This window comes from Dermatophilus congolensis (assembly GCF_900447215.1).
In the GTDB taxonomy this organism is placed as follows: Bacteria; Actinomycetota; Actinomycetes; order Actinomycetales; family Dermatophilaceae; genus Dermatophilus; species Dermatophilus congolensis_A.
The window spans coordinates 1,842,001-1,957,343 of sequence record NZ_UFYA01000001.1; the positions used below are offsets into that span (position 1 = coordinate 1,842,001).

At 59.5% G+C, this 115,343-nt stretch carries 85 protein-coding genes, 2 pseudogenes and 1 riboswitch (2 of these 88 only partly in view); of the genes and pseudogenes, 32 read left to right on the forward strand and 55 right to left on the reverse strand.

Annotated elements, in window-relative coordinates; translation table 11 throughout:
- Nucleotides 1-223 carry the start of a methyl-accepting chemotaxis protein gene (locus DXZ77_RS08135; RefSeq protein ID WP_115031276.1) on the reverse strand. Its footprint begins 1,421 nt before the window's first position, so only the first 223 of its 1,644 coding nucleotides appear in the window; its start codon is at nucleotides 221-223; the stop codon falls past the left edge of the window.
- Nucleotides 224-524: 301 nt separating this feature from the next.
- Here DXZ77_RS08135 and DXZ77_RS12620 point away from each other — a divergent pair, with 301 nt between their 5' ends.
- Together DXZ77_RS12620 and DXZ77_RS08145 are read left to right on the forward strand one after the other, a co-directional pair.
- A complete protein-coding gene (locus tag DXZ77_RS12620) occupies nucleotides 525-2,069 on the forward strand; it encodes a methyl-accepting chemotaxis protein (protein WP_115031278.1) in 1,545 nt (514 codons plus the stop codon).
- 58 nt (nucleotides 2,070-2,127) lie between these two features.
- Nucleotides 2,128-2,919, forward strand: coding sequence for an exodeoxyribonuclease III (locus DXZ77_RS08145; protein WP_115031280.1), 792 nt, complete (start codon nucleotides 2,128-2,130; stop codon nucleotides 2,917-2,919).
- A gap of 7 nt (nucleotides 2,920-2,926) precedes the next feature.
- On the opposite strand, the gene DXZ77_RS08150 is transcribed toward DXZ77_RS08145, so the two are convergent.
- Nucleotides 2,927-4,414, reverse strand: coding sequence for a phytoene desaturase family protein (locus tag DXZ77_RS08150; RefSeq protein WP_258553320.1), 1,488 nt, complete (start codon nucleotides 4,412-4,414; stop codon nucleotides 2,927-2,929).
- A gap of 70 nt (nucleotides 4,415-4,484) precedes the next feature.
- Nucleotides 4,485-4,578: riboswitch (TPP riboswitch) on the forward strand.
- Between DXZ77_RS08150 and thiM the strand changes: the two genes are divergently transcribed.
- The 4 genes from thiM (at nucleotide 4,569) to DXZ77_RS08170 (ending at nucleotide 7,608) form a co-directional block, all read left to right on the forward strand.
- On the forward strand, nucleotides 4,569-5,411 hold the full coding sequence (gene thiM, locus DXZ77_RS08155; protein WP_115032779.1) for a hydroxyethylthiazole kinase: 843 nt from the start codon (nucleotides 4,569-4,571) through the stop codon (nucleotides 5,409-5,411). (Overlaps the previous riboswitch by 10 nt.)
- The gene (thiE, locus tag DXZ77_RS08160) at nucleotides 5,408-6,067 is read left to right on the forward strand and encodes a thiamine phosphate synthase (protein WP_115031282.1); all 660 of its coding nucleotides are present in this window, start codon (nucleotides 5,408-5,410) and stop codon (nucleotides 6,065-6,067) included. The genes thiM and thiE overlap by 4 nt, the downstream gene beginning before the upstream one ends.
- Before the next feature lie 21 nt (nucleotides 6,068-6,088).
- Nucleotides 6,089-6,925, forward strand: a complete 837-nt coding sequence (thiD, locus tag DXZ77_RS08165) for a bifunctional hydroxymethylpyrimidine kinase/phosphomethylpyrimidine kinase (RefSeq protein WP_115031284.1) — start codon at nucleotides 6,089-6,091, stop codon at nucleotides 6,923-6,925.
- Nucleotides 6,925-7,608: a TenA family protein gene (locus DXZ77_RS08170; RefSeq protein ID WP_115031286.1), complete on the forward strand. Its 684-nt coding sequence runs from the start codon at nucleotides 6,925-6,927 to the stop codon at nucleotides 7,606-7,608. The genes thiD and DXZ77_RS08170 overlap by 1 nt, the downstream gene beginning before the upstream one ends.
- Before the next feature lie 105 nt (nucleotides 7,609-7,713).
- Here the strand turns inward: DXZ77_RS08170 and DXZ77_RS08175 are convergent, their stop codons facing one another.
- The 11 genes from DXZ77_RS08175 to DXZ77_RS08235 all read right to left on the reverse strand — a co-directional run bounded on the left by DXZ77_RS08175 (nucleotide 7,714) and on the right by DXZ77_RS08235 (nucleotide 22,543).
- The gene (locus DXZ77_RS08175; RefSeq protein ID WP_115031287.1) at nucleotides 7,714-9,438 is read right to left on the reverse strand and encodes a thioester domain-containing protein; all 1,725 of its coding nucleotides are present in this window, start codon (nucleotides 9,436-9,438) and stop codon (nucleotides 7,714-7,716) included.
- Nucleotides 9,439-9,915: 477 nt separating this feature from the next.
- Nucleotides 9,916-11,391 (reverse strand): D-serine/D-alanine/glycine transporter, encoded by a 1,476-nt coding sequence (gene cycA, locus DXZ77_RS08180; RefSeq protein WP_115031289.1) that lies wholly within the window; start codon nucleotides 11,389-11,391, stop codon nucleotides 9,916-9,918.
- Between the two features lie 223 nt (nucleotides 11,392-11,614).
- Nucleotides 11,615-13,066, reverse strand: coding sequence for a S8 family peptidase (locus tag DXZ77_RS08185; RefSeq protein ID WP_115031292.1), 1,452 nt, complete (start codon nucleotides 13,064-13,066; stop codon nucleotides 11,615-11,617).
- A gap of 153 nt (nucleotides 13,067-13,219) precedes the next feature.
- Complete coding sequence (gene clpB / locus DXZ77_RS08190) at nucleotides 13,220-15,874, reverse strand: ATP-dependent chaperone ClpB (RefSeq protein ID WP_115031294.1); 2,655 nt, start codon at nucleotides 15,872-15,874, stop codon at nucleotides 13,220-13,222.
- A 229-nt stretch (nucleotides 15,875-16,103) separates the two neighbouring features.
- Nucleotides 16,104-16,370 carry a hypothetical protein gene (locus DXZ77_RS08200; RefSeq protein ID WP_147279235.1) on the reverse strand — a complete coding sequence of 89 codons (267 nt, stop codon included), beginning with the start codon at nucleotides 16,368-16,370 and terminating at the stop codon, nucleotides 16,104-16,106.
- 528 nt (nucleotides 16,371-16,898) lie between these two features.
- Nucleotides 16,899-17,837 carry a homoserine O-succinyltransferase gene (locus tag DXZ77_RS08210; RefSeq protein ID WP_115031302.1) on the reverse strand — a complete coding sequence of 313 codons (939 nt, stop codon included), beginning with the start codon at nucleotides 17,835-17,837 and terminating at the stop codon, nucleotides 16,899-16,901.
- A 208-nt stretch (nucleotides 17,838-18,045) separates the two neighbouring features.
- Nucleotides 18,046-18,471: a DUF1049 domain-containing protein gene (locus tag DXZ77_RS08215; RefSeq protein ID WP_115031304.1), complete on the reverse strand. Its 426-nt coding sequence runs from the start codon at nucleotides 18,469-18,471 to the stop codon at nucleotides 18,046-18,048.
- Nucleotides 18,472-18,609: 138 nt separating this feature from the next.
- Complete coding sequence (locus tag DXZ77_RS08220; RefSeq protein ID WP_115031306.1) at nucleotides 18,610-19,215, reverse strand: malonic semialdehyde reductase; 606 nt, start codon at nucleotides 19,213-19,215, stop codon at nucleotides 18,610-18,612.
- 81 nt (nucleotides 19,216-19,296) lie between these two features.
- Nucleotides 19,297-20,595: a hypothetical protein gene (locus tag DXZ77_RS08225; RefSeq protein ID WP_115031308.1), complete on the reverse strand. Its 1,299-nt coding sequence runs from the start codon at nucleotides 20,593-20,595 to the stop codon at nucleotides 19,297-19,299.
- A 381-nt stretch (nucleotides 20,596-20,976) separates the two neighbouring features.
- A complete protein-coding gene (locus DXZ77_RS08230; RefSeq protein WP_115031310.1) occupies nucleotides 20,977-21,678 on the reverse strand; it encodes an ABC transporter ATP-binding protein in 702 nt (233 codons plus the stop codon).
- A 58-nt stretch (nucleotides 21,679-21,736) separates the two neighbouring features.
- Nucleotides 21,737-22,543, reverse strand: coding sequence for a DeoR/GlpR family DNA-binding transcription regulator (locus DXZ77_RS08235; protein WP_115031312.1), 807 nt, complete (start codon nucleotides 22,541-22,543; stop codon nucleotides 21,737-21,739).
- 127 nt (nucleotides 22,544-22,670) lie between these two features.
- Between DXZ77_RS08235 and DXZ77_RS08240 the strand changes: the two genes are divergently transcribed.
- A complete protein-coding gene (locus DXZ77_RS08240) occupies nucleotides 22,671-23,954 on the forward strand; it encodes a YbiU family protein (protein ID WP_220181614.1) in 1,284 nt (427 codons plus the stop codon).
- On the opposite strand, the gene DXZ77_RS08245 is transcribed toward DXZ77_RS08240, so the two are convergent.
- The 5 genes from DXZ77_RS08245 to DXZ77_RS08265 are packed head-to-tail and all read right to left on the reverse strand — an operon-like array spanning nucleotide 23,955 to nucleotide 29,859.
- Nucleotides 23,955-24,944: a 4Fe-4S dicluster domain-containing protein gene (locus tag DXZ77_RS08245; RefSeq protein WP_115031314.1), complete on the reverse strand. Its 990-nt coding sequence runs from the start codon at nucleotides 24,942-24,944 to the stop codon at nucleotides 23,955-23,957.
- Nucleotides 24,944-25,651, reverse strand: a complete 708-nt coding sequence (locus tag DXZ77_RS08250; RefSeq protein ID WP_115031316.1) for a TorD/DmsD family molecular chaperone — start codon at nucleotides 25,649-25,651, stop codon at nucleotides 24,944-24,946. The genes DXZ77_RS08245 and DXZ77_RS08250 overlap by 1 nt, the downstream gene beginning before the upstream one ends.
- Nucleotides 25,648-26,712, reverse strand: a complete 1,065-nt coding sequence (locus DXZ77_RS08255; RefSeq protein WP_115031318.1) for a dimethyl sulfoxide reductase anchor subunit family protein — start codon at nucleotides 26,710-26,712, stop codon at nucleotides 25,648-25,650. The genes DXZ77_RS08250 and DXZ77_RS08255 overlap by 4 nt, the downstream gene beginning before the upstream one ends.
- A gap of 4 nt (nucleotides 26,713-26,716) precedes the next feature.
- Nucleotides 26,717-27,325, reverse strand: coding sequence for a DMSO/selenate family reductase complex B subunit (locus tag DXZ77_RS08260; protein ID WP_115031320.1), 609 nt, complete (start codon nucleotides 27,323-27,325; stop codon nucleotides 26,717-26,719).
- 32 nt (nucleotides 27,326-27,357) lie between these two features.
- The gene (locus DXZ77_RS08265) at nucleotides 27,358-29,859 is read right to left on the reverse strand and encodes a DMSO/selenate family reductase complex A subunit (RefSeq protein WP_115032783.1); all 2,502 of its coding nucleotides are present in this window, start codon (nucleotides 29,857-29,859) and stop codon (nucleotides 27,358-27,360) included.
- A 289-nt stretch (nucleotides 29,860-30,148) separates the two neighbouring features.
- Here DXZ77_RS08265 and gnd point away from each other — a divergent pair, with 289 nt between their 5' ends.
- From gnd to DXZ77_RS08280, 3 genes are all read left to right on the forward strand, one after another.
- A complete protein-coding gene (gnd, locus tag DXZ77_RS08270) occupies nucleotides 30,149-31,648 on the forward strand; it encodes an NADP-dependent phosphogluconate dehydrogenase (protein WP_115031322.1) in 1,500 nt (499 codons plus the stop codon).
- 462 nt (nucleotides 31,649-32,110) lie between these two features.
- A complete protein-coding gene (locus DXZ77_RS08275) occupies nucleotides 32,111-33,832 on the forward strand; it encodes a methyl-accepting chemotaxis protein (RefSeq protein WP_220181615.1) in 1,722 nt (573 codons plus the stop codon).
- A gap of 108 nt (nucleotides 33,833-33,940) precedes the next feature.
- On the forward strand, nucleotides 33,941-34,855 hold the full coding sequence (locus DXZ77_RS08280) for an alpha/beta fold hydrolase (RefSeq protein ID WP_115031324.1): 915 nt from the start codon (nucleotides 33,941-33,943) through the stop codon (nucleotides 34,853-34,855).
- A 21-nt stretch (nucleotides 34,856-34,876) separates the two neighbouring features.
- On the opposite strand, the gene DXZ77_RS08285 is transcribed toward DXZ77_RS08280, so the two are convergent.
- Entirely contained in the window at nucleotides 34,877-35,533 is a 657-nt protein-coding gene (locus DXZ77_RS08285) for a TetR/AcrR family transcriptional regulator (RefSeq protein ID WP_115031326.1), read from the reverse strand.
- A 59-nt stretch (nucleotides 35,534-35,592) separates the two neighbouring features.
- Between DXZ77_RS08285 and DXZ77_RS08290 the strand changes: the two genes are divergently transcribed.
- The gene (locus tag DXZ77_RS08290; RefSeq protein ID WP_115031327.1) at nucleotides 35,593-36,783 is read left to right on the forward strand and encodes a DUF418 domain-containing protein; all 1,191 of its coding nucleotides are present in this window, start codon (nucleotides 35,593-35,595) and stop codon (nucleotides 36,781-36,783) included.
- On the opposite strand, the gene DXZ77_RS08295 is transcribed toward DXZ77_RS08290, so the two are convergent.
- The 4 genes from DXZ77_RS08295 to dnaK all read right to left on the reverse strand — a co-directional run bounded on the left by DXZ77_RS08295 (nucleotide 36,736) and on the right by dnaK (nucleotide 41,193).
- Entirely contained in the window at nucleotides 36,736-37,209 is a 474-nt protein-coding gene (locus DXZ77_RS08295) for a heat shock protein transcriptional repressor HspR (protein WP_371667319.1), read from the reverse strand. The genes DXZ77_RS08290 and DXZ77_RS08295 overlap by 48 nt on opposite strands.
- Nucleotides 37,206-38,219, reverse strand: a complete 1,014-nt coding sequence (locus DXZ77_RS08300; RefSeq protein WP_115031329.1) for a DnaJ C-terminal domain-containing protein — start codon at nucleotides 38,217-38,219, stop codon at nucleotides 37,206-37,208. The genes DXZ77_RS08295 and DXZ77_RS08300 overlap by 4 nt, the downstream gene beginning before the upstream one ends.
- 120 nt (nucleotides 38,220-38,339) lie before the next feature.
- Nucleotides 38,340-39,131: a nucleotide exchange factor GrpE gene (locus DXZ77_RS12450; protein ID WP_258553222.1), complete on the reverse strand. Its 792-nt coding sequence runs from the start codon at nucleotides 39,129-39,131 to the stop codon at nucleotides 38,340-38,342.
- Between the two features lie 154 nt (nucleotides 39,132-39,285).
- Entirely contained in the window at nucleotides 39,286-41,193 is a 1,908-nt protein-coding gene (gene dnaK, locus DXZ77_RS08310; protein WP_115031331.1) for a molecular chaperone DnaK, read from the reverse strand.
- Between the two features lie 370 nt (nucleotides 41,194-41,563).
- Here dnaK and DXZ77_RS08315 point away from each other — a divergent pair, with 370 nt between their 5' ends.
- Nucleotides 41,564-41,929 (forward strand): ArsR/SmtB family transcription factor, encoded by a 366-nt coding sequence (locus DXZ77_RS08315; RefSeq protein WP_115031333.1) that lies wholly within the window; start codon nucleotides 41,564-41,566, stop codon nucleotides 41,927-41,929.
- Between the two features lie 34 nt (nucleotides 41,930-41,963).
- Nucleotides 41,964-43,187 (forward strand): MFS transporter, encoded by a 1,224-nt coding sequence (locus DXZ77_RS08320; RefSeq protein WP_115031335.1) that lies wholly within the window; start codon nucleotides 41,964-41,966, stop codon nucleotides 43,185-43,187.
- Nucleotides 43,188-43,349: 162 nt separating this feature from the next.
- Here DXZ77_RS08320 and DXZ77_RS08325 read toward each other — a convergent pair whose 3' ends face one another.
- Complete coding sequence (locus DXZ77_RS08325; RefSeq protein ID WP_115031337.1) at nucleotides 43,350-44,336, reverse strand: hypothetical protein; 987 nt, start codon at nucleotides 44,334-44,336, stop codon at nucleotides 43,350-43,352.
- An 812-nt stretch (nucleotides 44,337-45,148) separates the two neighbouring features.
- Between DXZ77_RS08325 and DXZ77_RS08330 the strand changes: the two genes are divergently transcribed.
- Nucleotides 45,149-46,609, forward strand: a complete 1,461-nt coding sequence (locus DXZ77_RS08330) for a polysaccharide deacetylase family protein (RefSeq protein ID WP_147279236.1) — start codon at nucleotides 45,149-45,151, stop codon at nucleotides 46,607-46,609.
- Nucleotides 46,610-46,678: 69 nt separating this feature from the next.
- Here the strand turns inward: DXZ77_RS08330 and DXZ77_RS08335 are convergent, their stop codons facing one another.
- The 6 genes and pseudogenes from DXZ77_RS08335 to DXZ77_RS12705 all read right to left on the reverse strand — a co-directional run.
- Nucleotides 46,679-47,929: a YkvI family membrane protein gene (locus tag DXZ77_RS08335; protein ID WP_181816076.1), complete on the reverse strand. Its 1,251-nt coding sequence runs from the start codon at nucleotides 47,927-47,929 to the stop codon at nucleotides 46,679-46,681.
- Nucleotides 47,930-48,221: 292 nt separating this feature from the next.
- Nucleotides 48,222-49,784, reverse strand: coding sequence for an ABC1 kinase family protein (locus DXZ77_RS08340; protein WP_181816077.1), 1,563 nt, complete (start codon nucleotides 49,782-49,784; stop codon nucleotides 48,222-48,224).
- Between the two features lie 93 nt (nucleotides 49,785-49,877).
- Nucleotides 49,878-52,178, reverse strand: coding sequence for a putative bifunctional diguanylate cyclase/phosphodiesterase (locus tag DXZ77_RS08345; protein WP_181816078.1), 2,301 nt, complete (start codon nucleotides 52,176-52,178; stop codon nucleotides 49,878-49,880).
- 314 nt (nucleotides 52,179-52,492) lie between these two features.
- A complete protein-coding gene (locus DXZ77_RS08350; protein WP_115031345.1) occupies nucleotides 52,493-53,488 on the reverse strand; it encodes a PIG-L deacetylase family protein in 996 nt (331 codons plus the stop codon).
- 188 nt (nucleotides 53,489-53,676) lie between these two features.
- Nucleotides 53,677-54,132, reverse strand: a complete 456-nt coding sequence (locus DXZ77_RS12700) for an NAD-binding protein (protein WP_371667517.1) — start codon at nucleotides 54,130-54,132, stop codon at nucleotides 53,677-53,679.
- Between the two features lie 15 nt (nucleotides 54,133-54,147).
- Nucleotides 54,148-54,543: pseudogene (locus tag DXZ77_RS12705) on the reverse strand (NAD(P)-binding domain-containing protein); the annotation flags it as partial.
- A 142-nt stretch (nucleotides 54,544-54,685) separates the two neighbouring features.
- Between DXZ77_RS12705 and DXZ77_RS08360 the strand changes: the two are divergent.
- Together DXZ77_RS08360 and brnQ are read left to right on the forward strand one after the other, a co-directional pair.
- Nucleotides 54,686-56,971, forward strand: a complete 2,286-nt coding sequence (locus tag DXZ77_RS08360) for a putative bifunctional diguanylate cyclase/phosphodiesterase (RefSeq protein ID WP_147279237.1) — start codon at nucleotides 54,686-54,688, stop codon at nucleotides 56,969-56,971.
- A gap of 74 nt (nucleotides 56,972-57,045) precedes the next feature.
- On the forward strand, nucleotides 57,046-58,413 hold the full coding sequence (gene brnQ / locus DXZ77_RS08365) for a branched-chain amino acid transport system II carrier protein (RefSeq protein ID WP_115031351.1): 1,368 nt from the start codon (nucleotides 57,046-57,048) through the stop codon (nucleotides 58,411-58,413).
- Between the two features lie 18 nt (nucleotides 58,414-58,431).
- On the opposite strand, the gene DXZ77_RS08370 is transcribed toward brnQ, so the two are convergent.
- Both DXZ77_RS08370 and yaaA read right to left on the reverse strand, forming a co-directional pair.
- Entirely contained in the window at nucleotides 58,432-59,484 is a 1,053-nt protein-coding gene (locus DXZ77_RS08370) for a YihY/virulence factor BrkB family protein (protein WP_181816079.1), read from the reverse strand.
- On the reverse strand, nucleotides 59,477-60,289 hold the full coding sequence (gene yaaA, locus DXZ77_RS08375; RefSeq protein WP_115031355.1) for a peroxide stress protein YaaA: 813 nt from the start codon (nucleotides 60,287-60,289) through the stop codon (nucleotides 59,477-59,479). Before yaaA ends, DXZ77_RS08370 begins: the two co-directional genes overlap by 8 nt.
- Before the next feature lie 226 nt (nucleotides 60,290-60,515).
- On the opposite strand from yaaA, the gene DXZ77_RS08380 reads away from it, so the two are divergent.
- The 3 genes from DXZ77_RS08380 (at nucleotide 60,516) to DXZ77_RS08390 (ending at nucleotide 63,074) form a co-directional block, all read left to right on the forward strand.
- Entirely contained in the window at nucleotides 60,516-61,067 is a 552-nt protein-coding gene (locus DXZ77_RS08380) for a GtrA family protein (RefSeq protein ID WP_115032791.1), read from the forward strand.
- A gap of 27 nt (nucleotides 61,068-61,094) precedes the next feature.
- A complete protein-coding gene (locus DXZ77_RS08385; RefSeq protein ID WP_115031357.1) occupies nucleotides 61,095-61,481 on the forward strand; it encodes a hypothetical protein in 387 nt (128 codons plus the stop codon).
- A gap of 153 nt (nucleotides 61,482-61,634) precedes the next feature.
- On the forward strand, nucleotides 61,635-63,074 hold the full coding sequence (locus DXZ77_RS08390; RefSeq protein WP_115031359.1) for an alanine/glycine:cation symporter family protein: 1,440 nt from the start codon (nucleotides 61,635-61,637) through the stop codon (nucleotides 63,072-63,074).
- Nucleotides 63,075-63,182: 108 nt separating this feature from the next.
- On the opposite strand, the gene DXZ77_RS08395 is transcribed toward DXZ77_RS08390, so the two are convergent.
- Together DXZ77_RS08395 and DXZ77_RS08400 are read right to left on the reverse strand one after the other, a co-directional pair.
- Complete coding sequence (locus tag DXZ77_RS08395) at nucleotides 63,183-63,749, reverse strand: hypothetical protein (RefSeq protein WP_220181617.1); 567 nt, start codon at nucleotides 63,747-63,749, stop codon at nucleotides 63,183-63,185.
- Nucleotides 63,750-63,778: 29 nt separating this feature from the next.
- Nucleotides 63,779-64,522, reverse strand: coding sequence for a hypothetical protein (locus tag DXZ77_RS08400; RefSeq protein ID WP_115031361.1), 744 nt, complete (start codon nucleotides 64,520-64,522; stop codon nucleotides 63,779-63,781).
- 385 nt (nucleotides 64,523-64,907) lie between these two features.
- Between DXZ77_RS08400 and DXZ77_RS08405 the strand changes: the two genes are divergently transcribed.
- The gene (locus tag DXZ77_RS08405) at nucleotides 64,908-66,089 is read left to right on the forward strand and encodes a nucleotide sugar dehydrogenase (protein WP_115031364.1); all 1,182 of its coding nucleotides are present in this window, start codon (nucleotides 64,908-64,910) and stop codon (nucleotides 66,087-66,089) included.
- A gap of 14 nt (nucleotides 66,090-66,103) precedes the next feature.
- Here DXZ77_RS08405 and DXZ77_RS08410 read toward each other — a convergent pair whose 3' ends face one another.
- Complete coding sequence (locus tag DXZ77_RS08410) at nucleotides 66,104-66,475, reverse strand: phage holin family protein (protein ID WP_115032795.1); 372 nt, start codon at nucleotides 66,473-66,475, stop codon at nucleotides 66,104-66,106.
- A gap of 149 nt (nucleotides 66,476-66,624) precedes the next feature.
- Here DXZ77_RS08410 and DXZ77_RS08415 point away from each other — a divergent pair, with 149 nt between their 5' ends.
- Nucleotides 66,625-67,008, forward strand: a complete 384-nt coding sequence (locus DXZ77_RS08415) for a TM2 domain-containing protein (protein WP_181816080.1) — start codon at nucleotides 66,625-66,627, stop codon at nucleotides 67,006-67,008.
- Between the two features lie 39 nt (nucleotides 67,009-67,047).
- On the opposite strand, the gene DXZ77_RS08420 is transcribed toward DXZ77_RS08415, so the two are convergent.
- On the reverse strand, nucleotides 67,048-70,572 hold the full coding sequence (locus DXZ77_RS08420; RefSeq protein WP_115031368.1) for a DUF3320 domain-containing protein: 3,525 nt from the start codon (nucleotides 70,570-70,572) through the stop codon (nucleotides 67,048-67,050).
- A 475-nt stretch (nucleotides 70,573-71,047) separates the two neighbouring features.
- Here DXZ77_RS08420 and DXZ77_RS08425 point away from each other — a divergent pair, with 475 nt between their 5' ends.
- The 3 genes from DXZ77_RS08425 to DXZ77_RS08435 all read left to right on the forward strand — a co-directional run bounded on the left by DXZ77_RS08425 (nucleotide 71,048) and on the right by DXZ77_RS08435 (nucleotide 75,020).
- Complete coding sequence (locus DXZ77_RS08425) at nucleotides 71,048-72,169, forward strand: amidohydrolase (RefSeq protein WP_371667327.1); 1,122 nt, start codon at nucleotides 71,048-71,050, stop codon at nucleotides 72,167-72,169.
- A 171-nt stretch (nucleotides 72,170-72,340) separates the two neighbouring features.
- On the forward strand, nucleotides 72,341-73,417 hold the full coding sequence (locus DXZ77_RS08430) for a glycoside hydrolase family 26 protein (protein WP_258553226.1): 1,077 nt from the start codon (nucleotides 72,341-72,343) through the stop codon (nucleotides 73,415-73,417).
- Nucleotides 73,418-73,556: 139 nt separating this feature from the next.
- Nucleotides 73,557-75,020, forward strand: a complete 1,464-nt coding sequence (locus DXZ77_RS08435) for an APC family permease (RefSeq protein WP_258553227.1) — start codon at nucleotides 73,557-73,559, stop codon at nucleotides 75,018-75,020.
- A gap of 75 nt (nucleotides 75,021-75,095) precedes the next feature.
- On the opposite strand, the gene DXZ77_RS08440 is transcribed toward DXZ77_RS08435, so the two are convergent.
- Both DXZ77_RS08440 and DXZ77_RS08445 read right to left on the reverse strand, forming a co-directional pair.
- Nucleotides 75,096-76,214, reverse strand: a complete 1,119-nt coding sequence (locus DXZ77_RS08440) for an iron-siderophore ABC transporter substrate-binding protein (protein ID WP_220181618.1) — start codon at nucleotides 76,212-76,214, stop codon at nucleotides 75,096-75,098.
- Nucleotides 76,189-77,127 (reverse strand): methionyl-tRNA formyltransferase, encoded by a 939-nt coding sequence (locus tag DXZ77_RS08445; protein WP_115031372.1) that lies wholly within the window; start codon nucleotides 77,125-77,127, stop codon nucleotides 76,189-76,191. Before DXZ77_RS08445 ends, DXZ77_RS08440 begins: the two co-directional genes overlap by 26 nt.
- 24 nt (nucleotides 77,128-77,151) lie before the next feature.
- Here DXZ77_RS08445 and DXZ77_RS08450 point away from each other — a divergent pair, with 24 nt between their 5' ends.
- Entirely contained in the window at nucleotides 77,152-78,312 is a 1,161-nt protein-coding gene (locus DXZ77_RS08450; RefSeq protein ID WP_181816081.1) for an alpha/beta hydrolase, read from the forward strand.
- 33 nt (nucleotides 78,313-78,345) lie between these two features.
- Here DXZ77_RS08450 and DXZ77_RS08455 read toward each other — a convergent pair whose 3' ends face one another.
- The 9 genes from DXZ77_RS08455 to DXZ77_RS08495 form a co-directional block, all read right to left on the reverse strand.
- Complete coding sequence (locus DXZ77_RS08455) at nucleotides 78,346-89,673, reverse strand: non-ribosomal peptide synthetase (protein ID WP_115031376.1); 11,328 nt, start codon at nucleotides 89,671-89,673, stop codon at nucleotides 78,346-78,348.
- Between the two features lie 96 nt (nucleotides 89,674-89,769).
- Nucleotides 89,770-91,146, reverse strand: a complete 1,377-nt coding sequence (locus DXZ77_RS08460; protein ID WP_115031378.1) for a lysine N(6)-hydroxylase/L-ornithine N(5)-oxygenase family protein — start codon at nucleotides 91,144-91,146, stop codon at nucleotides 89,770-89,772.
- A 34-nt stretch (nucleotides 91,147-91,180) separates the two neighbouring features.
- A complete protein-coding gene (locus DXZ77_RS08465; protein ID WP_181816082.1) occupies nucleotides 91,181-92,809 on the reverse strand; it encodes an ATP-binding cassette domain-containing protein in 1,629 nt (542 codons plus the stop codon).
- Nucleotides 92,806-94,587, reverse strand: coding sequence for an ABC transporter ATP-binding protein (locus DXZ77_RS08470; RefSeq protein WP_220181619.1), 1,782 nt, complete (start codon nucleotides 94,585-94,587; stop codon nucleotides 92,806-92,808). Before DXZ77_RS08470 ends, DXZ77_RS08465 begins: the two co-directional genes overlap by 4 nt.
- A 5-nt stretch (nucleotides 94,588-94,592) precedes the next feature.
- Nucleotides 94,593-94,802, reverse strand: a complete 210-nt coding sequence (locus DXZ77_RS08475; RefSeq protein ID WP_115032802.1) for an MbtH family protein — start codon at nucleotides 94,800-94,802, stop codon at nucleotides 94,593-94,595.
- An 88-nt stretch (nucleotides 94,803-94,890) separates the two neighbouring features.
- Nucleotides 94,891-95,727 carry an ABC transporter ATP-binding protein gene (locus tag DXZ77_RS08480; protein WP_115031382.1) on the reverse strand — a complete coding sequence of 279 codons (837 nt, stop codon included), beginning with the start codon at nucleotides 95,725-95,727 and terminating at the stop codon, nucleotides 94,891-94,893.
- Nucleotides 95,724-96,803 (reverse strand): FecCD family ABC transporter permease, encoded by a 1,080-nt coding sequence (locus DXZ77_RS08485; protein WP_115031384.1) that lies wholly within the window; start codon nucleotides 96,801-96,803, stop codon nucleotides 95,724-95,726. Before DXZ77_RS08485 ends, DXZ77_RS08480 begins: the two co-directional genes overlap by 4 nt.
- Nucleotides 96,800-97,807: a FecCD family ABC transporter permease gene (locus tag DXZ77_RS08490; protein WP_115032804.1), complete on the reverse strand. Its 1,008-nt coding sequence runs from the start codon at nucleotides 97,805-97,807 to the stop codon at nucleotides 96,800-96,802. The genes DXZ77_RS08485 and DXZ77_RS08490 overlap by 4 nt, the downstream gene beginning before the upstream one ends.
- Nucleotides 97,808-97,950: 143 nt before the next feature.
- Nucleotides 97,951-99,198: a cytochrome P450 gene (locus tag DXZ77_RS08495; protein WP_115032806.1), complete on the reverse strand. Its 1,248-nt coding sequence runs from the start codon at nucleotides 99,196-99,198 to the stop codon at nucleotides 97,951-97,953.
- 115 nt (nucleotides 99,199-99,313) lie between these two features.
- Between DXZ77_RS08495 and DXZ77_RS08500 the strand changes: the two genes are divergently transcribed.
- The gene (locus DXZ77_RS08500; RefSeq protein ID WP_115031385.1) at nucleotides 99,314-100,156 is read left to right on the forward strand and encodes an aminoacyl-tRNA hydrolase; all 843 of its coding nucleotides are present in this window, start codon (nucleotides 99,314-99,316) and stop codon (nucleotides 100,154-100,156) included.
- Between the two features lie 163 nt (nucleotides 100,157-100,319).
- Nucleotides 100,320-101,702: an L-serine ammonia-lyase gene (locus DXZ77_RS08505; protein WP_115031387.1), complete on the forward strand. Its 1,383-nt coding sequence runs from the start codon at nucleotides 100,320-100,322 to the stop codon at nucleotides 101,700-101,702.
- Nucleotides 101,703-102,053: 351 nt separating this feature from the next.
- Here the strand turns inward: DXZ77_RS08505 and DXZ77_RS08510 are convergent, their stop codons facing one another.
- The 4 genes from DXZ77_RS08510 to DXZ77_RS08525 form a co-directional block, all read right to left on the reverse strand.
- On the reverse strand, nucleotides 102,054-102,377 hold the full coding sequence (locus tag DXZ77_RS08510; protein WP_057374825.1) for a hypothetical protein: 324 nt from the start codon (nucleotides 102,375-102,377) through the stop codon (nucleotides 102,054-102,056).
- 141 nt (nucleotides 102,378-102,518) lie between these two features.
- The gene (arsB, locus tag DXZ77_RS08515; protein ID WP_057374826.1) at nucleotides 102,519-103,610 is read right to left on the reverse strand and encodes an ACR3 family arsenite efflux transporter; all 1,092 of its coding nucleotides are present in this window, start codon (nucleotides 103,608-103,610) and stop codon (nucleotides 102,519-102,521) included.
- A 288-nt stretch (nucleotides 103,611-103,898) separates the two neighbouring features.
- Nucleotides 103,899-105,293, reverse strand: coding sequence for an FAD-dependent oxidoreductase (locus DXZ77_RS08520; protein ID WP_115031389.1), 1,395 nt, complete (start codon nucleotides 105,291-105,293; stop codon nucleotides 103,899-103,901).
- Between the two features lie 28 nt (nucleotides 105,294-105,321).
- The gene (locus tag DXZ77_RS08525) at nucleotides 105,322-105,669 is read right to left on the reverse strand and encodes an ArsR/SmtB family transcription factor (RefSeq protein ID WP_002546835.1); all 348 of its coding nucleotides are present in this window, start codon (nucleotides 105,667-105,669) and stop codon (nucleotides 105,322-105,324) included.
- Nucleotides 105,670-105,781: 112 nt separating this feature from the next.
- On the opposite strand from DXZ77_RS08525, the gene arsD reads away from it, so the two are divergent.
- The gene (gene arsD / locus DXZ77_RS08530; protein ID WP_008598604.1) at nucleotides 105,782-106,204 is read left to right on the forward strand and encodes an arsenite efflux transporter metallochaperone ArsD; all 423 of its coding nucleotides are present in this window, start codon (nucleotides 105,782-105,784) and stop codon (nucleotides 106,202-106,204) included.
- A gap of 28 nt (nucleotides 106,205-106,232) precedes the next feature.
- Nucleotides 106,233-107,990: an arsenical pump-driving ATPase gene (arsA, locus tag DXZ77_RS08535; RefSeq protein ID WP_055344895.1), complete on the forward strand. Its 1,758-nt coding sequence runs from the start codon at nucleotides 106,233-106,235 to the stop codon at nucleotides 107,988-107,990.
- 73 nt (nucleotides 107,991-108,063) lie between these two features.
- On the opposite strand, the gene istB is transcribed toward arsA, so the two are convergent.
- Both istB and istA read right to left on the reverse strand, forming a co-directional pair.
- Entirely contained in the window at nucleotides 108,064-108,873 is an 810-nt protein-coding gene (gene istB, locus DXZ77_RS08540; RefSeq protein ID WP_115031393.1) for an IS21-like element helper ATPase IstB, read from the reverse strand.
- On the reverse strand, nucleotides 108,870-110,537 hold the full coding sequence (gene istA, locus DXZ77_RS08545) for an IS21 family transposase (protein WP_115031395.1): 1,668 nt from the start codon (nucleotides 110,535-110,537) through the stop codon (nucleotides 108,870-108,872). Before istA ends, istB begins: the two co-directional genes overlap by 4 nt.
- 198 nt (nucleotides 110,538-110,735) lie before the next feature.
- Between istA and DXZ77_RS08550 the strand changes: the two are divergent.
- Together DXZ77_RS08550 and DXZ77_RS12455 are read left to right on the forward strand one after the other, a co-directional pair.
- A pseudogene (locus DXZ77_RS08550) lies at nucleotides 110,736-110,852 on the forward strand (helix-turn-helix domain-containing protein); the annotation flags it as partial.
- Nucleotides 110,853-111,353: 501 nt separating this feature from the next.
- Complete coding sequence (locus DXZ77_RS12455) at nucleotides 111,354-111,971, forward strand: TetR/AcrR family transcriptional regulator (protein ID WP_258553321.1); 618 nt, start codon at nucleotides 111,354-111,356, stop codon at nucleotides 111,969-111,971.
- Here the strand turns inward: DXZ77_RS12455 and DXZ77_RS08555 are convergent.
- Nucleotides 111,941-112,807 (reverse strand): SDR family oxidoreductase, encoded by an 867-nt coding sequence (locus tag DXZ77_RS08555; RefSeq protein WP_115031397.1) that lies wholly within the window; start codon nucleotides 112,805-112,807, stop codon nucleotides 111,941-111,943. The two genes, DXZ77_RS12455 and DXZ77_RS08555, sit on opposite strands and share 31 nt — an antisense overlap.
- Before the next feature lie 333 nt (nucleotides 112,808-113,140).
- On the opposite strand from DXZ77_RS08555, the gene DXZ77_RS08560 reads away from it, so the two are divergent.
- Complete coding sequence (locus DXZ77_RS08560; protein ID WP_115031399.1) at nucleotides 113,141-114,493, forward strand: SLC5/6 family protein; 1,353 nt, start codon at nucleotides 113,141-113,143, stop codon at nucleotides 114,491-114,493.
- Nucleotides 114,494-114,563: 70 nt separating this feature from the next.
- On the opposite strand, the gene DXZ77_RS08565 is transcribed toward DXZ77_RS08560, so the two are convergent.
- A protein-coding gene (locus DXZ77_RS08565; RefSeq protein ID WP_115031401.1) for an ABC-F family ATP-binding cassette domain-containing protein crosses the window boundary here: on the reverse strand, nucleotides 114,564-115,343 show its final stretch. 900 nt of this gene lie beyond the right edge of the window; only the last 780 of its 1,680 coding nucleotides appear in the window; the start codon falls outside the window, past its right edge; its stop codon occupies nucleotides 114,564-114,566.

Genomic DNA, 115,343 nt, shown 5'->3' on the forward strand with positions numbered 1-115,343 from the left:
CCGAAAGTGCCTGAGCAGTTCGCCACGCAACAACCCGCGCCATCGCCGCTTTGGACATCGTTTGTGAGGCAGAAGTGACATTATTCAACGCCACCAACGAAGTCATCGACAAAAGCAAAGCGCCAATTACGCCAATTGCTCCCACCAGCAAAATTCTTGGCCGTACGCCACGACGACGATTCGTTTTTTGCGCTCGACTTACAGCGTCAGTTGAGAACGCCATGTCAACATCTCCGATGCGTGAGTCCCAAACACGGATCACCCCGTGCTACGCCCGCCGCCCAACCCCTTGCCCTGGCAATGAGGCGCGGCAATCACTGCTCATATCGACCAAACCGCCCCGAAAATAATCGGATCCACCACCACAAAAACAACACCAGACAAAGAAACTCGCCCCGACAAAAACATCCCAATTCCGCCCTACTTACCCGCCCATAAACTCCGTTCCACTCCCCCAGTAGCCCTCAGAGGACACCCCTGACGACCGAAAGGACCTCAAAGAACCTCTCCCGGAACGAGGAAGAATGCGCGCGCTCTTCAACAAACCTCCACAGGTCACCGAGCCCCTGCCGCCCCAGGACGATGAAATCGCAGTTCTACGAACCGTGATGGCAGCCCTGGAAACATCTCACGGGTATGAAGAAGCAGCCTGCGCAGCAATCAACGCCGCATGCTGTGCCCTGAGCTGGGACCTTTGCAGCGTCTGGCGCGTCAACCACGACACCAACAAACTCATCATGGATGCCTCCTCACACCGAGACCCTTCTCTCGAACCAGCCCCTGGAGAAAAACTCACCCTCGCCAAAGGCGAAGGAGTGCTCGGACGCGCCTGGGAACGACACGAAATCATCATTGAAGAGAACGAAGCGACCATTCTGCGCCACTTCTTCGGCCCCAGCGCCCCCATCGGCGCCACCCATATCGGACTGCCGATCAGCCACCAAGGCCGCATCTACGGGGTCTTGTCATTCTTCGCCTACACGCCCTGGATCATCACCGAACGCCGCATCGAACTACTCAAATGCATCGGCGATCTTCTCTCCACCGCACTCGAACGAATTCGATACTCCGCCATCAGCCAAGAACAAGCCCAAAGCGCCAACGCCGTGAACTCCGTTCTGCGCGAAGTCACCCAAACCACTGAAGAATCCACAGCAATCCAAACAGCCCTCGACACCATTCGACACGAATTCAACTGGGAATACGGATCTTTTTGGGGACTCGACGAAAAAGAAAACGTGCTGCGCTTCGTCATAGAATCCGGCGACGCTGGCGAAGAATTCCGCCAAGTCACCCACAACTCCACCTTCGCCAAAGGAGTAGGAGTCGCCGGACGCACCTGGGCAAGCAACAACCTCGTCTACGAACCCGACCTAGGCCAAGTCACCGACTGCGTCCGCGCTCCCGCCGCCCAACGAGCCGGCGTCCGCTCCGGCGTCTGCCTGCCCGTCGTCGTCGACAACAAAGTAGTTGGCACCATGGACTTCTTCGCCACCCGCACAATCGACCTCAACGACACCCGCCGCGAAGCCCTCCGCAACACCGCATTCCTCGTCTCCCACGCAATCGAACGCATCCGCGGCACCCAACGCATCTCCGAAGCAGCAACACACCTACTCGACTCCATCGCCGAAGTCGAAAAAGAAGTCCACTCAGCACGCACCATCGCCGACGAAGCAGCCCGCATCACCACCGACGCCGGACGCATCATCAAAGAACTCGACACCAGCTCCACCGAAATCGGCGCCGTCGTCAAAACAATCACCGCCATCGCAGAACAAACCAACCTACTGGCCCTCAACGCCACCATCGAAGCCGCCCGCGCCGGAGAAGCAGGCAAAGGCTTCGCCGTCGTCGCCAACGAAGTCAAAGAACTCGCACACGAAACCTCTGACGCCACAGACGAAGTCAACCTCAAAGTCGGCCGCATCCAATCAGACGCCACCAACGTCAGCAGCACCCTCGATGAGGTATCCGCCGCCGTAGAACGCATCAACACCGCACAACAAGCCATCGCCGCTCTCTTGCACAACCAAACCGACGTCACCCGCGCCGTACTCGGCGGATAAACCCCACACCACCGCGACCCAACACCAAGAACCACCCCACCGGCCTAGGGTGGACCCCGTGCGTATCGCTTTCTGGAACATCAACTCCATCCGCGCCCGCATGGACCGACTCCTCGCCATGCTCGAACGCAACGACATCGACGTCTTGGCCGTGCAAGAAACCAAAGTCAAAGACGAAGCCTTCCCCGCAGACCCCATCCGAGCAGCCGGCTACGACGTCGCCCACCACGGAATCAACCAATGGAACGGCGTGGCCATCCTCTCCCGCGTCGGCCTCGAAGACATACAAATCGGATTCGACGGCATGCCCACCTGGGGCGAACCCGACCCCGTCGCTGAAGCCCGCGCTATCGGCGCCACCTGCTGCGGAATCCGCGTCTGGTCCCTCTACATACCCAACGGCCGCGAAATCGACCACCCCCACTACACGTACAAACTCGACTGGATGCGCGCCCTACGCAACAACGGCGAAAACTGGCTCACCAACAACCCCCACGCCCAGATCCTCCTCACCGGAGACTGGAACGTCGCCCCCACCGACGAAGACGTCTGGGATATGTCTTTCTTCGAAGGAAAAACCCACGTCACCGCCCCCGAACGTGAAGCATTCCAAGCAATGATCGACACCGGCTTCACCGACGTCGTCCGCCCCCACACCCCCGGTCCCGGTGTCTACACCTACTGGGACTACACATCACTACGCTTCCCCAAACGCCAAGGCATGCGCATCGACTTCGGACTAGCCTCCCCCGCCCTGGCCAACCGCGTCACCCACGCCTACATCGACCGCGACGAACGCAAAGGCAAAGGCGCAAGCGACCACGCCCCCGTCATCATCGAACTCACCTAACCCAACATCACCGGCGGCGGAGGTCACGCAACGCTGCCTCCGCCGCGTAAAACCCACACATACCGTGCACCCCACCCCCCGGCGGGGTCGACGAGGAACACAAATACACACCAGGAACACCCACCTCATAAGGCCGCAACGTCACCCGCGGCCGGAACACCGTTTGCAACCCCGAAGCAGCACCACCAACAATGTCACCCCCAACCACATTGAGATTCGCCGCCGACAGCGCACTAGGCCCCGACTCCACCCGCGCCACCACCCGATCCCGAAACCCCGGCGCAAACCGCTCTATCTGCGCATCAATCAACTGCCCAACATCAGGCCCATCAGCCCCCGAAGGCACATGCGCATACGCATACACAACCTGCCTACCCTCCGGTGCACGCAAACCATCCGCAACACCCTGCTGACACACCACCACAAACGGACGCTGCGGCACCCGACCCGCCGCCACCTGACCCTCAGCCCACGCAATCTCCTCCATCGTCCCACCAACATGCACCGTCCCAGCCCCACTCAACCGCGAATCAGCCCACGGCACCGGACCATCCAACAAATAATCCACCTTGTACGCCGCAGCCCCATACCGCCACCGCAACAACGCCCGCCGCACCCGCGAAGGCATGCGTTCCCCCACCAAACGCACCGCATCCCACGGCCCCACATCCAACATCACCACATCCGCATCCCCCACCTGCCGCACATCCACCACCTGGCACCCCGTCACCACCTGACCACCTAAAGACTCCAACTCAGCAACCAACGCCGCCGTAATCGCACCCGAACCCCCCTCAGCCACCGGCCACCCCACCGCATGCCCCGCCGCCGACAACACCACCCCAAACGCCGACGTACACGCCCTACTCAACGGCACAAACGCATGAGCCGCACTCCCAGCAAACAACGCCCGAGCCTGCACACCAGAAAACAGCGAGCGCCCCAACAACGTCGCCGGCCACAGCCCACGAACCCCAAACCCAGCCATAGTTACCGGATACCTCGGCACCCGCACCACCGGGCCCAAAAACGACTCCACCACCTGATCCCATCCACGCACCGACGGCCCTAAAAGCCGCCGCCACGCCACCCCATCACGGCCCAACTCACCGGCCGTCTGCCCCAACGAACGCTGTAACACCACCGCTGGACGCCCCACCAACGGATGCGCCAACGGAACCGGTGCATGCAACCACCTCAACCCATGCTTATCCAAACCACACCCCCGAAAAAAGGGGCTAGATACACCAAACGGATGCGCCGCAGCTCCCACATCCACCAACGACCCCTGCCCAAACAACGGCACCGAACGCACCGAACCACCCGGCACCGATGCAGCCTCAAACACCCTCACCTCCAAACCACTACGTGCCAAATGCACCGCAGCAGCCAACCCATTAGGACCCGATCCCACCACCGCAGCAACACCAGCAACCACAACACCCTCCTGCGCACAACCCGATCCACCGACCGTACGGCCATCACCTGAAAGCACCCCAGACAAACACCCGCCTCTACCCGATGCCTCCACGCACACCAACCCCCACCCCTGACGGCGATATGCTGCCCACGACGCGGGGTGCCGACCACAACGGCTGAGAAACACCCGTGGAACCTGCTCTAGCTCGCACTAGCGAAGGGACGTCACCATGATCACCACCCTGCCCGCAGAACCCATCACCCCCCACCACATCGCCACCGCACACGAAGCCCTACGCGCCAACAGCCCTCTGGTGCATTACCTCACCAACATCGTCGTAGCCAACACCACCGCCAACATCCTCCTCGCCGCCGGCGCAGCCCCCGCCGTCATCGATAACCCCCACGAAGCTGCCGCCTTCGCAACCATCGCATCCGGAGTGCTCATCAACCTCGGAACCCCCTACGCAGAAACCGTCACCGCCATGCGCGAAGCCGCCAACGGCGCACACAGCGCACACACCCCGTGGGTCCTCGACCCCGTTGCCGCAGGTGCACTGCCCTGGCGCACCGACATCGCACGCGAGCTAGCCACCCACTCCCCCAGCATCATCCGCGGCAACGCCTCCGAAATCATGGGCCTCACTGGCGGTGCAGGAGGACGCGGAGTCGACTCCACCGCTGCCACCGACGACGCCCTCGAAGCAGCCATCACCGCCTCACGCCACTACGCAACCACCATCGCGGTTTCCGGCGCCACCGACATCTTCGTCACCACCACTGCAGAAGAAACCACCATCGTGCGAGGCAACAATGGTGTCCCCTTGCTCGCCCGCGTCATCGGAACTGGCTGCTCTCTAGGAGCACTTATGGCCGCATACGCCTCAGTAGCCAGCCCCCTCATCGCCGCAGTCGCAGCCACCACCCACCTGAACATCGCGGGCGAACTCGCAGCCGAAAACAGCTCAGGACCAGGATCCTTCGCCGTCAACCTACTCGACGCGCTCGACAACATCACCGCTGACCACATCACCAGCGGCACCAACATCACCACCGAAACCATTCCCGCATGACCCGCCCCAACCTCGACCTATCCGTCTATCTCGTCACTGACACCACAATGGCCGGTTCACGGCGCCTGCACGACATCGTTCAAGAGGCCGTCGCAGGTGGGGTAACCATTGTTCAAATACGTGATCCTCACGCTGAAGACCGCGCCTTTACTGAACTTGCCCGCAATGCCGTGCACACACTCACCGGCACCGGCATACCCGTCATCCTCAATGACCGCGTACACCTTGTTGCCGCCACCGGAGCCGACGGTGCCCACGTAGGACAATCCGACATGCCCGTCACCGAAGCACGCACCATCCTGGGCCCCGACGCAATCCTCGGCTTGTCCATCACCCACCCTGATGACCTCACCGCCGCCATGAACAACGGCCCCGAGGCACTGACCCAACTCGACTACATCGGCGTAGGCCCCATCCGCGACACCACAACCAAACCCGGACACGCACCAGCCACCGGTTTGGCCACACTCGCCGGCATCATGGCCAGATCCCCGTGGCCTGGCGTAGCCATCGGCGGAATCACCGCCGCCGATGCCCCGGCCGTCCACGCAGCCGGAGCCCACGGACTATGCGTCGTCAGCGCCATCATGAAAGCGCCCGACCCGCACTCAGCTGCAAAAGAACTCGCCGCCGCCTGGCACACAGCCACCCACTAACCGTTTTCTTCAAGGGACCCCATGAACACCCACCCAACCGCACTGACAATCGCTGGTTCTGACCCCTCTGGCGGCGCAGGAATCCAAGCCGACCTCAAAACCTTCTCGGCTCTAGGCGCTTACGGAAGCACCATCATCACCGCGCTCACCGCCCAAAACACCTGCAAAGTCACCGACGTACACCCCGTCTCCACCGACTTCATCCGCGCCCAATTCAACACTCTCACTAGCGACCTCCACATCGACAGCATCAAAATCGGCATGCTCGCCACCCCAGCCATCGCCGCTGAAGTCACAGACTTACTCACCACCTACCAAAAAAGCCGGACCCGCCAACAACAGCCCCCCGCCTACATCGTTCTCGATCCCGTCATGGTCGCCACCAGCGGAGACAGCCTCATGGCCCCCAATACTCTGGAGGCACTCAAACGCCTCATACCCCTAGCCGACGTCATCACCCCCAACTTGCCCGAAGCAGCCACCCTGCTCAACACCACCCCCGCAACCACTATCGAAGCCATGCGGCACCAAGCAACCGCTCTGCTAGACCTGGGCGCCACCGCCGTCATGCTCAAGGGCGGCCACCTCACCACCACCAGCGACACCACCGTCGACGTCTTCACCGACGCAACCGGAATCAGTGAACTGACTGGACCAGCCATAGCAACAACCAATACCCACGGCACAGGGTGCAGCCTCTCCTCGGCCTTGACAGCTCTTCGCCCCCAGCAATCCGACTGGCACACCACCGCAGCACACGCCAAAACGTGGCTTACCCACGCCCTCGAGCACGCAGATGCCCTCGACATCGGTCACGGCCACGGCCCCGTGCATCACTTTCACGCCTGGTGGAACTAATGGACTCCACTGTCACCCAACAATGGTGGCAAGACACTGCCACCATCCGCGCAGAAATCGACCGGTTACCCTTCCTCAACGCCCTGGCCGATGGCACCCTCGGACGCAGCATTTTTGTGGAATACCTCGCCCAAGACGCGCACTATTTACGCGGCTACGGCCGAGTCATGGCAATGCTGTCAGCGATAGCACCTACCAGGAAAGCCTCCGTTTTTTGGGCCACAACAGCTGCGGAGTCTCTCGAGACTGAGCAGCTTCTTCACGACTCACATTTGTCCCACATCCCTGCAGAAAACTTCCCCGCCCCCTCCCCCACATGCATGATGTACACGAGCTTTCTCCTGGCTGAAGCAACCCGTGGAAACTACGCAACTCTGTCAGCAGCTGTGCTTCCTTGCTTCTGCGTCTATGACGATGTCGGTCGCAGACTCGCCGCGCGCGTGCGCGCTACGCGTCCCCATGAGACGGATCTTGCTTGGCATCCTTACGGCGATTGGATCAGCACCTACGAAGATGATGCCTTCAGCGCCGCTGCTGCGAATGCCTCAGCTTTAGTGAATGAAGCTGCCATAACAGCTACCGCAGCAGTACGTGCGCGCATGCGCGAGGTCTACATCATGGCTACTCGATGTGAATGGATGTTTTGGCACGCAGCTTGGCGGCAAGAACGGTGGCCGGTCTAACTGGCTGTCTTGCAAGTCCTTATGACGTAGAGAGGCTGCTCACCCGTACCTACGGGTGAGCAGCCTCTCTAGCAGTTTGCTCACTGAGTTGATTGTTAGTTCAGATCAGCCGCGGGCAAAGAATTTCTGCACCGTCTTCTTAGCGGTGCCCCATGCGTTCTTAGCAGTGGCGCCCTTGCCCAGCTCCCATGCGATGACGTGGGTGCGTCCTGCAGCAGAGGAAGCCAGTTTGCTTGCGGTGTTGACGTCGCCGATCTTCGCGCTGGTTTTAGCGTTGATCGCTTTCATGATGTCAGCGTGGCTAGCGTTGGCTGGCACCGTGACAGTGACGATCTGCCAGGCAGAGCGGCCCCACATGAACTTGTCCTCGCGGTACTTCAGTACACCGTCGTTATCCAAAGCGGCGACACCACGTGCCTGGACCGCATTCTGTGGCATGTAGCGGTCAACCTGGAAGGTGCGAGTCACCATTGGGGTGGCTACTTTACGAACCTTCTTGGGCTGTTCGGCGCGGTTTTTTTCTTTCTCTGGGGCTACAGGTGCTGGGGTGACAGGGGCAGTCAGTGCCGGGGTGGTGGGCTCGACCGGAGCAGGAGCAGCCGGGGTGGTTGGCGCCGCTGGTGCCGGTGCTGGGGTGGTGGGCTCCACCGGTGCTGGTGTTGTAGGAACAACTGGTGCTGGAGTGACAGGGGCAGTCGGTGCCGGGGTGGTGGGCTCGACCGGAGCAGGAGCGACTGGTTTTGCCGTCCAGTTAATCGTGGTTTTTGCCATGACGTGTTGTGTCACTGCTTTGGCCGTGATGAGGGATTGGCTTCCTTTGGCGTACCAGACGGTTCCAACCGGTGAAGGCTGTCCTTGGGCATCAGCTGAGATTTCTACTGAACCCGCGGCGGCGTTCTCCGGAACTGCCAGCTGCATCGTGGTGCCGTCGGCGACTGCGGTGAGTTTGACGTCTCCGGTGTATTCCTTGCCCGAGACGGTAAGGGTCGCGCCTTCGGGCAAAGAGACGTTGACGTTGGCGGGAGCTGTGGATTTGAGGGTGAGGGGTTTGAATACATTGCCAGCAACGTTGGTGCTGTTTGCGTTTTGGAAGAAGATTGAGGGAGTGACGTTCTCGACAACGGGAGCTTTTTCGGCGCGCTCGATCAGACGCTGGTAGGCCTCGTAGATGTCGATCTGGCTGCCATCGGCGAAACGCCCGATGCGGGTGTGGTTGCTCTCGTCGATCCAGTTGTTGGAGAGGTCAATACCGTTCGCGAAGTGCCAGATAGCCAGCTGGGTGGCGTCGCGCATGGCGCGGTTGAGGTCTTTTTCGCTGTAGGTGCTGCCGTCAGCATAGGTGGGTAGTTCCATGCCGAGTGAGGCGAAAACCTCACGTGCAGGCTTTTGGGGGTAGGAGTTAGCCAGGAGCCACAAGACTTTGTGTTTGTTCGCGGTCCAGGAAGCACGGCGTTCGGCGGTTTTTGCTTGTGAGGTGTAGGTTTCCCAGTCTTGGGCGGAGTAGGCGCCACGGACACCGGTGATGCTGTCCAGGATGGGGGTGTCGACTTCGATGCAGTAGGCGTAGATTTCCTGGTCAGAGTCGTCGCCACGCAGCTGCAGAATGAGGGGTGCGACAGCCTCGTTCATTGCTTTGTCTTGAAGGATGTACTGGTTTCCGTTACCGAGTGCTTGGAGGAATGTGGCGGTGTTGTCCGTGGCGGTGGCTTCGGCAGCGTGAGCGTGGGGCGCGAATTGGCTGTTCATGCCGACCATCGCTGCGGCGATGCTCAGGGCGGCAATGGCGCGTTTGCTGGTGGTGATGGCCAGTGCGTTGGTGGTGATGTTCATGGTGTTCCTCTTTCGTGCGGGCGGGTGGTAGCCCGCTGTGCTGAGTGCTCGGTGTCGTGGTAGCCACGACACCGTGGCTTCCCCCTGTGATCGGCGTGGAGTTCTCCGCTGCCGGTCGCTGCCTTTTCCCCTCTTGCGGCGACACCAACCTGATCGACCGTCCTAATCGGGACTTGAGCAGTCGTCCGACAAAAAAGTGGGAAAAGTTGTTCACTCGTCCTAATTCAGAGGATTAAAGATGTGCTTTTTCATCGAAATACCTTGTTTTTCAAGGTTTTTATTTCGACTTATGGGTTAGTGAGATGTGTCTAAGACGTACGTTCAAGTCGCGTACGTGCTCATATGGTGGCTCGTGTTGTACGTCTGTCTTACTTAATGAAGGTGGCGGTCGGCTTACTTCGAGGGGTCGGGGGGCACAAAGCGAGGGCGCCCATCTGGTAGTGGATGGGCGCCCTCGTGTGGTCCTGGCCGGAATTGTTAGGAAGTGGGCTGGCTTTGCGGGGTTTCTGTGTCTTTGTTGATGATGTTTTTGCGGACAAAGATCCAAGCCACGCCGAGGAAGATAAACCAGAAAGGAGTTACCAGGAGTGCTTGGAGGGTGTCTGTTTCTTGGGTGAGTAGGACAAGAACGAATGCGAAGAAAGCCAGCACTATCCAGCACATGGGTATGCCACCAGGCATTTTGAATGCAGATGCTGCGTGTGCTTCAGGGTGGCGCTTTCGATAGACCATGTAGCTGCACAGGATGAGTGTCCATACGAAGATAAATAGGACCGCCGAGATGGTGGTGACAACGGTGAAGGCTCCCATGATGGTGTCACTGGCGAGCAGGAAAACGGCGCAGGCCACGAGCGCAACGGATAGGAAAAGTCCGTTTTGGGGGACTTTGCGGCTGGAAAGTTTCCCGAATGCGGCAGGGGCCATTTTGTTGTGTGCCAGGCCGTAGAGCATTCGTGAGGTGGAGAAGATGCCAGAGTTCGCGGAGCTGGAGGCAGAGGTGAGAACAACAAAGTTCATGATGGAGGCGGCTCCGGCGAAGCCGACAAGCTGGAACATGTTGACGAATGGGGATACGGCGGGGTTGATCTGATCCCAGGGGGTCACGGTCATGATGGCCATGAGGGCGAAGACGTAGAACAGGACGACGCGGATGGGGATGGAGTTGATGGCTTTAGGCAGGCTGCGCTGCGGGTCAGCGGTTTCGGCAGCGGTAGTGCCTACAAGTTCAATTCCAACGAAGGCGAATACGGCAATTTGAAAGCCGGCGAAGAATCCTGGGAGGCCGTGAGGGAAGAAGCCGCCAGGGCGGTCCCATAGGTGGGTGAATGAGGATTTGATGCCTTCGGGTGAGGTGAATCCGACAACTGCGAGGAAGATTCCTAGCACGATGAGCACGACAATCGCGATGACTTTGATGATGGCGAACCAGAATTCAAGTTCACCGAAGAGTTTTACTGTCAGGAGGTTGAGGCCAAGCAGGCCTAGGAGAGTGATAAGGGACAGGGCAATTGCCAGGGGGGTGAGGACGTCTGGGTCGGGGCCATGAACCCAAAAGTTCCAGTAGCCAGCGACCGCGATGACGTCTGCCATGCCGGTAACTACCCAGCAGAGCCAGTATGTCCATCCGGAGAAGAATCCGGCCCAGGGGCCGAGGAATTCGGCGGCGAAGTCTTGGAATGACTTGTATTCGAGGTTGTGCAGGAGCAGCTCGCCCATGGCGCGCATGACGAAGAAAAGCATCACGCCGATGATGAGGTAGACGAACATGATGGAGGGTCCAGCAACGCTGATGGTTTTTCCTGAACCCATGAACAGGCCGGTACCGATGGCGCCGCCGATAGCGATGAGTTGGATGTGGCGGTTGGTCAGGCTTCGCTCCAGGGTTTCCTGGGCATCGCTGTGGCCACTGGAGTGGGGGGCGCTGTGGCTTCCCTGGGGTGGGGTATCAGTCATTTGCCGTCGCATTCTCGTGAGGGCACGGCGGGTGCACCGTGGTGGAGGTCACATCGTTGTGACACCAGTAACACGCATTAAATAACGAATGACTGGTTGGTGGCACGAAACTGCGCAATGAGCTATCTGGGTTTCAGTGGTGGCGTGCAGGCATGAGAACGGGCCCGGCTCGGGAGAGGAGAGGTGTTCTCCCTGGAGACGGGCCCGCGTTGTCGAGCGCGTGTCAGCGCAGTTTGTCGGCGGCTTTGAGAGCGGCCGGGGCGTTTACTTCACCGTGTCCGAAGTAGTTGGTGAGTTTTCCTCGAGCGCGGCAGGGCTGCTCAGTGCTGATCTTCCCAGACTTGGCGCAGGTACGGGGTTTTGCGCTCTCTTCGAGGATTTTCTCGATTTGGTCGGGGGTGGCGTTGGGCAGTTTCTGTTTGACCAGGGCAGCGACGGCTGACACTGCCGGGGACGCAAAAGACGTTCCTGCGTTCTGCTGGTATTCCCCTGGGTAAGTAGCAAATACGCCGGATCCGCGGGCGGTGAGGTCGACGATGCCTAGGCCGGAGGTTGAAGAGAAAGCGACAGTGCCGTCTTCATCGAGTTCACCGACGCCAAGGACGCCAGGCACCTCAGCGAGGAGAGCTTCCAGGCGCGAGGCTAGCCGGGGTAGGTTGCGTTCGGCGTTCGACGGCGGGATGTGAGGCTTGTCAGAAAGGTCTTCGCCGGAGTTCCCGGTGGCGGCGATGTTGAGCACTCCATGCTTGCGGGACCAGTCGTATGCCTTGTTTACTGCAGTGATGGCAGGGCCTTGGTCTGGGTCTTTGGGGTCCCAGAGGGCATGACGGGTGGCTTTGACGTTGTCCAGGCCGTAGGAGTGGTTGACGATGGGCAGTTTGTATTTGACTGCCTGCATCGCGGCGCAGATAGAGGCTTCGGGGTAAATGTCACCATTGTCGGAGACGACGCGCATGGCAACTACCTGGGCTTTGGGTGCGATGCCGATCATGCCAGCACCATCGCGCACGGCGGTCATGATGGAGGAAACCATCGTGCCGTGGGTGTCTTTCTTTTCGGTGGGGCGCCATAGGTCGTTGCCGCTTTGCCACACGCCTGCTGCGGTGCATGATCCGGAGCGAGTTTTGTCGATACGTCCGGCAAGTTCGTTGTGCTCGTCGAAGACACCGTCGTCGGCGACACCGATGGTCACGCCGGTGCCGTCAGCTCCCTTGGGCAGGGAGGTAGCGCCAACGAACTGGGTCAGTTCGCCGGGCTTTTCAGCTTTCTTGGGCGGTGCCACCTTTTTGCGGGGTTGACGTGGCTTTTCTTTCTGGACCGCTCCTACTGCACCGACAGACTGAATGCCGGGAACTTTGCGAATCTGCTGAACGACGCTCTTGACCTTGGCTTCGGGGGCGATGCCGACGGTCACACCGATTTCTGGCCAGGAAGTGGCGTATGTTGCGCCGGCTTTCTTGATGGCTTCGGTGGCGGTTTTTGTGCCTTTTTCGCCGGCTTCGGTGTTGATGATGAAGCTGTGGCCAGCCGGGATTTTGCCGGCAGTTTTCGTGGTGTGAGCGGCCGGAGGGGCCTGCGTCGTGTGGGAAGCAGCTCCGGCCGTCGGCGCGAATGCCAGGGGCGAGATGAGGGCGACAGCAGAGGCGATCACTAGGGATCTGCGGATCATTTTCATGAGGAAAACTCCTGTGGGAGAGTGCGAATGAGTATATGTTCGCCCACATTGCTCACACTATGTTCACAGTGGACTCACACCCGTGGGTCACACTGTTTCTTTGGTTGGTGCAGCTGCTGGGCGCTGCGCATTTTGCTCGCAGCGCCCGGTGCATTACTGCTCGATTGCGCGGTCTTCGACGATTTCGGCGTCGACAACGTCATCTTCGGTGTTGGGAGTGCTTGCTGTGGTTTCTCGGGGCTGAGGCAGGAGCACTAGGCCGTTGAATTCGTTGCTGGGATCGCTGTCCACGATGACGCGCTGCCCGTCTCGTACCTCACCGGCAAGGATGAGCCTGGCTAGTGGGTCTCCGATTTCTTTTTGGACGAGGCGTTTGAGTGGCCGGGCTCCGAATGCTGGGTCGTAGCCGGTGAGTGCGAGCCATTCTCGGGCGGCGTCGGTTACTTCGAGGACGATGCGGCGGTCTTTCAGGCGTGCGGCCAGGGAGTTGACCTGCAGGTCAACGATACTGCCGAGTTCTTCAGTGTTGAGGGGTTCGAAAATCACGACTTCGTCGAGCCTATTAACGAACTCTGGTTTGAACGCTGCCCGGACAGCGCTCATGACGGCGTCGTGTTTTGCATCATCAGTGAGGGCATCTTCGAGCAGGTAGTGGCTTCCCAGATTTGACGTCATGACGAGGATGGTGTTGCGGAAGTCAACGGTGCGTCCTTGCCCGTCGGTGAGGCGTCCGTCGTCGAGGACTTGCAGGAGAATGTCGAATGTTTCTGGGTGGGCTTTTTCGACTTCGTCGAGAAGGACGACGGAGTAGGGGCGACGGCGGACGGCCTCGGTGAGCTGTCCGCCTTCTTCATAACCGACATAGCCAGGAGGTGCTCCGATGAGTCGGGCAACTGCATGGCGCTCGGAGTATTCCGACATGTCGATGCGAACCATTGCGTGTTCGTCATCGAAGAGGAAGTCGGCAAGAGATTTAGCGAGTTCGGTTTTGCCTACGCCGGTGGGGCCCAGAAAGAGGAAGGACCCGGTGGGGCGGTCAGGGTCAGCGATGCCGGCGCGGCTGCGGCGTACTGCATCACTGACGGCGGCGACGGCTTTGTGTTGACCGATGAGCCGTTGACCGATGTGGTCTTCCATGTGGAGGAGTTTTTCGGTTTCCCCTTGCAGGAGGCGTCCTGTTGGGATGCCTGTCCATGCAGCGATGACTTCGGCGATGTCGTCGTAGGTGACTTCTTCTTTGAGCATGGGCTCAGGTGTTTCGGTGTTTTCTTGGTTGCGTTGGGCTTCGTCGATTTCGGCTTGAAGTCGCGGGATTTGGCCGTAGAGCAGGGGCGCAGCTTCATCGAGTTTGCCGTCGCGTAGGAGAATGTCGGCTTTGATGCGCAGGTCATCGAGGGTGGCTTTGAGTTCACCGACTTGGTTGAGGCCTGCTTTTTCGGCTTCCCAGCGGGCATTGAGTGCGGCGAGTTGTTCATTTTTGTCGGCTAGGTCACTGCGCAGGCGTGCGAGGCGTTCTTTGGATGCTTCGTCGTCTTCGCGAGCGAGGTGGAGTTCTTCCATTTTGAGGCGGTCGACGTTGCGGCGGAGTTCGTCGATTTCTTCTGGGGAGGAGTCGATTTCCATGCGCAGGCGGGAGGCTGCCTCGTCGACAAGGTCAATGGCTTTGTCGGGGAGTTTGCGGTTTTGGATGTACCGGTTGGACAGGGTGGAGGCGGCGACGAGGGCAGAGTCGGCGATGGCGACTTTGTGGTGTGCCTCGTAGCGTTCTTTGAGTCCGCGCAGGATGGCGATGGTGTCTTCGACGGTGGGTTCGCCGACAAAGACTTGTTGGAAGCGGCGTTCGAGGGCTGCGTCTTTTTCGATGTGTTTGCGGTATTCGTCGAGGGTGGTGGCGCCAACGAGGCGTAGTTCACCTCGAGCCAGGAGTGGTTTGATCATGTTGCCGGCATCCATGGCGCCTTCGCCGGATCCGCCAGCGCCGACGATGGTGTGGATTTCGTCGATGAAGGTGATGAGGCGTCCTTCAGATCGGCGGATTTCATCGAGGACGCTTTTGAGGCGTTCTTCGAATTCGCCGCGGTATTTGGCGCCAGCAACCATGGAGGATAGGTCTAGGGCAATGAGTTTTTTGTCGCGGAGGGATTCGGGGACATCTCCGGCGACGATGCGCTGGGCTAGCCCTTCGACGACAGCGGTTTTTCCGACGCCGGGCTCGCCGATGAGGACGGGGTTATTTTTGGTACGGCGGGAGAGAACTTGGATAACGCGGCGGATTTCGCCGTCGCGGCCGATGACGGGGTCTAGTTTTCCAGCGCGGGCGACGCGGGTGAGGTCGGTTCCGTATTTCTCGAGAGCGTTGAAGGTGTCTTCGCCTGATTCGGTGGTGACTTTGCCGCCGCCGCGCATCTGAGGGATGAGTTGGTCGATGGTTTCAGCATCGATACCGAATTGGCCGGTGCGAGCGATGGCCAGGAGTAGGTGGTCGGTGGCGATGAATGTGTCGCCCATTGATTCCATGATTTTTTGGGCTTGGTCGAGCATGCTCATGGATGCGCGGGAGAGGTTAGGGCTGGCGACACTGCTGCCGGTTGCTTTGGGAAGTTTAGCTAGTTCGCGTTCAGCGCTGGCGCGAGCGGCGCGTAGGGATGATCCGCTTGCGTCCAGGAGAGGGCCGGTGGTGGTCTCGGGTTGTTCAGCGAGAGCGAGAAGGAAGTGGGCTGGCTCGATGTGCGGGTGTCCCGATGCCGCGGCGTTGCGGGTGGCGGCGGAGAAAGCTTCTTGGGCTTTGGTGGTGAGTTGAAGGTTCATGAGCGTTTGGCTCCTTCTGGGGTGAAAGTTCTAGCCGCGCCGCTTCTGCTCGGCCAGGTCCTTCTGCGCCTGGTGTTTTGAGAATAGCGCTCCTGTTGACATCAACCTCAAGCAACTTGCGTCTATTCCACTCAACTTTGATTTTTTATGATCCGCTCCCCACACGAACGCGGTGTGGTGCAGAGGTTCCCCTCCGCACCACACCGCGTTCACCGCCACACGCCTCCTGTTAGACCGTTCCACTCACGAGCAGAACGAAGGCATACAGCGCTCCTGCTGTTGCGGGGACAAGCCCCCAGAGATTTACGCGGAATCCGTCCCATTCCTCATCACGCACACATACCCAAGAACGGTATGCGGCAATAACGAATGCGAGCATAAAAAAGATGACAGCGATTTTGGAAATACCGAGATAGCGCAAAATAACTGCCAGCGCTACCACAGTTATCGAATAAAGCCATCCGTGTTGGTTTTCCTGGACTGCATTTCTACTCATCACATTGTTTTCCACCGCGACCAAAACTCCCACAGCCTTCTTCAATTGAAAAAATTCAATTACCAAGAACCTGACGCGCAAATTTTTCGAAGGCTGCCTCTTGTCTCCTGCCCCGCATGCAACGACCCCACGCCACGCAGGCAGACACCCCCCGACTTGACATCAAACCTGGCAAAGAGGGGTTCAGTCTATCTAGTTCCCTTGTCGCCCATCAACGCTCCCGCCTTCCTTCTCAGCGCAACCCACCTCACCACTCCCCCTGCGCAACGCAGTCCACCGTCACCGCCACACGGCCTCTACAAACACCCCTCGACCCGCAAAAATCGAACTTCCAGTCCCCCAATACCGAAGAAAACACGCCAACCCTAAGAACAGGAATACACCAAATTCCCATGCATATATCAGGATAAAAACAGGTTTTCTACACAATGCCAGCTGTGCAAAAAATGCATCAACAAACTGATCAGAAATCTTCCATGCCCCACCCCCCACCCAGCATCAGCTAGACAAGGCGACTCCCACACCGCTTTAGGACGACCCCATAGCTGCACCAGGAAAAGTAGGCGCTTCATACGGCGTCCCCTGGTAAACACAGTGGTTAAGCCAGTTCGCATAAAGAAGGAAGGCATGCGCTCGCCACGAGACAATCGGGTCACGCGTCGGATCATCGCCAGGGAAATACCCGTGCGGCGGACGAATAGACAGCCCCCGGGAACGATCTCGCTCCCATTCACTGCGCAGGGTGTCACGCTCGTACTCCGGGTGCCCTGTCACGTAGAACGCACGCCCGTCCTTGCGGCCTGCCAAGTAGAGACCAGCTTCATCGGATTCGGCAAGAATCTCCAGCTCATCTATGAGCGCGACATCGTCGATTCGCGTGGTCGTATGCCGAGAGTGCGGGGCAGGAAAGTATTCATCGAACCCAGATAACAGCGGCGAGGTCGGTTTCACAACACGGTGTTGAAACACCCCAAACATCTTCTCTGAGAGGTCGTATTTAGGGATTCCGTAGTCGACATACAGGGCTGCCTGAGCACCCCAACAAATGTTTAACGTTGAATAAACGTTCTCTTTGGACCACGCGAGAACTTCGGTCAATTCACCCCAATAGTCCACCGCTTCGAAAGGCATCTTCTCCACTGGCGCACCAGTGATAATCAGACCATCGAACCACTCATCTTTGACCTGCGTGAATGTGCGATAGAACGCTCTCATGTGCTCTGGCGGAGTGTTGCGGGTGTTGTGAGAGCTCATGTTGAGCAGAGAAATCTCTACCTGCAGTGGCGTGTTACCCAGCAGGCGCAGCAAATGGGTTTCGGTATCGATTTTTAAAGGCATGAGGTTGAGGATCGCGATCCGCAACGGACGGATATCCTGGCGCGCGGCGCGCTCCTGGGACATAACGAACACGTTTTCCGCTTCGAGCACCCGGCGCGCTGGCAAGCTGTGCGGAATATTGACCGGCATCGTTCCCCCTCGACGATGCACCCCGTATCTCGGCGTGCAGTGACATCCCCAGTGTTCTCATCGGTTGCGAAGTCATTTTCCCGCGATCTATGGGCCACTTCGAAACCACATGTGTTTCGACCTGCTCCATCTTGCTTACCCCATGGATGCAGTAGAGCCCGCCTCGAATGTTCAAGGCGGGCTCTACTAGGGCACATGATGCGTGTTGTTATCGGGTAGGAGGCAGTTGCTCTCCATCGCTGTCTGGGTTCCTCAGAGAACTCTGGTGTTCCTGCGCAATGGGCGGCTCCACTCGCGGCTGGGAACCTGTTGCGGCGCGCTCTTCGTGCTCATCAAGACGAGCACGTGTCTCGGCCAGCTCAGCGGCTTGTTCACGCTCGCGGCGCTCCATTTGGCGACGCTCACGGTGCGACTGGTAACGGCGTTTAGTTGCAAAGAACGCCATCCACACGCCCAACATCATGAGCAGCATCGCGATAGCGCCAAGAACAAACATGGTGGCCGGGGTGATTGACAACGTGTTGCTGAACAAGTCAACGGTCACGGCAGGTGCTGTCCCACCTGAGGCAGCCCACAGGCAAAAACCAGCGATACCAAGGGCCAGAAACATGAGAACCGAACCAAGTACTGCCATACGTGTCTCCTTGCGAGGCTGCCCGAACATGCCGCATGTTCGGAAACGTGAGGTGGGCGATCGCGACCACAGTACCGACCTTCACGAGCAACATCGCAGACCGGCGGCTACTTCTTGGCGCCATCGTTGTGTTTTTGTTCAGATAGAGATGAAGACCTCCTCGAATGCGAGGCGCTTGTTTCGTGGGTGATATGACGCTGTGTCGGCATACCCAACGTTGGCAACGATGAGAGGGAACACTCGCTCGTCTGGGAAGAATTCTTTTGCGATGGAGGGAAAGTCCGCGCCTGTCATCGGGGCGACAGCAAGTCCGGCAGCACGTAGCGCCACGATCCAGTACGCAATTGAGAGTGTGGCGTTGAGATGAGCCGAAGGTGTTCTTTTTTCGCGTCCAAGTTTCTCGAACATGTCGTAGGCATCTTTATAGGCCGGGAACTGTTCTGCGGCGTACTGATGAAAGTCCAGGTCGGCAGCGAAAATGAGAGTCACTGGAGCGGTTCGTGTTTTTTCTTTGTTGCCACCAGACATGTGCTCAACCAGCGCGGCTCGGCGTTGCGGAGATCGTACAGCCAGGACACGCAAAGGTTGCAGGTTCATCGAGGTCGGGCCCCATTTTGCTAGCTCATACACCTGGCGGAGTTGTTCATCAGTGACTGGCTGATCAGTAAATGCGTTGGGGGTGCGGGCTTGGCGGAAAAGAAGATCTTGAGCAGCCTGATCGAGAGCGAAAGCAGTTTGGGTCATCCCCCACCCTAACTCTGGGTTTTCGGGCTGTTCTGCTTTGGAGGAACCGATTCCAAGTGGGGGATGACTATGGAGCTGGCTTTATGTCAGCTTTTTTCCTGCTTTCGCGCCGAGGAACCCGCTAATACTGCTGGCGAAGAACAGGGCGATGAATGCTGCGTGGAGCAGTACAGGAGGGCTAGTGGGGGTGATGGTGTGGTTCGGCGCTGCGTGGGCGACGCCGTGTCCCATGACCCACCATGTCACGAGAGTGAATAGGTAGACCGTGGCGGTGCGGGCAGCGGCGTCAGCAGCGACGCTGAACAGATCTACTGTCCTGGTGGCTCCTAGGGCGGTAGTCACTGCAGTGGTGCGGTGGAAGCTGGCGTTGAGTAGGTAGACCGAGGCAACGCTGAACAGCAAAGATAACGTGATGAGTGGGGCGAGCATGGGGCCGATATCTGCGGCACCAGCGCCACGTATCACGGCTTGAGAAAGGCCATTCTGCGCCCAGGAGCGAGCAGTGGTTACGTTGATGGCGGGGTCGGGCAGTGTTTCTGTCTTCGTAAAGACAGGCAGGGCACGCCATGTGTGAACGGATTCGGGTGGGGCTCCGTCACGAAGTTTTTGCCACGGAGAGCCGGTCAGCCCGTTGCTAGGCGAAGACCATAGCGTTTCTCCTGGCGTGGCAGCGGGGGTGTTGCTAGCCCAGGTGAACAGGGCTTCTCGGGTGTTCTTCTCGGCGTAAGCAATACCGGAGTAACCGCTGGCGTCGGGCCCGATATGGATTAGTCCTACACAGCTGGAAGTGCTGCGGCAGATATGGTCGGCGCTCTGATGGGGCAGTAGCATCCCGTCCGCGGTGGTAGCGACGGCTGCGCTGTGGGTGAACAGGTCTGCTAGGGATGCTCGCTGGATCAGTTCTACTGTGCTGATCATTGAGACCAGAGCAGCGAAGAGCACCACGGCGAATGTGGAGACAGTCACGCTAGATGACAGGCCGAAGATGCGGTCACGGGTCAGGGCAATCCTGGCAGCCCATGCTCCTGGCCAGCGGCGGGCCAGGATCGGCGCGCAGCATACAAGCGTGAATAAGGCTGGGGCGAGCAAGACTGCGGCGATCACCCATATAAGGGCGCCGCCGAAGAGTGCACCCGGGCCGTTGGTGGGAGCGGACAACAGTAAAGCGACTGCGCTGATAACGGCGAGGACACCGGCTGTAGCTCGCAGATAGAACAGCACTGTGTTGCGGCGGCGATGACTTTGTTCTCCGCGGAAGGGACGAGCGCGCCATCCTCCGAATATGGCCAGGAGTGCGGTGAGGGTGGTTCCGGTCAGGTAGGAGAGCGGCCACATTGCTGAGTCGTGGGGTAGGCCGTGGAATCCACCGGTGCGTAGCACGCCATAGCAGCATCCAGTAGGTCGGGACTGCTGCCAAGAGGGCCAGGGGTAGTCCCATCAGAAAGGCGACTAGGGATTGTGTGGCGGTGAAGATGTGGACGCGGGTTGGGCTGTATCCCAGGGCGGTTAGAGCAGCGAGGTCGTCGTCGAATCCGGCTCGCACGACGTCGGTGACGCTGCATGCGATGGCGAACAGTCCGATTGTGGTTGTGAGGAGGAAAATGGTGAGCGCGCCAGTGTTTCCACCACTGGTGATCGAGGCAGTGAGGAGTCCGGTTAAGGCGATCATTCCCGCGGTAGATGCGGCGTAGACAAGTATGGGTGCCAGGAATGCGCGCAGGGTGCGGGTGACGCTCAGCGCGGCTGGGCGTAGAGGTGTGCTCACTGCGGTGTGCTTTCTGTGCGGGCTTGTGCTGGTTCGCTTTTCTGAGTGTGGGTTTCTTGGATCTGTCCGTTGTCGATGGTCAGGATGCGGTCGGCGTAGTTTTGGGCGCGGTTAGTGTCGTGGGTGACGCACATGACGGTGGTATTGGCGTGATGGGCGAGGTCACGTAGACCAGACAGGACGAGGTCGGAGTTGGTGGCGTCCAGTGCTGAGGTGGGTCCGTCTGCCCAGACCAGTGGAGAGCGTCGATAGATGGCGCTGGCCATTGCCACTCGCTGGCGTTGTCCGCCGGACATATGTGAAATTCGAGAGTCGGCGTGGTTGAGGAGTCCTACTGTTTCTAGTGCGTTCCGGGCTGTGTCGGTGTCACGGCGAATACCGGCGATTTCACCGGCTATGAGAACGTTTTCCAGTGCGGTGAGGTATTCCACGACGGATCCTCGCTGGATGAGGTAGGTGCCTTTGCGGCGCACTTGTCGGCGTGCTCGAGCATGCCGAAGGTCCAGGCCTAGGACGTGGACTTGCCCGGAGGTGGCGGGGATAGTTCCAGCACAGACGTCTAAAAGTGTGGATTTCCCGGTTCCGGAGGGTCCGCATATGGCAATGAATTCGCCGGCACGGACATGGATTGAGGGTATGAGGAGCTGGAAAGACGAGCGCGGGTGTTTCACCACGACGCTGTGTAGGTCCACGATCATGGTTCATTCCTACCTGGTAGCGGCAGGGTCGAAAATTTAGTTGTGCCATTGGAGGGGGTCAGTCGTTGTGTGCTGCGGTGACAGTGGTGACGTCTACACCGCAGGAGCACAGTTCAGCGAGGGCTTCGTCACTGATATTGGCATCGGTGAAGACGCGGCCTACCGCTCCGGCTGAGCACAGATGTACAGGGGCACGTGTTCCGAATTTGCTGGAGTCGCTGAGGACGACGATCTCTTCAGCTTGAGCTGCCATGGCGCGGACTGCTTCGGCTCGGGCGATGTCACGACCGGAAAAACCCCGGCCGGTGTCGAATCCGTCGACACCGATGAAGCATGAGGTGACGTGGAAGTTTCTCGCTGCTGCAGCCAGGAGTGGACCCACCATGACTTGAGGTCGGGTTTGGTATTCGCCGCCGAGAACGATGACGCGAGGGGCGGAGGTGTTACGGACGTAGTCGGCGATGAAAGCGGAGTTAGTGATGATGGTGGTGCCGCGGTCTGCGGCACAGAGCTCTTCAGCGAATAGGGCTGCAGTGGATCCTGATTCGATCAAGATGGTTTCGCCGTCGGGAACGGTTTGCGCGGCGGCTCGCGCGATGTGGGATTTCACTTTGAAACCAGAGGCAAGGCGGGCGCGGATGTCATCACCAGCGTTAGCGACCGCAGCTCCATGTTCGCGGCGAAGTAACCCTTGTCGGGTGAGTTCGTCGAGGTCTTTGCGAACGGTGACTTGACTGACGCCTAGGAGTGCAGCGAGCTCACCGACTTCAACACGGCCACGTTGGGTAACGATGTCCAGTGCACGGTCACGTCGGCCGCCGAGGCTTCGGGTAGCGGAGGGGGCGGTTCCTCTTGTTCGCTCCATAGGAGAAGCATAGGCTTTCGTTTGAAATCAAAAAGATTTCGAGTGTAGTGACGTGTCGGTGTGGAAATGAGGACGCGGGTTCACTGCTCATGCAATTTCCCTACCCGATGAAAAGAGGGTTCCCACCGTGACCAATACCGCTCTTCCAGTGATCCCTGCCTCGACAGCACCTACTGATTTCGCTACGGCCGTCCGCACAGCCAAGAAAGACATCATTTCCGAAATCGGTTCTCCTCAAGCTGCTTACGCGTCGATGATGGATCATCTTCGTCCCGTTCTTGAGGAAATCATTGCGTTGCGGGACGCTGGAAAACAGGTGTGGCCGCAGATCGACTACGACCGGATTGCTTCTGGTGCCGTCACCGAGGCAGAACGAGATCTCATCCGGGCGCGTGGCTGCCTGGTAATCCGTGGCCATTTCCCCCGCGAACAAGCTCTGGACTGGGACGCACGTTTAGAGGAATACGTCGACGCTAATGATTTCGCGCGGATCTACCGTGGCGCAGGGGATGACTTTTTCAGCACTACCTCTGCTTCCAAACCCGCGATCTACCCGATCTACTGGTCACCTTCCCAGATGGAGGCCCGTCAATCCTCCCGTATGAACTGTGCCCAGTCGTTCCTCAATCGCCTCTGGAAATACGAATCAAACGGGACCCGGTGGTTTGACCCAGACCGCAGCATTATCTATCCCGATCGCATCCGTCGCCGCGCCCCCGGCAGCAGCAACGGTGGTCTTGGGGCGCATTGCGACTCTGGTTCGCTAGAGAGGTGGCTGCTCCCGGCATACCGCAAGGTGTATTCCGCTCTCTACGTGGGGCGCCCCGAGCTTTACGACCCATGGGATGCAGCTCACCGGCCCCAGATGCACGAGTACGAAGGCGGCACCACCAAATGTTCGGTGTTTCGCACTTTCCAGGGGTGGACGGCTCTGTCTGACATGCGCAATGACCAAGGGGTCTTACACACTGTTCCTGCTCCTGAGGCACTCGGGAGTGTTTTGCTTCGGGCATTACTGCCTGACGTGGCCCCAGACGAGCTGTGTGGTGTGCAGCCCCGTATGGTCTTGGCTGTTCTCGAAAAGTGGCACCCCGAGCTGCATGCCGCGCTGACTCCTATCCCTGATCTACGGGCTGGTGACTCGGTGTGGTGGCACGCCGACGTTATCCATTCTGTCGCTGCGGTGCAGAACCAGAATGGTTGGGGCAACGTCATGTATATCCCTGCGGCCCCGGCGTGTACGAAGAACCTCATTTATGCCCGCCACACGTACCGTGACTTTCTCGCTGGTCGGTCACCGCACGATTTCCCGGCAGAACATTACGAAACCGATTGGTCTGGCAGGTTCACTGCCGAGCAGCTCACTGATCACGGGCGCCGAGCTTTCGACCTGGACACAGTGAATGGGTAATTACTGTCTATCCCGGGCAGGCAGTGTTGAGCCGAAAGGTTTTTTCCTTCGGTAAGCGCACACCTGACAGAGTCCACCTGCATCAACAGGGGTGGGGGCGCAGCAACGCGTACACGGGGCAACTTCCTGTTGGGCAACGGGTAAGACACCTCCCCGCAGTTGATCGCTCCACCGAGCATGCCGACGCACCGTGAGCACGTGTGATGGGCACATCTGGACACAGTGACGGCATCCGGAGCAGGCTGCGATATTTTCGGTCAGCACAGCTGTACTTTCGCTAACAATCTGCAGGTCTAGGGCTTTTTCCGGGCACGTTCGTATGCAGGTGCCGCACGCGTTGCATCCGGGAGCTGCGAGCATCACCGCTGGGGCAGCGGTAGTGGCTGCAGCGGTTGCATCGGGGACGCGGTGCCCGGTGGTTTCATGCAAGTTCACCAGGGCGGTGATGAGGTCACTGTGCTCGGATGCCTGCCGGTGGGGCAGAGTGCTCTGGGATGGTGCGCTGATGAGGGTGCGGCGCGAGACCGGCATGGATTTGCCTTCGAGCAGCGGTATCGGTGTGACGGGGCGGCCAGTGGCAGGTGGCAGTGATGTCCACACCTGGAGCGAAGGGGTGCCTGGATTTTTCTGTTCTGTTTCGGGCGGGGTGGTGTTTGTGTCACGTATGAGGGCCAGGAGGTCATTCATTCGTGCATGCACGTGGTCAGGGCGAGCGCATCCGTTGATGAGCAGACGCACACCGGCGGCGCCATCGGCCAGGATGTGCACCACCTGGCTGCGGCGCACGTGGGCTAAGCATCCTGGTGCCCGGATGACTACCGCTTCTGGGCGGGCACGGGTAACCGCATATGCGGTGTCGTGCGGGTGTGGATGTTCTGCACATATCAGCACCGCTTCGATTCCGGCTGATCTGCTTTGTAGCCACTGTCGTACTGCACCGAGTTCTGTCGTCGCAGCAGGAGCTTGTGGGGTGGTGTGCAGAGTTGGCATCACAGTGGCCCGTTGGGTTTAAGGAGGGCTGGTGCTGCATCCAGGAGTGCAGCGGTGGCAGCGGCCACTGCTTGGTAGAAGGTGGTGTGGGCGCGGGCGCGTACTAGTGCACAAAAGTCTGGTGCCCACGGCAGTAGGTGGGTGGCGGTGAATTGGCGGGCGCCTTGGGCGTAGATGGCTGCGGACTGGGTGTCGTCTTCTTCTAGGCAGTCTGATGCCCATGTGGCTAGGGTTGCGAGGAATTCTAGTTCGAGGCCGATGTGGTCATCGGGTTCTTTGCCTTGTCTGGGTGCGCTGAGCCCATAGTGCTGATACCAGGCGCGCACATCGAGGGTTTCTGGTTCGAACAGCAATCCTTCGGCAGATGTGTGCACTGATTCGTAGGGGGCGGCTTCCATATGTCCCGGGCCAACGAACAGGCGCTGGTGGTCGGCGGCTACGGCGTCTACGTCATGCGGACCAGCGAGGTCGTGTAGTGCCGCCTGGCTTGATGCGTCTGTAGGCGGTAGTGGCCAGGTGTGGGGGAGGTTTTCGGCGTGGAGGTTCTCCAGAACGTCAGCGCCAGCCGGTGCCAGGAACCAGCGAGATAGGGGTGTTGCTGTGGCGGCGAGTTGGATCAGGTTCTCAAAGGCAGGTGGGGCGGGCAGCTGCCTTGTGGGGGTGGTTGAGCCGAGCGTTGGCCAGGGTAGCGGTGTCGGGGTGTTCATATCCCGACCCGGAACATCGAGGTGTAGAACTGCGATCGGGCGATGAACTCGGCAACGAATACGAGGACGAACGCGACAGTCATGACCACTGCGACCTGCTCAGCGTGCCCCCATTGGAGCTGTGCTTTCGTCGAGGTGAGAGTGTCTCCTCCTGATGAATAGGTTCCTGTGTTGGGGTCTGCTAGGCGGAAAAGGAACAGTCCGAGCAGCCCTGCCCCTAGCACAGTCATCGTGAATCGGATGATGGCTGCTGCTCCGGTGTAGGCCTGTGCGCTGTTTAGAGCGATCTGTTTGGGCTCAACTGTCAATAGGTGCGTGAAGATGAGCACGTACCAAGCGATTTGCAGAACGAGTAGCACGATCCCGGCGACAGCGATGCCGCGCAGGCAGCTGAGAATGAGGCGAGTGCCCGCTTCGGAAGCGGCTTTGCCGCCGAGGCGTTCAACGATTGACAGGTGGGCCCGCTTGCGGGAAATCTCTTCCAGGCGAGTCATCATGGGGCTGCTATACATTCCGCGGCGACGCAGCATCGTGACCGTGACGAATGCGGTACCGATAGCGAAGGCACCCAACAGCAGTGTTGTTGTAGCGAATTGAGCGAACGTCAGCCATGTGGCCCATACGGGAACCGTGGGCAGAGAGATGTAAACCATGCTCATCGAGATGATGAGCAGCACTCCACAAGCCGCGGCAACGAATGCGAGCGTCTGCCGTAATGCGGCTGATCCGATTCGGAAAAGTTGGCAGGCTGTGTAGAGGAACCCGGTGCTGGCGAATAGCATGCCCGAGACGATTTCTCGGCTCAGCCACGATGTTTCTAGGTGTCGGAAGACGTTGAAGACGTGGAATACGTCGTTCATGTGGAACGTGGAGGCTCCTAGCCCAAGGAGCAGGGCTGCTCCGACAGCTAGTACGGCTGGGTCGCTGATTTCTTCGACTGCGTGGGTGTCGTAGCCGCGTAGCCGGGCAGCGGTGTTGATCACGCCGAGCACAATGAACGCGCCCACGGACATCTGTGCCAGGACGGTGAACGCGATCATGGGCAGTTCGTGCATGTTCATCGGTTCAGATCTCCTCGAGGTTGGCTATCTCACCGGTTCCGGCGTTCCATTCCTGCGCGTTCTTGTGAGGTTTGACCACGAGGTTGGGGCGGGTGGTCGAGGGGTCGGGCAGGGGTGCGGTGGCCATGCCTGGCCCGAATTTCTTTTTCAGTTCGCTGATTTCTCCCCATGCCAGTGCTCGGGATGGGCAGGCTGCCACGCAGGCGGGGTCTTTGCCGGCTTGGCGGTAGTCGTAGCAACCGTCGCATTTGCTCATGTGGCCACTTTCGGCGTTGAACTGGGGTGCCGAGTAGGGGCAGGCCCATTCGCAGTATCGGCAGCCGACGCATTTGCTCCCGTCGACGTAGACGGTGCCGTCCTCGCGCACTGTCATGGCAGTGGTTGGGCAGACTTCAACGCAGATGGGGTCGGCGCAGTGGTTGCACGAGATTGAGGTGTAGTAGGAGAACACGTTAGGGGTCAGGGTCTCACCCTGTCGGGACCAGCTTCCTCCGGTGTATTCCACAACTCGTCGCCATTTCACGCCTATGGGCAGGCTGTGTTTGTCTTTACAGGCGATTTGGCACGCCTTGCAGCCGTTGCAGGCGCTCTGGTCGAACGCGAATCCCTGCATGAGAGGCCTCTTTTTCTTTCAGTGCTGCGGTTTTAGACGGGGGCGCCGTAGCGCGGTGATGGTGCACCGGCTTGTGTGGGAGCATCGGTGGCTTTAGCGACTTGGGCTAGCACTGTGTGCTGGGCGTTACCTTTGGCGTAGGGGGTGCGGTGCATGCTGGTCAGGATATTGACGGCGCCGCCGTGGTCGGTTCCCTCTGGTCCGCGTTCTAGCCAGGCGCCTTGGGGGACGCTGAGGACGCCGGGCATGATCCGTGGGGTCACCATGACGCGGAGAGTGATTTTTCCGCGGTCGTTCCACACTGCGATGCGGTCATCGGTTTTGATGCCTCGCTCGGCTGCGTCCAGCGGGTTCATCCACGCTTTTTGGGGGTGGGCTTCGCGGTTGTTGGCGAGGTTTCCGTAGGTGGAGTGGGTGCGGCCTTTGAAGTGGTGGCCGATGACTTGAAGTGGGTAGCGTTTGTCCGTTTTCGCGGCGGTCGCGCCCTCCCAGGTGTCGATGTGCATCGGGATGGCGGTGATGACGTCACCGGGTAGTCGAGGCTCGGGGAAAGTCCAGGTTTTCGCCATTTCCCATAGCTGGGTGGAGAAGATTTCGATTTTCCCTGATGGGGTGGGGAGTTTGTTCTTCTCGGGGTCTTCGCGGAAATCTTTGAGCGCTACGGTCATGCCCTCGGGGTTGTGGTAGCGGTGTATGCCTTTCTTACGGAGGGTGTCGAAGTCAGGGAAGTCGGGGTGTTCTTTGACTGTTTCGGCTTGCATGTGGCGAGCCCATTCTTCGAGGGTGCGGTCCTCGGTGAATTGTTTTTCGATGCCCATCCGCTTAGCGATTTCGGTGCACATTTCGTAGGCGGGTTTGGAGTCAAAGAGCGGCTCGATGGCTTTCTCCGCCATGATCAGGTAGGCCATGTCGCCGGTGTATTCGCTGGGAACAAGGTCCCAACGTTCTGCCGTGGTGGTGTCTGGCAGGACGAGGTCTGCCAGGTGCGCCGAAGCCGTCATCTGGTTATCAACAACGCAGATGAACTCTGCAAGTGACTCGTCGGTGAGGATTTTTTTGGTGCGGTTAATGTCGCCGTGTTGGCTGGCGAGCATGTTGCCGCCGTAGGAGAGGATGAACTTAATGTTCGATTTCAGGCGTTCACCGCCGCGTACGCCATCTGAGGTAGCAGTCATTTCGGTACCGCGGGTGATGGCGTCGGTCCAGCTGTAGAAGCTGATTGACGTTTTGACAGGGTTATCGCCGTCGGGGAACCACTTCGTGATGGGCCAGTAGTAGCCTTCGCGTCCGCCGGTGCCGCCGCCGGGGATACCGACCTGACCAATCATGGCGGCGAGGGTGTAGATGGCGCGGGCTTGGTTCTCGCCGTTGGCGTGGCGTTGGGGTCCCCAGCCTTGGGTGATGTTGGTTGGTTTGGTGGTGGCAACTTCCCGGGCGAACGCGATGATGGTGTGTTCGGGGACGCCAGTGATTTTCGCGGCCCAGGCAGGGGTTTTAGGGGTTTTGTCTGATCCTTTGCCCAGAATGTAGCTCTCGTAGGAGTTCCCTTCGGGGATACCTTCGGGCATGTGTTCTTCATCGAAGCCTTGACAGTAGGTGTCGAGGAATTCTTTGTCGTGGAGCTTCTCGGTGATCATCACGTGCGCCATCCCGGCCACGAGGGCGGCGTCGGTGCCTGGGCGCGGAGCGATCCACTGGTCAGCCAGGACGGTCCCTGAGTCGGAGTAGCGGGGATCCACGAGGATTACTTTGAGTCCCTTTTTCTTGGCCAAGAGTGAGGTGTAGGTGTTTCCGCCTCCGGACATGCGGGTTTCTTGGGGGTTGTTGCCCCACAGCACGAGCAGCCGCGAATGTGTGGCTGCGTCTTCGAAAGAGTTCGACATCTGCTCATCGGTGTTACCGAATTGGAAGATCGAGGCCGAGTTGAGGTTGCCGTAGCTGTAGTTGGCGTAATAGCCCAGGTGCCCGCCGAGTAGGTTGAACAGGCGCGGCCACCCGCCGGAGTAACCGAGATGGGCGTTCCATGTACCCGATCCATAGGTTTTGAAGATTGCTTCGTTGCCGTAGGTGTCGATGGTGTATTTCAGCTTCTTGGCGAAAAGGTCAAAGGCCTCGTTCCAGGAGATTTCTTGCCATTTGCCTTCGCCGCGTTTGCCGACGCGTTTGAGGGGTTTTTTGATGCGATCAGGGTTGTAGATGCGCTGGCGCATGTTGCGTCCGCGTACGCAGGCCCGGATCTGCCGGTTGAGTAGTGAGTCGTCGCCGGTGTTGTCGGGGAGAACCCGCATCACTGTTCCGTTCTCTACTTGCAGCCGCAGTGGGCAGCGCGAACCGCAGTTGATCACGCACGCTGACCAGACAGTGCGGCCGTTGACTGCTACGCCTTTAGCTTCGTCTGGGATGGGGGCGGGGCTGGCAGGGGCCTGCGGGCGTGCGCACCCGCTCATCAGGGCGACTCCGCCCCCAGCGATCGCTGACCATTTCAGGACAGAGCGCCGGGCGATTGGCGTTTTTAATGGGCGGGTCTTGTCCATCTGTCCGCATCCTTCACTGACCAGATCGCTGCGTGTTTGCACGTCAAGCTTTTGTTGAACCTGTGAGAGGTTTCTTGATTCTGAGAGTAAAGATGCCCCGGGGTGTAAACCCCAGGTGGGAGGGTTTTCAGGGACTGTTGAGAGATTATTCACAGGCACCAACTGCACAGGCAGCCTGTCTGTGTAGTTGGCCGCTCAGGAGCGCCTTGCTCACCCACACTTCTGCACGTCTCATACTCCTCATACCCCTGTTCGCTCGTTGAACATCACCATCAGCAAGGAGAACTCGATGACCGAAACCACCACCACCTCCACCGGCGAATCAGCAAAAGGTCTCTCGCCGGACGGTAAAGCCGAGGTCGGCGTCATCGGTATGGCTGTCATGGGCAGCAGCCTTGCCCGGAACATGGCTCGCCACGGCTACGCGGTCGCTATCTATAACCGCACCTTGACCAAAACCGAAGAGGTTGTGCGTGAGTACGGCCACGAGGGCACTTTCGTAGCTGCGCAAACCTTGGAAGAGTTCGTTTCTTCGCTGGCCAGCCCGCGACGGATCGTGATCATGGTGCAGGCTGGGCGAGGCACGGACGCCGTCATCGATGAGTTGATGCCCCTGCTGGACAAAGACGACATCGTTGTTGACGGCGGTAATGCCTTTTTTGAAGACACCCGCCGCCGTGAGAAAAAGCTCGCCGATGCCGGGTTCCGTTTCATCGGTGCTGGGATCTCCGGTGGTGAAGTTGGTGCCCTTGAAGGACCTTCGATCATGCCTGGCGGCCCGGCCTCTAGCTACGCGCTCATGGGCCCCATCCTTGAAGACATTTCCGCCAAAGTTGATGGGCAGCCATGCTGCACCTACATCGGCGCTGACGGGGCTGGCCACTTCGTGAAAATGGTGCACAACGGCATCGAATACGCCGACATGCAGTTCATCGGCGAAGCCTACGAATTACTCAAAGCTCTGGGCCTATCCGCCGATGAAATGGCTGACACTTTCGCTTCCTGGAACTGCGGCGACCTGGATTCCTACCTCGTTGAGATCACCTCCGAGGTGTTGCGCCACAAAGACCCGAAAACGGGCACGCCGCTGGTGGATCTGATCGTTGACGCTGCCGGGATGAAAGGCACCGGCACGTGGACTGTCCAGTCCGCTCTGAACCTGGGCACGCCGGTCAACTCCATCAGCGAAGCCGTATTTGCTCGCGCTATCTCCAGTCACGGTGAGCTGCGTGAGCATGCACAGGCAGCTTTGGAAGGCCCGGACCGGACTTTGCCTGCTGACCTGGATCGAGAAGCTTTCATCAATGACATCCGGGACGCCCTATGGAGCGCCAAAGTCATCGCTTATGCCCAAGGCCTCGACGAAATCCGCACCGCTGCCCACGAATACGGGTGGCAGATTGATGTGGCTGCGGTTGCTTCGATTTGGCGAGCCGGGTGCATCATCCGTGCCGCGCTGCTCCAACGCATCTCCGATGAGTACGCCGCGAACAATCTCACCACCTTGCTCGAAGCTCCCTCTATCGCCGCTGGCCTGGCCAAAAACCAGGACGCGTGGCGCCGAGTCGTCGCAACCGCCGCGAGCGCTGGAGTACCTATTCCTGGCTTCAGCTCTGCCCTGGCCTACTACGATCAAGTTCGTTCCCCTCGCCTCAACGCTGCGCTCACTCAGGGGTTGCGTGACTACTTCGGGGCACACACCTACCGCCGCATTGATGGCGGTGAGGCTTCGTTCCACACGTTGTGGTCTGGTGACCGCAGCGAGATCAATACCTCCACCAGCCACTGATTCCCCGAATTTCTCGCATCCATAATCCTGCGCATATACGAAGGGCCCTGTCCGTGGTGGACAGGGCCCTTCGGGCGGATGAACTAGTGCACGGCTCAGCTAGAGCGACGTGATTCCACACGAACCGGCACCGGCTCGGGGCGCGGCGCGGCGGCAACGACAACAACTGCGGTCGCTGTCGCGACGACTGCGGTAATGACTGCCATGTCATGTCCTTCGTGTTTGGTCCGCGCGGCGGTCATAAGCACACGCGGTATCGCGTCCAGAATATCGCGGCCGCCGCACATCTTGTGTACACAGGAAAAAGTTATTCAGCCACGCCGAAGGCGAACAGCACCTTGTTCTTCCCTAAATCTATGGCCGACTACCCCGTCGTAACAACGAAATCTGCTCAGGTACAAAAATGTTCGCCCGATGAGAGCAGCAGGGGAAAGCTATGTCACATCGCGGGGAAAGGTCGTCATGAAACAATCCACCCTCATCAGAACTGGATATTTGGCGACCCTCATACTGACCGCACTTACTCTTTTGGCCATCGCCGCACTACTACTCAACACCGGCACCCCTATCCAGGACGGCGGCACCCCCACCGCCACGGCCACCAGCTCCTCTGGCACCTCCTCAGAAACAACAACAGGAATCAGCGACGCCGCCACCATCTTGGACACGATGCGTGCCCTAACCGCTGACGCACGAGGATTCGCCACCACCGGTGACCGCGCATGGCTTACCGACTACTTCGCCATCAGCGAGAACTCACGCACCATCGACACCGCCCTGGAATCCCTGCGCTCAACCAAAACTGCCCCCACCCTGGCCGCCGCAGCCGCTACCGCAGCTGAGGCACACAAAAAACTCACCATCGCCGATATCCGCTCCATGCGGCTACGCCTGGAAGCAGAAAACGTCCCCGAAACTCAAATGCCTGTCCGGGTCGCCGAATACCAACTGATCCCCGCAGATAAAGAGCTCACCGCCACCGCCAAACGCGAACTCGCAGCCACCGTCGTATTGGGCCGCGACTACCGCAACGCCTCCGAGGCCGTCACTGCCCCCCTCAAAAAAGCAATCACCAGCGCCAGCACCACTACCACCCCAACTGCAGCTTCAGACCCCATCGCCCCGGCTGCCAGCGAAACCACCTGGGTCAAGAGCTGGGCCACGATCCCCGTGACTGTCTGCGCAATCGTCTGCCTTATCACCCTGATTGCTCTCGTGCGCCTATGGCACACTCGCACCGCAGCACCACTGACCCGCTATGCCACTGCACTCACCAGCGCAGACCCTCACGATCTCAACCTCACTCTCACCCCCGAAGGCACTGACACCACCCGCACTCTGGCCCACCACTTCAACACCCGCCAAGCCGCGTTAACTACCTCTTTACATCTCATCACCAGCGACATTGACCGCATCGCAGCCACGGCAGCTGAACTCGATACCAGCGCAGACCGGTTTGCTACCACCTCCGCAGCGACCAGCTCAGCTGCAGAAAACGCCGCCGGTACCGCCACCCAGCTGAGCGACAACGTCAACACCGTCGCCACTGGCACTGAAGAAATGAACGTCTCTATCCGCGAGATCGCCACTGCAGCTACCCGCGCCTCTGAAGTGGCTTCCGAGGCGGTCACCTCTGCCCAGGGCGCGGTAAGCATCGTTGAAAAACTTTCTGAATCCTCTGTCCGTATCGGCGAAGTCATGAAAACCATCACGTCTATCGCTGAACAAACCAACCTGTTGGCCCTCAACGCCACCATCGAAGCCGCCCGCGCCGGAGAAGCAGGCAAAGGCTTCGCCGTCGTCGCCAACGAAGTCAAAGAGCTGGCTTCCCAATCCGCGGCGGCCTCCGATGACATCTCCGAACGGATCCTCGGCATTCAAGGAGACGCTGAAGCGACCTCGGCAGCGCTGACCAGCATCGGCGAAATCATTGCCCGCATCAACGAAACCCAATCAACAATTGCCTCAGCTGTGGAAGAGCAGACCGCAACCACCACAGAGATGCGCCGTTCGGTCCAGGAGGCCGCTACCGGAGCCAGCGGCATCGCCCAGACCGTTTCTCAGGTCGCCGATCGTGCATCTGCAGGTTCAACAGCGGCGACCGAAACCCGTCAAGAGATCGCTACCTTGAGCGAAATAGCCGCCTCTACGGCCCAATCTCTGCGCATGTTCAATACCCATTAGGGAGCCGCGACACGCCCCTAGGCACCCCGCAGGTATGTTCTCTTCATTTTTGCGCATATCGTCGATACCCCCACCAATGGGCTCAGACGGAACGCGAAGGAAAATCCCATGTCGCCACAGGACATCGAAATACCCGTGGATACCGGCGTCCTCGCCGTCAGAGATCATGGTGGCAATGGCCAGCCGCTCATCCTCGTGCACACGCCCGGTTGGAGCCTGGAACTGTGGACGCCACTGGCCGAGCAGCTCACCGACCAGTTCCACGTTTACAGCTTTGACCTGCGCCGCCACGGCCACTCCACCGCCGTGCACCTGCCCGCTTCTGCGGCGTGGCACGACCTCGAAACTATCAGCAACTACTTCAACCTCGCCCCTGCCATCCTCATCGGCCATGACATGGGGGCCTTCTTGGCGTGCGTGGCTGCTATCAAACGTCCGGATCTGTTCACCTCGATCATTGGCATTGACGCAGCAGCAACACTGGCTCGCCGTGAAGTAATAAAGACCTACAGCACTATCACTGACCCCGAATTCCACGCTGGACTCAACACCCGGTTCGCACTGGACACCAAATTGCACAGTAAAGAAGATGTCGAGGCATGGGCAGAAAAACAGCTGGATCGATACCGGAAAGACTGGACTCTCAAAGGGTTCGATGAGGACGCGATGCGCGCTGATATCGACCGAGGTATCCGTTTGCACCCTGATGGAACATTCCGGACAGCACCTAGCATCGAGGAGATTCTGGCTCTCTACATCTTCTCTCTCGCCGACGAGGTGTTCCCCTCAGTCGACCTCTACGAGAAACTCCCCTGCCCCTCGTTGACGATTCACTGCCGAACTGGTTTGCACAGTGAAAGCCACCAGCGTCTCCTCAAACTCACAACACAGCATCCTTTGATGGAAGTGGTCACCATCAACGCTGGCCACATGGCAATTCATTCATCACCACGGGATGTCGCCACCTTGGTCAAGGAGTTCACCGCTGAGGTCTGCGCAGCAGAAACTCTGTGCTTGTCGTAGCTTTATCGCTTAACAGCACACTCATCGCGCATCCAACGCCGCATCGACATGTCTATGCAGTATTTCTCGCACTGTCTTGGCGTTGAGTCGCTCTGGGCCGTAGAGCAAAGCCACCGCTAGGCCATCTACCGCCACCGCAAGACATTCGGCACGCAGTTCAGCCTCAGGGACACGCGCATACTCCACTAAGGGACGCGTCACTATCCTTGCCCCTTCGATCATCTCTTGGGCTTGTGTCCGCAAAGACTTTTGAGTTCGAGAGCGCTCACTCAAAGCTAGCCAGACGGCAACTTCACGACGCCGCGTGGCGTCCAGCGGCAGCAGTTCTTCTAAAACATCCACGGCCATATCTCGGAATGCAGGTGAAGCAGCGATAACTCGCTCAGCTTTGGGCGAGAGCTCTTTGAGTGAATCTTTTGTGTTTTTCAGCTGTTCTTTTTGGAAAACCTCTACTCGTGCCCAGATGCGTTTCTCAATGCGTTCCTCCATGACCTGGAGGGATTCAATAAGCATTCCTTCATGGCCATCTATGTAATGACGCACTGATCCAACGTTAAGTCCAGCCTCGGACGCGACGTTACGTAATGACGCTGCTTCCACTCCGCCTCGCTCAATAAGGGCGAAAACGGCGTCGGCAATGCGCTCTCGCCTGCGGGTGACGTCGACGATTTTGGGCACGTTCCTTGTCTATCACCTGCACACCAGATCTTTTTTATCTCAACTGTGATAAAAAAGCCATGACCTCACCTAAGCCTCGCTATGCCGCCCTGGACATCGCCCGCGGCATCGCGATCTGTGGCACGCTAGCCACCAACATATGGATCTTCTCCCACCCCGGCGGCCTACTCGGCTACTTCGACTCCCCCACCAGCGCCAATGCCGCCCCCTGGCAGCAAACAATCGAAGCCATTCTTCAAGCTCTGCCCAACGGAAAATTCCTAGGTCTCCTGACGCTTCTTTTTGGCATCGGCCTAGCACTTCAAGCAGAAAGCGCATGCCGGCGCGGCCACACCTGGCCTGGTCCCTACCAATGGCGCATGTGCATCCTGTTCCTCGACGGAATCCTGCACTACCTACTCGTAGTCGAATTCGACATTCTTATGGGGTACGCAGTAACCGGCGGTATTGCCGCCTGGGTTATTACCTTCAGCGAACGCACCCGAAAAGCGTGGTTCACATGCGCACTAGCTGTGCACGCTTTACTCGTTCTCATAGCATCGATGCTCCTCATGGCAGCCATGAACACCCAGAGCACCCCCGCTACCTATGGGCACAATCCTTACCGCGATGGCTCCTGGTGGGACCTGGTGCTTCTTCGCATTGATTCAGCATTTATGTTCCGGATTGAACCAGTTTTCATTCTTCCGATGAGCATTGCGATGTTCCTGCTTGGCCACCGCCTATACCAATCAGGAATACTCACCGAAAAAGCCACACAGCTACGCCGGCGATTAATCATCATCGGACTCATCACCGCGCCAATTGACCTGGCCCTATCCCTGTCTTCCCCCGCCTTAAATATCCTCACCCGCTACGGCACTGCACCAGTAGTAGCTGTAGGAATGCTCGCACTGATTATCAGCACCGCACATTCACTCAGCTGTGGAATATCCCGCTACCTAGCCGCACTCGGGCGCGTCTCCCTCAGCGCATACATGCTGCAAAATCTCGTTGCTTCAGCGCTTTTCTACGGATGGGGCCTGAACGTGGGGGCGATGGATCCGCAGTGGCGACTGCCAGTCACAATCGCAGCGTGGATAGGCATCAGCGCACTCATGCTTGTGATGGCTCACTGCTGGCTGCTTCGTTTTCGCCACGGCCCCATGGAAATGGTCACTCACAAGTTGTACCGCAGCATCGCTGGAACTCCGGAAGCGACCTCAACGGCCAGGAACACGCCGCGGATCCCACACCACAAGAGCACGTGAAGCAACGTTGCGGCGCGGGCGTTGCCCAGCCCGCACCGCAACAACATCACCACTGCTTGCCGCCGCGAAAACCCGCCTGGCCTGATCACGGCGGTCCCGTGCCTGCTCAACCTCGCGACGCAGCTCCTCGACCGTGGCGTTGAGCTCTTCAATACGGTTTTTCAGCGCCAGGATGTACCGAATCCCCGACAAGCTCACGCCTTCATCTTGCGAAAGCCGTTGAATTTCCCGTAACTCCATCACATTCCGTGCTGAATAACGTCGCCCTCCCCCGCGCGTACGCGCAGGTACAACCAGCCCAAGCCGGTCATACTGGCGCAGAGTTTGGGCGTGCATTCCCGCCAGCTGCGCAGCCACGGAGATCACGAACACAGGAGTGTCATCATCAGGGGAAAACGATGAGGAGTTCACGGCGGGCACTTTCACTCACCTCGCGCCCGAGTGAGCAGCTCCGCCCTGGGATCGAAGTCGCTTTCCTGAGCGCGCAAGGCTTCAATAGCTGCACGTGCTTCATCTGTGAGCCGCTGCGGCACCGTCACCTGGATACGTGCCCGCAAGTCGCCCGGAGTTCCTTTAGCTGGCACTCCCCTGCCCCGCACACGCAAAGAACGCCCACTGGGGGTTCCGGCAGGCAGTTTCAACTTCACGGGGTTGCCGCCAAGAGTCGGAACAGAGATCGTGGCCCCTAGCGCGGCCTCTGCGAAAGTAACGGGAACATCAACGACGAGGTCGTTTCCTTCGAGCCGGAATACCGGGTGCGGTTTCACGGTCACTTTGAGGAGAATGTCGCCTGCTTCTCCCCCTGCCATAGGCGAGGATTCCCCTTTACCGCGCAATCGGATGGTCGCTCCGTCTTTAACCCCGGCCGGGATGCGCGCGGTGATTGGTTTACCGCTGACTCCGTTAACAACAACCGTGTCACCGTTAACGGCTTGTTTGAAGCTCAGTGTGGCGGTGGCATGCACATCACGTCCTTTGGGTGGACGTGTCCCAGCGGTACCGAAACCCATATTGCCTGCGCCTGAACCTTGTTGACCGAACATGCCCAAAAGATCTTCGAGGTTGGGTGCTGCTCCAGCAGTGCGACGCGCCCCGCCGAATCCTCCCGCATTACCGAACAGACCACCGAGCAGATCGTCGAATCCGGCTCCCCCTCCCGGCATACCGCCGGGTCCGCCAGCTGTGAAACGGGGACCACCGCCCCCCATGGCGCGGATAGCGTCATATTGACGACGTTGTTCGGCGTCGGAGAGCACTGCATACGCTTCGCCGATTTCTTTGAACTTGGCCTCGGCTACGGGATCGTTTTTGTGGGTATCGGGGTGATACTCACGCGCCATTTTGCGGTACTGCTTTTTGATCTCTTTGTCGTCCGCGCCCGGTTTCACACCGAGGACAGCGTAGAAATCCTTGTCCAACCAGTCTTGACTGGCCATGTTCCCTCCTTGACGTTCTGTGTCGGGTGAGTTGTGCCCGAAGCTGCTGTGCGAGGCGCCGTGGCGGGCGCCACTACACGAGGGCGGCGCGGACGACGATCAGCGCTGGGGTATCCCCAGTCACTTTGGGTCAGCGACACCCACTATTGCTGGGCGCACTACCCGATCACCGATGCGGTAGCCGGGCTGCATGACCTGCACGACAGTGGTGTCGGTGACGCCTTCGGGCAGTTCTCGAACGTCGTGCGAAATAGCTTGGTGAACGGTGGGGTCGAAGACGTCCCCTTCAGCCCCGAATCGTTCTACGCCTTGTTTGAACAAGGAGGTTTCGAGTTTCTCTGCGATTTTCGCCAGCGGGCCAGTTTCGAGGTCACCGTGAGCTCGGGCGAGCCCGATCTCGTCAAGAACTGGAAGTAGCCCTTCGAGGACTTTGCTGGTGCCACGCTGGGCTGCTTCTTCAAGGTCGCGTTTCGAGCGCCGCACGTAGGCGTGGTACTCGTTTTCAAGGTTGGTGTACGAGGCGCTTACGCGCTGTAGCTGGTCGATGAGTTCTTGTTCGCGTTCGCTAGTTTCGTTTTCGAACGCGGCAGCGAGGCCTTCAGGAGAGTCGTCCATGGCTTGCGCTTGGTCAGACTCTGGCTGCTCGGCGGCTGTTTCTTCGCTTGCCTGCTCCACGGTTTCTTCACTGGTTTGCTCGGCGGGCTCTGGAGCCACAACGTGTTCTTCTTCAGGGATAGCCGTGTCGGGGCGGTTCTTTTGGGCGCCTTCGTAGGCGGCTCGGGCGGCGGCTTGCCCCCCTGGCCCGGAGACCGGTGATGTCGGCCCTGGAGCGAACTCAGTTCCTTGTTCGGGTGCGCTGTGGCGGGCTTGGTATGCGCCGAACTCGTTGTCTTGCGGCTGTTCCTGCGACACGTTCCATCGCCTCCTGTTGAGGAAAAACTACTGCTGCTGCACGCCGTTTGTGGTTGTAGGGCATCGCTTGGCGTTGGGTGATACCCGGTGCGGCTCTGGGGCCGCCGCGTGTTGCGGCGGCCCCAGAGGTTACATTCGGTCGGCGACTAGCAGGTCACTTCTTGTCGTCTTCGACGACCTCGGCGTCAACGACGTCGTCGTCTGCCTTGGCCTTGGCGCCCGTGGCGGAACCTGCACCAGCACCAGCGTTACCTGCCGCACCAGCGTTACCGGCCTGTGCGCCCTCGGCCTGGGTAGCCGCGTACATTGCTGCGCCCATCGCCTGAGAAACCTCGTTCAGTTTGGTGACCTTGGTGTTGAGCTCTTCAGGGGAGACTTCGTCGTCACCGGTCTTCGCGAGAGCTTCCTTGAGGTCCTTAACTGCTTCTTCGACCGGGGCTTTCGTCTCGGCAGGAACTTTCTCACCATTGTCGGCGAGGAACTTCTCCGTGGAGTAGACGAGTTGCTCAGCCGTGTTACGGGCCTCAGCGGATTCGCGGCGCTTCTTGTCTTCTTCGGCGTGCGCTTCAGCTTCCTTGACCATGCGGTCGATTTCTTCCTGCGGAAGAGCCGAGCCACCAGAGATCGTCATGGACTGCTCTTTGCCCGTGCCGCGGTCTTTAGCGGAGACGTTCACGATGCCATTGGCGTCGATGTCGAAGGTGACCTCGATCTGCGGGACGCCACGGGGCGCTGGGGCGATGCCGGTGAGCTCGAAGGTACCCAGAGACTTGTTCGCGCTAGCGAGTTCGCGCTCTCCCTGGAACACCTGGATTAGCACCGAGGGCTGGTTGTCTTCAGCAGTGGTGAAGGTTTCGGAGCGTTTGGTGGGGATGGCGGTGTTGCGCTCGATGAGCTTGGTCATCAGGCCACCCTTGGTCTCGATACCCAGGGACAGCGGCGTGACGTCAATGAGAAGAACGTCTTTGCGCTCACCCTTGAGGACACCGGCCTGCAGGGAGGCTCCCATGGCGACAACCTCGTCTGGGTTGACGCCCTTGTTGGGCTCTTTGCCGCCGGTGAGCTCCTTGACGACCTGGGTGACGGCTGGCATACGGGTGGAACCGCCAACGAGCACGACGTGAGCGATGTCGCCTACGGAGATCCCTGCATCCTTGATGACCTGGTGGAACGGCGCCTTAGTGCGCTCAATGAGGTCGGCGGTCATCTGCTCGAACTGGGTACGGGAGAGCGTTTCGTCCAGGTGGATGGGGCCGTTCTCGCTCATGGAGAGGTACTGGAGCGAGATGTTGGTGGTGGTGGCGCTGGAGAGTTCTTTCTTGGCCTGCTCGGCGGCGTCACGCAGACGCTGCATGGCGATCTTGTCGGTGGCAAGGTCGATGCCGGTGTTGTTTTTCACCGTGGTGAGCAGGTGCTGGACGATGCGGTCGTCCCAGTCGTCGCCACCGAGCTTGTTGTCACCGTGGGTGGCGCGGACCTGGATGGTGGAGAAGCCATCTTCGGGGTCTTTGCCGACTTCGAGGAGGGAGACGTCAAAGGTTCCGCCACCGAGGTCGAAGACGAGGATGAGTTCGTCTTCTTTGCCCTTGTCCAGGCCGTAGGCCAGAGCGGCGGCGGTGGGCTCGTTGACGATGCGCAGGACGTTGAGGCCCGCGATTTCACCGGCTTCTTTGGTTGCCTGGCGTTCGGCGTCGTCGAAGTATGCCGGAACGGTGATCACTGCGTCGGTGACAGTGTCGCCGAGGTAGGCCTCAGCGTCGCGCTTGAGCTTCTGGAGGGTGCGGGCGCTGATTTCCTGGGGCGTGTATTTTTTGCCGTCGATTTCGGTGGTCCAGTCGGTGCCCATGTGGCGCTTGACAGAGCGGATGGTGCGGTCGACGTTGGTGACGGCCTGACGTTTGGCGATTTCACCGACGAGGATTTCGCCGTTCTTGGAGAACGCAACGACGGACGGGGTGGTGCGGCCGCCTTCAGCGTTAGCAATGACGGTGGGCTCGTCGCCATCGAGGATAGAGACGGCCGAGTTGGTGGTTCCGAGGTCAATACCTACTGCACGTGCCATGTGTTGGCGCTCCTTCACGTTGGGTGGTGGCCTTAAGGGCCAGCGGCAACCCGGTGGCTGCTTGTTGCGTTGGCGGAATGCCACCTGCTCGGGGACGTAGCCATCTCTGCGCGAGAGAGGTTCGTACCGGCGTTGTTGCTCGGGTTAATGAAAGACGGACCCGAACGAGAGGCACTCCGCCCTGGCAGGTCAAGCACCTGCTTCGGGTTGATTGCTACACACTCAACTTTGAAACTTGAGTTGAAGGTTGTCAACTGCCACACCGAAAACTTGCGCATACTCGACTCAACTTTGAGCTAAGCGCTACCCCGTCTGCGAGATGCACACAGCAGGCAAGAACCCCTGGATGGCATTTTGTTATTATCTGCGTATGAATGCAGGTAATAAGGTTTGTGGTCTCTCTCCCTCATCGGAATACGTTGATCTAGCAGCTGAAGTCTTCCGCCTGCTTTCTGACCCCACCCGAATCAAAATCATCCTGGCCCTGCGCGCCGCCGAAGAGCTCTCCGTTAACTCTTTGGCCGAAATCGTTGACAAAAAACCTTCCGGCGTTTCTCAACACTTGGCTCGCATGCGTATGGCCCGCATCGTCACCACTCGTCATGAAGGCACCAGCGTGCGCTACCGACTCACGGACAAGCACGCTCTGGCTCTGGTCATCGAAGCTGTCAAACAAGCCGAACACGCCACCGCCAACGGCCAAACACCACGGCGCTACCACTCCCCCGCCGAGTAACCCACATACATCACCTCAGCGAACGACTCACCCCATGCTGCGCGTCCTCACCCACCACACCTACGCGAAGCTTTTCAGCGCCCACGTCATCGCATTAGTCGGCACTGGACTGCTCACTGTCGCGCTAGGCCTACTAGCTTTCGACATTGGCGGCGGTAACGCTGGCCTCATCATGGGCACCGCCATGACAATCAAAATGGGTGCCTACGTGTTCGTTTCACCCATCGCTACCGCCTTCGTTTCTCGTCTTCCCCGCAAGCCTGTTCTCATTGGGGCAGAGCTCACCCGAGCCGCAGTAGCTATCTGCCTGCCTTTCGTCACTGAAGCATGGCAGATCTACATCTTGATCTTCTTGCTTCAATCAGCTTCGGCCACATTCACCCCCACCTTCTCGGCCACAATCCCCGCAGTCTTGCCTGATGAGAATGAGTACACCCAAGCGCTTTCACTCTCTCGCCTCGCCTATGACCTGGAATCACTGATCAGCCCGATACTGGCTGCAGCACTGCTAACCATCACTGGTTTTCATAATCTGTTTTTTGGCACGTTTGTTGGGTTCATTGCCTCTGCTGGGTTGGTCATAACAACTCACATTCCTGCCACTGCACCCTCATCGATAGAGAAATCTCACGACAGACTCACTCATGGATGGCGGCTCTTCTGGTCAACTGCTGAATTGCGTGGCCTGATGGGGATGAATCTTGTTGTTGCCGCAGTCACGCCCTTGGTGATCGTCAACACTGTCGTTCTGGTGCGAGCCGAACTTGGTAGACCACAGCACGATGTTGCGGTGCTTCTGGCAGCGTATGGAGGCGGTTCCATGCTGATCGCACTTGGCATACCGAAGCTGATCAACCGCCTCACAGATCGCAGCATCATGCTTGCTGGAGGGATCTCACTACTTCTGCTTTTGATCGCCGCCGCGGATGCGATCGCTTGGACGACTCATTCTGCCCAATGGGGTGCACTTCTACTGGTGTGGACGCTGATGGGTGCCCCCACCTCGGCTGTGCTTACACCCTCGGCACGAATCCTGCGTAGGAACAGCACGGATGAGAACCGAGCCGCTGTGTTTGCGGCTCAGTTCTCGCTGTCTCATGCATGTTTTTTATTCACTTACCCGCTAGCTGGGGCATTGGGAACGGGTGCGGGGGTCTCGACAACCGCTTTGACACTTGTTCCGCTGGGATTGATCGGCGTGCTTACCGCAGCAGGGATGTGGATGCCTTCATCGGTGGCGAAGTTAGCGGCTAGCTAGCAGCCACATCCTGGTGCAGATCAGCACGATGACGTCGGGCAGTCCTTCTGTCAATTAGGTGGTGGCCGGTCACGTCATCACAACCGGCCAGCGGTCAGAACATGTGGCCATGGCGGTATTGCACGATCTCACTGCTCTGTAGGTGCATCCGATGATGCTTTTTTAGGAAACAGAGCTACTCGTGGCGCATTCGGCGGCTTGTTGGCTGGCGTCTTGGCGAGCGCGCGACAGCCAGCGGCGGGCAGTGCGGTCAGCGACATGGTGGCCTAGGTGCGACATAGCTTCCTGGACGTGACGACCTGTCGCGGCATCGCCGTACAGATCGAGAACTTTTGCAGCGACGGTGCTGATTTCTTTGTCGCTGTCCGCAACGACAAACTGTGGCACCCAGCCAGAACCTGCGAGTGCCAGCTGAGGGGCTGTTTGGGGTGTGTTTTCAGCGTCTTCGTTAGGAGCGAAGGAGGCATGTTTGGTCGTGGCCAAGGCAGGTAGTGAGTCAACAGCTGCGACCTGGCGCATCGCGGATGCGAGTGCTGCTTGATCCAAGTTGGGTTGACTCCGGCAAAGGCGTAGGTAGATGGCCTCCAGGCGGGCGCTAGCTTTGACGCGTTCACGGTTGGTTGCAGATGCGGCGGCCTGCCTTGCAGCTACTGCCACATCCAGGGTGGCGTTATGGCGGATGCGGTCGTCCCAAGGCCAGGCTGCGCGCTCTTCGGCGTCGGCAAGGACGTGGTTGTGCCACAGCCAGGCGGCGATCAGTGGCGCAGCGAATCGGAGGGTGATAGCTAGAAACACCGTGATGGATATCGTTTTGGGCGCTGCGGTGGTGAGGATTTCATGAAGGGCGGAGAAAATACCTGTGACCAGGGCGATAGCCCAGGTTGCGATGAGGTCATTACGTGCGCAGCGGCCGGTGATGATGGCTTCGCGCGCAGACAGCGCTGAGACAACGAAAGCAAGCTCGCAGAAGATGGCCATAGCGATAGCTATTTCAACGGGGAAGTTGAGAGCTTGGATGCCAACGAGGGCGATTCCGTGAGCGGAAAGAACGAGGGGTATCGCGATTGTCAGCACGGTCACGGTGAGCACGGTGCGGGATCGTCTGGTGGCTGTTGAGGTAGCTGCCTGTGGTGGCTTGGCGTTTGTCATGGGACTAGGTCCTTTGGGTTAGCGATGGTTTAGGTATGTATTCGTTGTGCGGCGGCCAGATCCAGTAGCGCTCGGTCACGGATGTTTTGTATGAAGAGCTGCGCGTGTTTGCCCTGAATCGGTGTCGCCGTGTTGTGGTTTTGTGGGTGAGCTCTCTGCGGGCTCGCGACGCCGGAGCGCTACGGCGACAATTCGCTTCCGGGATACGGATGCAATTGACATTCGAGGTGACCATCGAGCCATGAAAGAGGCTCAGCTGGTTTCGGCGTTGTTAGGCCTCGAAGGGTTCGTGGAACGGAAGTCAGCGGTGGCGCTGCAGTCATGCCGTATGCACGACTGCGTCGTGGCCAAGCCAGCTGTCCGCCCGACCGGCCATTGCTGTGAGGGTGACCTGTATCGCAGGTCTTGATGTTCCGAGAGCCGTTCACATGAAACGGTTTCGATGCCTTTTGGAAGGATACAAGGGTGATTGAGGGACCACTGAAAAAGTGGTAGTCCCACATGAGTGGCCACCACATCGCAGGCATGACCACACGTGAGGCAAAGGCATGCCGCAGCTGACTGGAAGAGTTTTCTACGACATTCAATAATTTTTGCCAGATCCCTGAACTCGCAATGTTTTTCGAGGTCATCGTGATGTCTGCACGCATGCGGGGCAACTGCCGCTTCCGCAGCCAAAAGGGTGCTTTTCTTAGGCGTGAAAAACAGCACCCACACCAACCACATCGCGAGACTTGCAGGCCTCGCACTGCCTGAACCTTCCCCCACTACCTTGAACCACCACATGAGCAGCGCGGGGCATCATTGCGTTCGTGACGAGAGCAAAAAGAATTCGGGAAAAGCACCTCAGTGTCCTGCTCGCCGCGACACTGACATTGACATTAGCGGCATGCGGATCAGAGCCTGCAGAAGAATCAGCACAGCCACCGGCTGGAGTAACAGCAGACGTCGCCAAGCGCATTGACGAAGAAAAAGCTCACAAAGAACAGACGGAAAAAACTATTCCGGGACTTTCTGCAGCCCAAGTAGCAGATGATGACCCTAATCGCCCAATATCTGTCAAATATCCACAACTTAATAATTACAAACCATTTAACGACTGGATATCTAAGCAAGCCGAGCAAACCGCAGAAACTTTCCGCTCCGAAAATCCAGCCAAAGGAGGCGTCGTAGCCCCAGAACTCACCCAAAATTGGAGGCTCCTCGCAGCCTCAGAGACCACCGTCGGCATACAGCTTGAAACACATACCTTCTCCGGGGCCTCTGGCTCCACGGAAAGTCGAACGGTATGGGTTGACTCCGCCAACAACCAACCTCAGGAAGGATCAGCCCTTCTGACCCCCGAAGGTCAAACGGAAGTCCGCAAACGCATTATCGAGGCAATTAAGAAAACAGGCGCTGCCGCCAACGAGCCAGACCCCCAGCACACGGAAGCCGTGATCGCCGGAACAAGCTTCACTCCCGCTGGTGACCTGCACATTATTGTTTCTCAAGGAATGGTCACCTCATACTCTGAGGGACGATTCGAAGTCACCCTTCAAGGAGACCCCACCTCCAAACTCACCCCGCTCGGTCAAGCAGCCCGCAAAGCCTCACTCCAAGGCGCCCCTGGGTTCACTGAGCCAGCAGGAAGCAAACCTGCCGCACCAGCTACCACCGCAGCCCCCGCCCCCAAAACAGACTGCAACGTCGAAAAGTGTGTCGCCCTGACCTTTGATGATGGCCCTGGTCCCGGAACGCACAAGGTCCTTGATGCCCTTGATGCTCACCAAGCCAAAGGCACGTTCTTCATCCTCGGCGAGCATGCACCACTACACCCTGACGCACTCAAACGCATGGCTGCCGAAGGGCATGAACTGGGCAACCACACCCTGGACCACAAACTTCTTACGAAACTGTCCCCCGAGGAACAGCGCCGAGAAATCGAAACTACAACCGAGACGATCAAACGCATCACTGGGCAAGCCCCTAAGACCTTCCGCCCACCGTACGGTGCCTACAACAAAGACACCCGCGCCGTGAAGATACCGATCATTCTCTGGAACGTTGACACCCAAGACTGGAAAACCCGCAGCACCGCAAAAACTGTGGAAAGCGCAGTCAACAGCGCACGTCCAGGCGCTGTGATCCTCATGCATGACATTCACGACTCGACCGTTCAAGCAGTACCTGAGATCGCGCAGAAGCTCACCGAAAAGGGCTTCAAGCTGGTCACTGTTTCTGAGCTTGGCGGAGAGAAAGTCCGCCCTGGAGAAACCTTCTCCGGCCGCTAAACACCTCGCACGCTCTGGAGGCCTTCGACGATTCGTCGAAGGCCTCCAGAGCGTCAAGCACCTACACGCTTAGGGTTGCAGCGACTTTGTTGGCTCCGCTTCACCTTCTTGCACAGCCGTGACCGCCTCGCGATCCAAAACCTCGACAATCACCTCATCTGGCACGTTTGATTCGCGCGCAGCCGTGCGCAACGCCGCCGCCTCCTTACGCCCGAAACGACGCTTTGGGTGTGCACGTGAAGTCAACAATGCTTTTATGCGGTGCCGACGTCCAGTCTCTTCACGAATAGGGGTGCGACTACGTATCCACGCAACCAGCATCACAGCAATCATCGCTAATCCGATGTATCCGATAACGGGATACACGTAATTCATCAATGTACTGAATCCGACAAAGCTCACACCGTAGCCAACTACACACGTGGCAAGAAAAACTATTCGATAACGCTCAGGGCACGAAGCTGTTAGACGCCGCCCTAAGGCATAAAACATCCCGATGGCAGTGTTGTATATCATCGCAAAAACAACAAAAACCATAATATATGCGAAAGCCGGATGCATTTCTTCAAACAAACGCAACATAGGAACATCCGCGGAACCAACTCGCGCAATATTCAGATATAGAACAATTGCAGCCATGAGCAAAAGCACCATGTAAGCGGCGCCGCCAGCCAACCCACCCCAACCAGCTTCACGAGGATTGGGGTAATTGCCACCAATAACCAAACACATTGACACACCGAGCATCAATGCCAGCCCCGTGTAATTCAGCGAGGCGAGCCACCAAGGCTGCACCGGCGATTCGGTACTCAATGCTACGTCCTGCAATGCCCAAACATCCGCTGGCATGTGAAACATCGTGTAGCAGAACGCAATCACCACAGCCACGATGATCAACGGCGTAATTCCCGAGATAATCCCAGAGACCTTATCTACATCCAGCATCCCTGTAGCCATGACCAGCAGCAACATCACCCCTGCCCCCACCCATGATGGCAGAGAGAACTGCTGCTCCAACGTAGATCCCGCACCAGCGAGCATCACAAATCCCACCGCAAATAGCGTTAATGTCACTGCACCATCTAAAGCAGCAGAAACTATGGGGTGCGCCACATTTCGAAAGACCATGTTGTGTTCGCGCGCCAAAAAATAACTACCCAGTTGAATGATGACCGCACCCATGACCGTCATCAACACGCCTGACAGAACCGCACCCCACAACCCCGTGAGGCCAAACGACACGAAGTATTGGATCACCTCCTGACCGGTCGCGAACCCTGCCCCAATCAATAGGCCCACAAAAGCTAGGGCAATCTTCACAGTCGTACTCGGTGACACGTCCGCTCCTCCGCGGCTCGACGACAAGTGTCCGCCCAGCACGGTAACCGTCTGTGATCGAAGAGATGGCCTCCAACGACGTTCGGCACATTTTTTAGCACCATCCAACCAGCACCATCGAAGGCCTTGAAAAAACTTTACTTCCCAGCTCAGAGAGGTTTCGCTTAGAGAGAACTTGGCTACTTCATCACAAATTACATTCGTGTCCCACGTAGTGAGCAAAACGCATCTTCACGACCCCGCAGAGAGAACCAGCATCGGTAGGGCTAGCCACTCATTTGCGTGCTCGATACCACGCACTCCACACAATCGATCCCGCAATAATCCCCGACGAAGCCAGCATGCCCCCCACCAAACGCCGCGTGTCCCGGTCACGTTGCCGCCTCATTTTCTGCAGCGAATCCCCCGCAACCGTCACCTCACTCTCACCAGATTCGATCACATCCAGTACCCGACTGACCCGCGCTGGCAAGTCATGAGCGAAAACCATCGCATCACCAAGCAAGTCAGTCGCGATCTGCCTGAGCTGCTCTGGGCGCATATCAGCACCGAAAGCCTCTCTGGCCTGCACTGCAGCCAAATCGGGTAACGACAAATGTGGAGACAGCCTGCGCACCAACCCCTCTGCCACGCTCATGGCCCGCAAAGCCACCGGAATCGAAGGATCCAGTCGAAGCCGATGTGCCCTCACAATGCGAGTGATCAACCCACCAACTTCAGCAGCTGAAAGCTCAGACAATGTCGTGCTGCGCAGAATATGGACTAACTCGCCGACATCGCGACGCAACTTCGGGCGGTCAAGATGACGACGTGGCGTAGCCAAATCCAACAGTGCAGAAATCAGCAACCCTTCATGCGGAATCGCGAAACCAGCGATGAGCCGCAACAGCGCACGCCGCGTAGCTGTATCGACATGTCCCACCATGCCCCAGTCAATAAAAGTGAGATGCCCATCAAGGTGCACATAGACATTGCCTGGATGAGGATCAGCATGGAACCGCCCGAAGGTAAGCAACATGCGCATCAAGGCATCGACATAACGTCGTCCTGCACGGTCAGGATCAATACCCGCTGCGCGCATGGATTCAAGATCATCAAGCCGAATACCGCCAACTATCCGCTCTTGGGTGAGCACGTCAGCGGTGGTCAAATCGCGGTACACAGCTGGAATAGCTATCGCTTCATCACTAGCAAAGCGGGAACGCATTTCTTCGCAGTTGGAGGCTTCGGTTCGGAAATCAAGTTCGGCGCGCAAGGTGGCGGCGAAGGTTTGCATTGTCTCGATAACACCGAGTTCTTCGAGTTGAGGACGCGCCCGGCACATCGCTTTAACTAGTCGTTCCATCAGTTCCAGATCAATATGCACATTCTCGAGCACCCCTGGTTTGCGGACTTTGACAACAACCTCACGCCCGTCACTAGTAGTAGCGGGGTGAACTTGACCAACGGAAGCCGACCCCAGCGGCACGGGGTCGATGTGGCGGAAAAGAGCACTCGGATCGGCCCCTAAAGAGGTAGCTATCGTGGCGCGGATATCAGCAAAAGGCGCTGGGGCAGTGTGGTCGGTGAGGGCTTCGAGTGCGTCGCAGTATTCGGCGGGAATGAGATCACGGCGGGTTGCAAGGGTCTGCCCCAGCTTTATCCAAGCGGTACCGAGTTCAGTGAGGGTACTGACCAGGACTTCAGGACGGGTATTTTCAACTGCGCGAATACTGGCGTCGCTACGAGGTGGGTCGCTGGGGTGTCGAGAAAGCCCAGCACTGTCGGCTAAGGCACGCAGTCCGTTGCGGGCGAGTATTTCTCCTACTTCACGCGACCGGGCGAGTCCGCGTTTCACCGCCACCTCCATGCGTTCGTATGCGTACTTCCCTGTTACATCTCCTTCTTGTTTACATGTCTTGGCGAGGATGAAGGCATGTGAGTGGGCCTATCAGCCTGTTTCGACTGGTGCCGTGAGGATCTGGGCTGACGGGACGGGACGGCCGTAAAAGAACCCTTGAACGCGGGGGCAACCGAGCTGGGCGAGGGCCTGGGATTGTTCAGGGGTTTCGATGCCTTCGGCGGTGACGCGGTTGATTCCTACGCTGGCAACCAGGTCAAGCACTGCTTTGACGCGTGCAGGGGCGGCAGGGTCGTCATCAAGACGTTTAACGAGGGATCGGTCAAGTTTGACACCATCAATCGGCAAGTTCAGCAGCGTAGTGATTGATGCGTATCCAGTGCCGAAGTCATCCAGACTGAGGGCCAGGCCTGCCTGACGGAGGCGGTGGAGCGTATCAAGAGCAGGCGAGTCGTCGTCGACGAGCATAGATTCGGTGATTTCCAGGACAATCCGACAAGGGCTAAGACGCACCTGGTCGAGAGTTTCTAGAACGGTGTCAACGAAGTTGGCTTGGAGGAGTTGAGCGACAGAAACATTGACGGAGAGGGAAACATCTTCTAGCCCTAATGCACTGATTAGGTCACTGAATTCGGCGGCAGATTTGCGGAGTATTAGGTCGCCGAGATCGCAGATAAGGCCAAGTTCTTCGGCCAGAGGGATGAATTCATTGGGCGGAATGGGACCTAGTGTGGGGTGCTGCCAGCGGGCAAGAGCTTCCCAGCCAGCTAGTTCGCTGTAGTTGTTCCCGCGAAAGATGGGTTGGAATGCTACGGAGAGCGCGTTACGACTCAAGGCCTCGCGCAAAGCCTCGGACATCACGGCTCGTTTGACGGCTTGCTCTTTAAGGACGCTGTCGTAAAGGGTGCATGTACCTCGGCCGGTGGCTTTGGCTCGGTGTAGAGCTAAGTCGGCGTTACTAAGCAGCTCGGCGGCAGTGTGCTGTTCGTGGGGGCAGGCCAAGGCAATCCCCATGGAAGCGGTGACAGTGTGGCCGCGGCGGGCGCCAATGGCGACGGGGGCGCTAAACAAGGCTTGCAGCTTGGCGGCGAGGGCAAGCGCTTCTGCTTCGTCGGTGACTTCGGTGACGAGTGCGAATTCGTCTCCGCCGTGGCGGGCGACGGTGTCTTCTGGTCCGGTCGCTTCGCGCATTCCGGCGGCGAGGTGTTGCAGGACTTTGTCTCCGACGTCGTGTCCCCAGGTGTCGTTGACGTCTTTAAAAGCATCGCAGTCCAGGTAGATGAGGGCGATTGCTGGGCTATTGGAACGCTGGCGGAGTAGGCGACGGTTGAGGTCGTTGTGCAAAGCGAAGCGATTAAGTAGTCCGGTGAGTTGGTCGTGGGTGGCGCGGTAGCTGCTGTCGCGTTCGGAGAGGGCTAGGTGGCGGGTTGCTGCGATAAGTCGAGAGATGAGCAAGAGGAGTAGTGCGACGACGAGCAGGGAGCGGATGCGGTAGTCAAAGGTGGAGAGCATGGGGGTGAGCAGGCCGAAAGACGTTGCGGTGACGGCAACAATGACGTACACGTTACGAAGTGTCATGTTGTCTGCGTCAACGGGTTTAACTACGTGTTTTCCCCAGTCTTTAATGTGTGGGTGGGTGATGCCTGCAATGAACGATGCCCAAGAAAATAGGTTGAAGCCCATGATCCAGGAGGGTGGCCAGGAGTCGTAGTTAAGGGCGTAATAGGTGACTACGCCGTGGACGGCCAGCATGATGAGTACGCCAGTAAGGAACCAGTTGAGGCCGGGCGTGGTGCCTTTAATGCGGAAAAGCACCTGGCCAGCGAATCCAAGAATGGCCAGGTCGACAATGGGGTAAATAGCCCAGGCGAGGTCAGCGGTGCGGCCGGTTGGGTGTATTTGTTGGGAGATGGCCCAGGTGGCGATAACGATACCAATGGTGGCTGCGCTGGTGTCGAAAATGGCGTAGGTCAGGCCACGCAATCCGGTGAGGTGCCAGGTGGCGTAGAGAACCCAGATTCCGGCGATGACGTAGCTGGCGAGGCTGAGTATGTCGAAAAGGGCAATATTGGCGATGTGGGGGTCAGGTGAGCCGGGGTAGTTCCTGACGAGGGTAGCCCCGACCGGGCAAAGCCAGGTGAGAGAGAAAAACACCCAGAGGCGGCGGGGGCGGTATGCGGCTAGCAGTGGGGTGGCAGCCACGGTTGAGGCCAAGACCAGCATGAGGGCGTTGGTAGCGATGAGCTGGGTGGCGTTGGCTCGGTCGCCTAGCCAGATGATGTAGGGAATGAGAAAGACAAAGAGGAGAATGAGGGCACGTTGTCGGTGGGTAGCACGACGTAAGAGCGGAGGTTTATGCCCCGCTCTTTCCGCCTCTTCCACTATCGACACACCCATCTCCTCGACCTGGTACCCCCGAACCTAAGCTCAAGCGTATTGAAATGGTGCTGTTCGGGATAACGGCGCGGGTTGTGCAGTTGTATATGTGAAGTCGTGTTGTGTTCATCCACGTCGGTGGTGTCGGTGGAGCCCCCGGGGTGCGCCGCGCTATGACTTGTGTCAGGTGGCGTTAGCTGCGCCGTGTGGATCACCAACCAGTTTGTCCCACGTTGACGGTGACATGAATTTTCTTCGGTGACAAGGCCATTCTTGGTCAAGCTGAAAGGTCAGTTCGTTTCATAGCCTCAACGGTTCCTCAGTGACGCTTATCGCAAGGTGGCTAGCTCGACATCAGGGCGACTTTGGGTGGTAGCTATCCAGTTCAAGGCGCGAGTGCGGTCGCTGCCTGTAACCCAGGCGTCACGACTGCTAGGGCCATGTGTCCAGACGCCTGGACGCTCGCGCAACGCTCGGAAGGAACGCGAGACGGAATATTTCCAGCCGATGGCGTAGCGGCCGTTGTTGGGGTCCCATCGTCGGTACTCTTCAGCGGCCTGGAGCACTCGCCCGTCGGTGGAAGGAATCCATGCACCGATAGGAGTGGCCACGGCAGTGGTAATGGCGTATGAGGGAGCGTCGGGCTGGTAGGAGCTGTACTGATAAAAGTGGCATTCAGGGCCGTTGCCGTCGCGGCACCGTCGGTCGAGATGGTCAGCGAGGTGGTAGTGGGCAGGATTTTTGTCGAGCCAGCTCATGGAGTTGTATGCGGCGTGGGGACCGTAGGTATTGATGATCTGATCCATGGCGGTGCGGAAAGGTTGCGGCTCATCAGTGTCTTCTACGCCGAGGAAGTGAACATTCTCGGTTTTTATGCCGAGTTTTCTAGCAGCGGAGACGAACTCAGCGTTTCGTCCGGCTTGGTATTGAGCTTGTGTGATGGGAGGTAGCCCCGCACGGGTTAGAGCGTTGTTCACGACGCGGTGACCGCGGGCATTGTTTCCCCGTGTAACCAGAACAAGGTGAACGTCTTTGCCTGCTGCGGTATCGGTGGCGATGGCTGATCCCATGGAGAGAGTCTCATCGTCTTGGTGAGGAGAGATGTAAACCTGAGTGTGAGCACGGTGCTGCAGGCGAGAACGAACGCTCTCTCTTTGACGCGCTGAGTCAGCGCTGGCGGTGCTGGGCGTGTGAGCGGGTGTATGTGCGTGGCTGGGCGCGATTGCCGCATCTGTCGGAGCTGACCCGGCAGCAGTCAGGCTTGTCGTACCCCACATGCTGAGGAAAAGAACAGCGGCGAAGGTACGTACGGTGGGCGCGGCCATGCAGGACTCCGTTCCAGACGGCCCCTTGAATGTTCACCCCGACACGGACTCCATCCGTGCCGCATCGGTGCGTCCGCCTCGTTAGGCAGTAAAACGCCCAGTTATGAGCCTGCGCACATCATGTGGGCTGCTTATTCATGCATCGAGGCAGCCCCGCATCTTTGTATTTTCGAATTTTTATGTGACAGCTATTCACTGCCGAACATGGCGGAAAAGTCGTGGCCACCTCGTCCAGCGCGCTGTTGGCTCTCTAACGAAGCAAGCGCTGCTCGCAATGCTGGAAGGTCTAATCCTGCGCGATGGTGGCCGTGGCGAATAGCCGCGTCCACTTGGGCAATCATCAATCGAGCATCTTTAGTGATGGCATCAACAGTGAAGTCACCCTGGGCTGTGTCTCGTTCTCCACGAATAAAGGGCGCCTTCATGTTGGCAATGAACTGCAATCCCGTTGACTGCAGCATTGTCAAAACGTCTTCTTCCCCCACGCCCAATGCATCACCTAACGCGAGCGCTTCTCGTAATCCTTGGGCGGATATGGCTAGGGCGAGATTGGCCAAAAGCTTTCCAGTGGCGGCGCGGGCTGCGCTGTCAACGCCGATGAGACGATCTGGATCAGCCCATGGGCGTGCAATGTCTAGGGCCAGGGCGCGTAGTTCAGCATGGGGGGTGCCGACGTAGACGCCGAGTTTGCCGGCGCGGGCTGGGCCGAGTGTACCGATCACTGGAGTGGCTATGTAGGTGTCGCAGGTGGCGGCGAATTCTTCAGCATCGTGTGGAGAGACGGTGGTGGCATCTAGCCAGGGCGTTCCTTGGGGGACGAGGTGAGTGTCGATGACGATGTCACGAACGGTGTCTGGTCCAAATAGTGCCGTCACGACGGCATCTGCGTTTTTGACTGCTGCCTGTGGCGTGTGTGCCCATTTGGCTCCTGCAGCCAGCACACGTTGGGCGTTGGCTTCGGTGCGGTTCCAGATGGTGAGTTCATGGGTGCGCAGTAGGTGTAGAGCTAGTTCGGTGCCCATGCGGCCGGTTCCGAGAAAAGCGATCCTCATACCGGTTAGTCTCCCACTCCGTGCAGCCTATATACCGGAATAGTGAGCTTCACACTCTTACAATTGAATTCATAGTCCAGATGCTTGTAGTGCCATATCCAGGTAACCCTCCCGGCCCAAAGCCATACAAGGAACGGTGACGGCGGTGACCTATCCCATCGCAGGGAAAACCACTCCACCTCATGACAGGTGTGCCGAATACTCTCTTCTTACCGGGCTGGCTGTCGTTGCAGTCGTTCTCTATCTTGTTCTGCCATCGGATTTGGCCACCCCGGTCAAGAATGTGTGGATCGTTCTTTGCGGGCTCATCGCTGTTTTTAGTCCTCTAGCGAAGCGTTTACGGAAAAAACGATTGTGGGCCCAAGTGCCTGTCGTGCTGTGTTTTTACCTCTACTCGATGATTGACCGGGGGAACGGTCACAACATCGGCCCTTTCCAACTCAGTGACGGTACTTACATCGCCGGATACGTCATCTTGTGCCTGTGGCTCACCAGCCTTAACGCGCAAGTGGTGGGCAGGCATCTTGCGCTGCGTGTTTTCCTCGATACTGCAGCTTCAACCAGCGCAGCCGTCTTAGCGTTGTGGACCTTCGCGGTCACTGTTGTCCCTACCCATTCGCTGCCTCCCAGCCTTATCTGGACCGTATACCCGATCCTGGACATCATTGCCCTATCGCAAGCAACGCACCTGACATACCGCAGCAGCGGCACTCCTTCAGCGTGGCGATGGCTGTTGCCTGCTTTTGTTCTCCTCTTCATCACAGATGTGGCGTATGTTCTCCTGACCGTTTTCCAAGCCCAAGACGGCATTGAACCCATTGCCGTCAACTACATGATCGCCGCCTATTTCCTCGCTGTTGGCGGCCATCACCCCTCAATACGCGGCCCTCTTCAACCACCTGCCGCTAAAGAGCTACGTTCCACACAGTTCCTGCGCATCTCGCTCATCTTCACAGCCGTCCTACTCGCCGTTATTTCATTGGCTTTCCCTGTACACCGCCACGAGGACGAAGTCGCTCGATCTGGCCTCATCGCGTTCCTCCTCATCGCTCTATTCGCTCGACTCCTCATGACCATGCGTGACCTCGCCCGAGCTGAACAAGAAAGCCGGAACCGCGCCACCTACGACGCCTTAACCGGACTTGTCAGTCGGCAAGAATTCATCGACCGGCTCCATCACCGACTCACTTCAGACCACCACGACGGCCTTCACACCGCACTGCTTTTCATCGACTGTGACGACTTCAAACTCGTCAATGACACCTGGGGACACGCCGCAGGAGACTGCCTCCTACGCGAAGTCGCGTTACGCCTACGCAACGGAATCCACGGAGACCGCGTCCTAGGGCGACTCGGAGGCGACGAATTCGTTGTCGCCATCTCTTTAACCGACCCAGACGAGGCCAACGACCTAGCCCACACCGTGCAGGCCCTTTTCGACGACCCAATCCCCGTCCTGCCACACCATCTACACAGAGTCCGCATCTCCCTTGGCGTCGCCACCACCGCAACCACATCCGCTATCCACCCCGACCTGCTCAGCATGGCTGACGCTGCTCTCTACGAAGCCAAAGCCCGTGGCCGCGCCCAATTCGTGGTGTACGACGAAGAGTTAGACCAGGCAATCCATCAACGAAATGCCCTAGCCACATCACTGCGCGAAGCAATCAAACACGACAACCTCACCATCACCTACCAAGAAATACGTACCGGCCCCGGCTACACCCGTACCGCAGGGTGGGAAGCCCTCGCCCGCTGGCGTCACCCCACACTTGGCGACATCCCTCCAGCAGTTTTTATTCCACTTGCCGAGGAATTGGGCCTCATCAACGCTCTGGGACAGACAATTCTCTTACGCGCCTGCCGGGAATTCGCGACCCTGCGCACCAGCCTAGATCTAGCTGGCACCTTCATCTCCATTAACGTTTCGGCATCACAACTACACGAACCTGGTTTCGCTACAACCGTTCTTGATGCTCTTAACCTCGCTGGGCTCCTACCCGAAGATCTCAAACTCGAAATCACCGAGACGATGATCGTGACCGAAGATTCCCCAGCCATCGAAACCCTCACTACTTTGCGCGCAGCTGGTGTACGCATCTGTATGGACGATTTCGGCACCGGCTACGCATCCTTAGCCACGCTCATCCGGCTCCCCCTAGACACAGTCAAACTCGACCAATCCATCACCGCACGACTCCAGCACGATCCTCAAGCCCCCGCCCAAGCAACCGCCATCCTCGCCCTGGCCAGAAGCCTACTCATCGCAGACATCGTCGCCGAAGGCGTCGAAACCCCTCAACAAGCTGCACTTTTGGAATCAATCGGCTGCCCCATGATTCAAGGATGGCTCTACGGGCGCCCGCGCAGCCTCACCGACATCATCGCTTCCCGAACCCACCAAATCCCCACCCCAGGCAGGCACACCTAACCAGGTTCTACCAGAATCTTTTCACCTACAGGACGCCCTCTTCTTGACTGGGGCCTGTTTGGAATACTGTCGAAATGCCACCCACAAATCAGCCCAGCCGAAGTCTTAGTACCGGCAACTCACTCCTGGTAGGTTCACTGCTCTTTGGACTGTTTTTCGGAGCAGGAAACCTTATTTTCCCTGTTCAACTCGGCCGCGACGCCGCTGGAGCCACTCCTGCAGCCACCGCAGGATTCCTCATCACCGCGGTAGGACTACCCATCATTGGCGTGATTGCCTCCGCGCTATCCCGCTCTTCCTCCATGCTCCAAATGACCAGCAATGTATCGCGCTGGTACGCCATCGCATTCACTTGCGCGCTCTACCTGACCATCGGTCCTTTGTTCGCTGTACCACGAACCGCGACCGTCTCCTTCGAAGTAGGTTTCGCCTCATATCTCTCCGAAGGCTCTGAGCACCTCTGGCTGGCCGTCTTCACCATCGTCTTCTTCACCTTGACCGGCCTGGCAGCCATCCGTCCTGGCCGCCTTATCGACTGGGTAGGCCGCTATCTCACGCCCGTCTTCCTTGTTCTCCTTCTTGCGGTCATCGCCGCAGCCGTCATCTTCCCCATGGGACCCGTCGAAGGAGTCCCCAGTGAGAAGTACGCCCAGAACGCCGCAGCCGTCGGATTCATCGACGGCTACGCCACCATGGACGCCCTAGCCTCCCTGGCCTTCGCCATCGTCATCATCGAAGCTACCCACCGCCTGGGCGTCACCTCACCTGGACGAGTAGCCACCGAAACCGCCAAAGCAGGCATCTACTCAATGATCGCCATGACTGTTATCTACGCAGCCCTGGCTTACATCGGCGCTACCTCACTACACCTAATCCCCACCGCCAAAAACGGTGGCACTGTCCTAGCAGCTGTGTCCTCTCACTACTTCGGCCCAGCAGGGACCGTCCTCATCGCCGCGATCGTGCTAGCTGCCTGCCTGAAAACATCCATCGGGCTTGTCACCGCCTGCGCCGAAATGTTCTCCACCATGTTCCCCACCGTGCTTGGCCACAAAGGCTGGACCATCCTGTTCACTGTTTTTTCCGCTGGCGTTGCAAACATCGGCCTAGCCAGCATCGTGAAAATCTCGGTACCAGTGCTGTTGTTCCTCTATCCCCTAGCAATCACCGCGATCATTCTCGGATTGCTCACCCCCTGGCTAGAGGGACGAGCACTGGCAGCCCAATTGATGACAGCTTTCACAGCCGTGGCTGCGCTCTTTGACATGATTAAGGCGTTGGAATTCCCCATCCCGGGCAAAGACGCTCTCGTCAATTTCGCCTCCACCGTACTACCTGGCTACGACCTCGGTTTCGGATGGGCTCTACCTGCCCTCGTAGGACTAGCTGCTGGCTTTGCTATCACGCATTTCCGTAACAGCCCACACGTAGCATCTGCCTGACCTGCCATCACCAAAACCTCACTCTTGGTGATCAGCAGAGATCCCCACACGCACCCGCCGCCCGGCCTCCACTCGGGCGGCGGCGCGTTCATCAGCACGATCAGCTGCCACCGTGGAGCGAGGAACAAGCTGCAACTCATCCTCAGCTGGTAACCCTCGGTTCAGCTGCCTGGTTCGTTCAATTTCGAAATCCACCACTGCCCCGAACAACATCGCCACATTAAGAATCCACAACCACAGCAAAAACAGCACCGCCCCGGTAAGAGTGCCGTACATAGCGTCGTACTGCGCGAAATTCGAGACGTACACACCGAATCCTCCCGACGCGCACACTGCCGTACCCAACGCGATAAAAGCCCCTTGAGACGGAAACCGTTTGCTTCGAGAATGCACATTCGGGGTGAATCGATATAGCAAACTCAACGTCGCGACCACCAGCATCACCAAAACCGGCCACTTTGCCACGGCATACATATCTATCCCAGCGCGGTCCAAACCAACCAACGTACCGACAGCCTCTGCCACCGGACCAGAAACCACCAACAATGTCAGCACCGCAGCGGCCAAAACAAGAATCACTGCCGTCAATAGGTACATGTCACTCCAGAACCGCACGAGCGTGCGGCCCTCTTTCACCCCATAGATCTGGTTGACGAACCGCGCGAAAGCACGCACGTACATCGAGGCTGTGAAAAACGCCACCACCAACCCCACCCCTGCACCTGCCCCCACCCCCTCGGTGGGCATCACAGCATCGATCACAGCGAGTACCGCCGTAAGCGTTTGAGGAGTCACCACATGAGACAACTCCCGCAGCAGCTCTTCCACGAATGAACGAAGCAGTTGCGGATCTTGCCCCAACATCGTCCCAACAGACACAAGCGCAATCGCGGCCGGAAAAATGGATAGCACCGCGTAATACGTCAGTGCCGCGGCAGCATCAATAAGCCCCTGCTCCACAAACAAGGCTGCCGCGCCGCGCAGCACGAACCGCACCCGTTCCCTGCCATGCAAAGCAGTTGGCCGCGGATCTGCATGGCAAGGCTCAGAAGCTTCAACGGCCTCATCCATGACGGTTCTCAGCAGATGCACCCCGCGCCTCAACACGACGGAACACAGGCATGTCCGGCCTAGAGACCTCCGGGACAAACTGATATCCCCCCTCATTGAAGTCTTTCAAAGCACGCACTGACCGAACCCGGTTCTGCACAATCCACCCGGCCATCAAGCCACGCGCCACTTTCGCCGAAAAAGAGATGACCTTCCACTGCCCACGAGAGTTACGGTCCTCGAAACGAGGAGCAACAACCCGAGCATCCAAACCATCCAGATCAACTGCCGTTGAATACTCGGCTGAGGCAAGGTTGATAACAACATCGGGCCCCGGCGAGGCAGCCAGGTCCTCGACAACTAGATCAGTGATCTGGTCCCCCCACCAGCGATACAAGTTATGACCTCGTTCGGTTGCCAAGGACGTACCCATCTCGAGTCGATACGGCTGGATCAAATCCAAAGGACGAAGCAAGCCATACAGGCCCGAAAGGATGCGCAGCGTCTTTTGCGCCTCGGTGTGGTCACGAGCATCAAACCGCTGTGCGGCATTCAATCCCCGATACACATCACCTGCGAACGTGAAAATCGCTGGTCGTGAGTTATCTGGGGTAAAAGGAGTGCTGAACCTGGCGTAACGCTCGGCATTGATCTGAGCGAGTTCAGAGCTAATACGCATTAGTTCAGCCAGATCTTCTGGCGCTTTTGTGCGCATCACGTCAATGAGGAGTTCAGCCTCCTCAAGCAGCCGCGGCAAGGTGTATTTACGTGTAGGTAGCGGTGATTCAAGATCGAGAGATTTTGCTGGAGAAATCAGGGTGAGCACACACAGAAGGTACTCTGCCCGCGTCTGAAGTTACGTTGCTGTGAACTGTGTGCGAGGGCGTGCCGCTGCACGTGGACGTTGTCGATCTGGGACATGAGCTGGCAGCAAGCGAAGAAGGAGCGAGTATCGAGTGCGAAGCGAGGAACAGGTGGCAACTGCGGCGGTACCCGACCCAACAGGTTCCCCGGACGGGGGTGGTCTCCCGCGAGCAGCCTCGCATGCAGTGATGCTGCGCCAGTTCCTTACTTTCGGGATCATTGGTGGCTCTGGGGTGCTGGTGAACATGGCTGTGGTGATTTTGTGTAACCGCAGCGGTCCTGACGCCACCGGCATCGTGTGGCCGATCGTGTTCACGCCATGGTCCGTGCGCTGGTATCACGTGTACTCAACGTTGGCGTTTCTTGTCGCGAACGTCTCGAACTTTTTCCTGAACCGGCGCCTGACGTTTTCCGATTCACGCCATATGACTGTCCGTTCTCAGTTCTGGCCGTTCTTTTGTGTTGGGGCGATCGGGCAGCTATTTGTACTCGGCATCAATACGCTCCTATTGAATCCAACCTCTCCCCTGTTCCTGGATTTCGCATGGATGGACAGCACCACAGGGCTTCGCAAACCCGAGTACTGGGCGCAATTGACGTCACTAGTGTTAGTGACCCCGCTCAGCTTCATCTTGAACAAGGTGTGGAGCTTTGCTTCCCATCGCGCACACCGCTACCCCACAAGCCCACAGACTCCCGATGAAAACACCTCCGACCAGGACAACCCAGAGCACTATTGACCTCGACACCCGTGCCGATGAGAGTGCGTGAGCGTTTCCGGCATTGAAGGACCTGACCCTGGCCGGGCAAGCGGCGTGAGTCCTGCCCCGGCTACCTCCGCGAACCTGCCCACCAGCCCAGTGCAACCTGTGGCACGCACAGCCGCAACTACCTCTCGCGAAGCTCGGGCAGGCCGCGAACAGTTCTACTCCCCCGAACTCACCTCTGGTCTACTTTCAGACAATGTGACTGGCTGGCAACGAGAATCGCTTGGCAGATTGGCACGCATGCTGCGGATGCAACCTCGAGCCGTATTAGCTGCTTTGCGCGGCGGACTTCACGCTTTGCCATCCCTTTTGGCATCTCGACGCATGAATGTCGCCGATCTCAATGGCATGTTCGATAAAGGTCTTCTTGTCGACGCTATGGCGTGACCACGGCAATCACGCCACAAAAACTACATATACAGTGCCTCTGCGCTGGCTTTTTTCAGCCTCCATGGGACGAATGCCCAGTTAGCGCTCAGTTATGGCACTCTGCTGCCACGCCGTGAATACCGGCGGTCCCTCTTCCCTGAAAGGGCCTCGATGGCTGATTTTCTTACCGCCGTGAGCGACGTGTTGTACCAGTACATCCTCATCGCTCTGCTCATTGGAGCTGGACTCTATTTCAGTGTTCGTACTGGATTTGTGCAGCTGCGACTGCTGCCCGAATCAGTTCGTGTTGTGACAGAACCGAAAGAAGAAGGCGAATCGCTTTCTTCCTTCAGCGCCCTTATGGTTTCCACCGCTTCGCGCGTTGGCACAGGAAATATTGCAGGCGTAGCAGTCGCGATCGTCTTAGGCGGTCCTGGCGCATTGTTTTGGATGTGGCTCATCGCTTTACTTGGAGCTTCATCGGCGTTCATCGAGAGCACTCTGGCCCAGATCTACAAGCGCCGCGGTGAAAACAATGTCTCTTATGGGGGACCGGCCTACTACATCACCACCGCACTGAAGGCACGCTGGCTAGGAGTGGTGTTTGCCTGCGCGTTGATCTTCACGTACATGGGTGGCTTCAACATGGTTGCCTCGTACAACACTGTCGACTCATTCCGCACTTACGGCTTTTTCTCGGAAAGCACCACGCCATTGATTCTCGGTGCTGTCCTAGCCTTGATGGCTGCGCTACCGATCTTCGGTGGTGGTCAGCGTTTGGCTCATGTCACTTCGATGCTTGTTCCCTTCATGGCGATCGCTTACCTACTCGCTGGGATCGCAGTGGTGTTCACCCACCTGCACTTAGTTCCTGGCATGTTCGCGGCGATTTTCTCCAGCGCCTTCGATTTCCCGGCAATCTTTGGTGGCTTTGCAGGCTCAGCAATGATGCTTGGCATTAAGCGTGGCCTTTACAGCAACGAAGCTGGAGTTGGTTCGGCACCTAACGCTGCTGCGTCAGCATCGGTTTCACACCCGGTTAAGCAAGGACTCGTTCAGATGCTGTCGGTATACATCGACACATGGTTCGTATGCACCATCACCGGTTTCACAGTGCTGGCCTCAGGCGTGGTCCCGGACGAGAAGATGGCAGGCGTGGCTTACGTCCAGGCCGCGGTGGCTACCGTATTTGGCGCATGGGGTCCGCCCTTCATCACCACATGCCTGGTGTTGTTCGCCTTCACCACTCTCATCGGCAACTACTACTACTCGGAAGTTAACCTGCGGTTCCTTTGCCACGGGGAACCTGCTGTGTGGCTGCTACGCGGTTTCCGTGCCGTCGCAGTACTCATCGTGTTTTGCGGTGCACTCCTAGAGTTTGAAATGGCCTGGAGCATCGCCGATATCTTGATGGGCTTGATGGCTCTGATCAATATTCCGGTGATCATCTTGCTGGGTAGCCACGCCATCAAAGCCAGCAAGAATTACATCGAGCAGCGCAAGCAGGGCGTGAACCCCACGTTCTGCGCCGCCGACATCGGTATTACCGAAAAAACTGACTACTGGGGGCCAGAGCCGCAATCGGTTAGCAGCTCACCTACTACTGCCTGATTCTCTACAAATCCGTGGCTACGCAGATTGCCTGGGTCATTGTGAAAACGACCCAGGCAATCTGCGTACCCAACGCGTGACTAAGCAGGAGACTTAGCTGCGCGGATATCAGAACAATCCGGTCGGCTTACCGAAGTTAGTGTGCGTATTGCCCGCAACAGTTGAGTCGACGTTTTGATCGTTAGCGTTGGGGGTATCACCTGGCAAGCGACCCTTTTGAGTGGTAACGATTTTCTGGATGACACGGCCCTCACGAGTAGCGCCGATACCGAAGTAGAAACCCGCGATGTTCATACCTTTAGTGCCGCGTTCCACCGGGTTAGACAGGATCACGCGGTAGGTGTGCGTGGAAGTTGCTTCATCGAACCCAAGATCTTCCACGTGCGAGCCGTGAAAACTGCGGGTGCCGATATTACGGTTCACTCCTTGGGGCCCCTTAGCCGTGATGATTTTGACTTCAAAAGTCACCAAGGGGAATTCACCGTAATACCGGTCCGTTCCTGCATTGGTCAGGCGAAGCGTCACTAATCCTGGATACCCAGGAATCTTCGCTCCTGATACGGCATAACTCACCGCGAGGTCACGTTTGGGAGCGGTATCGGCAGCTGAGGCGGGCACTGCTACCGATGCCACTACCGCCGCGGCAGCACCGGCTGCGAGGAACCTACGTGTCATTCTTTTCATCGCTGTGACGTCCTTGTTTTTCACTTGGTTCCGGTCGCCTCAGAGGCGCTGTTCTTGTAGACCTTCACGACGACGGCGTTGCTCAGCGGCGCCAGTCCCGAGTAAGTCCAGGGGTTAGACCATGTTCCATTGGCGCGGCAGCGCTGCTGCGTTCCTTTAAACGACAGCTGCCGGAACCCGTACGTTGCTTTGCCTGTGTGGCCAGCAGGGACAGTGAACGGTCCGATTGTTTGTCCAACCGTCCAGGCAAGTGAGTACGAGACGCTGGGCCGGATATTCAGTGACTCTGTGGGTGAGGTGGCAGAAATGTTGCCGGTAAGTTTGCCCGCCACAGCGCTCAGGCCCGAGGAGATGCTGCCAAACGTCTTGCCGTAGTCACCGCTGACAGACAGGCTGATCGTTTGAGTTCTGCTCAACTGTTGGCTTAGAGGGATGTCTCCCTTTGAGTCGTTGCGGGTTTCGATCGCCCCCATGGGGGTGAAGTGATCCTGTACGCGATAAATGACGGTGCGGTAGTCCTGGTGGGCGTTACATACCGGGTGCGGATTGAAGATGTTGGGTTTGAGGCGGGTGTTGGGGCGCTTGACATTGACCAGCGGCAGGAGAGGGTTGTTATCAGGTGTGTTAGGTGTGGTGATGTTGCCAGTAGAAGGATCTGACCCGTTACTCTCTGGTGCGGCGTGGACGGTAGGTAGAGCTGTGACCATCAAAACGAGAGCGGTCAGCCCAGCCCCCGCGACACGCGCGACATTGCGCTTATGCATTTGTGCTCCTGGGGAGTTGAGGTGAGGCATGATGTTCCTCACTGCGAGAGTGCTGCACAGTTCGGCTATAAAACGAAAACCGTTGTGCCGAACTGTTTTTGACGCTAAAGCGAGCGTTAACTGACTTCAATACCTCACCCACACGTTGGGATTTTTTCCAGCAATCACTGGGGCAAGTCACAAATACAAAGAGCTTGCAGCTCATAGCTTTTTCCGCATGAAACACTCACCCAAACACACTCATGTCAAGATGAGATAAATCACTTTCTGCGCGTTCCAATGGCGCCTAGAGAATCACCTATTCCACACTGGCCCACCCCAACGCGGCCACGCCTGACACCCGCAACTCTCACGAATCCGACTCTTCCGCGCCTAATCTGACCGCATGAAGATCGCCGTAGCAGGACTTGGATACGTCGGGCTCGCGAATGCGGTAATCCTGGCACAGCACCACGAAGTCACCGCCGTGGATCTCGACAGCGCCCGCGTAGCCGATATCAACGCCCGCCGCTCCCCCATCGTCGACCCCGACATCAGCGAATACCTCACCAACCATCCACTCAACCTCACCGCCACCACCGAGCCCACCGCATACACCGGTGCTGACTTCGTCATCATCGCCACCCCCACCAACTACGACCCCAACCTCAACTTCTTCGACACTTCAAGCGTCGACGCAGTCCTAGACCTGGTGGCCCGCCACAACCCCGGCGGCACAGCAGTCATCAAATCCACCGTCCCAGTGGGATACACCGACCAAGTACGCACCACATACCCCGACATCGCCATCCTTTTCTCACCCGAATTCCTTCGTGAAGGTCGAGCGCTCCACGACAACCTGCACCCCTCACGCATCATCGTCGGATCCGACCCCAACTCCCCCACCGCTAGCGACAAAGCAAAAACCTTCGCATACCTACTTCACGCAGGCAGCCTCGAAGAAGACACACCTGTCCTACTCACCGGAACCACCGAGGCCGAAGCCATCAAACTCTTCGCCAACACCTACCTAGCCATGCGAGTGGCCTACTTCAACGAACTCGACACCTACGCCGCCCGCCACGGCCTAGACACCCGACAAATCATCGAAGGCGTCGGGCTAGACCCTCGCATCGGAAACCACTACAACAACCCAAGTTTCGGCTACGGCGGCTACTGCCTGCCCAAAGACACCAAACAACTCCTAGCCAACTACGACCAGGTCCCCCAAACTCTCATCCGCGCCATTGTCGACTCCAACACCACCCGCAAAGACTTCATCGCCTTCGACATCATTGACAAAAAACCACACGTCGTCGGGGTCTACCGACTCACTATGAAAACCGGCAGCGACAACTTCCGCTCCTCCTCCATCCAAGGAATCATGAAGCGAATCAAAGCCAAAGGAATCCCCGTCATCGTCTACGAACCCACCCTGGAGGCCACGGAGTTCTACCGCTCCGAAGTAGTCAAAGACCTCAAGGAGTTCAAAAGCCGCGCCGATGTCATCATCGCTAACCGTCGCTCTCCAGAACTAGCCGACGTCGCTGAAAAGGTCTACACCCGGGATCTCTTCGGCTCTGACTAAACCCCAGCACCTCATCAGCTACCACCCATCGGCGCCAAAAGGAGCCCCGAAACCACGCTGATAATGATCGAACCGATCAACGCACTCCAAAAACCATGCACCGCAAAAGCCAGCCCAACCGCGTTAGACAACCAACTACTCAACAGCAACATGCACGCGTTGATCACCAACAAGAACAGCCCCAGCGTGAGAAACACCAGGCAGCCAGACAAAAACGTGACAATCGGTTTGATCAAGGCATTCACCACACCGATCACAATCGCCACCCCAATGAGGGTGAAGAGTTTGTGCCCAGTGGAGACCCCACCAACGGCGATACCCGGAACAACCCACGCAGCCACGGCCGTCGCGGCAGCAGTGGCTCCGACTCGCATGAAGAAATTCATGCCCCACATCCTGGCACCCGTGCAGCACACATCCCACACCACGCAGCTATGCCCTCTACTGAATTGCGACCCACGCGGGCAGGGAAGATGGTTCATACATGCCGTATATGAAGCCACGCACCTCACACCCACCCAGCGAAAGGCCACCCATGGATGAGCGACCTACCGCCAACGACAGCTACTACGTTCGCCGCCACAGCGACCCGATCGGTCCGTACTCCTTCTCAGATCTGGCCATCATGGCTAAAGACCGCACCCTACGCGGCAGCGACACCGTGATCCTGCCCGATGGCCGTCAAATGTTCGCTTCACACGTACCTGGCTTGTTCTCAAATAAAAGCTGGCTAGTCGCCATCTTGCTGTCGATTTTCTTTGGCGTCTTCGCCCTGGACCGCTTCTACCTAGGAAACATTTGGCTAGCTATAGGCAAACTGCTGTTCGGCTGGGCAACCTTCGGTATCTGGCACATCGCAGACATCGTCCTCATCGCGCTGCGCCGTGCCCACGATGGCCGCGGAAAACTCCTGGACTGAGTTACTGCGCTGCCCACGCACTAGTGGCTGCCAAATTATTTACCCCACGCGCGAATGCTCTCGCGCAGCAGAAGCATCCTGGACAAGAACGAGTTCGCGTCCTTGACGTTGCACCTGTCCGCTCGCCACGAGATTTTCGATAACCGGCCAAAAAGCTGGCCGCAACTGCGTTGCCAGGAAACCGAAGCCGAATATCTCCTTGACTCCTCTGAGCACGGTGGATTCTCCTGCTTTCCCACCTGACTCAGCAAGTGCAAGTAGGACAGCGTTAGCGCGTTCTTCAGGCGCAATCTCGGTGGCACGACGCTCAGCCCGATTCTGTCCCCGCACCACGCGGTATTTATCTCGGTCGACCCCCTCGCCCCATACAAACTCTCCGGAGGTGTCAACAACTCGTTCTAGCTCAGGAGGCAACGCGGCAACGATGGCGTCTCGTTCCACTCCCGGCATACGTCGCCACCCAAATCTGCGGGCAACGATACGGGCCGCACGGTCGATGTGGACGGGGCCCTCAATCTCGACAATTTCGCGCCATTGCGCTGCCACCTCTTCAACAGCGGCGTGGTCTGGCAACGCGTTGATTGTTTCACGCGAACCACGCTGCTCTGCCTCAGCAGCTTCAAAACGAGTGAGCACTGGTGCCTGATAACCGATGGGAGTGGCGCCCATGCGCTCAACAATGTCGGCTTGTGTTTGAGCTTGGGCTGCTGCAGCAGCAAGGAGCGGATCAGGTTCGGCTCCTGACCCACTGGTTGCTGCTGTGCTGTTAGCAGCGTCGGCGATGGGTGCTTCATCAGCAAGACGAACAAGATCAGCGATGACCTGGTCGGGGCTGTTACTCCATTCGCTGCGATACAACTGGTAAGCCGCAGCCCATCCCATCTGGCCCACAAGTACACGTTGAGGGATCTCGTCACGATCGGTGGTAGCTGGCCTGGAGGCCCACTGCTGGGTGTCCAGGCCAACAGCAACCCAGCTTCGCCCGGGTCGACGAAGTGCCAGGTCTACCCGGAAAGCACTGACGCCCACGTCTTCGACTGCTTCAAGGCCCTCAGCACGTAACCGCGCAGCAATGGGGGAAGCAAGGCAAGAGGGCTCCGTTGAGGTGGCAGGTTTTTCTGCAATCTGCCCACAGCGAGCAGCGCATAAGTAATCACGCAGGTCAGCTAGCCCCTCGGGGAGGTCATCAATCTGGTCGAAGACGTCGGGGTCGTAGCTAGCAAAAAGCACGTTGCGTACGCGGGCGCGAGTGATAGCGACGTTGAGGCGACGTTGGCCGCCGTCGTGGCGCAAAAGGCCGTAGTCACGAGAGAGCCTGTCTGCATCATGAAGGGAGTAGGTCAAAGAGAAGAGAATGTGATCGCGTTCATCACCTTGGACGTGTTCGATGTTCTTGACGAAGATTGGTTCGTTTTCTCTTCGCAGCGCGGCCCGTACTTCGGGTGCGGATTCATCGGATTCGAGTTTGTCGAGGATGTCGTCGCGTTGAGCTGCGTTGAAGGTGATCACACCAACAGAGACATCTGGATCTAGGGCAACCATCTCGCGGACTGTGGCAACGACTTCGTTGGATTCAACGATGTTCAGTGGCGGTTTCCGTCGGGCTGCACCGAAAAAGCCACCTTCGACACGACGGAATTCAACACCAGAGGCAGTTACGCCCGGAGGCGTGGGGAAGCTGGCAAGTTCACCGCCGTAATAGCGCTCGTTTGAGAAGGCAACGAGTCCTTCAGTGCGCGACCGGTAATGCCAGGTGAGCCGTAGGCATGGGATGCCGCGCCGTACAGCTTCGAGCAGGATCGATTCAGCTTCATCCGGGCGGTCGGTTTCGTCTGCTGCGGCAGCGCCAAACAGGTTAGTCGGGGGCATTTGTTTGGGGTCGCCGACGATGATGGCCGAGTCTGAGCGGCCCAGGGATCCAACAGCGTCAGCTACGCGGATCTGGCTGGCTTCGTCAAAAATGACTAGATCGAACAGGTGTGCGCGGGCGGGTAGATAGCGGGCAACGGTGGCCGGACTCATGAGCAGACAGGGGGTGAGGGTGAGGATGGCGTCGATGTGTGTGTCGACGAAGTGGTGGAGGCCTTCAATTTCACCTGCGGTGAGTTCGGTGGATAAGGCGTCCATCGCGGCGGGTGGAGCAGGGTGGGAGGGCTGCATATGGGGCAGGGCTGCAGCCAGTTCGCTGCGCAGTGTGTCTGCGCTGTGGCGGAATTGTTCAGCTTGTTCCCGTCTAGCAGAGGCGTCCACGGCAATGGGGTCGGTTCCGTGCTCGCGGATGGCTGCGGGGTGGCGAGCTAGATCCGTGACGATCTCGCGGTGCAGTTCCCGGGCTGCGATGAGGTCTTCGCTGGTGGGGATGGCGTGCTGAACTAGGCATGCAGACAGGTGGGTACGGATGCCGCGCAGGGTTTGTTCTTTGCTGCGTAGGTCTAGGCACCGTCCGTGCAGGCCGATGGCCGCTAGGCGGCGAGCAACAACATCCAGAGCAGCGTCTTTTTCGGCCACGAACAGGACGCGGCGTCCGTTGGCGAGTGCGTCGGCGACGATGTTGGTGATGGTCTGTGATTTTCCAGTGCCAGGTGGGCCTTCGAGGACAAAGGTGTGTTGGTCGTGGGCCCAGGCGATGGCGCGCTGTTGGGCTCCATCAGCTGGTAGGGGTGCGGTGAGTTCGGTTTCAGCTTGGAGTGGCCGGGTGGCTAGTCCGTCAGTGGGATTGGCTGGTGGGGCTGTGTCTTCACTGCTGGTGAGGTGGGTAAGGAGTGGATTAGTGAGGTATGTGGCCCAGTTGTCGTGCAGATCTCGCCACATTTCGAGAGTGGAGTACTCCAGCAATGCGATGCGGGCGTCGGTGGTGACCTCGGCGTCGATTCCTGCTTGAGTGATGGCCTGGCGGATGCGCTCCAGCGCGCCGGGCAAGTCGAGGGCATCGTCGCTGGTGTGCAGGTCGCGCAGGGCTTGGGGGTCGATACCGTGGTTGCGGCGCAGCCGTTCGAGCAGGCTTTCGTTGATGCGTAGGGTGCCTTGGGTTTCGAGCTGCATGGTCCAGGACCCGTAGCGGCGGCCTTCAAGCGTGATGGGTAGGAGGTAGAGGGGGGCGGTGTCAGTGCTTCCGTTGGTGTGGGTGGTCAGCGCCCCCATGGTGAGGTAGAGCGGACTGGCTCCGGATTGGTCACGGATGACGTGGGCGCGTCGGCGTAGGTCGGGGAAGCGTTTGCGGATGGTGGCGGTGTCATCGACAGCGAAGATGAGGTTTTCCTCGTCGAGGAGGGTGGTGTGGGTGCTGCTGTCGAGGTCAGTGGATTGGTGCGCGCCGGTGGGTAGATCTAGTTCGTCGAGGTCATCAGAGCCTCGGATGACGATGGGGGTGCCTGAGGTGATGGCAGTGATGAGGGTGGGGAGGGTGTTTTCGCTGGTGTGGAGGGCTACAGCGGTGTTGGGCAGGCAGATGAGGGGGTTGCGTCGGGTGAGGTCGAGGAGGTTGGAGAGCCAGGTGTGGACGGCTGGTGGTGGGGTGGTGTGGTGCCCGGTGGTGTTGGTGGTGGGCTCGGCGTTGTCGGCCACGTGGTGTTCTCCCTTGTGTCCTCCCAGGGTGCCCGGGGGTGGGCAGCCAGGTTTGGTCGTGTATCAGAACAGGTGTGAAGGCAGATGGGGGCAAGGAGGGCACACGGGTTTGGGGAAATTTTGACTGATTAAGGAGGGTGTTCTGGGGCGGGTTATACGTGTTCGTTGGGTGTGCGTTTTCGTTGTCGGGATGTATTTGGTGTGTGAATTCCATACTTTTTTGGGGTGCGGCAGGTGCAATGCCGTGATTAGCATGTGGAAGCCTTCGCGAAAGCCGTGATGTCGTCGATGGTGCCTCTTGGGCATCTGCTGTGCTTGCTGCAGGTTGCTGACGCACCACTTCATCGCGCCCGTTTCCTTGATGAGAAAGGCCACCTTTATGTCCGACACCAGGGCTCTGTATGCACAGATCGATGAGATCAAGGGCTGACAGGAAGAGTTGTATAAACATCTGCACGCCAACCCTGAATTGTCGATGCAAGAGACCGCCACTTTGGCGCAGATCACTGGCCAGTTAGAAGAATTCGGGTACACCACGCATCAAATCGGTGGCGGCGTCGTCGAGGTTTTAGCTAATGGTGAAGGGCCCACTGTTTTGTTCCGCGCCGATTTCGATGCCTTACCTGTCAAAGAAGAGACTGGTCTTCCCTACGCTTCTACAGCCACGACGAAAGACCGTGACGGCAACGAGCAGTTCGTCATGCATGCCTGCGGTCACGATTTCCACGTCGCTGCTCATCTGGGTGCAGCGAAAATTCTCGCTCATCATCGTGATGCCTGGTCAGGCACTTATCTGGCTCTTTTCCAGCCTGGAGAGGAGACCGGCGAAGGCGCAGTTTCGATGATGGAAGCAGGCTTGACCGACACTGTTCCTACCCCTGACGTTGCTCTGGGACAGCATGTTGTTCCACTGCCTGCCAGTCATATCCAGATCGCTGCGGTTCCTGTCTTATCTACGGCAGCGATGATGAAGATTGTCGTCCACGGCAAGGGCAGCCACGGATCTATGCCGCATTTTTCTGTCGACCCCATTGTTCTTGCTAGCGCTATCATCACCCGGATTCAAAGCGTTGTCGCTCGAGAAATTGATCCCAGTGATTTTGGTGTCATCACCGTTGGTGCGATCCACTCGGGCACGAAAGCCAATGTGATCCCCAGCGAAGCAACCATGCTGCTTAACTTCCGCGCCTACAGTTCAGAAACCCTCAACACTCTCATTGATGCGGTTAAACGAATCGTTCACGCCGAATGCACTGCTGCGCGCTGCCCACGCGAACCTGAATTTTTTCTTTCTGATGTAATCCCACCCACCGAAAACGACACCACTGTCACTGAGGCTCTCACCTCAGCATTCACTGAACATTTCGGCGCCGAGCGAGTCAGCCCGATGACACCGGCAACCGGTTCAGAAGATTTCAGCACCATCCCGCAGGCCTTCGGCACGCCTTATTGTTACTGGTTTTGGGGTGGATTTGACGCTGACAGTGAACCCCACCCCAACCACAGTTCACGCTTCGCCCCCGCTTTACAACCCACTTTGAGTACCGGAACCGAAGCAGCTTTGACCGCGCTACTGACCTTCCTCAAAAGTAACTAACAACCTGTTCCCTCCCTTGTGCTAGCCCTGTGGGTCATCCCCACGGGACTGCACACCATCACGGCAGTGACATAAGGTTCCGGCAGCCGGGGGGCAAGGGGGTACGAGCAGAGCCATGAACTGCATGTACATACATGCCTTTCGGTGCCCGCCACACCGAAAGGCATGTATATGACACTTCGACGAGCTTTCGTAACGCTCACTTCAACAGCCCTCCTCGCCGGAGCCGCCATTACCGCCACACCGGCTAACGCCATCACAACACCGGCGAATAACAGCATTAAAAACACCGCTGTGGCCAAACCTGCTCCCAATAATCTGGCCAACCAATACTTGGGTAAACCCAGGTCCGGAAATAAATGGCACTCTGGAGCATGGGTCGGCGGCTTCATGTCCGGTGAACGCGCCACCCGCTGGGGCGCTTGGCGCGGCGCTCCCAGCGACGTCACCCCTTCCTTCCCCGGCTGGGATACCTGGAAAGACCTCAACGACCCCAGCTGGGAAATCAACACCTTCAAAGACTTCAAAGGTGTCCTTCTCTGGGGGCAACCCATTTTGCCCCGCGAGGCCAAGCCCAGCGACCTGAAAAATGTCGCTGCAGGAAAATACGACGAAACCTACCGCCGCACCGGACGTGAATTACAAAAAGCAGGACGCGGTAACTCGGTGGTGCGTATCGGCTGGGAAGGCAACGGCACCTGGATGCCTTGGAGCGTGACCGCCTCAACCGCTGGCGAATACAAAACCGCGTATCGACGCATCCATGATTTGATGAAAAAAGAAGCTCCTGGCCTTAAATTCAGCTTCGACATTAACTGCGGCACTGTGATGCGCGGCCAGAAAAACCGCCTCGACAGCCTCAACCTCATGTACCCCGGAGATGACGTCGTCGACATGGTCGGCTGTTCCCACTACGACTGGGGCCCTTTACGTGCCCGCAACGAAAACGAATGGCGCCGCTCCATCGCCCCTGACTCCAGCGTTGGCCTTTCCGATTTAGCCCGATTCGCACGCGAACATAAAAAAGGCCTCTCAGTTTCCGAATGGGGCTTGGCTAGCCCAGGCCGTGACGGCAACGGCGACAACCCCTATTTCATCCGTAAAATGCGCGAATTCTTCCAAGGAAACAGCGATGTTCTCGTTCTAGAGAGTTACTTCGCCGAAGCTGGCACTGATATGAAAAACCACATTTGGGACGCTGACCCTCTTAACCCCAAATCGGGAGAGGTTTATCGCAAGCTTTGGTGACCTTCGGTGACCTCCTCGCGCCCACGCTTTTGGATCAGCGCGAACTGTGAATAAGCTGATCGAACTTCGCGTGGGCGCGAGGCGGGCCACAGGAGGCTCTACCTCCTGCCCTGCCGGACCCCCTCGTTAGGAGGCCACCTTGAGCAAAACACCCCCCACCAAGGCCGCAGGACACGACCATCATGAACTGCACCGGGTCATGGGCCCTGGGCTGCTTCTCCTGTTCATCCTCGGAGACATTCTCGGAACAGGTGTATACGCCCTCACTGGCAAGCTGGCCGCCAACGTCGGCGGCGCTGCCTGGGCCCCCATCTTGTTCGCCTTCGCAGTAGCAACACTTTCTGCTTACTCCTATCTCGAACTCGTCACCAAATACCCAGGCGCCTCCGGAGCCGCCCTCTACGCGCACAAAGCGTTCCACAAACAATTCCTCACCTTCATGGTGACTTTCGCCGTGCTGTGCTCCGGATTGACCTCGGCTGCAACCACCTCCATGGCTGTGGCTAACAACATCAACCTCGGATTTGGCCTGAACTGGAGCAAAACCGCAGTCGTTGCCTTAGCTATTGCCTTCCTCATCTCATTGGCAGTCGTAAATTTCTGGGGTTCCTCCGAATCTGTGAAACTCAACATGGTGCTCACCCTCATCGGGTTCCTCGGACTGGCACTGGTTATCGGGGTCGGTATCTGGGCCACCATCAACGGCAACGTCGACTTCTCACGCACCGTCATTTTCGAAGCCCCCCAAGACAAATCTATGTTCCTGGTGCTCTCCGGAGTCACCGCACTGGCCTTCTTCTCCTTCGTCGGTTTCGAAGACTCCGTCAACATGGTCGAAGAAGTGAAAGACCCCCGCATCTTCCCCAAAGTCATGCTCAGCGGCATGGGAATCTGCCTAGCTATCTACATCGCCATCTCACTGTTCACCGTAGCCATCGTGCCTATCGGTGTTCTTGCCAACTCAGACACGCCACTTTTCGAGGTCATCGCCCGCGGCGCACCTGGCATCCCTATCCACACTCTCTACCCGTTCATCACTATTTTCGCTGTCGCGAACACCGCGCTGCTGAACATGATGATGGCTTCCCGACTCGTTTACGGCATGGCTAAACAAGGCGTCTTGCCACGCCCCCTAGGAAAAATCCACCGCGGACACCGTACCCCATATGCGTCCATCATCTTCACCACTGCCCTCGGAGTGGGGCTGTTAGCCCTTGTCGGACTAGCACTGGGCGCCGACACCACTTCTGCCCTCGGAAGCACCACAGCGCTTCTTCTTTTAGCCGTATTCACGGTAGTGAACATCGCTTGTATCGTGCTACGACGCGACAGCGCAGCCGAAGCACATAACCACTTCCGCGCTCCCCGGTGGGTTCCTTACCTCGGCGCAGCCTCCACTATCTTCCTCATCGGCCCCTGGGCACAGAAGCCAGTGGTCTACTCCATCGCTGCTGTACTCCTACTTATCGGAGTACTCCTATCTGTGCTCAACTGGCTCTACCAGCGCAATATCAAACACACGGATGCCCACCTCACCATGGGCGATACACAAGTGATCGCGCAGATTGTCGCCGACATTCCACCAGAAGACACACGCCGTTAAAAACATGAAAAGTGTTGTGGCCCCCACACCAAATGGTGTGGGGGCCACAACACTTTTCATGCGGAAAACCGTTACTTACTCACCTTTAACAGCTGCATCAAGCGGCTTCTCAATGTGGTCAAGCACATACCCCAAGCTAAGGACTGTCTGCCACCCGAAGGCCTTCTCGAGCTGGTCTTCAAGGAACAGTGCGTGCTTATCTTTCATGGCTGGCAGTGAAGACAACGACTGCTCAGATTCGATCGTAGAACGTCCCTTCGGGGCGTAAGAGATCTGGTCCCAGACCAGTACGTCGGAATCGAGCTTGCGAGCTTCTTCCAAAGAGAGTTCTGTGTAGAACTTGCCCTTTGCTGCGTCATTAACTTCTTTGTTCGCTTCAAATCCAAGCGAGGTGAAGAACCGCGTGCGCATGTCATTGGCAGCGAAAGCAGACAGCGCCTTGCCGTCATAGGTAGCAACAGTGGCGCTCTTCCCCTTCCACTCAGGGTGACGGGCAGCTAGCTCACTGATGCGCACCTTGATACCGTCGACCAATTTCTTGGCCTCGGCAGGGCGCCCCACGGCAGCGCCGATCTCTTCAGTCGTGACATCCCAGGGCTGCTGGTAGTCCTCATAGTCACCCTTTTGCACAATCACTGGGGCAATCTTGGAAAGTGCCTCGTAGGTGGGCTTGTCGACGTCGGAGTAGGTGGCGACGATCAGGTCAGGCTTGGCTGCTGCCACTGCCTCCGGGTCAACGGTTTCTTTGGTGTACACCTGGGGTTTTTCACCCTTGATGCGGTCTTTGGCCCATGCCCCTGCAGCCTCACCAGAAGGGGTCATTCCGTCCCAATTGCGCACCATCACCGGAGTGACACCGAGAGCCAGGAGAGCATCCTGGTCGTTATACCCCAGGGATACCACCCGAGTAGGCGCTTCTTTAACCACCGTTTGGCCGAACTTATGGGCAATCGTGGCTGGGAACGCGCCAGCCTCCGTGGCCGCAGACGCTGGCTTGGAGCTCGCCGAAGTCGAGGAGTCAGATGTGGAGCATCCGACAACTCCGCCGGTCAAACACAGTGCAGCTGCGAGCAGGAAAGCCCTCCGGCGTAACGAGGACAGTTTTGTGGGCATGGTGTAGTAATCCCCCGGATAGTTGGTGCCTTGGGTTTCCCCATGGCTGTGTGGGTTAGGGCAAATCGATGTAGCCGCCATCACCGAGAATTTCGGTTGCGGCTACTTCACGACCGTCGTCAAGACGGAGCGTTTCTAAGATGAGCGCAGGAGCTGGCGCGTTGCGTTGCGCAGAACCACAAACTACGGCTACTCCCCCCTCATACGGGACCGTGACACGGCCCGGAGTGCCGCCGAATCGGCTGCGTGAGACGTGGGCTCGCAACACACGCAACCGCTGCCCGCGGTAGTTGAAGTACGCGTTCGGGTAAGGGTCGCTGTGGGCACGGACCTGCAGCTCCAGGTCGGCAGCGCAGGCTCGGAAGTCAAGATATGCCTCCCGCTCGGAGCGCTTATGAAAATAGGTGGCGCGGGTTGGATCTTGCGCGGTAGCGGTGAGTGTGCCTGCGGCCAGGTCGGCTAGAGCACGGGTGACCAGCGGCTCGATCAAAGCGACGGTCGCGTGGAAAAGATCAGTGGTGGTGTCATTAGGACCAACGGGTACTGCCTGCTGCGCGACGATAGGGCCAGCATCCAGGGTTTCGTCCATACGGTGAACGGTGACCCCCACATGGGTTTCACGGTTCAGCAGAGCCCACATCACTGGCGAGAAGCCGGCGTATTCAGGAAGTAAGGAGTCATGCACGTTGAGCGTGCCGTGCGGTGGGGCGTCGTAGATCTCCGGAGGTAGCCAGGTGCGCCAGTTATTGGCAACGATGACATCTGGTTTTGCTTCACGGACGGCATTGATTAGGGCTTCATCGGGGCGGCGCGCTTCGTAAACAGGGATTCCGTGAGCGGTGGCCAGCTCGGCTACCGAGTCGCTCCACATCTGTTCGTAAGGGTTGTTGCTCGGCGGGTGGGTGACGGCCAATGGCACCTCATGTCCGCCTGCGAGAACAGCCTGCAAAGTCCGGTGGCCCCAGGTCTGGTATCCGAAGGTAACGACGCGCATAGATTGAGGTTAGGCTCACCTAATATGACTGTCAAAGCAGTTTCATCACCACAAAAAAAACACCACAACCCCACCCCCAAACCCGGCCTACACGACGTCCCCCACCGTTCCCCCGAATGGCCCCTCTACCGACTCCTACCCGACGGCTCAGCCCTAGGCATCGTCACCGCCCCCCACGGCACCCACATCCTGTGGGAACACAAACAATCAACCCCCATCACCAACCCAGACCCCACCCTCGCCCAAGAACTAACCACAGCAGGACACGAAATACCCCCAGGCTTCGGAATCGCCCAAATACCAATCCCACCCCAAGCCTGCGTAACCTACCGACTCAGCAACAACGACGGCCCACCCAGCGCCGACCCACTCAACCACGACGCCACCGGCGAACTCGGGTCACTTCTCACCCACCCCACAACTCCCCGCGACGGCGCCGCTGGCCTAGACCGATGGCCACCACGCAGCCCCCTACACATCTGCCCCCACCCCTCAGAGCGACTACGCCTAGACCGCAACGTACTAGGACGACGCTGCACACTACGCATATTCACCCCCGGCCAACTCACCACAACAACACCCGTCCTCTTCCTCCTGGACGGAGACCACTGGCTCCACCTACACGACGCCCCTAGCACCCTCAACACAGCCGTGGCCGACGGGCTCCTGCCGCCCCACGTTCTCGTCTTGATCCCCTCCCCGGTAGACCCGCAAGCACGCACCGACTTCCTCACCAGCCCTACCCTGGCTACAGCACTACCTGGACCAATCCTGACCATGTGCGACACCTGGCTATCCCAGCGCGGCTCCCAACGAACACACACAGTCATAGCTGGACAAAGCCTCGGCGCCCTCGCCGCAACCCGAGCCGCAGCAACAACCACCCAATTCAACGCACTCCTAGGACAATCCCCCGCATTCTGGTGGACCGACACCAACCCCACCGACCCCCTGAACGCACCACCCGGAGGAGACACCGCACGCCACCTACCCGACCTACACAACATGCAGATTCGCTTCACCGTCGGTGAAGACGAAAAAGCAATGCACCAACACGTCAACGCAGTCACCAAAGCACTCACCGAAGCCAACATGGACGTGCACACCCGAACCGTCCCCGGCGGACACGATCACGCCTGCTGGCGCACCACCCTCATTGAGGAACTGGTAACCCTCTGGACATAACCCCCAGAGGGTCACCAGACCCACTCTGCTGTCTTACATCACCAGCTTCTGGGCCATCCTCTCCACGGTACGCAGCGCATACACATCACGCACCGCCAGCTCAAAAGCACCCTCAGCACGAAGCAACGCCACAAGACGCACCGCCGCCATCGAATGCCCACCCAGCGAGAAGAAATCAACATCCGCTGGCACCTCATCCTCATCCAGGTCGAGCACCTCAGCCACGAGCTCAGCCACCAGACATTCCTGCTCACCGCGAGCAGGACGCCCCGTGCTACCCACCGGGCTACCCGAACCCAGCTGCGCCGTATCCACCTTGCCATTAGCAGTCAGCGGGAATTCCGGCACAACCGTATAACGGTCCGGCACCAACGCCTCCGGCAACACCGACCGCAACCCATCACGCACCGCACGCGCCACAGCCTGCGAATCAGCCACCCGAGCAGCCAGATGACACACCAACGCACCATTGACCACTGTTGTGACACAGCCATACACCTCAGCCACATCAGAGGGCGCCTGCGCACCGCGATCCTGTTCAGCCAAAGCGAGCACAGCCGCAGAGACCTCACCCGGATCCACTCGATGACCTCGAATCTTCACTTGGTTGTCCGTACGACCCAAGTACTCCATGAGCCCATCTGCAACACGACGCCGGACTCGGTCACCGGTGCGATACATACGCGACCCTGGCTCACCCCATGGGCATGCCACAAACGACTCAGCTGTACGTCCCGGCATGCCGTGATAACCACGAGCCAACCCAATTCCCGTCAGATACAGCTCACCAGGAACACCATCAGGAACAGGACGCAACCAACGGTCAAGCACCAACGCCACCGTATGATCCACCGGCGCACCAATCACTGGATCAGCACATTCATCATCGCCCACCCCCAACGCGTTGATCGTGTACTCCGTAGGGCCATACAAGTTGTAGCCACGCACACCAGGCATCTGGCCCAAACGACGCCACAACCGCACAGACACAGCCTCACCACCGAGCAAGACGAGCGAAGGAGCATGCATCCCCTCGTCCAACAACCCTTCAGCAATCAGCTGCTCTGCCTGCCCCGGAGTCACATTGATGACATCGATGCCGTTCTGACGGGTGTACTCAACCAGACGCTGCGGATCACGACGCAGATCCTCATCACACAAATGCACCTCGTGCCCATCAGCCAACCACAGCAGCTCTTCCCAGGACATGTCGAAAGCAAACGACAACGCGTGCGCAACCCGGAACCGACGATCACCTGCAGCATGAACAGCCGGAGCAAAAATCTTTCGCCGATGGTTGACCAACATCGAAGCAAGACCATCATGTGGCACAACCACACCCTTAGGACGCCCCGTCGAACCAGACGTGTAGATGACATAAGCGTCACCTGCGGCACTGGCGCGCGACACCAACTCAGCAGACATCTGCACCGATGCAAGAGAATCAACCTCTACCAGCGGCACATCTGGAACGATTCTGGCCATCCGAGAGCGTGACTCTCCCGTGACCAGCACCACCTCAGGATTCACATCACCAAGCACCGCCGCCAAGCGACCATCTGGATGAGACAGATCCACAGGAACGTACCTAGCACCCGTGCGCAGCACACCCATCAACGCTGCCACCACATGCGCTGACCGAGGCAACCCCAGCGCCACGGTGTCACCAGGACCAACTCCCCGCCGCAGCAGCTCCTGCGCCACGGCAAGACAACGCCCTTGGAACTGCGCAAACGTCCACCGGTGTTGCTCATCGACCAGAGCCACTGCATCGGGGTTGCGTTCAGCTGCTGCATCGAGGGCATCAACCACAGTGAAGTCCACCCGAGCGTTCTGAGCGGCCACCACATCACCGTGATCTGGTCCAGCCTGCCATCCAGGCAAAGACGCCACGGGGCGTCGGCCACTCTCAGCTCCCAAAACACTGTCAGTCAATGACTGCAGCGCAGACACCGCCAGGTTCGCCGCTGTCTGCGCCGCACCAGCGGGAAGCAGTTCGGAGCGGTGCTCAAGCGTGAGCCTCAACCTCTCCCCCGGCGTATACACCCAGGTCAATGGGAAGTGAGTGGCGTCCACGGAAGACTCCGCCGTGATCCCGTGCATACGTCGCGTTTCTTGCGCCGCCTTGGGGTCCAGGAAGTTCTGCACCACCACGAGCGAGTCGAACAGCACCTCCATGCCTAGGCCTCGCTGAACCTGACCAAGATCGACCCCGTCGAAAGGCATCGACTCCAGCCGCTCAGCCTGAATTCGGGTTAGCAGATCCATTACCGTCTGCTGGGCTTGCAACTGCACCCGCGCCGGAACGGTGTTGAGCAACACACCCACGACCGAATCCACCCCGGGGTCCTCCACGAGGTTACGGCCAGAAACCGACAGGCCTACGACAACGTCGTCTTCACCAGTGAGAACCCGCAACGAGAGCGTGGTCGCAGCCACGATCAAAGCGGTCAGGGTCACCCCGGCGCGGGACGCCGCTGCGTTCAGCGCGTTAGTGCTCTGCTCATCCAGATCGATCACTACCGATTCCGGCAGCGTCGGTGTCGTGGCCAGCCGTCCATCACCGACAAGCGTTGGTCCGTTCAGTCCTTCCAAACGGCTTCGCCAGTGGGCCAGCGCGGCTGCCTCATCGTGCGATGTGGTTTTGCGAGCAACCTCAGCGAAGCTTGGAAGCGCTGGCTCTGGTAGACAAATGTCCTGTTCAGGAGTGTTCTCACGTAGGCGGAGTCGCTGAAGGAAACTGTTCAGTAGCAGCGCTCTCGACCAACCGTCCATCAGGACAAGGTGGTAGGTGAACACCAGCAGGTCACCTTCGTGCGGGGTACGGATGAGCAGGAACCTAGCCAAGGGCCATTCGCCCAGGTCAAATGGCAGTCGTCGCTGCGCGTCAAGCAGCGCATCGATCTGGTCAACACTGTTGACTTCGTGCACCGTCACCTCAGGACAGATGCGCTGGGTCGCTCCGGGAAGCCACTGCGTCGGTGTGCCGTCCTCGTCTACGAGGAAGCGGGCACCAATGGCTGGGTGAATCGTGACTGTGTCAGCGAAGCTTTCGGCCACGATCTTCGGATCAAGACGCCGATCGAAGGCCAGCGTGGTTTGTGCCGTGTACGTACCTCCGGGGGCGACCTGAGCCTGGAATAACAGTCCTCGTTGCAGCGGAGTCAGTGCTGCTTGTTCGCCTTGTTCGGCAAGCGATTCTGCCAGGTCAGCGACGGCCTCTTGCCATGCTGGGATGAGGTCAGCCGGATCGACTCCTAGCTCGCTCCAGGCTGGTTCAGCCACACGGAACTCGGCTCGCAGTTCTTGGCTGCTCATCGCCCATATGTCTACCTCAAGCAGGTGCGGGGTTCGCGGCGGAGCGGCTGGGGTAGGCACGCAGAGCACTGCGTCGCTTTCGGCGCGGCCGAGATAGTTGACCAGTACCTGTGCTCCACCATTGCTGAGCATGCGTGCGCCGTGTGGGTGCAGGTAACGCAGCGCTGTATAGCTGGTTGCGGGGACGGTATCGCTCCCGCCTTCTACAGCGTGGATTACCCGCTGTGGGTCGCTCGATCCAGGTACGCGCACCGGCGCTAGGCAGGTGAACCATCCAACGGTATGTTCCAGGTCGATGTTGAGGCTGCCCCCGCCGTTACGCCCGTGTGTTTCCATCTCTACCAGCATCTCGGGCCGCTCGCCGATACAGCGGGACAGCGCTGCGACGACAGTGGCGGTGAGCCGAGCCGCGACCTGGGGGCCGGAGGTCGCTGTGAGCAAAGCTTTTGCTGCGCCTGCCTCTAGTCGGGTGGCTAGTAGACGCACCTGCTCACCTGGCCAGCTGTCAGCTGCCACTAGCTGCGGTATGTGATGCATGCGTTGCCAGTGCGGTAGCCATTGGGTGATTTCGTCGGTATGGGTGCGGCGCAGCAGTTCCGTTGCGTGTTCACCGGCCGAAACAGCTTCAGGCGCAAGGGGCTTGTTTTCGAGAGCGCAGCGTAGGTCGTTCTCGATCACCAGCCAGGACATGCTGTCTACAACTGCGTGATGCACGGCCATTACTGCAACGCGTCCTCCCTTTACTACTGCGGCGGCAAGGAGCGTTCCGTTTTCGGGGTCGAGGGTTTCAAGCAGTGTGGGTAGTGCGTGTTCAGCGGTGTCTGCCTGTAGCACGGGGATTGTTGGCGTGGTGGCTGGTATTTCGATTCCTAGCGGCAGTTGGTGTGACAGGCCGCTGAGCCGGGCCCCGAGCAGCGGGTGTGCTGTGACCACGTGACCTAGCGCCTTACTCAGCTGTTCCGTGTTGACGGTTTCATCGAGTTCGATTGTTCTGGCCTGTGCGAAGTCTCTGGGCATACCCAGTGTTTGCTGGCGGTACAGCATGGGCAACGGCACCAATGGCCCATGCGTTGTTTTCGCGCGAGTCGCTGATGTCGCGGGGGTGGATTGCAGGCATAGGCGAGCGATTCCGGCAGGGGTGCGTCCGGTGAAAACCTCGCGCGGGCTCACTGCGATGCCTTCGCGACGCAGTCGGTGGCACAGTTTGAGCGCCAGGATCGAATCTCCACCGAGCTGGAAGTAGTCCGCGTTCGGTCCTACTGCTTGGGGGTCGAGGTCGAGCACCGCAGCTAGCGCTGCCGCGATCGCTGCTACCGCTGGTTCACTCTGTTGCCTAGCAGCAGGTGCGGTGTCTGCTTCTGAGCACATCTCGTGTTCGTTGGATGCCTCGAGCATTGCGAGCAGGGCTGTTTCATCGCGTTTGCCGTTGATAGTCAGCGGCAGCTGTTGTGCTGCGATGAGTAGGGTGGGAACGAGATAGGCCGGTAGCTTGCGCCGTGCGGTGCGTCGAGCTGTTGAAGCTGCCTCGGCCAGGTCGGTGCCTTCGCGGGGCACGACAACGGCGGCCAATTGGCGTCCTTCAGGCCGATCGAGGGCCAATACTGCAGCGTCGGCCACTCCGGGCGCGGTGAGCAGGACTGTTTCAACTTCACCGGGTTCAATACGGAAGCCTCGCACCTGTATTTGACGGTCGGCGCGGCCGATGTACTCCAGCCCACCGTCGGCCCGTACCCGCATAACGTCACCGGAGTAGTACATGCGGGTGCCGTCAGCGGCGAAGGGGTCGGCGACGAATCGTGCGGCGCTGAGCCCTGGTTGTCCGAAGTAGCCACGGGTGACTTGTGGACCGGCTACGTAGAGGATTCCGGTGCCCCCGGGGTGTACTGGGCGCAGCTGGCCGTCGAGGACATAACCACGTAGCCCATCCAGTGGGCGTCCTACTGGGCTTGCGGTGGTGCGGGTTTGCTGGGCTGTTTGCAGCAGCGTGGTGGTGAGTTTGAGTGCCGTGACATGCACTGTGGTTTCAGTGATGCCGTACATGTTGATGATGTGGCAGTTGGGGTGCCGATGAGCGAATTCGGCGACGCGAGCTATTTCGAGTGCTTCTCCGCCGAAGATGAGGTGGCGTAGCGCTGGCAGGGTTGCTCCGGTGGCGTCCAGGGCGACGAATGCTGAGGGGGTCTGGTTAAGAACCGTCACTTTTTGTTCAGCGAGTACGCCAGCGAAGTCGTGGGGTGAGCGTGTCAGGGCGTAGTCGAGGAGAACGACGCAGGCCCCGTACCGCAATGGTGCCCACAGCTCCCAGACGGAGAAGTCGAAAGCGAACGAGTGGAACAGACACCACACGTCCTGGTTACTCATCTGGACGTGGTTGTCGGCTGTGTGCAGTAGCGCCAGCACGTTGGCGTGGGTGACTACCACTCCTTTGGGGCGGCCGGTGGAGCCGGAGGTGTACAGGATGTAGGCGGGATCGTGGGGAGATGGGGTGCGGGGCGAGAACTGTAGTTCTGTTGTGTTGTCTTGTTCCTGGGGATCGGGCATCACCATGACGGTGGTACCTTCGGGGGCGATTGTGTGGGCGCGTTCAGCGTGCTGAGGCCCGACGAGTAGCACTTCGGGCTGGCAGTTATCCAGGATGAGGTCGATCCGGTGGTCAGGTGACAGCGGGTCCAGTGGCACGTAGGTGCCGCCAGCAAGGACCACCGCCAAGATACCGACTACTTGCTCTGGGGAACGGTCAAGCAGGAGAGCTACCCTGGCGGGCTGATCGCTGCGGGGTAGGGCTTGGCTGAGTGTGGCGGCAACGCTGCGAGCGCGGGCGTGCATCTGTGTGTATTCGATGCGCTCTGGTGTGCCTTTATCAGTGGTGACGGCGACGAGGGCTGGGCGTTGTGGGTGTGCTTCCACACTTGTCTGCCACAGCTGGGTCAGTGTTGCCGGTTCGTTGGTGCTCTGGGCGCCTGCGGCGGCGATGTGTGCGGTTACGTGTGCAACCGAATTCGATGAGCACAGTCCCTCGACGGCGGCGGCAAGCATCCGGGTGATGCGTTGTGCACGGGAGTGGTTGATGGATGCGGGGTCGTAGAGAACCCGCATCAGGGGTTCTTCGGTGGGGGAAACCACTAGCGTCAGTGGGTAATGAGGGGCGCCGTCGTTGATGACTGCGCGGATTTCCACTTCTGCTCCGGGCACGTGTAGTTGTGCTGGGTCGGTGGGTAGGTCCATCACCACGAGGGTGTCGAAGAGGTCACCGACGGTGCCGCCCTGGGGGACGGTGTCTGCTAGTGGCACGTGCATGTGGGCGCGTACTTGATCTAGGTGTGTGCTTACACCGGTGAGCAGCGTGTGTGCTGGGTCGGTGGGGGCTGCCCCTGGAGCTAAGGATGGGACGGTGTTGATCACCATGCCGACCGCGTTTTCGAGGTCATCTACAGGAGCGTCGCGTCCGGAGACGGTGGATCCGAAGATGACGTCGCTGTGGCAGTCCAGGCCAGCGAGGTCGCGCAGTACTAAGCCCCATGCTGCGTGGGCCAGGACGGGTATTGACCATCCGTGGTTGCGGCAGTGTTCCAGCGCAGCGTCGATGTTGTCGGCGATGACAGGGATTTCTTCAATGTGTGTGGGGATTGCTGCGCCTGGAGCGACTACTACGGGGGTGGCTCCTTGGAGTGCTGTTCGCCAGAGTTGTTGGTCGGCGTGGCGGTCGCGGGTGTCCAGCCACCGTACAAAGCCTGGGATGCCGTGTTTTGGCCGATATGCGGGTTCTGGTAGGTCGGGGTTGGTGTAGCACTCGATGAGGGTGCGCAGCATGAGGGGCACTGACCATCCGTCAGCCACGAGGTGGTGGACGGTTTGGATGAGCACGCAGTGTTCTGGTTCGAGGGTGACGAGCGTGCAGCGCATCAGCGGTGCGTGTGTTGGGTCGAATCCGGTGGTGCGGTCGGTGTGTGCCCGTTGGCGTAGCCGTTGTTGGGCTTCATGTGGTTCTACTGCGGTCAGATCGAGTTCGGCGAGGTGAAGCCGGTCGGCGGCGGCAGTGTCGATCACAGACACTGCTTCTCCGGAGGTGGTGGTGAATACGGCTGCGGATAGGGCTGGGTGGTGGCGTAGCAGCGCGCGTAGAGCGGTTTCGAGGCGGTGGGCGTCGATGGGGCCGTGGAGGTGGACTAGTTGTTGTTCAACGTAGGCGTCGGACTGTTCGCCTTCGAAGACGGAGTGGAAGTACATGCCGTTTTGCACTGGGGTCAGTGGCAGGATGTCGACCAGGGTGGGGCTGTCGAGGTGGTCTAGGTCTTCGAAGCTGATGGGTGCAGGTAGGCCGGGGGCGGAGGCAAAGTCTCCGGGCGAGCGTGATCCTCGGTGGGCTAGGCCTGCTAGTGCGGTGAGTGCTTCGGTCCACAGTTGTGCCAGTCGGGTGATGCTGGTGTCTTCGAGGACGTTGGCTCCCCAGGAGAAAGTGGCGCGGAGTACGCCGCCGTCGGGTTCTACGGTGGTGACGGCGTTGAGTTCTAGGGTGCGTGGCAGTGGTTGTTCTGGGTCGCGGCGCTCGCCTAGCAGGTCGGTGCCTGGTAGAGGTTCGAACTCTGCGCCGTTGCTGGATCCCACGCGGCCTAGGTAGTTGAACAGGATTTGTGGTTCGTGGTCGAGGCCGGCCGCGGCGCCTGGGCGTTGGTCGAGTCGGCGTAGCGCACCGAATCCGATTCCGCCGTTGGGTACTTCGGCGAGCTGGTCTTTGACTGTTTTTAAGGCTCGTACAAGGGCGTCTTCATCGGCGTGCAGGGTGATTCCAGGGTCCAGGATTACGGGGAACATGCTGGTGAACCAGCCCAGGGTGTGGCTGAGGTCGGCTTCGCCGCCGGGGGTGGGGACGAAGCGTGATTCGCGGCCGTGTCCTTCGAGGTCTATGAGTGCTGCGGTTTGGTGGGTTCCGTTTTCTTCTCGCCAGGTTGCGAGTGCGAGTGCGAACGCGGTGAGGAGTACGGTGTTGACGCCGGTTCCGAAGGCGGCTGGTACTGCCAGGGTGATGGCTTCGGTGGTGGTGGCGTTGATGTGGCGGGTGAGGGTGCGTTCGTTTGCGACGGTGGGGGTGGGGCCGGTGGCGTTGGTCAGTGGTGCGTCTGGGGTTGCCAGTACCCGGCGGTAATAGTCGGCGTCGGTGTCGAAGTGTCCGGAGGCGACGGCTTCGGCGAGGCATTGGGTCCATCTGCGTAGGGATGTTCCCTCTGGCTGTACGGGGTGTGTTTTTCCTGGTGTTGGGGTGCCGTCGGGGTTGAGCTCTCCGGCGCGCCATGCCTGCATCGCTGCGGTGAGGTCATCGGTGAGGATTTGCCAGGAGATGCCGTCCATCACGAGGTGGTGGATCACTACTAGTAGTACGCCGGGGCGTAGGCGGGCGCGTACGAGCACTCCGGCTGCTGGGTCCAGGTCTGCGATGAGTTCGTCGGTGTCTGTGTTTTTGTCGCCGCCTGGTCCTCGTTCGTCTACGTAGACGGGTGTGGCATTTTCTGGGGCGGGGATGTCTAGGTGGAGGCCGTTGTGGTGGCTGACGCGGGCGTGGAGTGCTGGGTGTTGGTGGATGGCTGCGTTGAGGATGGCTTGGGCGGCCTGCAGGTTGAGGTCGTGGGGGGCGCGTAGGGGCACGGCTTGTACGAATCCGTCGATGGCTTGGGTTACTTCTCCAAACCATCGCAGTACGGGCAGGTCGTGCAGGGGGCCGTGGGGTTTGTCTTCTACGTCGATGGGGGTTGGGAGGTTTTCGACGGTGTCGGCTAGGGCGCGGGGGGTGCGTGCTTTGAAAATGTGTGCGACGCCTATTGGTAGGCCGGCAGAGCGTAGTGCTCCGGCTAGGCGGACGGCGATGAGGCTGTCGCCGCCGATGTCGAAGAAGTCGCAGTCGGGGCTGACGCGTTGTAGGTCAAGGACGTCGGCCATGGCTGCACATACCTGGGCCAGGCGTGGGCCGGTTATGTCTTCGGTTGTGGTGGTGTTGTTTTCCCATTGGGGTTCGGGGAGGGCGGAGCGGTCGACTTTGCCGTTGACTGTGATTGGCATGCTGTGGAGGATCACGACGGCTGCGGGGACCATGTATTCGGGCAGCTGGGAGCGGGACCAGTCTCGTAGTTGTTCTCCGGTGAGGCCGGAGTCAGCTGTGGTTACTGCGTATCCGATGAGTCGTCCGGATCGGGCGATGACGCAGACGGAGCGCACTTCAGGGTGCTCTGCCAGGCCGGCTTCGACGTCTTCGAGTTCTAGGCGCATGCCGCGGATTTTCACTTGGTTGTCTGCGCGGCCGACGAATTCGAGCGAGCCGTCATCGAGGCGTCGTACGAGGTCGCCAGTGCGGTACATGCGGGATCCGTCAGCGGCGAAGGGGTCAGCGACGAATCGTGAGGCGGTCAGTGAGGGGGCGCCGACGTAGCCTCGGCCGACGAGCATTCCGGCGGCGTAGAGTTCGCCGGGTTCACCGATGGGGGCTGGTCGTAGGTCGGGGCCGAGTACGTATAGCCGGGTGTTGGGGTTGGCGCTTCCGATGGAGTGCCCCATGCGGTCACCCTCTGCGCGGTAGACCACGTGTGAGACGCCGATGGTTGCTTCGGCGGGGCCGTAACCGTGGTAGAGCGGGATATCTAGGGCGCGGCGGAATCGGCGGTAAAGCGCTTGGGTGAGCAGTTCGCCGCCGCACCAGACGTGGCGTAGGTGGCGTAGGGCTCCGGTGGGGGTTTGGTCGGTGGTGTTGGTGTCTTCGGCATCGAGGGTGAGGAGCATTTCGAGCATCGATGAGACCAGGTAGGCGAAGGTTACTCGTTCGGTGCCGATGAGGTTGAGCAGGTAGGAGGGGTCGCGTTCTCCCTCTGGGGCTGCTACGACTACGCGTGCTCCGGAGATCAGTGGCAGCAGGATTTCGTTGATGGAGATGTCGAAGGCCAGTGGTGCTTTGAAAAGGGATGCGTCATCGGTGCGGAAGCCGAGGATTTCGTCGCGTTGCCACAGGAGGCGTTCGACGATGGCAGCGCGGCGGATCATGGCGCCTTTGGGACGGCCAGTGGAACCGGAGGTGAAGACGATATAGGCCAGGCTGGAGCCGTTGATTTCTTCTGGTAGTGGCTCTGGTTTGGCTTGGGGTAGGGGGTTGTTGAGATCGAGGGTGATTGTTGGTGTTTCTTCGCTGGTGGTGGGGTCTGCCACGAGCAGTAGTGAGACGGCTGCGTCGGTGATGACTGAGGCTCGTCGTGGTGCTGGCCATGCTGGGTCTACGGGCACGAAGGCGCCGCCGGCGAAGAGGACACCGAGGATCGCGACGACCATTTCGGCGCTACGTGGCAGTGAGATGCCGACGACGGTTTCGGCACCTATGCCGTGGTGGCGCAGTTGTGCGGCTACCGCGTCTGCAGCTGTCACGAGTTGACGGTAGGTGAGGCGGTGTTCGTCGCTGATGACGGCTTCGGCTTCGGGTGTCTGTTCGGCCCAGGAGCGGATGAGTTCGGTGATGTCTGGTCGGTGTCGGGGTTGGTCGGTGTCGTTCCACATGGCCTCGAGTGCCACGCGTTGGGTGTCGCTTTGGGCGCGCAGGGAGAGCAGTGTGCGCTCTGGGCGGGCGATGATGTCGGTGAGCAGGGTGTGTAGGTCGTGTTCGTCGACGCCTGGGGGGACGTGTACGCACACGGTGGCTTGGGCGGAGCCGGTTTGTGCTGGCTCTACTGTCACGGTGGTTGTTTCAAGGGTGGCGCTCACTCGTCCCGGCGCCCACTCTGCTTGTTCTGCCATGGCTGCCGCCAGGTGAGGGAGTCGATCGTGGGCCGTGACCTGTATGTGGTGTTGGCCCAGCGCGTCATTCAGGGTGACGGTGAGGGGGGTGGCCCTCACATCGGTTCCTTCTGTGGCGGGTGTGTTTCCGTGTTGCACCCACCATGCTGCTGCCACTGCCAGGAGGGGTAGGCAGATTGAGGTAGCGCAGGTGCCATCGGGGTCCTTGCCCATTCGGTTGGCCATTGCGTGGACGTCCTGAGTGGGCAGGTGGATGAGGTGGGTGAGTTCTTGAGTCATCGGCGGGTCCTCACAGCGGGTGGCAAGACGGGTAAGGGGCCGACGACGAGGCCGGCTCGCAGGAGTGGGCGTCGGGCGGTGGCGCCGACACTGAGGTCAGCGCGTGGCGAGCACTGACTGTTCGGTGTGTACGTGGTTGGGGTTTTCTTCTTGTAGGTCGGCGCGTAGTGCTTGGCAAAGTTCTCCGGCGCGTACGGCGATGGTGGATAGCAGGGTGGCGGAGAGGCCATGGCTGCTTTCGGTGGCGCCTTGGATGAACAACCCGGGTACTTCGCGTCCGTTGACGATGACGTGGTGGTCTCGGGAGACCTGGGGAGTTTCGGTGCCGATGAGACTGGGGGCCAGTCCGCTGAGGCCGCGGGAGCGGAATCCGGTGGCGCAGACGACGGCGTCGACGTGTGTGGTGTGTTCGGTGCCGTCGATCCGGTTGCGGAGGATGACTTCGACGCGGCCATCTTCGGCTAGGCGTGCGTGCATGACGCGGGTGGCGCGGTGGAAGTTCAGTCGGTGTTCGCCGGTGACTTGTTCGCGGTATTCACGGTTGTACAGGTCGGCGATGAGGCTTTCGTCGACGCAGGCGTAGTTGGTGTATCGGTGTCGTTGTACTAGGTCGCGGCGTACGTCTTCGCAGGCGTGGTAGAAGTCGTCGACTGCTGCGGGGTCGAAGACGCGGTTGGCGAAGGGGCTGTCGTCGGCTGGTGCGAATCCGTACCCGTGGAATGCTGCCTCGACGTTGGCTCCGGCGTCGTGCAGGTATGCGATGACTTCAGCGGCGGATTGGCCTGCGCCGACGACGAGTGCGCTGCGTGGCAGGCCTTCTGGTAGTGCGGCGAGGTGGTCTAGTAGGCGGTGGTTGTGGAACACCCTTCCGGATCCGGCTAGTTCAGCTCCTAGTGCCCATTCGGGAAGTCGTTCTTCTAGGCCGCTGGCTACGACGACGGTGCGGGCGTAGTGGATTTCGGGCCCATCAGGACCTTCTGCGGTGATGGTGAAGCGGGCTCCGTTGGGGGCGTCGTCAATGGCGTGGTCGAGTGCGGTGACTGTTCGGCCGTAGCGGACGTCGGCGTCGAGGTTGGTGGCTACCCAACGTAGGTAGTCGGAGAATTCGACGCGTTCGGGGGTGAATGTTTGTCGGTTGATGAAGTCTGGGAGTCGGTCGTGTTCTTTCAGGTAGTTGATGAAGGTGTAGCGGCTTTCGGGGTTACGCATTGTCACGAGATCTTTGAGGAAGGAGATCTGCATGGTGGTCCCGGGCAGAAGCATGCCGTCGTGCCAACGGAATTCGTTTTGTTTTTCGAGGAACATGGCTTTGATGCCTGTTCCTTCGTTCAGGGCGATGGCTAGCCCGAGGTTACCTGGTCCAAAACCAATGCCGATGACGTCGTATACCGCGGTGGAGCGGTTGGATTCTTGGTGGGGGGCGTGGCTGTTTTGCGTAGGTGTGTGGGATTCGCTTGGGTCAGGGGTAAACACGATGACTCCTCCGTTCTATAAGGTAAGCCTTACCTTACATGGACATGTGCTCAACTCGATCCGCCACCGTCACCCACTCCGGCCCGGCACAAAGAACCACTGTGGTTCTGCCTGAACGTTTCTCAGCCAGCAGCAGCGAAATGCTCCGCGCCGTCACGGCATCAACAGCAGAGGTCGGATCCACCAAAACCAAAATGTCTGGGTCAGCAGCCAATGCCCTCCCCAATGCCAGCCGCTGCCGTTGGCCACCAGAAAGATCGATCCCCCGCTCAGCCACCTCTCGTTCCAATGCCGAACCAACCGTCACATCATCCAGGCGCAACCGGCTACACAACTCGGAAGGTTCATCAGGCTCAGTTTCTTTGCCAGCAAACCGGCCAGTGGGGACAAGGGCCTGCCCCACCGTCCCCTGCAAGATCTGCGGATGCCTCGCCTCGGCAAGGACGAGGCCCCGCAGCTGCTCTAGATCTGCTTCCTGTGTTGGCACGCCACGCACCTGCACATGACACTGCATCGGTACCGCATCAACACCTGCACGCAACGCCTCTACTACTTCTGCGGCATGTCCAGAGGAGCAATACACCACAGTGAGTTGCCCTTCGGAGGCAGACCACTTCTGCTCGCCATTCCAAGCGCCAATCGCGGCTACTTCTCCAGCAGCAGGCAAGTCACGTCCCTGCACCATCGGAGTGGGCTCCCCCACCGCGGCCAGGCGCCGGGCTGAAGCCCGCGCGGCTGCTACATACTGCGGCATTCGGCACAGCTGTTGAGCTGGATCTGCCACAAATTGGGTCAAGCCAACGACCGTGATGAGTTCACCGATCGAAATATCACCAGCTAGGGCTCGGTAACCTGCAGCCACCCCCACAAGACCAACAAGAAGAGTGCTGGTCAAGGTGGTCACCATCTCGCTCACCCCGCCAAGCTTGGCGAGCCCTTCGGCCTGCTCACGCGCGTCGGAAGATAACCGTCGGTATCCCTGATAAGCGGCCCCTCTACCACCAATTCCAGCCAACGGGCGCAGCCCCCGCAGCAGGTCACCTACGCGAGCAGTAGCCACCGCTAAGAGACGTTGATGCTCTTGCCCCCAGGAGGCAATGCGTCCTGAGATGATATGCAGGACTGTAAGCACCGCAGCCGTGCCGCCAAGCACCATCGCTCCTAGCGCGAGGTCGATATACGCCAGCACACCGGCACAGAAAAGAATCCCTACCAGGGCAGAAGCGGCCACCGCAAGGATTTCCATGATGTCGGCAGCGTGACCGGCGTCCTCACCTGCCACTGTCACCAAGTCATCCCCGTTAACCTCACCGCGGGAGGGGCGAGATGCGATGACGCTGGTAGCAATTTCGTCGCGCAGTTCTTCAGTGCGGCGAGCCGTAGCAGCCTGCAAAAAACGGAAAGCGGTGCGCCAGGACCACGAGACGGTGAAAATAGCTACGCCCAGCGCGGACACTGACAACAGCGGAGCCCACACGCTGCGCTGCTCAAGTACATGATCGACGATCCACCCCAGCAGCAGCGGAACTGACGCTTCTGCCACCTGATACAGGCACAGGAGCGCACCGGCTCCTAGGAACGTCCACCTTTGACGGCGCAGGGGGGTGAGCAGGATTTCTCGTGCTCGGGCACGCTCGGGCACGCCAGTGCCTCCCAAACTCATCGCATTTCCTCTTCCCGTCCGGTGCTCCATGCATCCCACAGTTCGGCGTAGCGTCCACCTGCAGCGAGAAGCTTTTCATGCGTGCCGTGTTCGATAACCCGACCGTCTGCCATGACAGCGATGGCATCAGCGGCGCAAACCTGATCGAGCCGATGCGCCACCACTACGGCAGTGCGACCAGCCGTGACTGCTTGCGAGGCTGCTTCCAGTACTCCAGCTTCGGCTGATCCGGCTTCAGCAGTTGCTTCGTCAAGCACGACGACTGGTGTGTCACGCACGAGGATTCGAGCGAGGGCAAGTTGCTGGGCCAGCGCAGGGTCGGGGATGACCCCACCTTCACCGACGCGGGTGTCTAGGCCTTCGGGTAGGGACTGCACCCACTCTTGAACGCCAACAGTTTTCAGTGCGTCATGGAGCGTGGTGTCATCGGCTGTTGGATCTGCTAGCCGTAGGTCATCGCGCAAAGTGCCAGCGAAAACGTGGCTTTCCTGAGTGGCGACGCTTACCAACGCGCGCAGCTGGGACTCATCGAATTCGGCGATAGAGCGACCATTAAGGGTGATTTCACCTTCAGTGGGATGCAAACTGCCTGCAAGCAGCGAGGCCAGGGTGGTTTTACCGGCTCCAGTGGCTCCGACGAGGGCCAGAGTGCTCCCGGCAGGGATATGCAGGTCTACACCATCGACTGCGGGATGTTCTACTGCGGGGTAGCGGTGATGAAGCCCCTGTACGCGTATCTCTACTGCTGTTTCTTTTTCTCGGCCAGGTTGCGCGGGCTCGGCGTCTGCAGCCAGGCGCATCACGCCGACAAGACGCACGAGCGCTGCACCTGCTTTTTGTATGTCGTCAGTAACGGCTAGAATTGCACCAATAGGGGTAAATAAGCGATGGAATAGCAAGGTCGCGGCAGCAACATCGCCGACGGTGACTTGCTCAGCGCGTAGCAGTAGCCACCCCATGAGGATCAGCGCTGCCAGCCCGATGAATTCGGCGCGGTTTTCTCTGGCAACGAACCGCGTGAACACCGAGAAGCTATCGATGGCTTGACGACGCACTGCAGCAGCGGAGTCGGTTAGCTGGCGGCGGCGTTGTTTTTCCAGTCCGTAGGAGCGCAGTGTGTGCACCGCCTCGACTGTGCCTACTACGTCGTTGAGGTATTCGGCTTCTAGGTGCCGCAGTTCCCGGTAGCGAGGCGCGGCCCGTGGTAGGTACCAACGCACTGCCAGAACGTACATCGGCCCGGCAGCCATTCCAGCAAGAGCGAGCCGCACGTCAAGGGTTGCCATACCTACCAGTGCCACGAAGATCATCAGCGAGGCACCTAAGACGGTGGGTAGAGCGCCGCGAGAGGCCGAGGATAGAACTGCAACGTCGGGGCCTACGCGAGAGAGTGTGTCGCCTCGTCCTGCGTTTTCGAGGGTGGCCACAGGCAGGCTGAGTGTGGCATGGGTGACGCGTTCGCGTAGTTCAGCGACAACACGAGCGGCCAGGGTACCCAGGAGGGTGTGCCCCAGACCGTTGAGCAGACCTGCCCCCAGGGCACAGGTAATGATGATGCTCAGTAGTCCAGGCAGGGTTTGTGCTCCGTTACCTGCACGGATGAGGTCAACGATTCGGCCAAGCAGGAACACTGGCCCTACTGCCAACGCGGCGCCACCCAGTAGGGCTAGGGAAGCCCCGGCCGCTAGGAGTGGACGGTTTTTAAGTGATCGGACCAGTTCGGTGGTTGCCTGTGCAGCGGTGACGACTGGCAGGCGCTCGTTGGAGGGGACTCCCACGGTTTTTAGGCGCCGATGCGCTGTGGGCGCAGATCTGTCCAGTGAGCTTCGATGTATTCCAGGGCAGCTTCGCGGGAGGTGCCTTCAGGTGCTCCGTGGACTATGTTCCAGCCCGCGGGTACGTCGGCGAAGATTGGCCATAGGGAGTGTTGCCCCTCGGTGTTGGTGAGGACGTAGAAGCTGCCGGATGCGTCGTCGAAGGGGTTGTCGGCCATGGCGTCTCCTCCAGGGGAAGCGGTGGGAATGAGTGACATGTACCTAACTAAGGTAAACCTTAGTTAGGTGTTGTCTCATTTCTTCCCATCAGATGGACGCGATCCGTTCGCTGTGCCGTTCACCCACAGGAACAATTAACGGCCTGCCCGAAACGGGATCCTCGATCACTCGACTACGGAGTCCGAAAACCTCGAACAGGAGCTCTTCGGTGACGATCTCCTGAGGTTCTCCGCGAGCGATGATGCACCCATCGCGCATCATCACCAGGTCGTCGCAGTAGCGGCATGCCAGTGCGAGGTCATGTAGCACCATGACGACAGTGCGGCCATGGTCGGCGTGCAGCCGGTCCACGAGGTCCAGCAAATCCAGACTGCGAGCTAAATCCAGGCTGGTGGTGGGTTCATCCAGGAGCAGCACGTCTGTTTGTTGGGCGAGCACCATCGCAATCCATGCACGCTGCCGTTGACCGCCGGAGAGGGCATCCAGGCGCCGGTCTGCTAGCTCACTGACGCCAGTGAGGGCCATCGCTTCACGTACCGCCTCGGCATCGCTGCTGGACCACTGTAGCATCCAGGACCGGTAGGGGTGACGTCCGAGAGCAACCAGGTCGGCTACTCGGATCCCTTCTGGGGCGGTGGGGGTTTGGGTCAGCATCGCCAACCGTCGTGCCAGTTCTCGTCCTGACAGAGATGCCAGCGGCTGGCCGTCGAGTTCGATGGATCCGCTGCTGGTGGGGATCAGTCGAGCCAGGGATTTGAGCAGTGTGGATTTGCCGCACCCATTTGGTCCAAGAATGGCCGTCATGACTCCGGGACGGATCTCCAGATCGCAGTCTTTGACCACAGTGTTTCCGCGGTAACCGACGCTGATGCCGCTGGCACGCAGCGCGGGAGTAACCGTCTGGGCAATGGCGGTAAGAGTCATGACGTGACCTTCTTGTTAGCGTGAACCAAAAGTGCAATGAAGAACGGTGCACCTGCGGCAGCTGTGACCACCCCGACCGGGACGGTTCCGGCGAGAATGTGCTGGCTGATCAGGTCACATCCGGGCACCATGACCGCCCCGCAGAGCCCGCCGGCCACTGCTGGCGGTGTGGGGCTGGCCAGGAGAAGGCGAGCGACTTGGGGGGCGGCCAGGGCAACGAATCCGATAGGACCAGCGGCGGCGACCGCTCCAGCTGTCATGACAACGGCGGCCACCCAGGCCAGTGCTTGGCTACGTCCGATAGGCACCCCTAGAGAGCGGGCTGTGTCATCTCCCAGCGGCAAGACCTGCATTGCTGTCGCGGAAGCAGTCAGCAGGATGAGTCCGGTGATGAGGCAGATGGCTGCCGGGGCTGCATGCTGCCACTGTCGCCCATCGAGGGTTCCGGCCAGCCAGGCCACTGCTTCGCTGGCTTGGTGCACATCGGAGCTGGCCAGCACAGCGGAGACTGTCGCTGAGCACAAGGTGGTGATCCCTACTCCGGTGAGCACGAGGCGGGAGGTGTCGGTGCCTCCAGGCAAGGTCAGCAGCCATACCACCCCGGCTGCAATCAACCCACCGACCAGTGCAGCTAGCGGTACCGCGATGCTTGCGAGCGCCCCTGTTGCCAGGAGCATGGGGCCAGGAATGAGAGCCAGCACTGTCACGACAGCCACTGAGGATCCCATGGTGATCCCCAAAAGGTCAGGGCTGGCTAGCGCATTACGTGCCAGCGTCTGGGTGATAGATCCTGCGGCGCCAAGAGCGCAACCAACCAGCACTGCGACCAGTGTTCGGGGCAGCCTCCATTCCACGACGATGATGTGGTGAATTTCGGGGCCGTTGCCGGTCAGCGCAGTGACGACTTCAACGGGGGTGAGTGGGTATGTGCCCTGCCCTAGCGTCAGGATCGACATGGCAGTGACGAGAACGCCCAAGGCGGCGCAGACGAGCACTGTGCGCACTCGGATCCGGGTGCGTGGTAGCGGCCATATCAGTTCACCGGGGCGAAGGCGTGAGTCTGTGATGGTACTCATGTCGTCGCGACCGATCGACGGCGCACTAGGGCGAGAAACACGGGAACTCCAATGAAGGCGATGACGATGCCGCCAGGGATCTCGGAGGGGCGGGTGAGGATGCGCCCGAATACGTCGGCGAGGACCATGAGCAGCGCTCCGGCCAGGGCACTCATCGGCATGATCCAGCACTGATTGGTTCCCACGAGCAGCCGTACGGCGTGCGGGACAACGAGCCCGACGAAAACAATGGGGCCAGCGGCTGCGGTGGCGGCTCCTGCCAGAAGGGTGACGCCGGTCAGGCCCAGCAGTCGCGCCACCGGCACGTTGACGCCCAAGGAGCTAGCGATGTCATCACCTGCGCCCAGGACATTCAGCGTGGGGGCTGAGAGGAAGGCCAGCGCTGCCCCTACGAGAAGGAAAGGCGCTACGGCGGCGAGCACTGATAAGTCTCGGCCGGTCAAAGAGCCGGTGTTCCATTGGCGTAGCTCGTTCAACCCTGCCTGGTCACGCAGGATAATCGTGGTGGTGAGGGCGTTGAACAGGGCGGTCGTGGCGGCGCCAACGAGCACGAGCGTCAGCGGTGAGGCAGCTCCGGTGCCGATTGAGGAGATGGCGAACACGGTCACGGCAGCGAAGATCGCGCCGAGCAGGGCGAACCATACGAGCACGTCGGTGCTTGTGGCGCCGAAGACGAACACTCCCAGCACTACCGCGAACGCTGCGCCTTGGCTGATGCCCAAGATGCCTGGATCAGCCAGCGGGTTACGGGTGTGCCCTTGAATGAGCGCTCCAGCCAAAGCCATGGATGCCCCCACAGCCAGGCCAAGAAGTGTGCGAGGTAGCCGCTGGCTCCACACAATGGCACCGATGTCGGTGCTAGCGTCCCACGGACGCCCTAGAGCGGTAAGAATCTCACCGATTGTTGTCGGTCGCGTGCCGACAAAAATGGAAAAAACCACTGCACAAAGAACACCCACCACGAGGAGCGCCGCTCCGGTAAGCCTGCTCCCTGACCACTGCATCACATAGGTCAGGCTACCCTTATTAAGTTTGTGGATGCAGTTTGGCATCTACGCGCTTAAGAACACCGCAGCCCCATTCCTAGCCGGTATTTGCTCCCTACCCAGCAACAGACTCCCAACGGCCCACCGCTGCTTCCTACCTGCTACCCCACTCGCAGCCGCAGATTCCGCACCTCATACCCCGAAATGAGGTCAGCCCACCCAATCTTCGGTTCGGAGACAAGCCGCAACGGCAATTGCAGCAAACGCGTCAAAAACTCATCTGATTCCTGCAAAGCAACATGCTGCCCAGGGCATTTATGTCCCCCATCACCAAAACTGAGCACCTCACCACCGGTGCGCGATGGCAGCGGACGTCCAGGGCATATGCCCATTGGGGATTCTCCGACATGATCCGGATCAGCATTGACCGCACGAATGTACAGATCCAGCAACGCATTCTCCGGAATCTCATATTTATCCTCGCCATCGCAGATCGTGATCGCTGAAAGCGTGCGCCGATACAGGTGCCCCACCACCGGCTCCAACCGCAAGATTTCTTCCAGGATCGCGTACCTATTTTTCGTCCCAGCAGCAGAGACATCCGCTAAGAATTGTTCCCGTAATGCAGCATCGCTGAGCATGTGCCACGTCGCCATCGAGATGAACTCACGCGTTGTCACCATTCCCGCCGCTGCGTACGTCACGCATTCGGTCAAAATCTCTGCGTCGGTGTATCCCTGCTCAATGCAGTGACTGATCACATCGTTGCGTGGCTGAGCTCGCCGTTGACGCACTGCGGGGCGTACATCCTGTACAAAGAAATCAATCACCGATATTGATCCCCGCAGCGACATCAACCTGCTCGGCGGGGCCACCAACGGATCCACACCACCTTGAGCCCCCAATGCCGGAATGGCAAAGAAGCGCTCCATCCGCGCCGACATTCCCCGCATATCTGCCCCACCCAAACCAATTACTTGGGCAGCCACCTCCACAGAGAACCGCATAGCTGGCTCAGCTAAATCCACTTCACCTTCTCGCCCCAACTGCTCAATCCGCGCAACGATCTCTTGGGCTCGCACATTCATGAAATCCCGGTACCGGCTATCGACCGTTTTGGGCGCGAAATACCGAGCTAGCTTGGCCCGCTGCTGGCGATGTTCTTCACCGTCTACGTACAGAATCGGGCGGCGCATCCACGAAGACCTCACACTTTCAGCGTTGAACCCTGCCTGTACGGTGGTGCGCCCTGAGCGCAGCACCTCCCGTACAGCAGGCAGGGAACGCACATGCCACACCCCATCAATCTGCTCAATTCGCGGTGCATCAGGAAGCGTTGCCTCCGCTTCCCGGATCGTCTTACGCATCCCGGTGAAAGGACATCCTGTCCCACCTGCACCATCATTCATCGCAATCCCCTCACCAAAAACCAGCATGTGCCGCCTATCGATAAACAGCGTGGCACACCCGCCAGAGCCCCTACGCTTCCCCACATCACACCCATCCATATCGACCGGAGATCTCATGACCGTCGACAGCGCTTTGGCTCCTCTTATGTCCCTCTACTGTGAAAAAACCGCTCACACCTCCCCTGAGTCTGGCCCTGATGAAGAAGCCTCCGAACACATCCGCGCCATCCAACTCATCATCAATCTCCCTAAAGATCCGGATCTTGCTCCCGGCTGGCACGCTGCACTGGCAGCATCGGCGAGCGCTTGCGCTGCCTTGTGTTTGGATGCTCGTGCTGAGCCGGAGGGCGAGTGGTTCGATGCTGTGCATTCCTACAGCCAAGGGCATATCCGTAAGGTGACTAGACGCGCTCGAGGAGCTCACTGGCAGGCGGTGCAGGATTTCGCCGGTGTTGGTGTTGTTCACGGAACAACACACGTGCGGGCTTTGGTGCCGGGGCTGGTGCAGGAGCTGGATAAACGGGTAGCGAAGCTGCAGGTGGGCGGGACTGATTTTCCGGTCAATGACCAGAGTGTGGTGGTGCGCTCCGGTGAAGGGGATGGCCGCATAGTGGCTGCAGATGGGCCTGTAGTCACAGTGCATGTTGCGGCTGGGAACACAGCGCCGGTGATGTCTGCGGGCAAGCTCATGGCGCAGGCTGGGCATGCCGGGATGTTGACGGCGGCGGCGTTGGCGGCCACGAATATTGACTTGGCTCGGCGTTGGTTCGAGGGTGGGTGCGCTACCCGTGTTGTTCGTAGCGGGCAGCAGCAGTGGGCGCAGTTGAGCCAGGTTGTGCGCGACCCGTATCGAGCCTGGGGTGAACATCGACTTGTGGGGGTCAGGGATGCTGGGTTCACTGAGGTTGAGCCGGGCACTACAACAGCGATCGCGGCTTTGCGTGAAACGGGTGCATGAGTCTGGATCACCCTTGCGGAGGTTGCGTTTACACGCTGTTGTCAGGTGTGGGTTTGGGTGCTTTGAGTGCAGGTGAGCGGAATAGATACCACCAGGAGAGACCGTCGTCACGCACAGCGACATCGGTGAACATCTGGGGGCCAATGGGACGTACTCTCGTTACATGGCCCTCAGCTTTTTTGACCTGTTCAGCATCGGTCTTGGACCGTCGTCATCGCACACGGTCGGCCCTATGCGAGCCGCACACAAGTGGGCCGAACGCCTCTTGGCTGAAGGGATTCTCGACACGGTCGCGCGCATTCACGTTGACTTGTGGGGATCTCTTGGTTCTACTGGCGCCGGCCACCACACTGATCGAGCCACTGTGCTTGGTCTGATGGGTAATGAGCCCGAAACTATCGACCCTCGTGTTGTAGCTCCCAAACTTGACGTAGTGAAGTCCACTGGTCGTTTGTCGATTCTTGGCACCCATGAGATCGACTTTGACTGGGTAGAAGATCTCACTTTGCACATGTTTGATGCTCTCCCTCAACACCCCAATGGGATGACCATCAAAGCTTTCGATGCTTCTGGTGAGGTTGTTTACGAAAACACTCAGTTCTCTATCGGTGGCGGTTTCATTCTTGACGCTGCAGAGATGGTTATTGATGGCCAGTCTGCTGAAGAGAAGAGTGTCGGCATGGATGCGCCTCATGAATTCCGCACCGCTAAACAACTCCTTGCCATGTGTGATGAGCAGGGCAAGAGTATCGATCAGCTTGTTCTTGAGAACGAGTTATCGTGGCGTAGTCGAGAAGAGCTTGAGAGCGGCGTGATGGCCATCTGGGGCGTCATGCAGGAGTGCGTACAAAATGGGCTGCACACACAGGGGCGCCTTCCTGGTGGTTTGAATGTGCTGCGCCGCGCCCCACTGCTGCGTAACCGTTTGTCTTCGCAGGATGTGCACGACCCGTTGGCTGCGATGGACTGGATTTCTTTGTATGCCATGGCTGTCAATGAAGAGAATGCAGCGGGGGGTCGTGTTGTCACCGCTCCCACTAATGGTGCTGCTGGCGTGATCCCTGCTGTGCTGCATTACTACCGTTTTCACATGTCCGGCGCCAGTGACGAGGGTGTGATGCGGTTTTTGCTCACCGCGGGGGCTTTTGGCGCAATTATCAAAATGAATGCGTCCATCTCAGGTGCTGAGGTTGGCTGCCAAGGTGAGGTTGGTTCTGCTTGTGCTATGGCTGCGGCAGGTTTAGCTGCTTCTCTAGGAGGCAGCGCAGAGCAAATTGAGAACGCCGGTGAGATTGCAATGGAGCACAATCTTGGGCTCACCTGTGACCCTGTTGGCGGACTAGTGCAGGTTCCGTGCATTGAGCGCAACGCCATTGGTGCGGTGAAAGCTGTCGCTGCGGCGCGCAGCGCATTGCACGGCGATGGCAAGCACATTGTTTCTTTCGACACCGCTGTGAAAACGATGCGTGACACTGGCCGTGACATGCAGACGAAGTACAAAGAAACGTCGCAGGGCGGCTTGGCCGTCAATGTAATTGAGTGCTGACCTCGCGTCGCTGCTCAACATCGTCTCTGCGCTCTCCCTAGACTGTCTGGGGTAAAGCGTTCCACCGGCGCCGAATTCACTATGTGTTTTGGCGCCGGTGGTCGTTTCAGAACGCACGACGGACAATAAGGGCAGGTTCGGCCATGAATTCCGCAGAATCCGCACGTGCGCACTCACGTGTGGCTGTGTCAAGCTAATCCGGCCCCGGAATGACGGCCTCAATTGGCTCCACCCCGTTACGTGCGGACAGGATCCGTTCGGGATCGGATAGCGGACACCTACCCGCCCGGTTTCGAAGCGAGCCAGCAGGCCCATGGCACGCGCGTGGGGTTGCGTGCCATGGGGTTGGTGTCAGTGCTGGGGCGGAAAGCGCCTCTTGACGACCCCGCGGGTCACGCCCTTCCAGTCGGTGTTGTCGGTGGCGATGGTGCCCCGTGTGGTGTCCCTGTAGCCGGCCTCGTCGATGTGGGTGGCCTGGCGCGTGGTGTAGTTCCACGGCGCGCTGCTGGCTTCGGAGGTTCGCGGGGCAGCCGCTTCGGGGGCGGGCTCTTGGCGCTCGGGCTGGACGGCCGACGCTTCGGCCTTGGGCTGGACGGCGGGCGCGGGGGTCTGCGGGGTGAACGGGCTGCTTCCTGTGTCGATGGTGTAGCCGTCGACGGAGGTGTAGTCGCGCATGGTTCCTTCCTGGGTTGATCGTTCTAGCGAATGGGTTGGGGTTGGACGTTCGCGGGGGCGGTCGCCCGGGGTCGTGTGGTTGGCCGGGTCACTGGGTGGGTGGTGTGGTGATGGGCGCTCCTGTGGGGGTGAGAAGGCTGGTCAGTGCTGGCTGTCGACGGGGTAGCGTTTGCGCAGCCAGAGGCTGATGTAGACGAGTCCGATGAGGGCCGGGACCTCGATCAGGGGGCCGACGACGCCGGCGAGGGCTTGGCCGGAGGTGACACCGAAGGTGGAGATGGCGACGGCGATGGCGAGTTCGAAGTTGTTGCCGGCGGCGGTGAAGGCGAGGGTGGTGGTGCGTTCGTAGCCCAGGTGCAGACTCCGTCCGAGCAGGTGGCCGATGCCCCATATGACCGCGAAGTAGACCAAGAGCGGCAGGGCGATGCGGACGACGTCGAGGGGGCGGCTGGTGATCTGTTCGCCCTGCAGGGCGAACAGCACGACGATGGTGAACAGAAGCCCGTACAGCGCCCAGGGGCCGATCTTCGGCAGGAAGCTGTGCTCGTAGGTTTCGCGGCCCCAGGCGTTCTCGCCCAGGGTGCGGGTCAGGTATCCGGCGACCAGCGGGATGCCGAGGAAGATCAGGACGCTCTTGGCGATCTGCCAGGCGGAGACGTTCAGGCTGGTCTGCTCGAGGCCGAGCCAGGAGGGCAGGGCGGACAGGTAGAACCAGCCGAGCGCGGCGAAGGCGACGACTTGGAAGATCGAGTTGATCGCGACGAGCACGGCGGCCGCTTCGCGGTCACCGCAGGCCAGGTCGTTCCAGATGATGACCATGGCGATGCAGCGCGCGAGCCCGACGATGATCAGGCCGGTGCGGTAGGTGGGCAGGTCGGCGAGGAAGGTCCATGCCAGCGTGAACATCACCAAGGGACCGACGACCCAGTTCAGCAGCAGGCTGGAGACCAGCATGCGCCGGTCGTGGGTGACGGTCCCGAGCCGGTCGTATCGGACCTTGGCGAGCACCGGGTACATCATCACGAGCAGCCCGATGCTGATGGGCAGCGAGACGCCGTCCACCTCGACGGCGGCCAGCGCCGTGCCGATGCCGGGGACGACACGGCCCAGCAGGAGCCCGACGACCATGGCCGCGAGGATCCACACGGGCAGGTAGCGATCGAGCGTGGACAGCTGCTGCGCCACGGGCGTCCGGGTCGGTGTGGACGGTGGTTCGGTGGTGATTACGGCCATGACTACCTCACATTGACGATCATCGATATGGACGTCCTCATCATATAGACAACCGTCAATATGACAAGTCACAGGGTGTTCGTCGTCGAGATTCAACCCTTTCGGGTGCGTCGGGGTGCGGCCGTGGAGCTAGGCCGGGTGGAGGTCACCTGTCATGGCGGGGGTGGGGATGGCTTGGCGGCGGCGTGCTGACGATTGGCCCGTCGGGGGTGTGGGCGGGTGGTGAGCGCGCGCTGAGGAGCGCCCCAGGGGTTTACGCTCGGCGGGGGCGCTCATTACTGCAAGGAGTCAGGGTTGGGTGCGAGTGCTCGCTGGCTGGTGCTGGGTCACCCATGCCTGCGCGGCGATCTGGATGGCGTCCCAGGGCGAGCCCAGCGGCGGTGTGTAGGCGAGGTCGAGGTCATTGATGTCGGCCACGTCCATGCCGTGGAAGAGCGCGGTGGCGTAGGTGTCGACCCGCTTGGCGGTCTCGGTGGTCAGGTGCCCGACGAGCTGGGCACCTAGCAGCCTGCCGGTGGCGCGGTCGCCGGTGATGCGGATGGTGATGGGGTGGGATCCCGGGTAGTAGGCCTTGTGGTCGTCGGGCGCCGAGGTGGTGCTGGCGGGGTCGAACCCGGCGGCGATGGCTTCGTGCTCCCGCAGCCCGGTGCGGGCTGCGACCAGGTCGAACACCTTGAGCACCTGGGTGCCGATGCTGCCCGCGAATCGGGCGTTGCCGCCCAGCGCGTTCTCGCCGGCGACCCGTCCCTGTTTGTGGGAGGTGGTGCCCAGTGGGAGGTAGGTGGTGCCGAGCAGGCGATGGTGGGTGGCGACGCAGTCGCCGGCGGCCCACACGTGTGGCAGGCCGGTGGCCATCGTCTCGTCGACGAGCACCGCACCGCGGGGCCCGGTCTGGGCTCCAGATCGGACGAGCAGGTCGGTCTCGGGGGTGACACCGACCACGACCAGAACGAGGTCCACATCCCACGACAGGGCTTCGCCGTCTCTGGCCTGACCGGTCACGTGCAGGCCGTCAGCACCCTTGGCTATGCCGGTGACGCTCGTACCGGTGTGGATATCGACCCCGTGCCGCACGAGTTCGGCATGGACGAGGGTACCGAGTTCGGGGTCGAGGGTGGACAGTACCTCGGGGGCGGCCTCGACCTGGGTGACGTGGATGCCGCGGGTGGTGAGGCCTTCGGCCATCTCCAGGCCGATGTAGCCGGCGCCGACAACCAAGGCGGTGCGCGGCTGCAGCTTCTCGAGGGAGTCGCTCAGGGTGAACGTGTCGCCCATGGAGTGCAACAGGTGGACGCCGTCGGCGGCGCCGAGGGTGTCGAGTCCGGTGATCGGGGGACGCACGGGCCGGGCGCCGGTGCCGACCACCAGCGCGTCGTAGTCGACCAGGGCGGGGGTGTCGTCGGGTCCGATGGTCTCGAGCTGTCGGGCGTCGACGTCGATGCGGGTGGCGCGCGTGTCGAGCAGCAGGTGCAGGCCCGCGGCCTCCAGGTCGGCGCGGGTGCGGTGTGCCAGGTGGTGCCAGCCTCCGACCTCGCCGGAGATGTAATAGGGGATCCCGCAGATGGAGAAGTTCGGGTAGGCGTCGGCCACCACGACAGTGACCTCGGTCGACGGGTCGAGTTCGCGGGCACGCAGCCCCGCGGAGATGCCGGCATCGCTGCCGCCGACGCACACAACGTGCATGGGGATGTCCTTTTCGGGTCGCCGGGCCTCAGCCCAGCATGGCGAGGTACTCGTGCAACGCGGCCAGCCCTTCGGGTCGCGGGGTGAAGTGCGCCCATTTGCCGCGCATTTCCTTGTCCACCAGCCCGGCCTCGACCAGCTTCTTCAGGTGGTGTGACAGCGTCGGCTGGGTCACGCCGAACACCTCGGGCATGTGGCACGCGCACACGCTGGAGCACCGGCTGGCCGCGATGTGGTGCAGGATCCGCAGCCGCACCGGGTCAGCGAGCGCCTTCACGACGAGCGCAACCCGTTCCGCCTGCTCCATCGAGATCGTGCCACCACCCGGCGCGCAGGCCTCGGCGGCGGCCATCGGGGCTTCCAGCAGTTCGGTCATGAAGACATGCTACCCGCTCATATTGACACCTGTCGATACGTGTGACATGCTCACTCATATCGACGGTCATCAATGCGTGATGGTCGTCCTCCACCCGAGCCGGAGGTTTCCCATGCCCGTCATCCGTGTCTTCGAACCTGCACTGTGTTGCAACACCGGGGTCTGCGGCCCCGACCTCGACCAGGAGCTGGTCGACTTCACCGCCGCGGTCAACGCCCTCAAGGCGCAGGGGGTGGACGTCCACCGCGCCAATCTGGCCAGCGAGCCGGCGCAGTTCGCGGAGCACCCCGTGGTCGTCAAGTTCCTGCAGGCCGCCGGCTCCGAGGGGCTACCCCTGACGCTGGTCGACGACGTCACCGTGCTGGCCGGCCGCCACCCGCGCCGCGACGAGCTGGAGCGCTACGCCGGCCTGAACCCGACGAAGGACGCCCAGCCCCAGGGCGGATGCTGCGGCCCGCAGCAGGAAGCCCCCGCCGCGTCCACTGGCTGCTGTGGGCAGCCCGCCACTACCAGCACCGTGTCCGGCTGCTGCTGACCCCGACTCGAACTTTCAGGAGATTGTGATGACCCAGTTTCTCGACAACCCGCCCCGGCACTTTTTCTTCACTGGCAAGGGCGGTGTCGGCAAGACCAGCATCGCGTGCGCCACGGCCGTGCACCTCGCCCACCAGGGCAAGCGGGTGCTGCTGGTCAGCACCGACCCGGCGAGCAACATCGCCCAGGTGTTCGGTGCCACCATCGGCAACAAGATCACCCCGATTCCGCAGGTGCCCGGCCTCGACGCGCTGGAGATTGACCCCGACGAGGCCGCTGAGGCCTACCGCAACAAGATCCTGGAACCGGTGCGCGCGGTCCTGCCCATCAAGGAGATCGAGGCCATCACCGAGCAGCTGTCGGGCTCCTGCACCACCGAGATCGCCTCGTTCAACGAGTTCACCGACCTGCTCGCCGACACCCAGGCCACCGCCGGCTACGACCACGTCATCTTCGACACCGCCCCCACCGGCCACACCATCCGCCTGCTGCAGCTGCCCGGCAGCTGGACCAGCTACCTTGACAACGGCAAGGGCGACGCGTCCTGCCTGGGGCCCATGAGCGGGCTCGAGAAGAACCGCGCCACCTACCGCGCCGCCGTCGAGGCCCTCACCGACCCCACCAGCACCCGCCTGGTGCTCGTCGCCCGGGCCCAGCAGTCCACGCTGCGCGAGGTCGCCCGCACCCTGGACGAGCTCGCCGAGCTCGACATCCACGCCACCAACCTGGTCGTCAACGGCGTCTTGCCCGCCGCGGCCGCCACCGACGACCTGTCCCGCGCCATCCACGACCGCGAACAGGCCGCGCTCGCTGCCATGCCTGCCGCCCTGGCAGCCCTGCCCCGCGACACGGTGAGCCTCAAGAGCGTCAACATGGTCGGCCTGGAGGCACTCGCCACCCTGTTCCACGACGAGGACGCCCCGCAGGCCGACGCGCAGGACACCGGCGGGCAGGGCATCGGCCAGCAGCCGCACCTCGCCGGCCTGGTCGACCAGCTCGCCGAGGCCGACCATGGGCTCGTGATGACGATGGGCAAGGGCGGTGTCGGCAAGACCACCGTCGCAGCCGCCATCGCCATCGCCCTGGTCCAGCGCGGCAAGAAGGTCCTGCTCACCACCACCGATCCCGCCGCGCACCTGTCGACCACCCTCGGCAACGACGTCGACGGGCTCGAGGTCAGCGCCATCGACCCCGAGAAGGCCATCCAGGAGTACCGCGACCACGTCATGGCCTCCAAGGGCGCCAAGCTCGACGACGCCGGCCGCGCCGCCCTCGCCGAGGACCTCATGAGCCCCTGCACCGAGGAGATCGCCGTCTTCCAGCAGTTCAGCCGCGCCGTGAACAAGGCCCGCGACCAGTTCGTCATCATGGACACCGCCCCCACCGGCCACACCCTGCTCCTGATGGACGCCACCGGTTCCTACCACCGCGACATCACCCGCCACCTCGACGACGACCAGCGCGGCCACGTCACCACCCCGCTGATGCGGCTCCAAGACCCCGACCACACCAAGATCATCGTGGTCACCCTGCCCGAGACCACCCCCGTCACCGAGGCGCAGGCCCTGGCCAGCGACCTGGAACGCGCCAACATCCACCCGTGGGCGTGGGTCGTGAACAACTCCCTCGCGGCAGCCCACCCCACCAGCCCACTGCTCGCCACCCGCGCACGCTCCGAGCAACAGCAGCTGGACGCGGTGGCCGCCACCACCAACCGCATGGCCGTCATCCCCACCCAGACCCGCGAACCCGTCGGCACGCAACAGCTCACCGCTCTCAGCAACTGACTCAGGGAGTGACGCCTACCCGCCGGACCCAACTGGTGGATCCGGCGGTAGGCGACTGCCTATTTGCAGGGTGTCACCCGGCCTGTCGGGCTCGGGTGTGGGCGAGGCGATAGGAGTTGGTTCCGGTCTCGATGATGGTGGCGTTGTAGGTGAGGCGGTCGACGATCGCTGCACAGAGCCTGGGGTCAGTGAAGGTGTCGGTCCAGGCGGAGAAGGACTGGTTGGACGCGATCGCGATGGCGTTCTTCTCCTCCCGCTCTGTGAGGACCTGGAACAACAGCTCGGCGCCGCGCCGGTCGAGCTCCATGTATCCCAGTTCGTCAATGACCAGGAGATCCACTCTTCCGTAGCGGTTGATGGTCTTGGTGAGTTGCTTCTCGTCAGCGGCCTCGACGAGCTCGTTCACCAGGCGGGTTGCGAGGGTGTAGCGGACGCGGTAGCCCTGTTCTGCGGCGGCGGTGCCGAGTGCGATGAGCAGGTGGGACTTGCCGGTGCCGGAGTCCCCGATCAGGCACAGCGGGTCGCCGCGGCGGATCCAGTCGCCGGTGGCGAGCTCGTTGATGGTGGCGGGGTTGATGTTCGGGTTCGCGGTGAAGTCGAAGTCGGCCAGCCACTTCTCGCGCGGGAAGCCGGCGCTCTTGATACGGCGCAGGGTAGAGCGCCGGTCACGGTCGTCGACCTCGGCCAGGAGCAGCTCGGCGAGGAAGCCCTGGTAGGTGAGTTGTTCCTTGGTGGCGGTGGTGATCGCCTCATCGACGACGGACCGGATGGTGGGCAGTCGTAGGCGGCGGCAGGCCTGGTCGATCGCGGCCTGCGCGGCTTGTTCGGTCAGGCCCTGACGCCGGCGAAGGCTCGCGGGGCGGCTGGTGCTGGTGGTGGTCATGGGGTTCCTGTCGGGGTGTGGTGGTGAGTCTCGGCGGAGGCCGGGGCGGGATCGGGTTGGCGTCGACGCAGGAGTTCGTCGTAGGCGGTGACGGTGGGCAGGGGTCGGGTGTCCTCGGGCAGGTGCGCGATGACCTGGTGCGGGTCGGTGGGGCGTCGTGGTGGCAGGTTCACGACCGTCCCCCGCCTGGTCGGGCTGACTGGGGCGGGTGTGTGGGTGGTGGCGTGGCGGCGGGCTTCCACGGCGACGACGTCGGGGCTGATCGCACCAACGGACAGGGCTGAGGTGATGCCGGCGATCACCGCCTCGGCCGGAAGGGATCGGTGGAGCAGGAGCACGTCGATCAACTCCTGGGTGCCCGCGACGTCGCCGCTGGTCTTGCGGGCCGCGGCCCAGAACGCGTCGTGGGCCGCGGTGAACGCCCCCGCGGCGCGGGCCTGCGCGAGGGCGGTGGAGCCGGGGAACGCGCCGGGCTTGTGGCGTAGGACCTCGAGGTAGTGGTCCAGCTCGACACGGATCACGCCCCGGGTGCCGAGGCGAGGGTGGGTGGCGACGACGCTGCGGCCCTCGAACACGACCACGCAGGAGGCCCGCAACGACACGCGGACGCGTTGGCCGATGAGGTGCGCGGGGACGGAGTACTTGACCATGCGGACGGTGATCAGGGCGGAGCGGTCGACGCGCGGGTGGAGGATCAGGCCGGGGTCGAAGTCGTCGGCCGGCAACGGTGCCAGGTGGGGCAGTTCGGCGTGGTAGTCCTGCCCGATCGTGTTGACGTGTCCGGTGATGCGGCGGGTGTTGTCGTCGACTTCCCAGGCGCGGATCTTGTCGTTGAGTTCGTCCAGGGTGGCGACTTCGGGCATGGGGGTGAGGTGGTTGCGGCGGAACCAGCCGACCTCGCCCTCGACGCCACCTTTCTCGTGGGCGCCGTCGATGCCTGGCTGGCAGTAGAACGCGTCGAAGCCGTAGTGGGAGCGGAACAGCACCCAGCGTTCGTTCTCGTCGCGCAGCCGGTTCCCGCCGTGGATGACCTGCACCACGGCCGAGGTGAGGTTGTCGTAGCGGATGTGACGGGTCGGGATACCACCCAGGGCGTGGAAGGCCTCGATGTGTCCCTCGAGGAAGGCCTCCTGCCCGCCCGTCGGGTAGACGCGGTGAATGGCCTTGCCAGAGTGCGACAGGCGGTAGACGAACATGTGGCACTTGGTCTTGACGCCGTCCAGGATCACGTAGACCTCGCCGAAGTCGACCTCGGCCTCCGCGCCGGGGGCGTGGTCCTGCGGCACCATCGCCTCCACCCGGCGCCCGGCCTCCAGATCGATCTGCGCGCGCCGGATCCGGACGTAGTCCCGCACCGTCGAGTACGACAGGTCCGTGGCGCCGTGCTCGTCACGCAACCGGGCCAGGATCCTCGTGGCGGTGTGGCGCTGCTTGCGCGGGGCGGTCAGGTCGTAGAGCAGCATCTGGTCGATGGCCGGCTTGTACGGGTCCAAACGCGGTGCCGTGCGGACCGGCCTCTTGCGGGGTGGGGGTTCGGCCGCGGCGAGTGCCTGGCGGACGGTGCGGCGGTGCACTCCGTGTTTGCGGGCGAGCTCGCGGATGGACAGGCCATCGACTCGCGCGTCGTGGCGGATGTCGGCGTACAGCTGCACTCGTGATCCCATCTTGGCTCCCTTGCCCTCGCGACTGGTTCCCAGTGATGGGGACCAGCGTGAAGGGGTGGGGCCAGTTCAGACCGTCAACACCCCGGCAAGTCGCACGCGGGGCCAGATCAGGCCGTCACAACGGGGCCGAACCAAGCTGTCACAACCACACGTGTCCGGCTCCCTGCCGATCAACGACGAGCGCACTTACTTGATGAATCGGCGCGGCTTTTCATGGAGCGCGGATACGCCGGTGTCGGGATTGACGAGATCGGCGCAGCGGTGGGGATAAGTGGTCCTGCCGTGTATCGACATGTCGCTGGCAAGGAACAACTGCTCACCGAGATTGCATTGAATTGGCTTGATGAGATCACTACGCGAATTCAATCCGTTCGCGATACGCATCTTTCAGGTGTGAAAATTGATCCTGAAGAACAACACCGTCGTGTTCTACAGACAGGCGTCGATTACTGCCTGGCAACGATTCCACATCTGACTGTGGTTTTGCGTTACGTGCATCCCGGCATCGAGCACGAAGCTTTTGCGCCTCGCGCATTAACTGAATCTTTGCCTGAGGAGACAGTACAAACCGGCCTTGATGAAGCCCGCAGTTTCGCCGTGGAACGTTTCGCTCGGATGCGTGACACTCTTGCCCACAGCTTGCGTCATTTCAACCCTTCGATGCCTCAACAGTCGATGTCGGTTTATACCCGGGCTGCTGCGGCTTTAGTTCTTGGGGCTGCTTCCTCGGACCGGGATATTTCACATTCGGCACGGTCGAATGCACTTGTCATGGCTGCGATGCGTCTTCTCCGCACCCCTCTGATTGAAGGGGAAATGTCCATCATTAAAAATGATGTACCGGGTTGGTCGCGCGCTAGTCGGCGTGAACAAATTCTGCGCACTGCGGTTCGTATGTTCCGTGAGCGGGGCTATGGGGGCGTATCTATGGCCGATATCGCTGGAGAAGTCGGTATCACTGCTTCTGCTTCGTACCGCCATTTTGTGAGCAAGGACGACTTGTTAGCGACTGCCATGTTGCGCACTGCTAACCGTTTCGTCAGCGGCTTGGGTGAATCTCTTTTATCGGCTCACAGTGCAGATCAAGCGATGACGAACATGCTCCACAGATATGTCATGGACACTCTCGCTGACCGGGATATGGCGCTGGTTACTGGGCGCGAACGTTTCCATCTAGCCGAGGAGCCGCGCGCGGAACTGCATCGTTTGGAACGGGTGGTGTTCGACGAATGGTCACTTGCGTTGGCAGCTTTGCGTCCAGAATATTCGCCTGCGGAGCGGGATTTATTGATTGCCGCTGCGCATCGCGTCATTGTGGAGATGGCTTACGCGTGGGGGAACGCTTCTGCCGATAGCCTCGAAAACATGCTGTTCAGAATGGCGCAATCCATTCTTGGGGTGGGTCAGCCGGTGAGCGCTGGCGAAGCCGCGTAGATGTTTCGCAGCACGGTTTGCGCGCTGGTTGCTGGGCGCCCTAGCACACGTTCAATATCTCGTGTCACGTCACCGAGTTCTCCTTTTGCCGCAGCGAGAAAGTGAGATACGCGGGCGCAGGCCTGCCATGGCTCTAGGGTGCCCAGGAGCTCATCCATCGTCTCTTCTACTGACGTGTGTTGGTAAGAGACGGCCTGTCCACTTTCTTCTTGCAGCAGGCGGGCTAGCTCGGCCCATGGGAATGCTTGCGGCCCGGATAGTTCCAGGCTTCGGTGATCGTAGGTGTGTGGATTGAGCAGTACCGAAACAGCAACATCAACGATGTCTTCTTGGGCAACGGGCGCGATTTTCCCTTTACGCCCTGGGCCACGAATAACGCCGTCTTCCCCCACGAGCTGCGGCAAGGTGTCTGCGTACATGTTGTCGCGCAGGAACGTCCAGTGGCGGCAAGTTGTGCGTATGAGGCGTTCGGTGTGCCAATGATCCCGGGCGACCGTGCATGTCGCGTCGCGCATTGCGCCAGCAAATGACAGGTACACAACGTGGTTGACGCCTGCAGCCATCGCGGCGGAAATGAACCGGTCGTGGGTGCGCAGCAGGTCAGCGTTTTCGTCAGCAGAGACGAAAAACAGTACGTCGATCCCTTGTAACGCGTCATATACGCGTTCGCTGTCGGTATATGTGCCTTCTGTAATTTCCACATCGCCTAGTTCAGGCAGTCTGGTGGCATCACGTACAAAAACCCGCAACGGCACGTTCTGTTCTGCCAACTTGCGGGCAACGCTGCCACCGATATGACCTGTGGCACCTGTCACGGCGATCCGTGTGGAGGACATTGGCCTCTCCTGCTCGACTCTTACTGTGTACCTGAAGCGCGATGACCATCGGATAGCACTCACCACCCGACAACGCGAGAAATGCTCTCACCGCTGGGAACCGTAGCGAATTCGACAGTCCGTGTCTGCTGCTTGCGGCTTTCGCTTACTCGCGTCTTTTTTGCGTAAATGTCTGCACATCTGCTTTTAGAACGCCATCACGGTACAAGAACACAATCCGGTGACGATGTGCCCGCTCTCACCCACCACCAAGTCGTCTCCCAGGGAAGTTTGAGGTTTTATTAGAAACCCCTGCACAAAGCTGCGCTGGAATGAAGAAAGTGGTGAGTGGCCATGGCAGATCCCAAGGCCGACGTCCACTCGGGAAACGATCAGTCACCCGAGCACCTGACCGCGAGCGACGCCACAAGCGGACCCGTGGGACAGGCAAGCACCAAGGAACCGGAAATCTTCGATACCCCTCGGTGGAACAAACACGATACAAGCTGGGTCATCAGCCTGTTTGGAACTGCGGTGGGAGCAGGAATCTTGTTCCTCCCTATCCGCGCAGGAGCGGCTGGCCTGTGGCCGCTGGTCATCATGACCCTTCTCATTGGCCCGATGACATATTTTTCCCACCGGGCATTGTCAAGAATTATTTGCAAATCTCCCCGAATGGGTGACGACATCACCCTCGTCGTCGAAGACTATTTCGGTTCCGCTGCCGGAAAGCTCATTACCGTTCTGTACTTTTTTGCGATTTACCCGATCGTGTTGATTTATGGCGTCTCTATTACAAACACAGTGGATAGCCTTCTCGTCAACCAGCTCGGAATGCCTTCACCGCCGCGATGGATCCTTTCAGCAATTCTCATCGCTGCTCTCATGGCGGTCATGCTTTCGGGTGAAAAAATCATCTTGATGGTTACTAGCTGGGTTGTCTACCCACTCATCGCGATTCTGATCGGTGTCTCGCTTTATCTCGTTCCGCAGTGGGATCTCAGTGGTCTCACCCAGCCGCAGCCCTTGCCTAGCATGCTCATGACGGTCTGGCTGACCATCCCCGTGCTCGTATTCGCGTTCAACCACAGCCCGGCAATCTCGCAGTTCTCGTTAGCGATGCAGCGCCACTACGGTTATAACTCGGCCGAGAAGGCTTCGAAGATTTTGCGCGCTAACGCGATCATGCTCGTGCTGTTCACCATGGGTTTCGTATGGTCATGTGTACTCGCTCTGGGACCCACTGAACTAGGTAAGGCACGTGAGGCAAACCTGCCTGTGCTGTCGCATATCGCTAATGTGATGGCTAACCCAATCATCAGTTACCTCGGCCCGATTGTCGCGATTACTGCCATCGTTTCTTCTTTCTTTGGGCACTATTTCGGCGCTGCTGAAGGAGCGGTCGGTATTGTTCGCGCTGTCACGAAGGGCAAAGTCAAGCAGCGTTCTGCCCAGATCGGTGTCGCCGCATTCATGTTCCTCACTACGTGGGGCGCGGCCGTGGCGAACCCAAGCATTCTCGGTCTCATCGAAACGATTTCTGGCCCAGTCATCGCATCAATCCTGTACCTGATGCCGATGTATGCAATCCACAAGGTGCCAGCGCTCAAGCCATACCGCGGCAAGCTCAGCAATGTGTTCATTACGGTTGCTGGATTGTTCGCAGTGGGAGCAATCATCGTGACGATGGTGCAGAGCTTCATGTGATCATGCCCTGACATCTATGGGGGTGGTTCCGCGAAAGGGAACCACCCCCGTTTTTTGTGTTCAGATCAGGTTAGTCCGCGTCGATCTCTTCTAACGTTCCGTTTTCTACGTGCCAGCGGCGGGTGAGCCGCACAGACTTGAGCATGCGGCGGTCATGGGTGACGAGCAGGATGGTTCCGTTGAATTCTTCGAGTGCTTCCTCAAGCTGTTCGATGGCTGGTAGGTCGAGGTGATTGGTGGGTTCATCGAGAACGAGAAGGTTCACACCGCGCGCTTGGAGGAGAGCTAAGGCTGCTCGGGTGCGTTCTCCTGGGGAAAGCGATGAAGCGGGCCGATTGACGTGGTCAGTTTTGAGGCCGAACTTGGCCAGGAGGGTTCGCACGTCAGCGTCGGGCCAGTCAGGAACTTCGAGAGCGAAGCACCGACTTAGGTTTTCTTCTCCTTCGAAGATGTCTCGTGCTTGGTCAATTTCACCGATGACGACGCGTGATCCAGCTGAGACTGTGCCTTCACGTGGTGGGATGCGCCCAAGGAGGAGGTTAAGGAGAGTGGTTTTTCCGGCGCCGTTGGGGCCAGTTACCGCTACGCGATCGCCGTAGCGCAGCTCGACGGTGAGGGGACCGAATGTGAAGTCACCTCTGTGGATGATGGCGCGACTGGCCTGGGCGACGATGTCACCTGAGCGAGGGGCTGCTGCGATAGTGAACTGTAATTGCCATTCTTTGCGAGGCTCTTCAACGACTTCGAGACGTTCGATTAATTTTTCGGTGATTTTGATCTTAGCGGCTTGTTTTTCACTGCTGGCGCGGTTGTGGTGGCGAATAAATTTGTCTTTTTCTTTACCGTGGCC

Excerpts from the sequence above, each read along its gene's own strand:
- DXZ77_RS08275 (WP_220181615.1), top strand. The coding sequence starts at position 32,111 with ATGAAACAATCCACCCTCATCAGAACTGGATATTTGGCGACCCTCATA.
- DXZ77_RS08325 (WP_115031337.1), bottom strand. The coding sequence starts at position 44,336 with ATGACAAACGCCAAGCCACCACAGGCAGCTACCTCAACAGCCACCAGA.
- DXZ77_RS08400 (WP_115031361.1), bottom strand. The coding sequence starts at position 64,522 with ATGCATAAGCGCAATGTCGCGCGTGTCGCGGGGGCTGGGCTGACCGCT.
- DXZ77_RS08250 (WP_115031316.1), bottom strand. The coding sequence starts at position 25,651 with ATGAACACCCCGACACCGCTACCCTGGCCAACGCTCGGCTCAACCACC.
- arsD (WP_008598604.1), top strand. The coding sequence starts at position 105,782 with ATGCCCGTCATCCGTGTCTTCGAACCTGCACTGTGTTGCAACACCGGG.
- DXZ77_RS08520 (WP_115031389.1), bottom strand. The coding sequence starts at position 105,293 with ATGCACGTTGTGTGCGTCGGCGGCAGCGATGCCGGCATCTCCGCGGGG.
- arsB (WP_057374826.1), bottom strand. The coding sequence starts at position 103,610 with ATGGCCGTAATCACCACCGAACCACCGTCCACACCGACCCGGACGCCC.
- gnd (WP_115031322.1), top strand. The coding sequence starts at position 30,149 with ATGACCGAAACCACCACCACCTCCACCGGCGAATCAGCAAAAGGTCTC.
- DXZ77_RS08465 (WP_181816082.1), bottom strand. The coding sequence starts at position 92,809 with ATGAGTTTGGGAGGCACTGGCGTGCCCGAGCGTGCCCGAGCACGAGAA.
- DXZ77_RS08455 (WP_115031376.1), bottom strand. The coding sequence starts at position 89,673 with ATGACTCAAGAACTCACCCACCTCATCCACCTGCCCACTCAGGACGTC.
- DXZ77_RS08350 (WP_115031345.1), bottom strand. The coding sequence starts at position 53,488 with ATGGCCGCGCCCACCGTACGTACCTTCGCCGCTGTTCTTTTCCTCAGC.
- DXZ77_RS08480 (WP_115031382.1), bottom strand. The coding sequence starts at position 95,727 with ATGACTCTTACCGCCATTGCCCAGACGGTTACTCCCGCGCTGCGTGCC.
- DXZ77_RS08505 (WP_115031387.1), top strand. The coding sequence starts at position 100,320 with ATGGCCCTCAGCTTTTTTGACCTGTTCAGCATCGGTCTTGGACCGTCG.
- DXZ77_RS08370 (WP_181816079.1), bottom strand. The coding sequence starts at position 59,484 with ATGGATGAGGCCGTTGAAGCTTCTGAGCCTTGCCATGCAGATCCGCGG.
- DXZ77_RS08210 (WP_115031302.1), bottom strand. The coding sequence starts at position 17,837 with ATGCCGGTCAATATTCCGCACAGCTTGCCAGCGCGCCGGGTGCTCGAA.
- DXZ77_RS08320 (WP_115031335.1), top strand. The coding sequence starts at position 41,964 with ATGCTGCGCGTCCTCACCCACCACACCTACGCGAAGCTTTTCAGCGCC.
- DXZ77_RS08170 (WP_115031286.1), top strand. The coding sequence starts at position 6,925 with ATGGACTCCACTGTCACCCAACAATGGTGGCAAGACACTGCCACCATC.
- DXZ77_RS08555 (WP_115031397.1), bottom strand. The coding sequence starts at position 112,807 with ATGTCCTCCACACGGATCGCCGTGACAGGTGCCACAGGTCATATCGGT.
- DXZ77_RS08245 (WP_115031314.1), bottom strand. The coding sequence starts at position 24,944 with ATGCCAACTCTGCACACCACCCCACAAGCTCCTGCTGCGACGACAGAA.
- DXZ77_RS08235 (WP_115031312.1), bottom strand. The coding sequence starts at position 22,543 with ATGGAGCGAACAAGAGGAACCGCCCCCTCCGCTACCCGAAGCCTCGGC.
- DXZ77_RS08255 (WP_115031318.1), bottom strand. The coding sequence starts at position 26,712 with ATGAACATGCACGAACTGCCCATGATCGCGTTCACCGTCCTGGCACAG.
- DXZ77_RS08260 (WP_115031320.1), bottom strand. The coding sequence starts at position 27,325 with ATGCAGGGATTCGCGTTCGACCAGAGCGCCTGCAACGGCTGCAAGGCG.
- DXZ77_RS08490 (WP_115032804.1), bottom strand. The coding sequence starts at position 97,807 with ATGCAGTGGTCAGGGAGCAGGCTTACCGGAGCGGCGCTCCTCGTGGTG.
- DXZ77_RS08215 (WP_115031304.1), bottom strand. The coding sequence starts at position 18,471 with ATGGCAGTACTTGGTTCGGTTCTCATGTTTCTGGCCCTTGGTATCGCT.
- DXZ77_RS08440 (WP_220181618.1), bottom strand. The coding sequence starts at position 76,214 with ATGGCGGCTACATCGATTTGCCCTAACCCACACAGCCATGGGGAAACC.
- thiM (WP_115032779.1), top strand. The coding sequence starts at position 4,569 with ATGATCACCACCCTGCCCGCAGAACCCATCACCCCCCACCACATCGCC.
- DXZ77_RS08560 (WP_115031399.1), top strand. The coding sequence starts at position 113,141 with ATGGCAGATCCCAAGGCCGACGTCCACTCGGGAAACGATCAGTCACCC.
- DXZ77_RS08220 (WP_115031306.1), bottom strand. The coding sequence starts at position 19,215 with ATGACCCAAACTGCTTTCGCTCTCGATCAGGCTGCTCAAGATCTTCTT.
- DXZ77_RS08410 (WP_115032795.1), bottom strand. The coding sequence starts at position 66,475 with ATGAATTTCTTCATGCGAGTCGGAGCCACTGCTGCCGCGACGGCCGTG.
- istB (WP_115031393.1), bottom strand. The coding sequence starts at position 108,873 with ATGACCACCACCAGCACCAGCCGCCCCGCGAGCCTTCGCCGGCGTCAG.
- DXZ77_RS08185 (WP_115031292.1), bottom strand. The coding sequence starts at position 13,066 with ATGAAAATGATCCGCAGATCCCTAGTGATCGCCTCTGCTGTCGCCCTC.
- DXZ77_RS08475 (WP_115032802.1), bottom strand. The coding sequence starts at position 94,802 with ATGGCCGACAACCCCTTCGACGACGCATCCGGCAGCTTCTACGTCCTC.
- DXZ77_RS08380 (WP_115032791.1), top strand. The coding sequence starts at position 60,516 with ATGCTGCGCCAGTTCCTTACTTTCGGGATCATTGGTGGCTCTGGGGTG.
- cycA (WP_115031289.1), bottom strand. The coding sequence starts at position 11,391 with ATGACTGATACCCCACCCCAGGGAAGCCACAGCGCCCCCCACTCCAGT.
- DXZ77_RS08525 (WP_002546835.1), bottom strand. The coding sequence starts at position 105,669 with ATGACCGAACTGCTGGAAGCCCCGATGGCCGCCGCCGAGGCCTGCGCG.
- dnaK (WP_115031331.1), bottom strand. The coding sequence starts at position 41,193 with ATGGCACGTGCAGTAGGTATTGACCTCGGAACCACCAACTCGGCCGTC.
- DXZ77_RS08500 (WP_115031385.1), top strand. The coding sequence starts at position 99,314 with ATGACCGTCGACAGCGCTTTGGCTCCTCTTATGTCCCTCTACTGTGAA.
- clpB (WP_115031294.1), bottom strand. The coding sequence starts at position 15,874 with ATGAACCTTCAACTCACCACCAAAGCCCAAGAAGCTTTCTCCGCCGCC.
- thiE (WP_115031282.1), top strand. The coding sequence starts at position 5,408 with ATGACCCGCCCCAACCTCGACCTATCCGTCTATCTCGTCACTGACACC.
- brnQ (WP_115031351.1), top strand. The coding sequence starts at position 57,046 with ATGCCACCCACAAATCAGCCCAGCCGAAGTCTTAGTACCGGCAACTCA.
- DXZ77_RS08265 (WP_115032783.1), bottom strand. The coding sequence starts at position 29,859 with ATGGACAAGACCCGCCCATTAAAAACGCCAATCGCCCGGCGCTCTGTC.
- istA (WP_115031395.1), bottom strand. The coding sequence starts at position 110,537 with ATGGGATCACGAGTGCAGCTGTACGCCGACATCCGCCACGACGCGCGA.
- DXZ77_RS08290 (WP_115031327.1), top strand. The coding sequence starts at position 35,593 with ATGACCTCACCTAAGCCTCGCTATGCCGCCCTGGACATCGCCCGCGGC.
- DXZ77_RS08390 (WP_115031359.1), top strand. The coding sequence starts at position 61,635 with ATGGCTGATTTTCTTACCGCCGTGAGCGACGTGTTGTACCAGTACATC.
- DXZ77_RS08485 (WP_115031384.1), bottom strand. The coding sequence starts at position 96,803 with ATGAGTACCATCACAGACTCACGCCTTCGCCCCGGTGAACTGATATGG.
- thiD (WP_115031284.1), top strand. The coding sequence starts at position 6,089 with ATGAACACCCACCCAACCGCACTGACAATCGCTGGTTCTGACCCCTCT.
- DXZ77_RS08230 (WP_115031310.1), bottom strand. The coding sequence starts at position 21,678 with ATGATCGTGGACCTACACAGCGTCGTGGTGAAACACCCGCGCTCGTCT.
- DXZ77_RS08445 (WP_115031372.1), bottom strand. The coding sequence starts at position 77,127 with ATGCGCGTCGTTACCTTCGGATACCAGACCTGGGGCCACCGGACTTTG.
- DXZ77_RS08175 (WP_115031287.1), bottom strand. The coding sequence starts at position 9,438 with ATGAACATCACCACCAACGCACTGGCCATCACCACCAGCAAACGCGCC.
- DXZ77_RS08315 (WP_115031333.1), top strand. The coding sequence starts at position 41,564 with ATGAATGCAGGTAATAAGGTTTGTGGTCTCTCTCCCTCATCGGAATAC.
- DXZ77_RS08395 (WP_220181617.1), bottom strand. The coding sequence starts at position 63,749 with ATGACACGTAGGTTCCTCGCAGCCGGTGCTGCCGCGGCGGTAGTGGCA.
- DXZ77_RS08450 (WP_181816081.1), top strand. The coding sequence starts at position 77,152 with ATGACTGTCAAAGCAGTTTCATCACCACAAAAAAAACACCACAACCCC.
- DXZ77_RS08405 (WP_115031364.1), top strand. The coding sequence starts at position 64,908 with ATGAAGATCGCCGTAGCAGGACTTGGATACGTCGGGCTCGCGAATGCG.
- DXZ77_RS08415 (WP_181816080.1), top strand. The coding sequence starts at position 66,625 with ATGGATGAGCGACCTACCGCCAACGACAGCTACTACGTTCGCCGCCAC.
- DXZ77_RS12455 (WP_258553321.1), top strand. The coding sequence starts at position 111,354 with ATGTCCATCATTAAAAATGATGTACCGGGTTGGTCGCGCGCTAGTCGG.
- DXZ77_RS12620 (WP_115031278.1), top strand. The coding sequence starts at position 525 with ATGCGCGCGCTCTTCAACAAACCTCCACAGGTCACCGAGCCCCTGCCG.
- DXZ77_RS08280 (WP_115031324.1), top strand. The coding sequence starts at position 33,941 with ATGTCGCCACAGGACATCGAAATACCCGTGGATACCGGCGTCCTCGCC.
- DXZ77_RS08495 (WP_115032806.1), bottom strand. The coding sequence starts at position 99,198 with ATGAATGATGGTGCAGGTGGGACAGGATGTCCTTTCACCGGGATGCGT.
- DXZ77_RS08430 (WP_258553226.1), top strand. The coding sequence starts at position 72,341 with ATGACACTTCGACGAGCTTTCGTAACGCTCACTTCAACAGCCCTCCTC.
- DXZ77_RS08425 (WP_371667327.1), top strand. The coding sequence starts at position 71,048 with ATGCAAGAGACCGCCACTTTGGCGCAGATCACTGGCCAGTTAGAAGAA.
- arsA (WP_055344895.1), top strand. The coding sequence starts at position 106,233 with ATGACCCAGTTTCTCGACAACCCGCCCCGGCACTTTTTCTTCACTGGC.
- DXZ77_RS08200 (WP_147279235.1), bottom strand. The coding sequence starts at position 16,370 with ATGAGTAGAAATGCAGTCCAGGAAAACCAACACGGATGGCTTTATTCG.
- DXZ77_RS08300 (WP_115031329.1), bottom strand. The coding sequence starts at position 38,219 with ATGGCCAGTCAAGACTGGTTGGACAAGGATTTCTACGCTGTCCTCGGT.
- DXZ77_RS08510 (WP_057374825.1), bottom strand. The coding sequence starts at position 102,377 with ATGCGCGACTACACCTCCGTCGACGGCTACACCATCGACACAGGAAGC.